We start from the raw sequence: 110,128 nt of genomic DNA, 5'->3' as shown, positions 1-110,128 counted from the left end.
GAGCTGCCAAAGCTCAAGCGCCTTGAGCGGCTGTTCGCTGCCCATCAGCAATTCGAGGCGGCTCAGCCCAGTGGCCCGCTGCACCAGCTCGCGGGCGTCGGTTTCGGGTGAGGGCACGCCTGCTTGCCGCAGCCGCTGGACGGTGCTGCGCAGCGCCATTCCCAGCGTATTTGCCTGAGACTCAGCGGGGTCTGGCGGCGCGGCGTCTGTGCTCACCTCAGCCACTCAGCTCACGGCCGGGGAGCGCCGGAAGCCGACGGGCAGGGCAAAGGGGAAATGAAGCTCACTCGGTCATTTCGGTGCGCGGCTTGATCACCAGGTGGCGGCCCGCGCCTTCGCCCACCGATTCGGTCGTGACCAGCGAGTGGTCTTTGAGCGCCACGTGGATGACCCGGCGCTCGGCGGGTGACATCGGCTGCAAGGCGTGGACTTCGCCGCTCTTGGCCACCTGCACCGCCAGCCGCTCAGCCAGCTTGCCGAGGTTATCGGCCTGACGGCGCTTGAAACCGCCCGCGTCGACCCGCACCCGCACGTCGCTGCGTCCGGCGTGCTTGGCCAGCACCGCGTAAGCCAGCACTTCGATTGCGCCCAGCGTGCGGCCGTCACGGCCCGCCAGCTTACCGGCCCGCTCACCGCCGATATCCGCTTCTAGCGCTTCGCCGGTGTCACGCACCGTCAGGGTCAAATCTTGGCCGAGGTGTTCGATCACGCCGTGCATAAACTGCTCGAACACGCTGAAGGCGTCCTGGCTTTCCATCGGCGGCGCAGCGCTTCCCAAAGCGGCCTCGACCACGTTGGGGGCTTCGTCGCCCTCACTGATGCCCAAATTGGCAAGGTAATCGTCGAGGTTTGTGTTGTCCATACCCTTAAGTTTACCCTGAGAAGCTGACAAGGCTCTGTCAAAAGGATGCCAAAGCCCATTGACGCCGTGACAAGCCCAAACTGCGGGTCAACCGTTTACCAGCCCATCGTTCCGGCCTCGCCTTTAAACGGCCCCTTGATGTCCGCCGTGATCCAGCCGCCGTAAAACTGGCCCGGCTGCGGCGTTACTACTTCACCCTCCACCCGGCACTGATCCATTTTGCCGGGATAAACGGCCAGATACCCGGCCATCTCGCGGAAGGCCAGCGTCGGCTGCTCGTAGCTCCAGGCAGCTTGCTCGGCGACTTTTTGCTGAGCGCCTTGCCCGCCCCGCAGTGTCCAGTAGGTTGCCTCGCCCTTCCATTCGCAGGCGCTGCGGCCCCGGGCCAAGCTCAGCACGCCCACTTTGAAGGCGTCGGGCGGCAGGTAGTAGCCGGGCGGGTGCGAGGTTTCCAGCACCCGGAACGCCGGATGCGTACTCTGGGCGGTATCGGCGATCAGCTCACCGCCCAGCCAGATTTGCAGGTGCTTGGAGGTGCGTTCCAGTCTCGGCGGGCGCGGGTAAGCCCACACCGATTCTTGGCCGGAGTGAACGGGATCGGGGGCAGGACGTTTCATGAAGGCATTGTGGCCTGCTGAGCGGCTGGGCTTTGGTAACAAAGTTCACTTGGCAAGCGGCTGCCCGCTCTCCCCCGTCCGGCCCCGCGCTAGACTCCTCACATGAAGCTGATTCGGTTTAGAGACAATCAGGGCGTGCGCTGGGGCCGCCTAGACGGTGAAGACATCCGGGTAACGCGCAACATGGGCGGCGAGGAAACGGGCGAGAGTGTCAGCCGCCAGAGTGTGACTCTCCTGGCTCCCGCCGAACCCAGCAAGATCGTCTGCGTGGGGCGCAACTACATTGACCACATCAAAGAACTCGGCAATGACACGGGCGAGCTCCCGCGTGAGCCGGGTCTGTTTCTCAAAGCCGCCAACACGCTGGCCGAAGACGGCGGCAGCGTGGCCTATCCGGAGTGGTCGGAGAACTTTCACTTTGAAGGCGAACTGGCGCTGGTGATTAGCCAGACCGCCAAAAACCTGACGCCCGTCGAAGTGCCTGCCGCCATCTTGGGCTACACCTGCGCCCTTGACCTGACGGCCCGCGACAAACAAAAAACCGATCTCCAGTGGTTCCGGGCCAAGGCCGCCGACCGTTTTTGCCCGCTGGGGCCGAGCTTGGAAACCCAATTCGACCCGACAGACGTGCGGATTTGCACCCGCATCAACGGAGAAACCAAGCAGGACAGCCGCACCAGTTTCATGATCTTTGATGTGGTGCAGATTCTGACCTACGTGACCCGCTACGTGACCTTGGAGCGCGGCGACGTGGTGCTGACCGGCACCCCTTCCGGCGTGGGGCCGCTGGAGCGTGGTGACCGAGTAGAAGTGGAGATCGACGGTCTGGACATGCTGAGTACCCAAATTGTTTGAAGTTGGGATGGGTTGAAGGTCGAAGGGGTTTGAAGTCGAGATGCCAGAGGAAAAGATGAGGAACGAAGAGCAGCCCACCCAACCCAACGCCGCAGGCAACGGGACAGTGCCGAGCCCCAAGCGCTCCCGCCTGCGCCTGCGCCTGACGCCCGCCGCCGAGGGCCACATCCGGCGCGGGCATCCGTGGGTGTACGAAAGCAGCGTGCGCGAGCAAAACCGCGAGGGCGAGAGCGGCGAATTGGCGGTGATTTACGATCGGCAAGACCGCTTTCTGGCGGTGGGGCTGTACGACCCGCACTCTCCGCTGCGGCTGCGGCTGCTGCATGCCGGGTCGCCGCTGAGCCTCGACACCGCTTGGTGGAAGCGCCACCTGGAGCTGTCGGTGCAGCGCCGCGCCGCCCTGTTCGGCCCCGATACCGACGGTTACCGTCTGATCAACGGCGAGAGCGACGGCTGGCCGGGCTTGGTGCTCGACCGCTACGCCAGCACGCTGGTGCTCAAGCTCTACACCTCATCTTGGCTGCCGCACCTCGGCCTGCTGCTGGAACTGCTCTCGGGGCGCTTCGGCAGCGGCTTTTCCAACTCGACTCCCGATTCGGCACCCAATGCAGACGTGCCGCCGCAGGCCGGAGCCGAGCCCTCGACCTTGCGTGTGGTGCTGCGCCTGAGCCGCAATACCCAGAAGCTGGCCGCCGAGCAGGGCTTCTCGGACGGCCAAGTGCTGCTGGGCGAAGACCTCAGCGGGCCAGTCATCTTTCAGGAATACGGCCTGAACTTTGAAGCCGACGTGCTGCGCGGCCAGAAGACCGGCTTTTTTCTGGATCAGCGCGAGAATCGCCGGATCGTGGGCAGCATGGTGGAAAAATTGGTGCAGCAGGGCGACGGGCGGCGGGTGCTCAACGCCTTTTCGTTTTCCGGTGGCTTTTCGCTGGCCTCGGCGCGGGCAGGCGCTGCCGAAGCGGTCTGCGTGGACATCAGCAAGCACGCCTTGGAGAGCAGTCGGCGCAACTTTGCTCTCAATTACAGCATGCCGGGAGTGTCCCGCTGCTTTCACCGCACGGTGCAGGCCGACGTCTTCGCTTGGCTGGGCAAAACTCTGCCGGCCGACGCCGAGACCAGCGAGCCGTTTACCCGTGAACCGTTCGATTTGATCGTGCTCGACCCGCCCTCGCTGGCCCGCCGCGAAACCGAGCGCGAGGGAGCCGTTCACGCCTACGGCCGCCTGAGCCGCCAAGCCCTTGAGCGGCTGCGGCCCGGCGGCGTGCTGATGGCCGCGTCGTGTTCGTCGCACGTCAGCGCCGAGGAATTTTTTGAAGCGGTTCGCACCTCGGCGCGGCGCAGTGGCCGCAACTGGAAAGAACTCCGCACCACCCGCCACGCGCCCGACCACCACGCGACCTTTACTGAAGCCGAGTACCTCAAGGCTATTTATTTGCGGGTAGAGTAATTTTCCGGTTGGCGTAGAGGTTAGCGTAAAGGCTGCATGCGGTTATTTCATAACGGCCTGAGCGCCGCCTTTGTCAATGCCCCTCCATTCACACTTCGGCGGCGCGGGGCCGCGCTAGGCTAGGCCGTGTCTAAATTGAAGAACACCTTCTTGACGCTGGGCCTCGCCCTGCTTTCCAGCGCTCAGGCCAGCCCCGCCAGCGATTTGTTCGGGCGGGTCAGCGAGCTGTTTCAAAAAGAGTATTACGGCTGGTCAGAGACTGACCGCAGCGCCCTGACCGACAAATACGCCGCCGAGCTGCAAACGCGCTGCGCTCCTGAAGGTGAAGCGTGCAGCTTCGACACGGGCCGGGCCGTGCTCAAAGACATGTTCGATACGTTTCACGACGACCACACCAGCGTCCGCGACGCCGAAAGCGCTCAGCGCCTGCTCGAAGTCCAAAACGATATGAGCGTGCCGCGCACCGGCCTCCGGGTCATCAAGCAGCCGGAAGGCTTGCTCGTGGTGGGCGTGCAGCCGGGCAGTCCGGCAGAAGAAGCCGGCGTCAACCTCTACGACCTGATTCAGTCGGTCAACGGCGTGGCGGCGGGCAAAGACAAGCCGGTGGACTCGCTGGCTTTCGTGCGCTTGGAGCGGGCCAGCACCCCCATGACGCTAAGCGTGCAGCGCCCCAAGTCGGCCCTCAAGCTGCTCAGCGTGACGCCGAAAATGATGAAGGCCCGCGACGAGCCGAGCCTGAGCTTTCCGAAAGCGGGCGTGGCGCTCATCAATTTTCCCACTTTTTTGTCGGGTGACAGCGCTCCGCTCTTTTTGGCCAAAATCAAGGAAGCGCAGCAGGCCGGGGCCAGAGAACTGATTATTGACCTGCGCTACAACGGTGGGGGGCGGCTCGATCAGTGCGTGGCGGCAGCCAGTATTTTTAAGCCGGTGGTGTACCAAGCCCGTTTCCGTGGCGGCGGCTGGAGTTACGGCGGCTTGGACGGTGAGCAGGCTCCGGCCCTGAGTGCACGGATCGATCACCAGAGCCACGTTTGGAACGGGCCAGCCGCCATTTTGATCGGCGAGAACACCGCCTCGTGCGCTGAGGTCTTTACCTTTTTTGCTCAGAAGAGCGGCGTCAAGGCCGTCGGCAGCTCCACCAAGGGGGTGGGCAACAGCGGCGTGAATTTCTATCCGCTGCCGGATCAAGGCATTTTCAGCTTGACCATGCTGCGGGCCTATGACGAAGACGGCCAACCGCTGCCGGATCACATCACGCCGGACATCAGCGCCCCCACCGACTTAAGAGCGCTGACCGAAAGTGGCGACGACACCACCTTAGACGCCGCCCTGAGGGTGCTGAGCGACGAAACGGCGGCCGCAGTCGCAGCGGGCACCAAATGAGCCGCGCCTCTGTGGCTAGGAGCCGCGCTTGATTCTGGCCGTTGTTGCCATCGGCCTCTTGGCAGGCGTGCTGGGCGCGATTCTGGGACTGGGCGGCGGGGTGGTGGTGGTTCCGGCGCTGCAATTTGTGCTGCCGCTGTTCGGACACGCCATCAGCATCACGCAGGCGGTGGCGATCAGCCAAATCGGGGTGCTGGCGGTGGGCGTGGCGGGCACGGCAGGCTACCTCCAAAAGGGCATGATTCGCGCCCGCACCGGCTATCTCCTTTCGCCCTACACCATCATCGGCGGCACGTTGGGCAGTTACTTGGGCCTGATTCTTCCGGCCAAAGCGGTGGCCACCGTCTTCGCCTTCTTGCTGCTCTACAGCGCTTACAACCTCTTGCGCGGCCTCAAGCGGATCGAACAGGAGCGCGAGCCGAGCAAGTTGGTGCCGCCCGCGATGGGCTTTGCAGGCATCATGAGCGGCCTGCTCGGCATCGGCGGCGGCACGGTGCAGGTTCCGGTGATGAACTTGCTGGCGGGCATTCCCATCCGCGAGGCGATTGCCACCAGCACCTTCATCATGGGCCTGACCGCTGTGGCCAACGCCCTGATTTACAGCGCGGGCGGCCTGCTTGACTTTCACTTGGCAGCGGCAGTAGCGGCAGGCATCTTGATAGGAGCGCGGGCCGGAACCAATCTGGCGACCCGCATCAGCGCCCAAAACCTCAAGGTGTTGTTCAGCGCACTGCTGATTTTCACCGCCATGCAAATGCTATGGAAGTATTGGGTATGAGCGACAAGACAATCAGCGAAAAATCGAAGGCCGACCCTCAAAAACCCGAAACGGCGGGCTTGCCGATCTGGCTGTTTCCGCTGGGCTTCGGCGTGGGCCTAGCGCTGCTGATCGTGGGCGTGATTTGGCCCGCCTTCGCTCGCTGGGCGGTGTACTGGCTGATGCTGGTGCCGGTGATCGCGGCGCTGTTCGTGGCGGTCAGCAACTGGCGAACAGACCGCCGCCTGAGTATCGCGGCGCTGCTGGCCCTGTTGGGCGTGGGCTTGGTGCTGGTGGCACGCAAGTGGATTTGATGGTGGCTGTCCATCCCGAATTGATGCTTAGCTGACAAAGAAGCGTTCAGATGAGCGCATATGAAAACCCTGCTGACCACTTTAGCCCTCGGCTTCTCCTCCGCTTTTGCCGCTCCGTTTAGCTTCGTGGCGCTCGGCGATATGCCTTACGGCGGTAAGCCTGAAAACTACGCCGCTTTTGACCGCTTGATTGCCACGGTCAACCGCACGGCTCCCAGTTTTACCGTACATGTCGGCGATATCAAAAGCGGCAGCACGTCTTGTGCCGATGCCGAACTGCTCAAAGTCCGCACACAATTCAACACCTTTGAGCAGCCGCTGATTTACACTCCCGGCGACAATGAATGGACGGATTGTCACCGCGAGAAAGCCGGCAAATTTAATCCATTAGAGCGGCTCTCATTTCTCCGAAGCAACTTTTTTGATGGCAAACAAAGTCTGGGCAAAACGCCCATGCCGCTCACGACGCAGCCGAATTACCCTGAAAATTCACGTTGGACTCAGGGCGGCGTGGTGTTCACTACGCTTCACGTCATTGGCAGCAACAACGGCTTAGAGCGCACGCCGGAAATGGCCGCCGAATATTTTCCGCGCAACGCCGCCAATCTGGCCTGGCTGCTTCAAGCGTTTGCACAGGCCAAGAGCATCGACGCCAAGGCCGTCGTGGTGTTTGCCCAAGCGGATTTGTGGGACCCGGCCCCGCTCGCGCCGACCAGCGGCCTCATCGACACCGTCAATGCCCTGCGTGAGCAGGCCAAAGCGTTTGGCAAGCCGGTATTGTTCGTACACGGCGACTCGCACGTGACCCGCTTGGATCAGCCGTTCAACACCTACGACGACAGCAGCGCTCCCAATTTCTGGCGACTCGAAGTGCCGGGCGATCAGCGGGTAGCGGCCATCAAAGTCACGGTTGATCCTGAAGACCCCGCCGTTTTTGCCTACCGCTTGTTGCTGCCTTAGAGCATTTGTCGTAAAAGTTGCAAGACTTTTATGACCGAGCGGAGCGAGTGAAATACGTGCTGGAGCAGATGGGAGTGGAATTGGTGGGGTGCTTTTCCACAACAATGGAACGGACAAATGCTCTAAGCCGCAGGTTTGGTTGGGCCAGAGCCGCTGCGTAAACTCCATGCGGACAAATCCCTAGACTGATTGCATGTCCTCGGCTGCCCTCGCCTCCGCTCCTCCCAAAAGTCTCGCCCTGCTCGGTCTCAGCGCCTTTTTGCTGCTGGGCCTGATTTACCCGGTGCTCGGCCCAGCGCTGCCGCGACTCAGCGAGCAGTTCGAGTTGCGGGCAACCGGCGCGGCCCTGCTGCTCAGCTTCAACTCGGCGGGCGCATTTTTAGGGGTGGTGCTCACGGGAGTGATTTCAGGGCGGCTCTCGCCTCAGCGCCGCTCGCTGATCGCCGTGCTGGTTCTGGCGCTCAGCAGCGTGGCACTGGCTTTCGCGCCGAGCTTCGTGCTGGCGCTGGCGGCGGTTTTAGCGCTGGGGTTCGGCTTCGGAATGCTGGATTTGACCATGAACGTCTGGATTTCCACCAGTTACGGGGGACGCAGCGCGGCCGTGCTGAACTTGCTGAGCGCCAGCTTCGGCGTGGGCGCGGTGCTGGCTCCGCTGGCAGTGGGCCTAGCGGGGGGCAATTTCCGCGTGCCGCTGCTGTGCTGCGCCGCGTTTGCCGCCGCCTTGCTGGTGCCGCTGCTGCTGACGCCTTCCCGCACCCCGATAACGCCCGCCGCACTCACGGCTGCGCCCGCGACTCGACAATCCCGCTGGCTATTGGGCGGCTTCGTGGTGCTGTTCTTGCTGTATGTGGCGGTGGAAAGCGGAGTGGGGGCTTGGGAAGTCACCCACCTGAAAGCCACCTTGCCGCTCAGCACCGCGCAGGCCGCACAGCTTTCGGCTCTCTTCTGGGTCAGCTTCACGCTGGGGCGGCTGATTTCCGCGCCGCTGGCCCTGCGGCTGGCCCCCGCACCGCTGATGATCGCCGCGCTGAGTCTGGCCGCGCTCAGCTTGGCGCTGGCCAGCGTTCCGGCATTCGCGGCGCTGGCTTACACCCTCACCGGTCTGTTTCTGGCTCCAGTTTTCACGACGGGTTTGGTGTGGCTCACCCGCGTGATGCCGGGCGGAGCCGCGCCGACCTTCGTGTTCGCCGGATCGTTCCTCGGCCCGGTGCTGTTCTCACCGCTAATCGGCACGCTGCGCGACGCTTTTGGCCCCGTTGCCATTCCGCTGACCTTGCTGGGCATTACTTTGGCGGCGCTGGCCTTGGTGGTGGGCCTCAGCCGCCGCTTGAGCGCTTAGCGCTTGCCCGCCACAAACCCCATTCTTGGCGACAACAGCACTTCCTCTTCTAACCGCTTGGTTTGGTTGGGCGTCGGCTCTGGAAACTGCGGATTGGCTTTGCGGGCGGGCTCAGGCACGAAGGTGCGAGAATCAATGCCCTCCACTGGCCCCACTTCCCGAATTTTGAGGCGGGTGGTTTTGGCGGGCAAGCCCATCGCGATGCCGTGCGGCTCAATGTCGCCACGCAGCAGGGCGTGGGTCGCCAGTATGGCGTCGTCGCTGACCACGCTTCCGGCCAAAATGGTGGAGTGATAGGTCAGCCGTGCGCCGCGCCCGATCACGGTTTTGCGCAGGGTCACGTCGGGGCCGTCGAGCACCGAGTGGGTGTGGCTGTAGATGTTGACGTAATCGCTGACCGACGCGCCGTCGTGCAGCTCGATGCCGCCGATGTCGTCGAGCAGCACGTTGCGGTGAATGACCACATCATCACCGACTTCCATGTTGTAGCCCACCGAGAATTCCACATTCTGCCAGCACTTGAAGTCACGCCCGACGGATTTGAAAATGTAGCCTGCCAGAATGCGCCGCAGCGGAATGCCGAACAAGGGATTGTGACCCAGCGGCGTCAGGTCAACGCTTTTCCACAGCCACAGCAGCGGCTTGACCCGCTGAAACTGGGCATCGTCGGTGGCCATGTAGTATTCGGATTCAAAAGTGACGTTGCGCGAATCGAGATTGAGAGCGGCCATCGGCGCGTCGGCTTCTAGGGCGGCGTAGGAGCGGCCATACATCAGCTCGGCCAGCAGTTCGCGCACCAATTCCGGGCGCGAGGTGGCCGGGTCACTGAGTTTGGCTTCCAAGTCAGCGAAGAAAGCCGTGTAAGCGCTCTCAGCGCCTGCGGGGGTGAGGAGCGGTTTGAGCCAGGTCATACCGGCGAGTCTAGCAGCGCCGCACCGACGAGGAATCTGGTTTGTTTACAATTTTGGTCAACTGGTTGGGGAGAGGATGGTGTGAAGGCGAAACATCATTTATGGACGCGCATAGCTACTCACAGCCTTGACAGTGTGACGATCAGCAACGTGGAACATCTCCAGCGTTTTGAGCAACTGGGCCACACCTTGTCCAACGTTTCAGATGATGAAACCGAACACACTCCACAACCTGCCTTTCAGGTCGAGCTCTAAGCCTATTGGCCCATGCCCGCACCTCGCCTCATGGCTATGCTGAGCGTAAGACCAAGCTTTAGGAGACTCACCATGAAAAGCCACGTAACGCCCGCCCCGAACCAGATCGCCACTTTCCTCGGAGGACGTTACACTTCATGCCTATCTCTCAAGTCTCGTTGTTGCACGGGTGGAAGTTCACCCATGTTGTAACCGTATTTCCTGGTCTATTCACCGCTCCCTCCTCTCGCTGGGCGTGCCGGTGATTCCGCCCGTCACGCTGCCGCTACTGGCCCGGCTGAAAACCTTTGCCTCGTATTACCGCCCTTACCGCCGCATCCTGATTCTGGATTTGCTATGCGCCTTCGTGGTGGCGGGCATCACCCTGATTTTTCCGCTGTGTGCTGGGTATGTGACCCGCACCGTACTGGGAGAGGCTGGGCTGGGTGAAACTGGCCCGCAGGCGCTGGCCGACCTGACCCGCGTGGGCGTCTTTATGCTGGGGCTGGTGGCGCTCCATCTGATCTGTAATACTTTCGTGGATTATCAGGGACACATCATGGGCACGCGTATGGAAGGCGACATGCGGCGTGATTTGTTCCGGCATCTGCAATCGCTGCCCTTCGGCTTTTACGACTCCCAGCGCACCGGGCAACTGATGAGCCGCCTCACCAACGACTTGTACAACATCGGCGAACTGGCACACCACTTCCCAGAAGACCTGCTGATTGCGCTGCTGAAATTTGTGGGCGTATTCGTCATTCTGGCAAGCATCAATCTCAACCTGACGCTGCTGCTGTTCGCCTTCTTGCCGCTCATGGCGGCCTATGCGGTCTTCTTCAACATTCGCATGAACGCCGCCATGATGCGGAGCCGGGCGCGGATTGCCGACGTGAATGCGCAGGCCGAAGACACCTTGGCGGGCATCCGCGTGGTGCAGTCCTTTACCGGAGAGGCCACCGAACAGCGCCGTTTTGACGCCGAGAACGCCCGCTTCGTGGACAGCCGCCGAGCCGAATACCGCGCTGAAGCGTATTTCTATCAGGGCATGACTGCCTTCTCGCAACTGATGCTGATTGCCGTGCTGTCTTTTGGCGGCCTTGCCAGCGTGCGCGGGGCGCTGCGGCTGGATGAACTGGTGACGTACCTGCTGTGCGTGGGCCTGCTGCTGGAGCCCGTTTCGCGGCTGGTCAACATCGCCCGGCTGCTTCAGGAGGGGGTCACGGGCTTTGAGCGTTTTCTGGAATTGATGGCGGTTAGCCCCAGCATTCAGGACGCGCCGCAAGCACTAGAAATCAGGGACGTGCGCGGCGAGATCACCTTCCAGCACGTCACCTTTCGCTACGGCCCTGATCAGCCACCAGCGCTACAGGGCATCAACCTGAGTATCCATGCGGGTGAGTTCGTGGCGCTGGTGGGCGCGTCGGGGGTGGGCAAGAGCACCCTCTGCGCCCTGATTCCGCGCTTTTACGAGGTCAGCGAAGGGCAGATTTTGCTGGACGGCACACCGATCACTGATCTGAAACTGGATTCCCTGCGGCGGCAGATCGGTGTGGTGCAGCAGGACGTGTACCTGTTCGCCGGAACTGTACTGGACAACATCCGCTATGGACGCCCCACTGCCTGCGAGGCCGAGATCAAGGAAGCTGCGCGGCAAGCCGGGGCGCACGATTTCATTGCGGCGCTGCCAAATGGCTACCACACCGACATCGGTCAGCGCGGCGTGAAGCTGTCCGGTGGGCAAAAGCAGCGCCTGAGCATCGCGCGGGTGTTCCTCAAAGACCCGCCCGTGTTGATCTTTGACGAGGCCACCAGCGCCCTAGACAACGAATCCGAAGCGCTGGTGCAGGAATCGTTGGAGCGTCTGGCCCAGCGGCGCACCACACTGGTCATCGCGCACCGCCTGTCGACTGTACGGAATGCCGGACGAATCCTCGTGCTGACCAAGGACGGCCTGACCGAGCAGGGTACCCACGCCGAATTGATGGCTCAAGGCGGCGTCTACGCCCGCTTGCAAGCAACAGGACTGCGGCTCTAGACCTTCCAGAAGACCCGCTATTATGCCCGCATGACCGACAGCGCCCTGATTTTGCGGCCCGCCACCCGTGAGGATGTGGGGTTTTTGCAGTCCCTCTTGCCGCGTTTCATCTCGTTCGGCCTGCCATTAGGCCAAGACGAAGGCGCGGTGCTGGCGGGCGCGACTCAGAATCTGCTGGCCGCCCTCGCCGCGCCGCAAACCGACAGCGCCCTGCTGATCGCTTGGGTGGAAGAGGAGGAAAAGCCCCCTCGCCGCGCTGGATTCCTGCGCCTGGACACCGAGCGCCCGCTGTTCGGCAAACCGTTTGCCTACTTGGCTGACTTGGCACTCGCAGAGTGGGCCGAGGGCCTAGGCCTGGGCCAGATTTTGCTGAACGAGGCCGAGAACTGGGCCAGAGCGCAGGGTTTGAAGCACATCCAACTGCATGTCTTTGCCACCAACGTCCGCGCCCGCAAGTTGTATGAACGGGCGGGGTATAGCGAGGCCACGCTGGGACTGGTGAAGGTGTTGAAGGGGAAGAAGTAGGCGGTGAATTGAGAGTGTAGAGAAGGGAAGTTACTTTTTATATTTAAAATTTACGAGCGAGTCGATTTGACGTTTACAATATCCCGCAGTTATTTTAGAAGAAGGGCTATTGAGTTTCATTCCTACTTCGGAGAAGATATCGATAGGAGTATTACCAGATCCACTCTCATTCGAAAGTTTAGCTGCCTTGATGATCTGTTGAGCTATACTATCCTGATTTTCTTGACAAATAGAGGCGACACTTCCTAAAAAAATGCTTGACTTCGCGTCATCCCTCTCCAATCCACTCTCCACCGCAATGCGTTGAGCGGGTGAGAGCGGAGTCAGCCATTTGTGGATAAGTGCCGCACTGATAAGCAGTACGTAGAAAACCAGAGGAAACAAAAGGCGTGGATTTGCGGTAGATATAGTAAATCACTCCTCAACACAATCCACTTCTCCTGCCTATCGTACCAAAGTCCCCACGCTGCCCAGATCAGCGCCGATTCTCAACCTCTACCGACTTGTCTTGCCCGCCGCACTATTGTCCCGCCCACCGTGTGCCATCCTCGGAGGCATGAGGGCTACGCCATGAACCATGACATTCCCGTCAGCCAGATCGGGCCGCAGGGCGAAATCATGGCCCACGCCATCGAGGCCTGCGTCCACTGCGGCTTTTGCCTGCCCGCTTGTCCCACCTACGCGCTGCTGGGCGACGAGATGGACAGTCCACGCGGGCGCATCTTCCTGATGAAGGAAGTGCTGGAAGGTGAGCTGCCGCTGTTTGACGCCGCGCCGCACCTGGACCGCTGCCTGGGCTGCATGGGCTGCGTCACCGCCTGCCCCAGTGGAGTGGCCTACGGCGAACTGATCACCAGTTTTCGCGGCTGGAGCGAGCCTCAGCGCAACAGAAGTGCTTTCGACAAGGCCAAGCGCGTCGCCATTCTGAAGGCGCTTCCAGCTCCCAAGTTGTTCAGCGTGGCCGCCAGAATCGGCCAGTACGCCAAGCCGCTCGCGCCGCTGCTGCCCGACGCTCTCAAATCGCCGCTCGATCTGTTGCCCGAACATGTTCCGGCCATGCTGGATTTGCCGAAGTTCACGCCAGCGCAGGGAACAAAACGGGCCAGAGTCGCCTTCCTCGTCGGCTGCGCTCAGCAAGCCCTCGCGCCCAATTTCAACGCGGCCACCTTGCGGGTGCTGGCCCGCAACGGCGTGGAAGTCGTCATTCCGGAGGATCAGGGCTGCTGCGGGGCGGCGGCGCTGCACACCGGAGCGCGGGATGAAGCCCTGAAACTGGCCCGCAACAACATCGCGGCCTTCAATCCAGACGAGTACGACGCCATTCTCAGCAATGCGGCGGGCTGCGGGGCGGGTCTGCGCGAGTATCCCGAAGTCTTGCACGGCCTCCCCGACGAAGACGCAGCCAAAAAGCTGGCGGCCAAAGTCATGGACATCAGTACCTTCCTGGCACAGCTGAGCGAGGACGGCGGCCTGGAACCGTTTATGCCCGCTTCCAGGCCGATTAAAATCGCTTACCACGACGCTTGCCACCTGGCCCACGCGCAAGGCATCCGCGCCGAGCCGAGGGCGCTCCTCAAACTGATTCCCAACGTGAGCCTGTTGGAAGTCCCGGAGGGCGATCTGTGCTGCGGCTCGGCAGGCACTTACAACTTGGAGCAGCCTGAACTCGCCACCCAGCTCGGTGAGCGCAAGGCCAAGAATGTGCTGTCAACGCAGCCGGATATGGTCGCCAGCGGCAACATCGGCTGCCACACCCAGATTCAAAGCCACCTCAGACGGCAAGGCAGCGGCGTGCCGATTCACCACACCATCGAGATTTTGGACATGGCCTATCAGGGGCTGCTGTGAGTCTGTTTAACAGACGGAAACCGGAAAAATTAGCTCTGACGGCCAACTCGCCCGTCAGCAAACCGCGTTCCACCGAAGCGCCGAGCAGTCCGCTGGCGGCTGAACTCACCCGCTTGCTGGGGCCGCAAAAAGTGCTGAGCGCTTATGGTGAGCGCCTGAACTACCGCTACGACGCCATCCTGGTGGGCAAAACGCCGCTGTGTGTGGTGCTGCCGGAAACCACCGCCGACGTGGTGGCGGCGGTGCGTGCGGCCAGAGCGGCGGACGTGCCGATTGTCGGGCGCGGCGCAGCCAGCGGCCTCTCAGGTGGGGCCGCGCCGCTCGAAGAGTCGCTGGTAATCTCGTTTACCCGCATGACCAAACTCACGATCTACCCCGAACAACGCGAAGCCAGGGCGCAGGCAGGCGTGATCACGCTGGCGGTCAGCGAACAGGCCAGGCCTCACGGTCTGGTTTATCCGCCCGACCCGGCCAGCTTCCGTACCAGCACCATCGGCGGCAACCTCGGTGAAAACGCGGGCGGCCCAATGTGCTTCAAGTACGGCGTCAGCGGCGATTATGTCAAAGCTCTGGAATTTGTGGACGTGGACGGCGGCATTCACGAACTCAGGCGCGACGCTTTTGATCTGGCGGGCCTGCTGATCGGCTCAGAAGGCACGCTGGGCCTCATCACCGAGGCCACCTTGCGCCTGACCCCGCCGCCCAGATTCACCCGCACCCTGATGAGCCACTTTGCCGAGGTCGGACAGGCTGCCGAAGCCGTGTCGCAGGCGATTGCAGCGGGCGCGGTTCCGGCCAAGCTGGAATTTATGGACAAGGCTTGCACCAACGCTGTGGAAGACTATTTGCAAATCGGCCTGCCCCGTGAAGCCGAGGCGGTGCTGCTGGTCGATACTGATGGCGACGATCTGGCAACGGTGGAAGAAGAACTGGCCCTAGTGGAAGCCGCCTGCCAAGATCACGGCGGAACTGTGCGCCGCGCCGCCGACGATGCCGAAAGTGCTGCGCTGTGGCGGGCCAGACGTAGCATCAGCCCAGCGTTGGGCCGCATCCGTCCGCAGCGCATGAACGAGGACATCGTGGTGCCGCGAAGCGTGCTGGCCGAGGTGGTGCGCGAAATCCGCTCTCTCGGCGAGGCGTCGGGCTTTCATCTGGTGCAGTTCGGGCACATCGGCGACGGCAATTTGCACCCCAATATCCTGTTCGACCCGCGCACCGAGAGTAGCGAGAAGGTGCATGAACTGGCCTATCAGGTGGCGCAGGTCGCCATCCGGCACGGCGGCGTGCTGAGCGGTGAACACGGCATCGGGGCCATGAAACGCGATTTTATGCGCGACGCGGTGGACGCGGTGACGCTGGAAGCCTTATGGGACGTGAAGCGGGCGCTCGACCCGGAGGGAATGCTGAATCCGGGGAAGATACTGCCCTGAGTGTGAAGCAAGTCTCCTGACACTCGACACCCCCTCTGTTTCCCATAGCCACCCACACGGAGGCCCACCCTATGCCCATCCTTAAACTCAGCGCTGCCGATCAGACCCTAGTCGCCAGCGGAGACACCGACCTGCTGGAGATTTATGAATCACTTCCGGCTGGCCTGTATCCGCCCTTTCCGCCAGTCGAGTTGCCCGGCGGCTTAAACGGCCTGCTCATTCGCGGCGGCTTTGCCCAGAACTTTTTCTTCACGGGTGAAATTTTGGGCGTCACCTTTGAAGCTCCCAGCGGACGAACCATCAAAGCAGGCGGACAAGTCGTCAAGAACGTGCAAGGCTACGACCTGACGCGGCTGTTTGTCGGCTCGTTCGGGCTGCTGGGCGTTGCTCAAGAAGTCACCTTGCGGCTTCGGCCCGGTTTGGCCGCACGCCATGTCAGCCGCTCGGGAGCGCTGGCCGACCTCTCCCCTGGCCGCGCCCGCTTTATCTGGGAAGTGGAAGGCCGCATCCACCTGATGCACTTCGGCCACGCCCGGGAGGTGGCCGCCGTACTGGCCGAGTTCGGCGGCGAAGAGGTCAGCGCCCCGCTCGATCTGCGCTCCCTGTTTGCTGCTGGGATGAGTCCGGGCGAGGGCGGGCCAGTGCGCGATTTGCGTTTCGGCTGGCTGAGCGGCCTAGCGCAGCCGGACGTGCCGCCGCTGTTTCAGAAAGTGGCGGCAGCGCTGTAGAAACGGCGTGTGGAAAGGCAACCGAAAAGGTCGCTCTCTCCACACGCCGCTTTACTGGTACAAATCCGCCCGGCTTCTCGGCAGTTCCACTCGCCGCCCGGCGTCCGGCTTGGCCAGCAGGGTTTGAAAGATGGAAAGGTGGCCGGCGCTGAAGTAATACACGCAGGCGTTCAGGTAAATGCGCCACAGGCGGTAGCGCTCCTCGCCCAAATGGGCCAGCGCTTCGGCTTCGTGGGCTTCCAGATTTTTGGCCCAATGCTGGGTGGTCTGAGCGTAGTGCTCGCGCAGGTTTTCCACGTCGCGCACTTCAAACAGCGCTTCCTCGGCAAACTTCTGGGTTTCCCAGATCGGCAGCAGTTCACCGTCTGGGAACACGTAGCGGCGGGCGAAATTGCCGGATTGCAGCAAGTTCGACACCTTGGCCTGCCCCAGCCCCGACGAGATGGCGTGGTTGAGCATCAGTCCGCCGGGACGCAACACGCGCATGGTGGTGGCAAAATACTCGGCCATGTTCTTGCGGCCCACGTGCTCGGCCATCCCGATGCTGCTGATCTTGTCGAACGGTCCCTCAACGTCGCGGTAATCGCGCAGCTCTAGGCTGACCAAGTGATCCAGTCCAGCAGCCGTGACCCGCGCCTGGCCTTCCTGCAACTGCGCTTCCGACAGCGTGACGCCCAACACCGAGACGCCGTAGTGTTGCGCGGCGTAGATGGCTAATCCGCCCCAGCCGCAGCCGATGTCCAGCAGCTTTTCGCCAGGTTTGAGCCTCAGCTTGCGGCAGATCAGTTCCAGTTTGGCAGCCTGGCCCTCGTCCAGCGTTTCGTCACCATTGGGAAAATAGCCGCACGAATAGACCATCCTTGAATCTAACCACAGCTTGTAAAAGTCGTTGGACACGTCGTAATGGTGGGCAATGGCGGCCTTGTCGCGCTCACGGCTGTGGGTTTCGCCTTCCAAACTGGCTTTGGGCGCGGGCGGCGGCGCTCCGGCTCCCCGGCGCAGGGTTTCGTAGTCGCGCAGCATGGCGGGCATGGCGGCCCAGCCCGGCGCGGCGTCGAAGGTATCGGCCAGTTCCACCACCGCTGAGAAATCGCCCTCGATGTCAAAGTCGCCCCGAATGTAGGCTTCGCCCAGCGCCACATCGAGGGGCAGCCGCAGCATTCGGCCCAGCGTCTTGGGGCTGTTGAGGATGAGTTTGGCGTCTTCTCCTGCGGTGGCGGGCAAAGTGGTGCCGTCCCACAGCGTGATGGAAAAGCGGCGGCGCGTGGGCAGACCGGCCCCAAGCAAATTCAGCGCGGCGTCGCGGACTTGCCCAGCAGTGGCGGCGGGGCGGCTGCGGGCGGCAACTACGGCAGCAGCGGTGAGCGCTGCGGCGGCGAGAGTAGCGGTACGGCGTTTAGACATGCGGGCATGATAACGGCTCTCAGGAAAGCGGGTTGTGGTGAGTAGTTAAGGTCAAAATGTTGGTGTCCGTATTTAGGAAATGGTGGGGCGAACAAACTGGGGTGTCATTGACTCCAACCCGCGTCTTGCCAACCCGCATTTTGGAGCAGCGCTTGGCACCGCGCCCGCACCCGCTCGGAAGGGTGCAGCAGCCCCACCCTCAGGAGTTGCTGCGGCCTGCCCGCATCCTGTAAGGCTTGGACGGCGGCGGCAACAGTTCCGGGATGCGCCGAGCCGAGATCGTCCAGCACGGCGCGGGTCAGGGGATGCAGCGGGGCCGGAGGCAAAAAAACAGGAATGAGCAACATGCCTGAGCTTACGCGCCGCGCCGACGTGCAGCGAGAGCCAAGCGGCTTAACATCCACTAAGCCGAATAGACGGGCACCAATGGGCAGGCTTGTGATTGGCGCGAACTCTGCTATACTCCTTTCTGCGCGTGGTGACGAGGCGTAGCGCAGGCTGGTAGCGCACTTGGTTTGGGACCAAGGGGTCGCAGGTTCGAATCCTGTCGCCTCGACCAATGTCACGCGCATGAGCGCTTACAGGGTCAATTCTGCTGGGTTAGGGACTTGGCCCTGAGTGCTTAAATAGACGGTGCTTATATGATCAGTATTTAAGCGAGATTGGTGTAGTGGTAGCACAGCAGCCTTCCAAGCTTCTGGCCTCGGTTCGAATCCGTGATCTCGCTCCACGAACAAAGCTTCATAGCAAAAAAACGACCCCCGCTTTGGGGGCTTTTTGCTGACCAAGTGCTGGCGCTGTACTGACTCGGAGGCGGTGTTAACTCGCCGCCGCTTCGCTGGGCCGCGTAGCCTGCGCCGAGGCGTAACTGATCTGCATCAGCTTGATCTTGACTTCGTGGGGGCGGGTGGCGGCTTGCAGGGCATCCTCGCGGCTGAGCTGGCCCAAGCGCACCAGTTCCACCAGATGCTGATCGAAGGTCTGCATGCCGTGCAGCGAGCCTTCCTCGACGGCCTGCTTAATTTCTTCAAACTTGTCTTCTTGCTTGAGGCACTCACGGATGGTAGATGTGCCGAGCATCACTTCTAATCCCAGCACCCGCCCGCCACCAACTTTGGGCAGCAGCCGCTGGCTGACCACGCCCACCAAGCTCTCGGACAGGCCCTGCCGAATCTGGTGGCGCTCGTGCGGCGCAAAAAAATCGATGATGCGCGTCACCGTCCGCATGGCGTCCATGGTGTGCAGGGTGCTGAAGACGAGGTGGCCAGTTTGCGCCGCCGAGAGAGCCGCTTCCACCGTCTCTTTGTCGCGCATTTCACCGATCAAGATCACGTCGGGATCTTGGCGCATCGAGGCCCGTAGGCCCGCCGCGAACGAGAGGGTGTCGCTGCCGAGTTCGCGCTGAGAAACGCTGGCCCGCTTATCCGGGTGCAAAATCTCAATCGGGTCTTCGAGCGTCAAGATGTTGACCGGCTCGTGGGCGTTGATGTGATCGATCATCGAGGCCAGCGTGGTGGTTTTGCCGCTTCCAGTAGGGCCAGTCACCAAAATCAGGCCGCGCTCGTGGGCCACCAACGACTCGAAGGTGGTTTGCGGTAGGCCGAGCTGCTCAAAGGTGGGAATCGGTTTGTCTTCGATAACCCGCATAATCATGCCGATGGAGCCGCGCTGATAATAAGCATTGACCCTAAAGCGGGCCAAGCCCGGCACGCTGTAAGCAAAGTCGGCGTCGCGCCGCACGGTAAATTCGCTCCATTGATCGGCGCGGGGCAGCATCAAGCGGGTAAACTGCTCCATTTGTTCGGCACTCAGGCGCTCGGCCCCGAAGCGGCGCAGCTCTCCGCAGATGCGGCCGCTGGCTGGGCTGCCCGCTCGAAAGTGAACATCGCTGGCTCCGGCTTTGACAATGAGGGTGAGGAGTTCGTGCAGCACGTCTTGAGAAAGCGCTTCCATCCCGAGAGCCTAAAGAAACGCGCCTCACGCAACTCTGACGGCGGGCGAGCTTGAGGAGCGGGCGAGGGCGCAAAGCACCCAGACTTCAAAACGTGGCGCGGAGGTGCTACAGTTCTTCGGTCGGGAACGTGGGAAACTTCGAGTTTTCAGCACCCCCAATGTGCACCCTTAGCTCAGATGGATAGAGCAACCGCCTTCTAAATGATGGCTCACCTCGTTTTTGAGGGCGTCTGAGACAGCTTTTAACTACCTTAGCACCATAACTTTTTGCCGTCCCAGACGGCATTTTCTATTGTTATAGCACTAGAACATTTTGATACAGAGTGTTGGGCTTCGTGGGGATCACTTGGGCGTCAAAACACAACTTTTTCCGAGCCAATGGGCGACAAATGGGCAACGGATTGAGCGGCGAATTTGCCATCTGGCACAGCCTCAAGTGGTTTAGCCCTAGAGTTCTCTGCAAATTGAGCCAGTGGAGTGTTAGAGACCGACAATCTAGCCCCTAAGCCGATTTCGTTCAAAGAACTCAATGGGCCTGTACGATCCTACGGGCATGAAACCAATCTTGACCGTGATCGCTAACCGGCCCCTCAACACCTTTCTTCCCACTGGCAGCCACGACACCCTTGACGTGCTCATACGAGTCCAAGTGCCGCAAGCCGAATCCAGCCAGCGTCAGCCGCTTGACTTGGCCCTCGCCATTGATGTCAGCGGCAGCATGAAAGGCTTGCCGCTGGAACTGGCTAAAGCCGCCACCAAACTCATTTTGAGCCAGCTTCAGCCCAGCGACCGAATCGCGCTGGTGACGTTCCACAGCCACGCCGAGGTGGTTTTTCCCCTGCAACCCGTCACTGATCTCGCCGCCTTAGAGCGTTTAGTTGACGGTCTAAGGGTGGGCGGCAGCACGGCCCTGTATGCCGGATGGCAGACCGCCTCCAGCTTATTGATGCCGGGGGCGCTGGAGGGACGGCTCTCCCGCACTCTGCTGCTGACTGATGGCCGCGCCAATGTGGGCTTGCGTGACCCAAGTGGGCTGGCTGCCCAGTTCTCTGTCGCCCAGATTCAAGGCGTCAGCAGCAGCAGCGTAGGCGTCGGCCTGCGATACGACGAGCAGCTGTTGGAACAGCTCGCCGGAGCGGGGGACGGCAACTACCACTTCGCCGAGCGGCCAGACGAGCTATCAGGCATTTTTGAAGCTGAACTCCACAGTTTACGGGGCACACTGGGGAGGCGAGTCAGTCTAGGCATCAAGGGCGCAGTGGTCAAAGACGCCCTCAACGATCTGCCGAGACTGTCAACAGGCCGCAGCGCCCTGCCACCTCTGCGCTCTGGTCAGACGCTCGACCTCGTTTACCGGCTGGAAGTACAAGCCAAAACAACTTTGGAACTTCGCTTGGCTTGGGATGACCACCAGGGCGAACGCCAGACCGAACGTCTCAGCATCCATCTGCCTGCCGCACCGCTCAACGGGAGCGCACCAGAACACGCCGAGGTGGTGCAAGCCCGCGAACGTCTGCTGGTAGCGCGGGCACAACGAGAAATCGCTCGACTGGCCGATGTGGGCGACCTCAGCGGAGCGTCGGTACTCATCAGCGGGCTGCGGAACCGCTTAATGGTAGAAGGAATGCGCTCAGGCGTTTCCTTACAAACCGAGTTGCAGCAGCTTGCTGACCTGGAAGCCCGCCTGCGCCGCCACGACCGCGCCTCAGTCAGCAAAGTGGCCCGCAAGCAGTCGTATGACAAGATGACGGGGCGAGAACAGAACTGACCCCACAACATCACAGAAGCGCCCTGACATATTCGGCCAGGGCGCTTCATTTTGGGTGTGAGCTTAGGACTTACGCGAAACTCAGAGATGGGTTTTCAGTTGCTTGCGCATGTAGTCTTCAAGAAGACCGAAATTCAGCGCGTAGATCGTTTTCTTTGCTGCCCTTGCCAGTAACGATGTTAAGCATCCAGATAAAATTCAGCAACGAATGTCATCGTCAAAGTATTGCAGCGAAAGCTTGTGGTAGGAACCGTCCTTCAAAACGGTCGCCAACGCTGTATTGAGTGCTGTTTTCAAAGTGGCATTGCCCTTACTCACGGCCATGCCGCTGGCGACACGCCAGAGCACCTCACCAAGCACCAGATTGGCCTTGGGATAAAGCTTGACGGCGCTGGCGGCACCGAAACGATCGGTGAGGGCAGCGTCAACTTGGCCGAGGGCCACTGCTCGGTAAGTGGCTTCGGTCGAAGGGTAGACCTTGATCTGTTTTTTGAATGGTAATTTTTGTAAAAAAGTGAGGTTGACGCTGCCCGACTCGGCACCGAGCGTCTTGTTTTCCAAAGCTTTGGTGGTGAGCGGCCCACCTTTGAGGGCCAGCAGCAAGTTGCCGCCGCAGTAATGCGGTTGCGTAAAATCTACGATCTTGGCCCGGGTAGATGTCATCGCGTGAGACGCGATCACCACATCATAATTACTTTTGTCGAAGTCATTCAGTAGCGAGTCGAAATCCACCTTGACCCATACTGGCTTGAGATTCATCTGTTTGGCCAGCAGGTTCCCCAACTCGACTTCAAAGCCAGTGAACTGATTGTTTTTGAGGTAGTTGAACGGCTCGTAATCAGCGCTCGTGGCCAGCCGCAATACACCACTGGAACGAACCTGATCGTAGGTTCGTGCCTGCGCACCGAAACTCAGCTGCGAGAGGAGTAAAGAAGCCAGCAAAAAACGTATAGACACAATCATAGGATTCTCCGGACTTGAGAGGTTGCATAGTGGCCCTGCTTTTTTAGAGAAGGAGATGAAGTTGAAGAGTACGGTCAAACCCTTGCTGCGCATCCGTTTGAAAGGCACCTCAAGAGGAAGTACAGGAGCGCCAAGAGTTTCCACTCCACCGAACAGGATGCCCAAGTCACTCTGACAACGTTGTTACCGGGCTTCAGTCAATTCTGCGCAGGTGGAGTTAAGCCCCGATCATAGGAGTCATAACCATGACACTCCGAAAACGTTGTCGTCGATGTGGTCAGCAAAATAGGTCTGTGTCCGATTGATCTGTGTTGCAGCCAAAACTCGCAGTACCGTTTTCGATTGACTCTTCGAGGTCTTCCCACCAGCTCAGAATCTCAAATTTGCCCAGTTTCGCGTAAGTCCTAAGCTTAAAAGCGGGCGGCCCGTCGCCAAACTCGGCTTAGCTTACGGCCCGTCAAAGCGTCAATCTGGCGCAGAATCAACTTGTTGGGCACAGCCATAGGTCGCACTGCCAGAACGCTGTGAACTATCTGCTGATCGTTCAGCTCCGGCGATTGACAGACCAAAGCGAAGGTGGCGATAGCCGTGCTGCGGCTCACTCCCGCGTAACAGTGAACGTGTAAGCATTCAGGCTGGTGCTGCGCCAGGAACGCTTGCACTCGTTCTAAGTGCCAGCTCTCAGGCAACGTGTCCAGCGGGTCGCCGTCGGTGTCGTGGAAAACGAGGTCAAGAATCGGCACGCTCAGGCCGTTCAGAACAGCAGGGCGTCCCTCAACGGGGTCAGCAATACTGATGACGGCCTGTACGCCAGTAAGTTCAGGAAAGTCGTGGACGCCACTGATGCTTAGCTTCATAGTCTCCCCCTACTCTGCTCAGTCCTCAGCAGGCTCTTCGTTAATCGGCGGCGACTGAAGCACCAACACATGCCAGCCCTCCCGCCCGTCACGCGAAACAGCGACGTGGGTGGCGGTCAGCTCCTCAATATCCAAGTTGAACTCAGCACAGGCGGAACACCGCATGGCCTGTTGCGCCCGACTCAGCACGTCAAAATCAGACTGGATCGGAACGATAAGCGCCAGATAGCCGCCCGCTTTTACGGCAGCCCAGCAACTGTTCATGATTTCGGTCAGCCATGCCTCGTACCGTTCCGGCGTATACCCCAGCGATTGAGGCCGAGGGGGATGAATGGCCACCAGATCAGCCGATGTAAGGTAACGCTCGCCCAATACTTCTCCCAATGGCTTCTTCAAGAGATCAAGCTCGGCGATAAACGGCTTGGTCGGCGCAATATCGCTAGCCCAGACGTGGTGGCCCATCTCGGTGGCCATCTGTGCGATCACGCCGCTACCCGACATCGGATCGGCCACAATACCCGGCTCCGGCACATAACGGGCGATCAAGCTGCGAACGACAAAGGGGTGTAAGCCTTCGTAAAACTCAACCTCATCGGGTGGGTAGACCCAGACCACCTGACGGTCATCGAAGACCCGCACTTTGCGCCCTTGACTCGCTGCGGGAGCCAGCCAGCCGTGCCCTTCTAGCGTCGGCAACTGCGCCTGCAAATGTTCGGTGAGTTGACGGCGTTGCTGGGTAGTATTTCCGCTGAGCTGTAAGCCCACCAGTTTGCCTTCGGCGTCTTCCTGATGGAGTGCTTCGAGCAGTTGAAAGTTGCCCCCCTCCGAAAGCAGGCGGCGACGATCAGTCCCCCAACGCGAAATATAGCGGTGGTGGTATTTGAAGTTCTTGATACCGAGCGGGAGAGACAGCAATAAATCCTGGGCCTTCTGACTGGACAGATCAGCACTGAAGCGCCGTAAGAGTTCTTCTTCAGCAGGCTGCGGGGTCAGGTCAACACTAAGTGACGCGCCGTAATGCTGGGCCACCGCTCCAATGAGCCGCTGATACAGCGTCCAAGTCCGTCCGGCTCTGGTCATATCTTATTCTCTCACATTTTTTCGTTCAACGAAATAGGGCATTGTGCTGATTGACAATGCGCTTATGGACGGAAACGGTTTAATTGCTGTTGCTGGTCGGCGTGAGGCGGCTCCACCAGATGTTCAACTCCCCTTGGTAGACAAGGGCTTGTTCCCAGCCCTCAATCACGAGGGCCACCAAGCGGTCTAGGAACAGTTGCCGCCGAAAGTAGCGCAGAAGGTAGAATTGTAGCTGCTCGTCCACGATGTTGGCCCGCGTTTTCCAGAGCATCTGGTTGCTACGCCGGAGCGCCCAGGCCGACACATCTTCTTGATTGGGGGCATTGCCCACCCGAACATCCAAGCGGCCAAACTCCTCAAACAGTGAAACCTGCATGGATGTGCCGTCAGTGAACAGAAGCAGCATCTCGCCCCGCTCTGAGTGCTGTGGGAATGTCCACGTCCGAAGAATTGGCCTAAGTTCGTTGAGTAGACCGTAAAGCACTTGGTTGTCTTTACCCGACGCTGCCGCTGGAAAACTCTCTTCAGTCATCAAACTCCCCCCTCAATATCCTGAGCAAGCCCTGGTTGCGGCACCAACTTTGCCAAGCCATCAGTAGCAGGCCCGGCAGTAGCTCGTCGGTCACGATGGTGGTTTCCAATATCGCCAAAACAGTCTGACTCTCCGGCGCGTGATCGGCGACGCTGTACACCCAGAAGCTATCTGCGTTGTGGGCCAGCAAAGTGGCCAGCGCCCCGCGCCGTTTGGGGACGCAGCCCACCGGAAACTCTGCCCGCGTGCCGTCCTCCGTTTGCGACACCCGCACCACCACGGGCGCGTGACCCAGTGAAACGATGAGTCGTCCCTCTGCGCCCGCTTCCACACTGTTGACCAATGGCCCCAAGAATGCTATTTCCTGCCGCCACTGCGCCTGAATGTCTTGTGGTGCTTCCCTGCCTTGCCGTGCCTCGTTAGAGCTTTCCAAGCTGTCCACCGACCCTAACTCTTCTTCCATCCGCTTCTCCTCGCCTGAGCAGAGGTAATCAACCGTCTTGATTACTTCCTTGACGATCAGTCTTTCAAGGAGACGGATTGTTCGTTGAACGAAAAAGATAGATGGCTCAGCCCACTTTAGAAGGACAAACCCATAGAGCGCTCACAGTTACCCGTATCCCTGCTCAAGACATGCGAAACTAGAAACGTGAAACCCGAAGAGCAGGCCCGCCTGCTAATTGACGCCCAGCTCCGCGCCGCAGGCTGGGCCGTTCAGGACTACAAAGCCGCCAATCTGTTTGCCGCTGGGGGCGTGGCACTGCGAGAAGTGCCCACCGCTGCTGGGCCATGTGACTACATGCTGTTCTGGAAGGGCAAAGCCATCGGCATTGTGGAAGCCAAGCCGAAGGGCACCTCGCTGACGGGGGTGAGCGAGCAGACCGACAAGTATTCCACTGGCCTGCCCGAACACATCAAGAAGTACGCCGAGCCGCTGCCATTCGCTTATGAGGCCAACGGGCACGAAGTCAGATTCAGGGATCGGCGCGATCCAGAGAGCCGTTCACGCGGCGTCTTCGCCTTTCATCAGCCTGACACCCTGGGCGGCTGGTTCAAGCAGGCAAATACCCTCAGAGAACGGCTGCGCCACTTCCTCCCACTGAGCCACAAGGGGCTGCGGGACGCCCAGTTTGAGGCCATCACCCACCTCGAAGAGTCGTTCGGCGCAGACCGTCCCCGCGCCCTCATTCAGATGACGATGGGCAGCGGCAAGAGTGTGACCGCCGTGGCCAGCAGTTACCGGCTGCTGAAAGATGCAGGGGCCAAGCGGGTGCTGTTTCTGGTTGACCGTGACAACCTGGGCAAACAGGCGTTGGGCGAGTTCACCAACTTCACCACGCCGGATGACGGGCGCAAGTTCACCGAGCTGTACAAGGTGCAGCACCTCAAAAGCAACCTGATTGACGACAACAGCCAGGTGGTGATTACCACCATTCAGCGTCTCTACAGCATGTTGCGAGGCGAGGCCGAATACGAGGAGGGCAACGAGGAGCGCAGCGCCTACGAGTTAGAAAGCGACCAGAACACCGAGCGGCTGGTGAGCTACAACTCTGCCATTCCGATTGAGACGTTTGACTTCATGATCGCCGACGAGTGCCACCGCTCCATCTACGGCACCTGGCGGCAGGTACTGGAATACTTCGACGCCTTTCTGGTGGGCCTGACCGCTACACCGGACGCCCGCACCATCGGCTTCTTTAACAAAAATCTGGTGATGGAGTACGGCCACGAACGGGCGGTGGCCGACGGCGTGAACGTTCCCTTTGACGTATACCGCCTGCGAACCCGTATTGGCGAGCAGGGCGCGACGGTGGCGGCGGGCGAGTTTCTGGACTACAAAGACCGCTACACCGGCAAGAAGGAGCTGCGGCAACTCGGCGACAACTTCGACTACGCGCCCGCTCAGCTTGACCGCAGCGTGGTGGCGGTGGATCAAATTCGCACGGTGATTCGGGAGTACAAAAACACGGTGCTGCCGCTGGTCTTCCCGAAGCGGGAGTTCGTGCCCAAGACGCTGATCTTTGCCAAAACGGACGCCCACGCCGACGACATCGTGGAAATGGTGCGGCTAGAGTTTGGCAAGGGCAACGACTTTTGTAAGAAGATCACCTACGGCGTGACCGGCGTTTCCACTGACACGCTCATCAAGCAGTTTCGCAACGATTTCAATCCCCGTGTGGTGGTCACGGTGGACATGATCGCCACCGGCACCGACATCAAGGCGCTGGAAGTGCTGCTGTTCATGCGGGACGTAAAATCGCGCAGCTACTTCGACCAGATGAAAGGGCGCGGCACCCGCGTGATTGACAAAGGCGAGCTGCAAAAAGTCAGCAGTGACGCACCGCACAAGGACTTCTTTTTGCTGATTGACGCGGTAGGCGTTACCGAAAGCGACAAGAGCGAAGCCCGGCCCCTGGAACAGCAGCGCAGTGTAAGCCTGGAAAAGCTGCTGCAAGCGGTAGGGTTTGGCGGCGCAGATGCAGCGACCCTGAGCAGCTTGGCCGGACGCCTAGCCCGCATCAACAGCAGCCTGACCCCAACCCAGCGCAGTGAGATTGAGGCGCAGGCAGGCCAGCCTATCAGCCAACTGATTGGGCAACTGCTGAACGCCGCCAGTCCCGACGCGGTACAGGCCAGAGCTGCCCAGAACGTGACAGCGGGCCAGTCGGTTACGGAGGCAGACCTTCAAGACGCCGCCGATGAGCTGCGCTACGAGGCGTCCAAGCCGTTTGGCAAACCGGAGCTGCGCGACTTGATCGTGGCCACTGCCCGCAAAAACGAGGTGGTCATTGACATCGTGACGATGGACGAGGTGCTGCCCGGCCAACACGTTCTGCGGGAAGATGACGCCACCCGCCAGCACCGATTGGCCGAGGGCCGCATTGGCACCTTCAAAGCCTTCATCGAGGCCCACAAAGACGACATAGATGCCCTGAGCATCATCTATTCCCAGCCTTACCGCCAGCGCCACCTGACCTTCCGGCAGATCAAGGAACTCAGCAAGGCACTGGAGAAGCAGGACGCTCACCTGACCCCTGAAACCCTCTACGCCGATTACGCGCTGCTGGACGCGGGCAAGGTCAGCGGGCAGGCGGCGCGGCGGGCGCTGGCCGATCTGGTGGCGCTGGTACGCTATGCGGCGGGGCAAGCTGACATGCTGGAACCCTTCGGCCAGACTGTCACCGCCCGATTCGAGCGCTGGCTCTCAGTACAGGCCGCAGCGGGGCGGGCCTTTAGTGACGAGCAGTTGCGCTGGCTACACCTGATTCGTGACCAGATCGCTGTTGATCTGACCATAGAGGAAACGGCGCTCTACGAGATGCCCTTTGACAGCTTGGGCGGCCTGAAGCAAGCCCGCGCCGTATTTGGCGAAGACGCCTTACGGAAGCTGCTGGACGAGCTGAATCTGGAACTGGCAGCCTGATCGGGTTTCGCTTAACGAAAGAAATCTAATCAAGATACCTTGTTAGCAGAACGAACGGCGGTCACAAGCCTGTTTTCGCTGCGGCTCTTCTGAGGAGCCAAATAACGAGGTCTCACGATGGACGATGTAAGGAAAGACGACATCCAGCTCAACAAAGCGGGCACAGACTCAACAGAAAAGCGCTACAAGCTCGCTTACGCAGATGATGTCAGGTGGACAAGTCAGTGCGTGGATGCCAGCCAGACCGTTACGACCATACCTGGCTTCCCTTTTGAATTTCCGGTTGACCACTTTTACCCTGGCCCAAGCGCGAATGATATTGTCCTGGCTGCGGTTTACGAGTGGGCGGAACTTGAGGAAGAGTACAGGGCCGAGATCGAAGCCAACTACGGCGAATTGACTTACCCAGACGGCATTGCATAAGCACATGGGAAGCCAATGCGCTGGCCGGAGAAGTGCCCACAATCGAAACCTGGCCGCCTCAGCACTGCGCTGCACAGGCGGCCTTAACTGTCAGAATGAGCCGATGACCGTTGTGGACGAACCGAGCAAAAATGACACCGAGCAGCTTCCAGTCGGGTGGGTGAGAACGACGCTAGGCAATGTTGGGGTGGTGAGTTCAGGTGGCACACCGCCTGCTGCCGATGAATCTAATTTTGGTGGCGCTATTCCTTGGATTACTCCAGCCGACTTGACTGGCTACAAAGAAAAATTCATTACAGGTGGGCGGCGCAACCTCTCAGAGCAAGGTTACAAGGCAAGTTCAGCCACGATTGTTGATACTGGGAGCGTTCTCTTCTCATCAAGAGCGCCTATAGGTTATGTCGCCCTCGCCCGAAACCCAATCAGCACGAATCAAGGTTTCAAAAACTTGACTCCCTACTCTGGAATTAGCTCAGATTACTTATATCACTACTTGAAATCTGCCAAACAACTTGCCCAAAGCTACGCCAGTGGCACGACGTTCTTAGAGTTGTCGGGGGCAAAGTTTGCTTCCCTCCCGCTCCCCCTCCCTCCCCTCCCCGAACAGCGCCGCATTGTCACCAAGATCGAGGAGCTGTTCAGCAAGCTGGACGCGGGCGTGGCCGAGCTGAAGCGCACGCAAGTGCTCCTCAAGCGCTACCGCCAGAGCCTACTGCACGCCGCCGTGACGGGCCAACTGAGCCGCACCTGGCGAGAAACACAAACAGGTGAGCTGGAAGACGCGGGGGAGCTGTTGGCCCGCATTCTGGACGAGCGGCGGGCCAAGTGGAAAGCCAGTGGGAAGAAGGGCAAATACGTCGAGCCGAAGGGGCCGGATGTATCGGGGCTGCCGGAGTTGCCGCAGGGGTGGGTGTGGACAAACCTAGGCCAAACCTTTGAAGTGGGCGTAGGGGCGACACCAAGCCGGGCACAGTCACATTTCTGGGGCGGAAACATTCCTTGGGTGAGTAGCGGCGAGGTCGCTTTCTGTAATATCAAGAAGACGCGGGAAACTATTACAGAAGCAGGCTACGCGGCCAGTTCAACTAAACTGCATCCAATCGGTACAGTGCTAATCGGGATGATTGGGGAAGGGAAAACCAGAGGACAAGTTGCGATCCTAAATATCGAAGCCTGCAATAACCAGAACTCAGCAGCCATTCGTGTTTCTGAGACCCCGATTTTACCGGAATACATCTATTACTTCTTGACTTCACAGTATGAAGAGAGCAGAAGAGCCGCTTCTGGGGGCAATCAACTTGCATTGAACAAAAGTCGAGTCGAGGTAATGAAATACCCCTTGCCTCCTCTCTCTGAGCAAGCACAAATCGTCACCGAAGTTGAGCGCCGTCTCTCCATTCTGGACAACATGCAGGCCACCGTCAGCGCCGAACTCAGGCGAGCCGAAAGCACGCGCCAGAGCATTTTGCACCGCGCCTTCTCCGGCCAACTGGTGCCGCAAGACAGTAGCGACGAACCCGCCAGCATACTGCTGGAGCGCATCAAAGCCGAGAAGGTAGCGGCGGGCACGGCGGCGATTCGCGGGCAAGGCAAGCGTGGGCGCAAACCGAAGGGCGCGGCTAATCAAGAAACCTTATTAGCGTCTGGGGCCGAAAACTGAAATAGCGGATCGGCTTGTTAGCGTCTGGTTGAATAAGGATCGGCGTTATTCCAGCTTTCAGCCTGTTGCTAGAATAACGCCGTGAATGCAGAGGCTTTTGGCGCGGCGAGTCCAGGCCGTCTGGTGCGGGTGGATTCGGCGGGCGAGGCGTTCGTGCCCAACGTGCTGCCGCCCGATCTAGTCTGGGATGGCAGATTGGCCAGGCTGCTCAGCGAGGCGGGGCACGCGTTGGGCGAACTCAAGACGCTGGCCCGCTTCCTGCCCAATCCGTACCTGTTTACCCGCCCCTTCGTGGTGCGTGAGGCGGTGCTGAGCAGCCAGATTGAAGGCACGCAGGCCAGCATCAGCGACGTGTACGCCCTGGAAGCGCAGGCCGCCCTCTTCCCGCAAGGCGAGCAACGCGCCGACGCCGAGGAGGTCAGCAACTATGTGCGGGCGCTGGAACACGGCTTGCGCTCCGAGTTGCCGATCAGCGCCCGGCTGCTGCGGGAGATGCACGCTTTGTTGATGAGCGGGGTGCGCGGCCAGCACCGGCAACCCGGCGAGTTCCGCCGCTCCCAGAACTGGATCGGCCCGCCAGGAGCCGAGCGCCGTGACGCGACGTATGTGCCGCCCCCGCCCGGCGACGAGTTGAGAGAGGCAATCAGCGCCCTGGAGCGCTTCATTCACGCCGACAACGACTTGCCGCCGCTGATTGAAATTGCCCTGATCCATTATCAGTTTGAGGCGATTCATCCCTTTGTGGACGGCAACGGGCGGATTGGTCGGCTGTTGATTACGCTGCTGTTGCTCCAGCGCGGGCTACTGTCTCAGCCGCTGCTCTACCTCTCGGCCTACTTCGAGCGGCATCGGGGCAGCTATTACGACTTGCTGCTGGGCGTTACCCTGCGCGGCGAGTGGCGGCAGTGGCTGGACTTCTTCCTGCGGGGCGTCGCACTTGAGGCCAGAGACGCCACCGTGCGGGCGCAGCACCTTCTCGACCTGCGGGAAAACTGGCGCAAGACCTACCAGCAAGGGCGGGTCAGCGGCACGCTGCTCAGCGCCCTGGACGTTCTGTTCAGCGCCCCAGTCCTGACCGTACGGCAGTTGGAGGCGCACCTGGAGGTGTCCTACACCAGTGCTCAGAAGATCATCGAGCGGTTGGAGTCGGGCGGCATTCTTGAAGAAGTCAGCGGTAAGCAGCGCAACCGGATTTACCGCGCTCCCGCTATCTTCGCCATTTTGGACGCCCAAGAACTCCGCGCCGAGGTGCCAGACCGGGGCAGCGCGGTGGAGACAATCACAGGCGGGGAGTGAGGATCAGGTATTTCTCAGTCGGCGGCGGCTAGAACGTCGCTGAAGACTTCAACCACTTGGCCCTGCTCGTCCAGTCGGGCTAGTAGAACAAGTGGTGTTGCCGTATCTGGCAAAGCGACTCGTGAGGCGTGGCTCAGTACCTCTCCCAGTTCGTTGATCTGCTCTAGGCTGGGATGAACATGCTGCTTTAATGCCTGCTCGTTGAGGCTCTGACGCCGATCACGCTGCTGCTTAAAGCGTGTCTCAACTTGGTAGCCCACTCCAGAAATGACCTGTTGCGGGCCTCGTAATAACCAGGGAACCGGGCGCTGTCGGTCTACCTCCAGCTTTGCGGGTGGGCTGAGTGGCAGAGCCTGAATCTGGCTGAGACTGTTCTGAATGCGTTCCATAGTGCGCTCGGCGCTGCTGCGATAACCGTTTGCCAGACCCTCTGACCATCCCGCTGCCGTACCAACAGCGAACGCCTGCGCCAGCGTGTTCAGCGCCAGTGCAAGCACCTGGGTTTGCTGGCCGAACTGTTCCAGGGTCTTAGCCTGCGCTGCCTGATCCCATGCTGGAGCCTGCTGAAGCATCCGTTCAATAGTCAACAGACGATGTTCTATCTGCGCTTCACCGATCTGGAAGGCTTGCCGGGCATCTTCCTCAATCACCCGTAAATCGTGTTCCTGAAGGTGGCCCGCGCTGAGGAGTTGACGGCCACGTTTCAGCGCTTGCAGGGCGCTCAGAAGCTGCGCCCGCTCTTTATCTTCAAGGAAGTCGGCGATATTGCTCAACTGGCCCGTAATTTTTTCCAGCTTGCCATCAATTTCGTCTAGGTAATGCTGAGCCGTTATCATGGCGGCGGCCTGCCAAGCAATCGTCGCCACATTTGCCAGTTTTGCCGCGTCCGCAGGTTTGAATCTAGCCCGGCCAGCCATTTCACGGGTCTGCTTATTGACAATGTTGCCAGACAGTCCCTTTCCACTCTTGACGAGTTCAACCGCCCCCTCGTTGAGTGCCTTCTGCATCTCTGGGGAAACGACCATTCGGTAGAGTTCGCCCCCCTTCCAGGCGTGTTGGGTAGCCACCGCTCCCTGCATACCGAGTTGAAGCAGTTGACCAAGTACAGCACGGTGTTCTGCCCCTGTTTTCAAGGGTTGCCGCAACGCAATACTGTCAGGCTCTACCGCTTCAATTTCCACTAGGGTAAGGTCAGAATCATCACCGGAAACGGGTTCGGGCTGGGCCATGAGGCAATATATGAGATTTTTGAGGGCATCGTCCATTTCGTTCAGCGTCTCCCCCGCTCCGCACTATCATGGCCCGCATGACTGCCCCCAGCCCAGCCCAGCTTGTTGCCCGCGTCTGGAACCTCGCCCATGTCCTCCGAAACGACGGGGTGGGCTACGGCGATTACTTGGAGCAAATTACCTTTCTCTTATTCCTCAAGATGGCCGATGAGATGGACGGCCAGCCCGACGCCCCACAAGTACCGGAAGAGTACCGCTGGGACAAGCTCTCAGAACTGACCGGCGCAGCGCTGGAAAGCCAGTACCGCCACACCCTTGAGGAGCTGGCCAAAGAAGACGGCTTGCTCGGCGTCATTTTCCGCAAAGCTCAGAACAAGATCAACGACCCAGCCAACCTCAAGCAAGTGGTCGGGCTGATTGGCCGCCAGCAATGGATGGGGCTGGGCTTCGACGTGAAGGGCGAGATTTACGAAGGGTTGCTGCAACGCAATGCCGAGGACGTGAAGGGCGGGGCCGGGCAATACTTCACGCCCCGGCCCTTGATTGATGCGGTGGTGGAAGTCGTCAATCCCAAACCCGGCGAGACAATTGCTGATCCAGCTTGCGGAACAGGGGGCTTTCTACTTAGCGCCCGTGATTACCTCGCCACCCAGTACAACCTTGACCCCGAACAGCGCCGAACCTTGCGCGAATCCACCTTCCACGGCACTGACATCGTGGACAGCGTGGTGCGCCTGGCCGCCATGAATATGTTTCTCCACGGCATCGGCGGCAAATCCACGCCAGTGGAGCGGGCCGATAGCTTAGCGAAGCAGCCCTCAATGGGCGTGGACATCGTGCTGGCCAACCCGCCGTTCGGGGTCAAAGGCACGATGGTTGAACTGGACGCCGAGGGCAACGCCGTCAAACAGCAACAGAGTTACGCCCGCACCGATTTCACCGCTACGACGAGCAATAAACAACTGAACTTCTTGCAGCACATCCTTACGCTGCTCAACGTCGGGGGCCGGGCTGCCGTGGTGGTGCCGGACAACGTGCTGTTTGAAGCAGGCGCGGGCGAGACGATCCGCCGCAGGCTCCTTCACGACTGCAATCTGCACACCATCCTGCGGCTGCCCACTGGCATCTTCTACGCTCAGGGCGTGAAGGCCAATGTCCTGTTCTTCGACCGCCACGCCAGCGGCGAGACGCATCAGACGAGCCAGGTCTGGGTTTACGATCTGCGAACCAACCTGCACTTCACCCTTAAAACTCGGCAAATGAAAGCGGCTGATCTACGCGACTTCGTGGAGGTTTACCACGCCGATGACCGCAGCCAGCGGCAGGAAAGTGAACGTTTCAAGCGCTACACGCTCGATGAGGTGCTGGCCCGCGACAAGGTGAACTTGGACATTTTCTGGCTCAAAGACGACAGCTTGGAGGAAGGCAGTGATTTGCCCGCCCCACAACTGCTGGCCGCCGAGATCGTGGAGAGTCTGGAAGCCGCGCTTGAGGAGTTTCGTCAGGTGGCCGACGAGCTGGGTGAGGAAGTCGGCGAGTCGTCGTTGGCCGTCAGTGGCTGAGAGTTGGCCACTTGCTGAGCAATGATGTGTTTCCTGTACCGCCTGGACTTCTCTGTTGCCTCTTCTCTCTGTCCTTCCCGACGCCCAGTGCTGCCGTCTGAACGTTGACGCCGTTCTAACAAGTCACGCCAATTGTCAACCAAGTCCATGAAAGCTCCTCTACCACTCCCACGCTCATGGACGATCTGGTCTGAAACTAGTGTAGAAAGCGGCTCGTTGAGGTCTTGCCAGCGAGTTGCCATGCTAGAGGCTAAGTCTTCCCTTGTCTGCGGCAAGCCGCACCAGATCAACAAATCTACGATCTGCTCACGGGTCTTTCCCAGAGCGCCACCACCGTTTCGCAGAGCCGGTGACAAACCGAAGCACTCCCTATCTTGGCCCCCCCTTAAAAGAATACTTCGTTTTGTCACCAGCAGAACGAATGAGCCGGATTTGCCTTCAAACGAACATTTGGCTCGGCTCAGTAATCCGGCAGCTTCTAACCGGCCCAGACTGTTCCCCAACGTATTCGAGGAGGCCACGTTCGCTTCGTCGTTAAGCTGTGACCAGGCCACGCTGAGTTCCACTCCTTCAGGGTGCAGAATCCCGTATTCCCAAGCCAGATACAAAAGCGCCTTATACAAGCTGCGGTCGGTCTTGCCTGCCTTGCCCGGCCACGGCTGGCTCATCAAGTCGTACACGCCTACATCCAGCAGTTCCCTGACCTCGGCGAGTTCAGCGGCGCGGGGCAGTTCCACGTCGGCTTCCTCGTAAAAGTGAGCGGCGTTGAGCATTTCTCCAGCCTCTTGCCGTTTGAGGCCCGCTTCAATGGCTTGCTCACGGTCTGCGGCTTGCTCATCGTTGCAACTCTCCACCAAGTCCATCACGTCGTCCCGAATGGTGTCGGGGTCAATGCCCAAATCCACCCCGTAAGCCGTCACTGCAACCGTCAGATAATGCCGCCGTCCTTCTTGCCAGAGGGAGTTGAGCCGTTTTAGCTCAAAATTCCAGCGTAGTGAGGGGTCGTCCAGCACGCTGGGCAACCGGGAAGTGAGCTTGGGCCGCTCTTTTGGACGAACCCTAGCCAGGAATTTCTCGACACTTTTTAAGTTGCCGAGCTTGACGAAGGCTTTGGCGCTCTGTAAGGGCGCTGCCGCAAGTTCCCACAAATCAAGCTGCGCCCCCGTCAATGGGCTGTACAGCGGATTGGCTCCGAGACCGTCTTGGGCCGCGCCCCGGTAAGGCAGCATGATCCCTACACCTTTGCCCGAAGCAGCAACAGGACGGAGGTGAATATCGATGTGGCCCTGCTTCTTCGCTGCCCGCTTGAGGAACGCCAACGTTTTATAGGCTTGTTTCAACGTCACCGCCTCATCGAGAAAGAACCAGACGTGTGCCCCACGTCCAGTGGTGCCGTGGGAAACCGTGAACACCAAACCGTGCTGAGTCAGTACCGAGAAAAAATCGGCTAGATCAGTGGGAGTCGCTTCGTCAAAATCCATCACGGCCCAAGGGGTACGCCAGATGGTGCCGGACAGAATGCCGGGCATCAAGCCGAGACTGCCCACCACATCCCACGAGCTTGGATCAAGGTGTTGCGCGTAATCATTGCTGCCAGCACGTCTCTTAATTTCAAGCACATTTTTGCGTTGTCCAGCTTCAGGCTCATAGGCCCGCAAATGCCTCTGAGAGGTGGCTGGAAAGAGTTTCATCATCAATTGCGTCAGTTCGCCGTGCTGTTTTTCGCTCATACAAAGAGTTTCCACTTCTACCATCATTTTCGTTTAACGAAACATTTAGGCGCTTACGACACTATCTCTACAGCTCATTCACTCGGGGAGCTGTGGGAGAACCAACGATGACCAGAACAGTTCAAAAAGAGGAACACAGCAGCCGTCGCAGCAATGGCGATGGATCGGTCACACAAGATCGCAAACTGGCGAACGGCGAAAACGTTTACCAGTGGCGGATTCGGGTCAAACTACCGACCGGACAGACGAAGCGGCTCACCGGGACTTTCCAGGGCCGCAGCAAGCAGGAAGCCAGGGAAGCCATGTACGCCGCCAAGACTGCTGCCGAGAACGGCTCAGCGCCGCAAGCCACCCGCAGCATGACCATCGGGGACTTGTTGAGCGAGTGGATGGAACAAGGCCGCGTTTATGACGGAGTGAGGCCCAGAACCCTGCAACTCCAGTCTGATCTCATTCGCCTGCACATCCTCCCGCGAATTGGCGACTGGACAGTGGCCGCTCTCAATCCCACGCTGCTGGAGGAATACCACCGGACACTGATTAAAGAAACCAAGTTAACTCGGAGCCGCGCTCAAATTCACAGCCTGCTGAACCAAGCCTTGAGCTACGCCGTTCGCCGAGGCTATCTGATTGCCAATCCGCTGCGTGAAGTCAAGCTCCCCAAACGACCGCAGATCATGGGTGCTGCGGCCCAGACAACCATCAAAGCTTGGACACCCGAACAAGCAGGTCAACTGGCAGAAGCCGCCCTCAAGGACGGCAGCGTGTTTGCTTACGCCATCGTCTTTGCGCTGCGAACGGGTCTGAGGCTTGGTGAAGTGTTCGGCCTGCGCTGGGAATGCGTTGACCTGACCGAGGGCTGGCTCAAGGTGGAAGAGGTGCTGTCCACTCACGGCCCGCTCAGCCGCAGCATCACATCGCCTAAAACAACACAGTCATGCCGCAAGATCAAGCTTGGCCGCTCGGCTCTGGAATGCCTTGATCACCTGAAAGCCGCTCAAACGGAGCAAGGCCATCCCGACGCCGACTACGTGTTTGCGACCCGTGAAGGCACGATGCAGCACCCCAACAATGTCAACCGTACCCTCAAGCGGCTGCTGACCAAAGCTGGACTGCCCCGCTACTCTTTTCATAGCCTGCGGCACACCTTCGTGAGTATCGCCGCTCATCAAAACTGGTCTATCAAGGCGGTATCAGTGTACGTCGGGCACGCCAACACGGTTATCACGCAGACGACCTACATGCACCTATGGCCCGAACACCAGGAAGCCATTGAGCTTGATCTGTAGGGAATGGGCAACGAATGGGCAACGCCCTTCAAATTCTCCCGCTGGGGTGCTACAGTGCTTCGGCGGGAATATCGGCTCAGACGGCCCGTACAACCCCAAGCACCCTTAGCTCAGTTGGATAGAGCAACCGCCTTCTAAGCGGTCGGTCGCTGGTTCGAATCCAGCAGGGTGCACCACCAGCACGGCAACGCAAAGGCCCACCGTAAAAAGTGGGCTTTTGCGTTTTTGGCTGACGCTTGGAGCAGCCAAGTTTCTCAACTGGGGCCGGAGTGCTGACCGAGCTGTACTTGCCGTACTTGATTGTGTGACTCATCCCCACGTAGCCTAGCCAGCATGGAATTTCTTGCCCTGCTGCTGTTGGTCGCCGTGATCTGGTTTATTGCCTGGTTCCGGCGCAAAGCGGCCCGCAAGCCTCAGCCGCGCAAACGTCTCCGGCCAGCACCCTCTGGCAAAGTTGCCGCAGTAAGAATCACAGCCGGAGGAACCACAGCCGAGGGGAGTCAAATCCCCGCCAGCTTCCCCGTTCAGGCCAAGCAGTATTTTTTCAGCCGCAGCGAAGGCCAGTTTTACGAAACCTTGCTGGAAGCCTTGCAAGGCGGCCCCTACATCGCTTTTCCCAATGTGCGCCTCAACGACCTGATGCTGATCAAAGCCAGCGGCAGCGAGCGCCAAGCCGTGCTGGGCCGCCTGCGAGACAAGCACGTTGACTTTTTGATCGTGGCCCGCGCCCAGTACAGGCCGGTGCTGGGCATCGAACTCGACGGCGCGTCGCACGAAAACGACCAGCAGCAGTACCGCGACGCCGTCAAAGACACCTTGTTCGCCAGTGCGCGGTTGCCGCTTTTGCGGCTCGACGCCCGCCGACTCTACCGCCCCGCCGAGTTGAGCAAGCTGCTCAACTCGGCGCTTGAATGAGTGCTGTTCCCTCTTCAGTCAATTTCACTCGCCGACCAGATGCAGCAAGTCGAGGCGGGCCCACTCCCCTTACTTCTGCACGTACGTCCTGCCCTTCCAAGTCACCCGCTTGCCGAGAGCGCGGCGGTAAGCCGGAAAGGCCAGCAGCGGCGTGATCGGCGCGAGAAACCCCTCCGCCAAATCGAGCGGGCGGGTGCGGCCCGTGACCAGATTGACCAGACTGCGCTCCAACAGCCCGGCCAGCCGCAGCCACCAAGGCATGGGCAGCAGCCAGGGCAAGGTATAGACCGCCAGGTGCCACAGCCCCGAGAGAATCAGCAGCGGGCGCGAGTGCAGGTGAATCGCCAGCGAGTTCTTGCCGAAGCCCGTCACCGAGGCGGGGTAACTCCCGTACATGGTGACGCCCACCGCCGACGCGCCGAGGGCCAGGGTCAGCCGCCCGCCCTGCTTCTTGAGCCGCCGGGCCAGCTGGGTGTCCTCCAGAATCTGCGCCCGCACGCCGCTGTAGCCCCCAGCCAGCTCGAAGGCGGGGCGGCGAAAGGCCATCAGCTGGCCGTTGCCGGTGCTGAGGCTGGGCTGCGGCCAGCTGATCATCGGGTACGGCAAGTAACACAGCACCACGGCGTCCACCAGCGGTGTCAGAAAGCGTGCGCCCAGCGTCAGGCGTTCGGGCCGGGGCAGCACACTCAGCAGATCGGCCTGCTTGTCGCCCAATTCATGCAAAATCGCGCCGAGTGCACCCGGCTTCCAGGCCACGTCGGCGTCGGTAAAGATCAGGACGTCGCCGCTGGCCGCCTGGCCGAGTTGCTGACAGGCCCAGGGCTTGCCGTACCAGCCGTCCGGCAGTGGCTGGCCGCTGATGACGCTTGCGCCCAGTCGGCGGGCCACCTCGGCGGTGCCGTCGCTGCTCTGGTCGTCCAGCACGATCACCTCATCCGCGCCCTGGGCCAGCAGCCCCGGCAGGGTGCGTGGCAGGTTGTGGGCCTCGTCACGTGCCGGAATCAACAGCGAGACGCGCCGTCGCAGGGCCGGAGCAGGTGTGTCGCGCGGACGAAGGCGCGGAAAGGTGAGGGCATTGGTCAGCAGTACCGCGCTTTTGAGAATGAAGAACCCAGCGGCAGCGCCGAGATAGAGGGAAAACAGGCGGGAAGGCGGGCGGGGCATGCAAGCGGCAGTCTAGAGCCTGGGCCGCATCCGGAGCCGGGAGAAAAGGTACGGAAGGAAAGGAACCCAGCACTCAAAGCGTTACGATCAGGCCGCCCACCGTGAGGCCCGCGCCGGTGCCGACCAGCAGCAGGCGGTCGCCGGGATTGGCCCGCCCGCTGCTGAGCGTCTGGTGCAGGGTCAGCGGCAGGCTGGCGGCGATCACGTTGCCCAGCGTCGGCAGGGTCACTTCTATCCGCTCCTCGGGCCAACCGTAGCGCCGCATCAGGGCGAGGCCCGACGCGCTGGCCTGGTGCGGAATCACGCGGTCAATGCCCGGCAGCCCGGCGCTCAGGCCAGGGCGCAACCGCTCCAGAAAACCCGGCACCACCCTGCTGGCGAGTTTCAGGATGCTCAGCCCCTGCATCTCGAACAGGTAATCCTCGCGCTGGATGCCGCCAGGGCTTCGGTCATTGAGCAGGCTGCCGCCGCCCCGAATCTGGGTGTGGGCCGCGCCCTCCGGGTAGGTTTCGAAACGGGCGGCGTGCAGGCCCTGGGCCGCGCTCTCGGCAGGCCCCAGCAGCACCGCCGCCGCTCCGTCACCAATCAGCAGGCTGCTCTCGGCCTCGGCGAAATTCAGTCCCAGGCTGCCCGACTCGCTGCTAACGATCAGGACATGCTGTGCCCGCTGCGTACCGATCAGCAGGGCGGCGTGCTGGAGCGCCAGCAAAAAGCTCAGGCAGGTGCCGTGCAGGCTGTAGGCGGCCAGTCCACTTGCCCCCAGTTCGCGGGCGTATAGCGCCGCGCCGTCGGGAATCGGTTGCAGCTGGCTGCCGGAGGCGTTGAGCAGCACGTCCACGTCGCCGATTTCAAGTTGAGCTGCCGAGAGCGCTTCACGCGCTGCCTGTGCGCCCAGTGCCAGCGCGGTTTCGCCTTCCGAGAGCCAGCGCCGCTCACGCACCCCGCTGCGCGCCTCGGCCACACCAGCGGGCACGCTACATAGTGCGGCCACTTCCGCTGTCGTGACCACCCGCTGCGGCAACGCCTGGGCGGTGGAGAGGATTCGGAAGGGCAGCGGGGTGGTCATACGGTCAGTCTGCACCAAATCGCGGCGGCACGCACCGCTCAGTGCCAGCTCCGCACCACCCGCCGCCGCTTGGCTCCCGGCAAATCGGCCAGCAGCGGGCCGAAGGTTAGTTCTATGTCACCCACGCCCAGGCGCGTGAATGCCGCTCCTATTTCGTGTCCCGCTGCTTCCCGCAGGGCGGGCGCGTCCGGGTCGAGCTGAAGATGCAACGTCGCCGCCCCCACCTGCTCGGCCCGGTACTCACACAGGGAGGCCACCCGGTTGAGCGCTCCCCGCACGAAGTCCGGCCAGATAGTGAGGCGGGTGCCGGAGGCCGAGGGCAGATTCAGGGCGTCGTCCTGCCGCCCGGCGATTTGCACCACCCGCCGGGCGGCCTGTCCGCAGGTGCAGCCGTCCGCCAGCACCAGCAGGTCGTTGAGGCGGTGGCGGATCATTGGCTGGGCGCGGCGGCGCAAATCGGTCAGGACAGGTTGGACATACCCATTGCCCAGTGCCTCGAAGTCGAAGTGAACGTGCGCCTCGTTGAGATGCAAGTGGCCGTGCGGGCAGGGCAGGGCCAGCAGCCCCTCGGTGGCCTGATACACCTCCACCACCGGGCCGAACCCGGCTTGCAGCGCGGTGCGGTCAGCGTCTTCGAGTACCTCGGCCACGCTGACGACGCGCTCGGGGTAGGCGGTGGCTCCAGCATTGAGCAGGGCGCGCAGCACACTCGGTGGGCCGATCAGCAAGGTGGGCCGGGCAGCGGTGAGGCGCTCGGCCAATTCGTCTACGGGCCGTAGCAGATCCAGAAACTCGAAGTGCAGGCGTGAGCTACCCACACTCCGGTAGAGCTGGCCCTCGGCCCGCAGCACGAAGGCCACCCGCTGCCGCCGGAGCAGGCCCGCGGGCCAGTCTGGCAGCAGGTGGCGCAGCACCGCCCCGGCCCACTGGAGGCGCTCGGCGCGGCTGACCAGAAAGGCACCCTGGCTGCCACTGGTGCCGCTCGAGAGACCTACCGTCAGGTTTCCGGGCAGGCCGGGCGAGAAGTCGCGGCTGGCCTCGGCGCGGCGGGCCACGTCCAGCACCTCGGCCAGCGTCACTCCGGCGGTGTTGAGGGTATCGAAATTCGCCATCATTTCGGCCTTGCTGATCGGCGGAAGCTGTCGCCACTGGCCCACGCTCAGGCCCGCTTGCCGGAAGCGTTGGGCGGTGTAGGAGCTGTGAACGGCGACCCAGCGCAGCTGCTCGGCGGCCAGCCGGGATTGATGGCGTTCTAGCGTGGCGCGGTCACGAAACATCAGGCGGCTTTCGTTCAGCGCGTGAGTCAGCACTCTCAGGCGGTCAAACACTGGATTCCGGCTCCGGTGCATCGTGGCTGACGATCACGCGGGTTCGGGGGTGAGCGGCAAGCCAGTCACGGAGCTGCTCACGGCTGCGCTGGCCCTGCTTCACGTCCCAGGACAGCAGATTGGCAAGCGGGTGGCCCGCCTCGCCGCTTCGGGCCGCTTTCGCACTCCAAGCGGCGTCGCTGGCCAGCAGGGTCAGGCCGCCGCCGTTGCCGTCCAGCGCAGCATCTTCACGCGTTCGCACCACCAGGGCAATCATGCCCGGCGCGTGGCCCGGCACGGGTAGGGCGTACACGCTGCCGTCGCCGAACACGTCGGCCACCTGCTCAAAGGGGGCGAAAGCCGGTGGAGCGGGTTTAAACGTCAGCGCCCGACTTCTGGCCTCGAAATCTGGCGGCAGGAGTTCTGGCAAAAAGGCCCGCCGCACCGCCCGCAGGCCCCGCAAGCCCCGGAGCGGTGGATAGGCTCCAGCGTCGAGATATATGTCCGCCGCTGGAAAGTCGCGCAGCGCTCCCACATGATCGGCGTGCAGGTGTGAGACGATCACGTGCCGCACGTCCTGAGCCGTGATGCCGAGGCGGGCGAGCTGCGCCAGCGGCGTTTGCCAGGGCTGGAGGCGAACCGGCGTGATGAGTCCATACAGCAGACCCGGCCAGCGCCGCATCAGCTCCGGCACCCGGAAACTGTAGCCGGTATCGAACAGCACCGCACCCCGCACCGGGTGCAGCAGCAGGGCAAAGCCTGCCGGATACACCTTCACCCGCCAGGCTGCGCCGCGTTCGGTCAGTGCGGCAATATTCAGACACTCGCCCGCTGCCAGAGGCACCACCCTTACAACGGTCATAAGTAGGCAAACACGGTCTTCAGGCCGTCCTCTGGGTGAATGAGCGGCGCGTAACCCAGCACTGCACGGGCACGGCTGAGGTCCAGCGTCATGGGACGGGTCAGCAGGCGCAAACCACTGGCGGTGATCGGCGGCTCGGGTTGGCCAGGGCGCAGGCGATAGACCGCTTCCAGCAGCGCGGCGGCCCCCTCGGCTAGCCTGGCCGGAACGAAGCGCGTCGGACGCGGTACTTTCAACACATCGGCCAGTCGGTCGAGGGTGGCCCAGATCGGCACGCTCACGCCGTCGGTGATGTTGAACAGCCCGGCGGCGTGTCCCTCCAGGGCCAGTTGAGCAGCGTGAACCACGTTGTCCACGTGCGTCAGCTCGGTATGGACTTCATGGTGGGTCAGCCTTGGCAGCCGTCCGGCCCGCAGCACCCGCGCCAGCCGGGGCATGATGCTGGTGTCGCCAGGACCGTAAATGCCACGCGGGCGCAAAATGGCGGCCCCTGGCATCACCGCCTGCACGTCCTGCTCCGCCAGAAATTTGCTGCGGGCATACAAGCTCTCAAAGCGCCGCCCAGTGGATGCGGACTCGGGTACCTGCCGGGTCAGGCCGGTGGCGTTGTAGACACTGGGCGTGCTGATATGCACCAGCCTGACCCCCCGCCGGGCGCAGTCGCGGGCAAGCCGGGCGCTCACCTCCACATTGTCGGTGTAGAAGTCGGCCCAGTGGCCCCACAGTGACGAACGGGCCGCGCAGTGCAGCACAGCGTCTACACCTTCGAGCAACTCGCCGGGACCGTCCCGGAGGTCAAAGGCCCGGAAACGCACTCCCGAGCGCTGGAGCGCCGCGCCCCGCGCCGCGTCTCGCCCGGTCCCCATCACGCTGTGGCCCGCCTGCTCAAGCGTCCGCGCCGCCGCGCCGCCCAGAAAGCCAGTCGCGCCCGTCACCAGTATTCGCATGGCCCCAGAATAGGGCGTCGGGGCAAGCGGGCCTGTCTTACACATCATACACATCACACTCACAGCACTTATGCTGATGAAACCGTGACCGAAGCCGATGCCCCGCCGACAAGCCCGTTGCCCGTCCTGCTGCCGCCTCCCCCTCTGCCCGCACCTCCCCGCGACGCCTTGCCGCTGCTGCTCACCGTGGGCCTGAGCCTGCTGGCCGTCGCCCTGACCCGGAACAGCGACTTTGGCCTGAATGGTTTGCTGCTCTACGCCGCCCTGGTCGGCTCGGTGCTGGCCGTTCTCAGATGGCGGGGTGTTCAGCTCCAGAAGTCAGCTCTGGGCGTGCTGGGTCTGGGACTCGCCTGCGGCCTCGGTGTGGCGGTGAGAAGCGGCCCACTGATGACCGGCCTCAATCTGCTGGCTTTGGCGGTGGCGCTGGCCCTCGGTACGGCCTACGCGGCGCTGCCGGGACTGAGCTCGGTGGGGGTCGGCGGCGTCTTGCTGACGGGCCTGCTGAGCATGGGGCGAATGGTGTACGGCTTTCCGACTTTGCTGGGCCGCTTTCCCTGGACGCGGCTGCGCGGCAGGCCACAGCAGCGCCACTACGGTGGGCGGATGCTGGTCGGTGTGCTGCTGACCATTCCGGTGCTGCTGGTATTCGGGGCGCTCCTCAGCTCGGCAGACGAGCGCTTCGGACAACTGCTTTCACGGCTGTTCGAGTGGAATCTGGGCGATCTCCCTAGCATCTTGCTTCAGCTCGGCGTCTGGCTTTTCTTTCTGGGCGGCCTGGTGTACGCCGCTCTGCTGGCACGCCGCGCCGCACCTGACCTGAGTCATCTGGAGAGCGCCACCCCCCGACTTGGTTTGATTGAACTGGGTCTGCCGCTCATCAGCCTGAGCTTGCTGTTCTGCGTTTACCTAGGTCTCCAGGCCAGCTCTTTTTTCGGCAGCGCCCTGGTTGTGGGTCTGACCTACAGTGAAGCGGCCCGGCAAGGCTTCGGTCAGCTCACCGCCGTCGCCGCGCTGACACTTGCCCTCTTGCTGCTCACGCACACCCTGCTGCGGCGCGAGCTTCGGCTGGGCTGGCCTTACCGACTCATCAGCGCCGCCGTGTTGCTGCCGCTGTCGCTGGTGATTCTCAGCGCTTACCTCAAACTCAGTGGGTACATCAGCGCTTACGGCCTCAGCGAAATTCGGGTGCTGGGAGCGCTGTTCCTGAGCTGGGTGAGCGTCTCGCTGCTGGCCTTCGCTCTGCTCGGCTGGCGAGGGCGTCTGGAGCGCTTCGCTTACTTCAGCCTCATCAGCGGCCTGAGCTTCATCGCGGGCCTGAACGTGGTCAATCCGGGCCGCCTGATCGCCAGCGTCAACATTCAGCGCGACATTGAGGACGTAAGGACAAGTCAGCGCAGCAGCCACCAAGAAGCCAATTTCTTCCAATTGCTTGATTTGGGCGCGGACGCCGTGCCGCTGATCACGGCCAACCTGAACCGCCTGACCTCTGCCGGCAATAGCGTGTCTACCGCCTCTGAGGACTACCCCAGCAAACCCTCGCGCGGCCAAGCCGAACAAGCGCTGCGCGAGCGCTTTCCAAGCTCAGCAGATTGGCGAAGCTGGAACTGGGCGCGGTGGCGGGCCGGAAAGCAGGTGGAGAGTCTGGGGTATTGAGCGGTTTGTTTGACGATCAAAGGGGCCAGATACGTTTAGCGATCTGGCCCCCTCTTTTTGAAAAACCTCAGCTGTGCAAGCCCGCTCTGACAGCGTCTTTGAGTGTAGTGGTGGGCCGCCCGATCAACTTGCTCAAATCACCGCTGTCGGTGAAGAGTTCGCCCCGCACCGCTTTGGTATCAGCGTCAGCCAGCTTGTCGGCGGGGTGGCGCGGTCAGCCACCACAAACGCTGAGAAGACGCAGCGCCGAGTGCATGCCTAAGCACCGTGCCGAACGCAGCGTCCCGCCTTCCTCACCACCGGGCAACGCGTTGGGAGGGTGGAGACGGCAAACAGCAACGCGTTGATATGCCCGCCGAAGCCCACTCCCCAACCGCCCACCGCCTTATTTGCGGTAAATCTTATAGACCCCGTTCTGATAGCGAATGCTGCCACCCTCAAAGTCGCCCGCCCAGCCGCCATTCATCAAAAACTGGTCGCGGGTGGGAAAGCCAAGGAAGCTGCCTGAACCGCCCAGCCCCTGATACTTTTTGAGCAAGTCGCCGACCAACCAGTAGGTGCCGTACTTCTCGGAGGAGTAGAGCGCCCCGGTTTGGAAAAACCCGTAAAGGCCGGTGGTGCCGTAGAGGTTGCGCGGAATGATCTTTTCGTCGCCCGCCGCCCAGCCGAGGCGAGTCGGGGGCTTGGTGCCGCCGTTTTCAGCTTGGCTGAGGGCCAGATAGCGCTCCAAAATCCGTCCGTGAACGGCGAATGCGCGGTTGCTGCCGTCCGCGTGCAAGATCACCGCTTTGCCGTAAGCCGCCGCACCCGTGAATTTTTGCCAAACGCCGGTGCCCCAGCGCGTCACGTAGGTTTCGGCGCTGCCGAGGGCCTGCGCTCCGGTGGTGCGGTCGAACGCCTCACGGATGGACGAGTCGAAGCTGTGGTCGGGCCGCTCGCCGGGTTGGATGGCGGCAACGGGTGTCACGGGGGCTGGACTCACCGGAGCAGGCTGAACCGGAAGCGGCTGAACGGGTGCGGGCTGCACCGGCGCAGGCTGAGCAGGCGGCACGATCACCACAATCGGGCCGGTGGCCTGCGGATTGCCCTGTCCACGCAGCCCTACGCCGTACCAAGTCACCGCTGTCACCCAGTCTTGGGCATCCAGGTTGCTGACCGCGCCCGAGAGCACTTCACCGAGTTTGGCTTCACCCTGCACCGTTACCGCCGCGAAGCCCTGCGATCCGGCGAAGTCGGCGATGTCGCTCAGGTCGAGCGGTACGCGGCTGGCCAGTGCCAGCACCCGGTCTTGACCGCGTGGGCCGCCCACCGTCAAGGTGTACTGCGCTCCGCTGCCGGGAAAAACCATCCGCTGTCCGGCCCGCACGAAGTTGCCCTGAGTGCCGTCGTAGCCGTTGGGCACGAATAAGCTGATCTCGCCGACACTGTTGACATCAAACAGGTACACGTAAGCGTCTTGGGTGACTTGCACGCCGACCCTGATCTGCTCGCCGATGCGGTAGTTGGCAACGCCCTGCCCCTGCGGGTCTTTGTTGACCCACACCCGCACATCGAGCGCAGGCTGGGCCGGGTTGACGATGATGCTCTGCGGGCTGAGCGTAGCGCCGCTGGCCAGGGCGGGCGAAGCGAGCAGGGCGGCAGTCAGGGCCAGTAGAACGGCTTTTTTAGTAAACATGGGAACCTCCAGAGCAGCTTCAGATTCAAACCAACTCAGATGCTGCTTACTGTTGGCCCGCCGCCTGACTTAAAACTGAAGCGGGCAGGGAAACCAGAAAAAGGTTAAGAGCGCGTCAGCTTGAACCTGAGCGCCGCACTTCCCAGCGCCCATGCTGGCGCACATAGCCCAGCTTTTCGTTGACGCGCAGCATGGCAAGGTTGGCAGCGTGGTTGTGGGTGCGGACATCACTGACGCCCGCCGCTTTCAGTCGACGCAGCAGTTCGGCTTTCATCAAGTAGGCCAGACCCAACCCTTTAGCGGTGTCGGCCACGCCAGTCATCTGGTTGTAGACCATGCCCGGCATGTCGAGCGCCGCCGTGAAGCCCATAAGCCGCCCACCCCGCCGGGCGCAGACCAGCCACTCGGGGCGCATCTGGGGACTGAGCTGCACAGCTTTGCGGGCCGTTTCCACGCTCCATTTCGGCAAGCCCTGCGCGTCCGGCGTTTGGGCAAAAGTTTCAATCAAGAGGGCGGCCAGTTCATCCCACTCGGCAGCGCTGGCACCCGCCATGTCGCCCAGCGTAACGCCTTCCGGCAGCGGCTGGGCGTGCTGAGCGGGGTCAAACTCCTGGGGGTCGAGCTTACTCTCAAAGCGGTGGGCGTGAAACACAAAGCCGCGCTTCTCGGCCCAGGCCAGACTCGGCGGATCATCGTCGGCAATATTGGCGCTCAAAAGTTTGCCGGTTTGCTCAGCGAGCTTGAGGAGCGCTGTGCCGAAGCCGCGCCCGTGTGCTCCGGGTTCAACCCACACATTCAGCCGCAGCGAATCCGGCGGGCCATAGTCGTTGGCTTCCCAGTCACAGAGGGCCAGCGTCGCCCCGTCCTCCTCCACCAACCACTGCGCGGAGATCTCAGGGCAGGCCTCAAGGCGTTGGAAACGGAGTTCTAAACGCTCCAAGGTGAGCGGGCGGCTCAGCAACGCGGCGTAAAGCGGCATCAAAGCGGGCAAATCTTGAAGAGTGACGCGGCGCGGATCAGGCTTCATCTTCCGTAACTTACTGCAAACTGTTCGGTTTCTGATTAAAGGTTCAGCATTCCTCATGCTTGACACATCGTCAGAAGTGGGCCAGCCGTTACTCTGAAAGTCATGAAGCGTCTTTATCAAGGAGCGGCAACCGTGTTCTTCGGTTTACTGGCCACCAGTTTGGCCCAAGCCGCCACCGCCAAGCTCCCCAATTTGCCGCTCAGCGTGGAAACCAGCGATACCCTGCTGACGCTGACTCCCGCCGCCATTCAAAAAATTTACCCGGCCCAGAGCCGCCCCGAAGCCGTCTTTTTGACCAACGACAAAAAAGTGACGATGGGCTTCGAGTGGCGGCAAACCAGCCTCAATCCCAACGAAGTCAGCGGCTTGGTCAGTCAATTTCCCGCCGTGATCAAAGCGCAGGTGGCGGGCCTCAAAACCCTCTCGCCCAAGTTGCTGACCATTCAGGGCATTCCCTGGGCGCAGTTCGTGTATACCTTGGCCGGCAAAAATGGTGATCTGCGCCGCGAAATGCTGGTGACGAGTGCCAATGGCCGGATGCTGATTTTGAATGTGGACTCTTCGATGAAAGATTACAGCGCCAATGACATCGCGGTGCGAACTTTCGTCAACGGCATCAAAGTTTCACAGGGGATCGCCACACCGTAAAGGTTTAGTGTTTGAAGGAGTGTGCAATAAAGGGGCCGCTAACAAGGCGGCCCCTTTATTCTTTGGAGCTGTATGTCGAACTGAATCTAAACTTCCGTTCATTCCGACATAGACAGCAAGTGAATGAAAGAAAATGGCTCATTCACTTGCTGTTTCTTACTTCAGTAAATTCCGCGCGATGATGACCCGCTGAATCTCGTTGGTTCCTTCGTAAATCGTGTTGAGTTTCACGTCACGCAGCAGTTTTTCGACTGGGTATTCACCGACGTAGCCGTAACCGCCGTGAACTTGAATCGCTTCGTTGGCGGCGTCGAAGGCCATTTCTGAGCAGTAGGCTTTGGCAATGGCGGCTTCCGTGGCGTGCGGTTTGCCTTGATCCACCAGCCAAGCGGCTTTCCAAGTCATCAAGCGGCCCGTTTCGATGCCCATCGCCATTTCTGCCAGCTTGAACTGAATGGCCTGATAAGTGGTGATCGGCTTGCCAAAAGCCTCGCGCTCCTTGGCGTACTTAATACTTTCGTCGAGCGCCCGCCGCGCCACACCTACCGAGCCCGCCGCGACTGGCACGCGGGTTTTGTCGAGCGTTTTCATAGCAATTTTGAAGCCGTCACCGAGACCGCCGAGCTGGTTTTCTTTGGGCACGCGCACGTTTTCAAACACCAGTTCGGCGGTCAGGCTGGCCCGCTGACCCATTTTGTGCTTGATTTTGTTGGACGAAAAGCCGGCCGCGCCTTTAGGCACCACCAGCGCGACAGTGGCGCGGTGGCCACCCGCTTTGTCTGTGGTGGCAAACACCACCGTAATTTCGGCGATGCCGCCGTTGGAAATCCACATCTTGGTGCCGTTGATGACCCACTCGTCGCCGTCCAGCACGGCAGTGGTGCTCATGGCGGCCGCGTCCGAGCCGTTGTTGGGTTCCGACAGAGCGAAGGCGGCCAGACTGGGTTTCTGGGTCAGCGGCGTCAGAAAGCGCTTTTGCTGCTCCTCGGTGCCGCCCACCACAATCGGCGTAATGCCCAGATCGGAGGCCATCAGCACGGTGTAAATGCCCATGCAGCCGTAAGCGATCTCCTCGCCGATAATGGATTCGTCGAGCATGCCCAGCTCCAGGCCGCCCGCGTGTTCGGGAATGCTGAGGTTTAAGAGGCCCACTTCAAAGGCCTTTTCCACGACTTGCCAGGGCAGTTCTTCTTTTTGGTCGTACTCGGAGGCAATCGGCATAATTTCGCGGCGGGTAAAATCGCGGGCGAGTTGCTGAAGCTGCTTTTGTTCGTCGGTCAGCGAAAAGTCAATCATGGGTGGGTGCTCCTTAAAATCAGTGGGGAAAGTTTATGAAAACTGAGTTTGGACTGAGTTCAAGCCTATCAAACTTGCAGCCTCAACGGGCTCGGCGGCCACGCAAATGCAGCGCGAAGGAGGCCGTCCACTGCAAGGCCACCACAATCGGCAAAAGCTAGAGCGGTCAAGTTCTGCCCCTGAACCAACAGTGCCCCGCAGCTCACCCCATAAAACAACACCTCAAACCCCAACCTCGCCGGATCGGGCAACCGGAGCGCCGAGCGAGGCGCGGCTCAGATGGCCCAAGCCCCCGCCGCCAGCAAGGCTGCCAAGCCAGCAGCCAAGACGCGTAGCCACAGCGCCGCGTCCAGTCGCCAGCCCCACTGTACGAGAAACCATTGGGCCAAGAACCACAGCGCCGCCAACTCGCAAGCAAAACGGAGCGCCTGCACCGCGAAACGCATCAGGCCGTTTTCGGCCCCCTACGCCCGGCCTCCTCCACTGCTTTTTGCATGGCGGCCACTGGGTTTTCCAGCACTGCGCCGTGCCCCACCGCCAGCCGCGACGGAGCCAGGTCAGTCAGGCGGGCGGCGGATTCGGCGGCAAGCTGGTCGTCCCAGGTAGCCAGCGCCGGAAAGGGAAACAGCCAGCGCAGCTGTCCGGCCACCGCCAAGCCGCCCACCACCTGAAAAGCGTCTCCGGCGATGAGCGTGCCGTCGCGCCCGTCCAGAAAAGCCAGTTGACCGGGCGTGTGGCCCGCTGCCGAAACGACCCTGAGCGACCCCACCTTGTCGCCGCCCCGCAGCAAACGGTCTGGGCGAGTCTTGGCACCCCGTAAGTCGCCTTTAAGCTTGCTCGGCCCCTCGCCCGCGTCCACCCTGAGGTCTCCGGCCAGCAAACGGGCGTCGCGGACACTGATGCTGACTTCAGCGCTGGGTAAAGCGGCGCGGAGGGCGTCCAAACTGCCGATGTGATCGCCGTGTGCGTGGGTCAGCGTGATGCGGAGAATCGGCAGGCCAATTTGCCGAGCCGCCTTGAGAATGGTAGGAGCGCTGCCCGGCAAATTGGCATCAATTAAAGTCAGGCCGTCCTCTTCGCGCACCAGATAGCTGTTGACCAGACCGAATCGGGCCAACCGAAAGAGATTTGCGCCGTGCTGAGTTAAGGACATCATCATTCTCCCCAGACGAAAAAGAACGCCGTTCGCCTTTGTGGTGAACAGCGTACGCTTTCGGCTGATTCCTGTCAAGACTTACACTGTTCGCTATACTGCCCAGTATGCCCTACCCACCAAAACTCACTCCCGAACTTATTCTGCGCGAGGCCCAGACGTTGCTGGACGCGGGCGGGCAAGACGCGCTGAACATGCGCCCGCTGGCCGCCGCGCTGGGCGTGCAGGCCAGCAGCTTGTACCGCCACTTTCCAGACCGCGCCGCCCTTTTGCAAGCGCTGGAGGACTGCGCTTCCCGTGACCTCACCCGCGCCATTGAGCAGGCCAGCACCGGGACAACGCCGCGTGGGGCGCTGCTCTTGACCTGTGAAGCTTACGTGCAGTATGCCGAGACGTACCCGCACCGCTACCGCTTGCTGCTCTCGCCGCGCCCGCCGAGCGTGGGGCAACCCGGCCCCGGCAAAGATTTGTGGAATACCGTGCTGAACTTGGTGAGTGCGCTGAGCGGCCACACAGACGACACCGCCCGCACCGTAGCGCTGTGGGCCTTCTTGCACGGCTTCGTGGTGATGTCGCGCAGCGGCTTGTTTGGTCTCAGCGGGCCCAAAGGCGGCTTTGAAGTGGGGCTGAGTGCTTTGCTCGACGAAATGGAACGCGCCGCCACACAGGGCGATGTTCCAAGGGAAACGCTATGACCTCTCCCCTCTCCGAAACTGACCGCGCTCTACTGATGGACGAGGGCGATCTGCTCTCCCGGCGGCTGGCGCAGCAGCTTTACGCGCCGCTGGAACGCCAAGACCGGATCACGCTGTATGGCCGCTCGCTGGCGCTCAACTTGGTGCAAGCCCTATTGCCCACCATCGAGCAGATCACCTGGCGGATGGACAAGCCGCTCAGCGCCCACCTCACCAGCGATTTGCGGGGCCGGGCGGTGGTGCAGACCGTGACGTTTGACGGCGAGCTTCACCGCAACTTGCCAGTGGACGATTTGATTGAAACGGCGCTGTTTGTGCGCGGGCGGCTGCATCCCAAAATAAGTGAGAAACTCCTGGGCGCACTGCACGGCTCCGAACACGCCGCCACGCGGGCGCTGGTGGCTTGCCTGAAAAGTAAGCCGGTGCTGGACGCCACGCAGCGGTATTTGCGGGGACTGTTGGGGCAGGGCAGGTTGGGTCAGTGATCTGTGGTCAAAATGCCTTCAATGACGGCCTGCGCGAGGGTACGCTCCACTAAAGCCAACAATGCCGGAAATTCACTCAGGGCGGCGCGTTTGAGGTTCAGCACACGCTCAAGCGTCAGCTCAGGGTGTGCCGCCGAGCCTTGAGCGCCCGCTCCCCACGTCAGCAAAACAGGTTGCAAGGCGTCCAGCGCTCTGGCGAAACGGGCGGCGGGCGTGACTCGCGCTTCAAATTCTTGCCAGAGTTGATAGAAGGGCTGCCGCTGATCTTCGGGCAGCAGGCCAAACAACTGGTGGGCCGCTGCCTGTTCTCTGCATCTTTGTTGCTCGTGCTCGGCTTCAGACTGATCGAAGTGGGTGTCTCCAGCAAAGACTTCCACCAAATCATGCACGATCAAGAGTTTCACGGCGTGCCCTATATCGGCTTTCGGCGGCGCGTATTCGACCAGCGTCAATGCCATCAGCGCCAGATGCCAAGAATGCTCGGCGCTGTTCTCGGCGCGGCTGGCACAGTGCAGCAGTGTCGTGCGGGCCACCGACTTGAGCTGGTCACAAGCCAACAAAAACTCCACTTGATGACCGATGCGCTCAAGCGCCTGAGCTTGAATCACGGTTCTCTCGTTGCTGTGAGCCTCATTGCTCGTGGTGCAGCGCCCGCCACGCCCTGAACGTCACTGGAAAGAGCGGCTCGGCCAGTTGACCTATCGCCCGCGCAAACAAGTGCGTTTCAAACTGTGCGCCCTCGTGGTCGCGCAACTCCAAAAAGTGCAGCAGGGAGCGCACGTTAAAGGTGTAATACGACTCGGTATACAGCGAAAGCGGCAGCACGCCCCGCGCCTGCTCGCGTGTGACGCCGAGTTCTAGGAGTTGGTGATACGCCTTGAAAGCCGTCTGAGAAGCATTAGCCCAAGCTTCATGGGCGGCGGCCTGATCTAAAGTGCCGTCGTCTTCCACGCTGGCTTGGCGGTTGCTGGGCGCTTGCCTACGAAACTGCGTAGGCGTGTAGGCACGCTCCTGTACTTCTACATATCTGGCACTTACCTCATTTTTTGAGACTCCAACACGGTGACGCACAAGCTGACGGTCAACAAAAATTGGGCAAATGATCTTAAAAGTAATCAAGTTGTGTTCAAACGGGCTGCCATGCTTATGCTTGAGCAGATAAGAGATCAGTTTCTCGTCGCGGCCTGTCAACGGCGCGGCATTGTCTCCACCGAAGGAAACACGGGCCGCATTCACGATCATTTTGTCGTCGCCTGAGTGCTGAATCAGCGCCACCGAGCCGATCCCGTCGGACAGCGGGTAGAGCACGGGCGGGGATTGGTCGGTACTCGGAGCGGGGGCTGAGGCAACAGCAGTGGGGGCGGTGTCATTCACGCCCCCTAGCTTAGCTGGATTTTCTAAGATACAGCCTAACCTGATTTCAGCGGCGTCGCACCGGTACAGGCACTGCAACGGGGCGAACTTGGCGGGGCATTTCTGAGCGGCGGGCCAAGCTGATTCCCAAAACGGCAGCCGCGACGGTCAAGGCAATAAACATGGTTTAGTGTGTGCTGAGGGGGCTTACAGAAGCGTTACAAGCTCGCGTTGGTGCATTCTCCGACTTCATCCGACTTGAGTGGCCTCTGCACTCTGCTTAGTGATACTTCCTTCCAAAATCTCCAACTTCAGCCCACCGGCTTCCACGATCACCCGAAATTCGTCGTCGGAAACGGGCATCACCGATAAGCGGTTGCCTTTTTGCAACAGGCGCATCTCACTGAGTTCTGGGATGCCTCGCAAATCGTCCAAACTCAAAAAGCGGGGCAGTTCGGCAAAGGCCGCCACGTCCACCATGCTCCAGCGCGGATTGTCCGGCGTGCTCTTGGGATCACAGTACGCGCTGCCGAGTTCAAATTGCAGGTTGTCAGGGTAGGCGGCCCGCACCACTTTGGCCAGCCCTGCTATGCCGGTGGGCTTGGCCTGCGAGTGGTAAAACAAGCACAAATCGCCCACCTGCATCTGGCGCAAGTAGTTGCGGGCCAAGTAGTTGCGCACACCGTTCCACGGCTCGGCGCTGACCCGCATCAGGTCGGGGTAGCCAAACACGTCCGGTTCACTTTTGAGCAGCCAATACTTCACGCCCAGCAGTGTAACCCGCCTTTAGTTTTCCTTGAGGCTACGCTCAACCGTGCAACTCTTCTCAGCCCCACTTCGTAAAGTGAGATCAGGAGGCCCCACCCATGTCTATTCTTGACCGACTGTCCCGTTTGCTCCGCGCCAATGTCAACGACCTGATTTCCAAGGCCGAAGACCCCAGCAAAATCATCGAGCAAACCCTGCGCGATATGCGCGACGCCTACAACCAGGCCCGTACCGAGGTCGCCGGCTCAATGGCCCAGCAAGCCAAGCTGGAGCGCGAGGCCAACACCAACCGTAAGCTTTCCGAGGAATACGGCATGAAAGCCGAGGAAGCCATGCGCGGCGGCAGCGAAGACCTGGCCCGCGAAGCGCTGCGCCGCAAGCAAAATCACGCCGATCTGGCCGCAGGGTTTGACGACCAGCTCAAAATCAGCACCAACAACGTCGATCAGCTCAAAACCCAGTTGCGGGCGCTGGAAGCCAAAATCGACGAGATGGAAAGCAAGCAGCAGCTTTTGCTGGCCCGTCACCAGACCGCCAAAGCTTCAGAAACGCTGGAAAAAGCTTCGGGTTTTGACAAGTCCGGCGGAGCCATGAGCGCTTTTGAGGATATGGAGCGCAAAGTCGCTGCACAGGAAGACAAAGCCAACGCCATGCACCAACTGCGCGAAGAAGGCGACATCGACGCCCAGCTCGCCAATATGGGGCGCGGCAAAGCCTTAGACGACGAGTTCGAAGCCCTCAAACTCAAGGTGAAGGGCGGGCAGTAAACAAAGTCCCGAGCTGAACAGCTCAACGAAGGCCAGTGCTGAGAGACGCGCTGGCTTTTTCGTTTTATGAAAGCGTCTTCACCCATTCGCCAAAAAGAATTGTTGTTGGCTGAATTCAGGTTGAGTCGACATTCATCAAACCTTCTACAAGCTGTGCACTCCTGTTGAGGTTGGCCGCTCTGTCAGCCCCCACACCACCAGCCGGCCAACAGCGCGGCAGACTACCCGACATGACGCCTTTTCGGGCTTATACGCCCGCCGCTTACGACTTTCCTTTGCCGGAAGGCCACCGCTTTCCCTATTACAAGTACCGGGGCGTGGCAGAGCGGCTCAGCGGCCTCCTGCCCGTGCTGGACACGCCCAATTTGTCATGGGCCACCGCCGGATTGGTGCATGATCCGCTGTGGCTCAGGCGCTGGCGGCGCGGTGAAGTCAGCGCCAAAGAAACCCGCGAGTTCGGGTTGCCGTGGAGCGTGGGCGTGGTGGAGCGGGCACGCAGAGCGGCGGGCGGCTCAGTGGCGGCCCTGCACGACGCCCTGCAAGTCGGCTGGGGCGCAAACCTCGCGGGCGGCACCCACCACGCCTTCGAGAGCAGCGCGGGCGGCTTTTGCCTCATCAACGACGCCGCCATCCTGACCCGTCTGGCGCTGCAGCAAGGCTGGGCGCGGCGGGTGATGACCATTGACCTGGACGTGCATCAGGGCAACGGCACAGCGGCGCTGCTGGGCGGCGTAGCCGGCGCATTTACCCTCAGCGTCCACGGCGAGCGCAATTATCCATTCCGCAAAGAAGTCAGCGACCTCGATATCGGGCTGGGCGACGGCGTTACCGACAGCGAGTATATGGGCGTGCTCAGAGCGCAAGTCCTTCCGGCTCTGGAAGCCTACCGGCCCGATCTGCTGCTGTACCTGGCGGGCGTAGACGTGCTGGCCCACGACCGCTTCGGGCGCTTTGCCCTGAGTCTCAGCGGCGTGCGGGAGCGCAACCGCTTGATTTTAGAGTGGGCCAAACGGGCGGGCGTACCTGTAGTGACCATGCTGGCAGGCGGCTACAACGCCGACCATGCGCTGACCATCGAAGCCCACGCCAGCGTCGTGCTGGACGGTTTAGAAGTGTTCTAATACTGGTCACGGAAGAGCAAGCCCACTTTTAGCGTTTGCGCCCATAATCACTTCACATCCAAAGTCAGGTCGCCAGCATAAAACCCTTTACACTCACCAGTCTCCATCTCTTCTTCAGAGTGTGAGCTTCTCACTTTTGAACCTTATACAAACCTTGTACAGTCAATCTCAGTTCAGTTCACTTGCTTTCGCGGCTCGTCTGCCTGGACAGCCCTCGGCGCTTCCCCCTCTCCCCGCCGCATCTCGCTTATCCACGCAGACAGGAGCTCTATGAACACCCATACTTCCCAGCCAGTTCTTCCGATTACTCCCGCACAAGGCCGCCCACTTCACCGGGGCGATACCCTTTATTACGCCGGAGACGCCGCACCCAGCCTTTACCGCTTGGAAAACGGTCTGCTCCGGGCCGTGCGCCTGACTTCGCAGGGCCGCAACCTGACGGTGCGCCATATACGCCCCGGCGACATTTTCGGCGAGGAAGCGCTGCACGGTCTGCCCCGCAGTCATCAGATCATCGCCCTGACGGACGCGGTGCTCACGCCACTTCACCTTGAGCACCTCTCGGCCCCGGAGTTGTGGGAAGTCACCCGCAGCCTCAGTGATCAGCTCCAACGCGTGATGACCGACGGCGTACATATCCAAGACGGTGAGTTGCGCGAGCGAATTGCCCGCTACTTGCTCAACTTGGCCAGCAGCAGCTTGGGCGGCGCTCACGCCGATGGCAAGCGCTATGTGCGGGCCACCCACGAGCTGATTGCCGAGGGCACCGGAGCCACCCGCGAATCGGTCAGCAAATTGATCGGCGAAATGCGCGACGACGGCCTACTCACGCCAGCCTACCGCTGCCTGACCCTGAGCAACGAAGCGGGCCTCAGAGCAGAATCGGGTCTTTTTTAATCGACTTCCTCTGAGCCCAAATAAGTCGCCGATCTCACCTCAAAATTGAGTGTTCAGATAAAACACAAGCTCCAAAAAAAGGCCAGTTTAGAATTTGGCCTTTTTTTGGAGTATTTAATTTGCAGTTCAAGGATTGAGAATGGTCTTCAGTTGATGACGCCGCCGCAAGGAGGCCTAGGCGTACAAACGGGAGGCGGCGGGCAAACAGGGGGCTGGGGAGGGCAAACCGGCGGCTGTGGCGTGCAGGTGGGCGGCTTGGGGGCGCAGTGGGTGGGACGGGGGTTCAACCAGGAGAAGAAAAAGCCCAAACCGAATGTACCGCCCTCCACCTCAGCCATCTGTTCGTCGGAAAGTTCACGTAATCCAATATTTTTGTTCATAATTTTACCTCCAAGGTAAAGGTTAGTGTAAAATTTTGCACAAAGCAAATGTCCTGATGGGAGGTTGTGGGGTAATCTCCCCGCCCCACAAAAGGTGTGAAAAGGAGTAAAGAGTTTCGTCAGATGGGCGGCGTTAAGGTCAGCACCGTGTTCACCTGTCGTCGCTCTGCTTGCCTAACTGCTCTCTACGTTCTGCCTGACGCAGGGGCGTGACCCGGTGTTAGCCACTGTCCGCAGCGCCGCCCTGATTGGTGTGGACGCTGTGCTGGTCACAGTGGAGGTGGACGTATCGCCCGGATTGCCCGCTTTTACCATCGTGGGCCTACCGGATCAAGCGGTCAGCGAAGCGCGTGAGCGGGTTCGGGCAGCGATTCGCAACAGCCAGTTGCCTTTTCCAGCCGCCCGCATCACCGTCAACCTCGCGCCCGCCGATTTGCGCAAAGAAGGCCCGATGTACGATCTGCCGATTGCGCTGGGCTTGCTGGCCGCCCAAGAATTGCTGCCTGCCGCAGCGCTCAGCGGCGTGCTGCTGGCCGGAGAACTGGCACTTGACGGCAGCGTGCGCAGCATCGGCGGGGCCGTCAACTTGGCGCTGTTGGCCGCTCAATTAGGCGACAGCGTGCTGATTGGCGAGCACAATGCCGGCGAAGCGGCCCTGATTGAAGAGGTGCAGGTCTTTCCAGCCCGCACCCTGCGGGAAGCTTTGCAACACCTGTCGGGCCAAGCGCCGCTGACGGCAGCCACCGCCCAAGCACCTGACGAGAGCGGCCCGCCCCCTTTGGATTTGGCCGATCTCAAAGGTCAGGGCCAAGCCCGCAGAGCGCTTGAGATCGCGCTGGCCGGCGGCCATAACCTTTTACTGGTTGGCTCACCCGGCAGCGGCAAAACTATGCTGGCCCGCCGCGCTCCGGGGCTGCTTCCGGCGCTGACCCGCAGCGAAGCGCTGGAAGTGACCCGGATTCACTCTGCAGCGGGCCTGACCACCCAACGCAGCGGCCTGATGCAGGTTCCGCCCTACCGCAGCCCTCACCACACGGTTTCGGACGCGGGGCTGATTGGCGGCGGCAGCATTCCTAAGCCCGGCGAGGTCAGCTTGGCGCACAGGGGTGTGCTGTTTTTGGATGAATTTCCGGAGTTTTCACGCAGAGCGCTCGAAACTTTGCGCCAGCCACTCGAAGACGGCGAAGTGACGATCAGTCGGGCGCGAGCCAGCTTGCGCTATCCGGCCAAGTTCCAACTCATTGCCGCTATGAATCCTTGCCCCTGCGGGCATTTTGGCGACCCTGAAAAAGCCTGCACCTGCACGCCGCTGACCCGCAACCGCTACGCTGCCCGGCTCTCCGGCCCGCTGCTTGACCGCATGGATTTGCGCGTCAGTGTGCCGAGGCTGACGGTCGACGAACTGACCCGGGCTGGTACGCCGGAAAGCAGCGCTCCCGTTCGCAGCCGCATCCAGGCCGCCCGCGACGTGATGCTCTCCCGGCAGGGCGAGCGCAACAGCTTGCTGATCGGCCAAGCGCTGCGGCAACACGCTCCGCTCGCTGCCGGGCCAGCCGCTTTTATGGCTTCAGCGGCGCGGCAACTCGGCTTGACCGGGCGCGGCCATGACCGTGTGCTGCGCCTCGCCCGCACGGTGGCAGACTTGGCAGGCAGCTTGGACATCCGCGAAGTCCACCTGGCCGAAGCGGTGGCCTTCAGGCCCAGAGAACTTTAGAACTTATTCGTTTTTGCCCCAAAGGTGCTGCCAGCCGGTGACAGGACGGTACTTCGCCTCCGCTGCCTACTGCGGCGTGGTGAAACGGATGAGCGTGGGCAACTCGCGGAACGCCGTTCACCTTCAAGCTATCAAAAAGCGGCCCCAGTAGTGAGCCGCTTTAAGTTGCTGGGCTGGTTACGATTCTTCGCGCCGCTCTTCCGCGTCGGGCAACACCGCGTCGGCGGCCACGACGGCAGGCGAGGACGTCCCCGCGATGGGAATCAGCACTGGCACGCTTTCGTCGCTGCCCATTTCGGCGTTTCTGCGGCGCTCGCTGTTGGTCAGCGCGTCGGCTCCTTCTTCACGTAACTCCTCGTCACTCTTGCCCAGCGGCGCGTCACCGTATTTGCCATGTTGTGTCATGGCTCAGTCTGGCGGCAAGATGCTGCGGACGGGTGAAGCTTGGCTTCAGTCGCCTTTATGCGGCCGCCGGGAGGTCAGGCCAGCCGCAAAACAACCCAACGTCTCAGCACGTCGGGTATGCTGACGCTAAGGACGATTTGAAGGAGTTTTGCCATGAATGACCGAATTTTGGGAGCGCTTAAAATGGTGGGCATTACGGATGCGCCGCTGGCCAGCCTCGACCATGAACAACAGTTTTTTGCCCTTACCCCGCAGTTGCTGCTCTTTCACGGCGCTGAAGCCAGCAGCCCGCTGCAACAAGTCACCCTGCGCGACATCAGCCGGATTCACTCGGATCATCAAGGCACTTTGCGGGTCGAAACCAGTGCCGGAACCAGCATCACCGCCTCGCTGCTGGGCTTTGATCCCAACCGGGTGCAGCGCTTTTTTCAAACGGTGCGCGACACCACCGCCCGCGCCAAGCAGCAGCCCTCTTCGCCGCTGCCCAGCGCCGGCAGCAAGATGTTTGCCCCTGCCTCGCCCACACCTGCGCCGAGCGCCAGCCCTGTACCCAACACTGCGCCGCGACCAGAGCCGATTGTGTTGGGCGAGCGCCAAGATAACGGAAGCCAAGCCGCATCAACCACGCCCAACAGCGGTGCCAAGGTCGTCAAGATTGGCGGCTCAGCCACGCCCAGCGCTGCGCCTTCCCCAGTCCCTGCACCTCCTCCAGTGTCCCCACCGTCCAGCACCATTCGGATCGAAGCCCGCCCGCCCATCAGCGTCAACGCCGCCTCTACCCTGAACAAACTCAACCCAGAGCAGCAACCCAGCTCCGCCAAACCGCTCTCACCGGCCCCGCTGCCTCATACACCTCCGCCCAGCACTTCTGCACCCACCGCTCCTTCATCCAGCGCCGCGCCAAAAGCCGCCGCGCCCAAAGCGGCCAGCGCGGTTCCCGTGTCTGCCGCTCTTCCAGCGGCTGATCTGCAAACGTCCGCCCCCATGAGCGACAACGCGGCAGAGCAGGTCAACCGCCTCGCCCGCACTGCCCGCTCACTGGGCGCTCAGCGCTGGACGCTGCGGATTTTGGCTCTGGTGTTGGTGGTCGGTGCGCTGGGCATGGGCTACGTGCTGTGGCAACAAGGCAAGAGCAGCCAGCTTCCGGCGCTGTGGACGGTGACCATCGGCATCGTGACGGCAGTGGGACTGCTGGTCATGGCCGAACTGCTCAAAATGCTGTCGCTGCTGGGTCAGGTGGTTTCGGAGCGGCAAGGCGGGCCAACCCGTGACTGAACCCTTGAGCGGGCCAACATCTGCCGCCCGAGAACTGATGATCGGAGCTGTGTCGCGGGCCTCCGTGTCGGGGAATGAAAGCGAGGTGGCCGATTTCTTGGTCGGCTGGATGCAGGCCAACGGCTTTGAAGCCCAAGTGGACGCGGCAGGCAACGCGGTAGGCACGCGCGGCAACGGGCCAATTCAGGTGGTGCTCCTCGGCCACATCGACACCGTGCCGGGCCACATTCCAGTGCGGGTCGACGACAGCGGCGTGCTGCACGGGCGCGGCAGCGTGGACGCCAAGGGCAGTTTTTGCACTTTTGTGGCGGCTGTGGCGGCCTTGCCCGCAGAGGCGCTGAGCACCGCCACGTTTACTTGCGTCGGGGCCACCGAAGAAGAAGTGCCCAGCAGCAAAGGAGCGCGGTTTGCCCTGACCCAGTACGTTCCCGACCTCGTCTTGATCGGTGAGCCGAGCGGCTGGGAAGGGCTCACGCTGGGCTACAAGGGCCGCTTGATCGTCAAGGTGCAGGTCGTCAAAGACAACTTTCACACGGCAGGCGAAGGCACCAGCGCGGGCGACGACTTGGCGGCCAGTTGGGAGCGGGTGCGGCGGTGGGCCGAGAACGCTTCGGAGGAGGGCGTCTTCGGGCGGGTGCAGGCCACCATTCAGACCATCAGCTCTGAGAGTGACGGCATGGAGCAAGTCGCCCGCGCCAGTTACGGCTTGCGGCTGCCGCTGCACCTTTCGCCCACCCAAGCGCGGGAGCAGATTACGGCGCTGCTGGCCGGTATGGCAGGGCTAGGCCTCAGCTTTACCGGCGACGAAAGTGCCGTGCGCTACGGACGCGACACGCCGCTGGCCCGCGCCCTGCGCATCGCCATTCGGCAGCACGGTGGCACGCCGGTCTTTAAGCTCAAAACCGGCACCAGCGACATGAACGTGGTCGCCCATCGGTGGACAGTCCCCACCCTCGCCTACGGCCCCGGCGACAGCGGCCTCGACCACACCCCGCAGGAGCGGCTCGATTTGGCCGAGTACGACTTGGCAGTGTCGGTGCTGCGCTCGGCGTTGGCGAATGTGGTCAGCAAACCCCCCGCCTAAATGAACCCTGCCCCCGTCCATGATTGAAAGCTGAAACCCTCTCTTAAAGGCTTTTTGGTATGGTAAAGGCATGATCCGACTGGAAACCGAATTGGAGTCCGCCATCCGCGAACACCAGAACACCACCGCGTTGTTGGTGGCGCTGGGCGTGCTGATCGGGGTGGGCCTCGCCGCCTGGGTGCTGTCGCTGCCGCCCCGCGATACCGTCAGAAGCGAAGACCCAGAAGCCCCACTCTTTATTTGAGAGCCTTTTGAAGTGAGAGCACACAACAAAAAGGGAAGCGGCCACTTGAGCCAGCTTCCCTTTTTGTTGTGAAAACTCTATCGACTGCGCTGCGGCAAAGCGGGCGCAGAATTTCTTTATGCCAGTGGCCGGTTGACCAGCGCAATGGCCTGAACCGGCGCGTACATGTCGTTGCTGCTCAGCAGGTCGCCCACCGTGCTGTACATCCTGAGCACTTGCCCGCCTTGTTTGATGGCGTAGAGGTAGCCCTCTGAACTGACTTGCATCAGCCAAGGCGCGTCGGTCGATTCACCCACCAACGATTCGAGCGAGAAGGTGTTGCCGGGCGTGCCGTCGGCTTCGATTTTGCGGACTTTGCTGGCCACCCCGTCCACGATGTAAACCGTGCCGCGTGCGTCTACCCCGAGGCCGTGCAGCGGGCGCAGTTCGTCGCTGGTGCGGTCCATCCTGAAAGCGTAGCGCGAAACATAATCGCCCTGCGGCGTGAAGCGCTGGACTTCGCGGTTGCCGCTGTCGAGCACAAAAACGTGGCCCTGCGGCGTCGCGGCGATGCTGCGCGGCTTCTCGAAGCGCCCCAGCCCCTGCCCGCGCCCACCAAAGCGGCGTTGATAGCGGCCCTCTTTGTCAAAAACCACCACGTGGTGCGACTCGCCGTCGAGCACGAACAGCAAATCGCCGCACAGCGTCATGCTGATCGGCTGAAGCAGTTCGCTCTCGCCGAGGCCGTAAGCGCCGAAGGCCAGAAGTTCTTGGCCCCCTGGCGAAAGCTTGCGGATCAGTGCGCCGCTCTTGCCCTGGCGGTATTCCGGCAAGCTCAGATAAATGTTGCCGTCCTCGTCGGCGGCGAGCGCGTTGGGGGCTGAGGGCAGGGCGTCGTCTACGCCCGCGCCCGTATCGCGCAGGCTCAGGCGCAACTTGCCCTTGAGGTCGAGCAGGCGCAGGGTACCGCGCTTTTCTTGCACGCTCATGGCCAGCGCGTAGGGGTCGTCGAAGGTTTCGTCGCTCAGCACGCCCGCGTCCAAGCGGCTGATCACTTCGTCGAGCGAGGGCCGCAGGGCCGGGTCTTTTTCGATCATGCCCAGCACCAGGTCGTTGAGCTTGCCCGGCACTTCGAGGCGCACCTGTTTGGGCGGTTTGGGCGACTCGAAAATCTGCTGGTGAACTACTGCTTCGTAGCTGCCCCGGAAAGCGGTCTGACCTGTGACCATTTCGTAAGCCAGCAGACCCAGCGAGTACACGTCGCTGCGGGCGTCGACCCGGTTGCCCTTGGCCTGTTCGGGGGCCATATAAATGGGCGTGCCGACCCGCGCCCCGGTCATGGTCAGGCGGGTCAAGACTTTGCCCACCGCAATGCCGAAATCCATCAGCTTGACGCCGCCCTCGCGCAGTTTGCCATCTTGCAGTGCGCCGCGCAGCACCATCACGTTGGCGGGCTTGATGTCGCGGTGAACCACGTTCTGGGCGTGAATGTGACGCAGCGCGTCGGCCAGCGAGCGAATGACCTGCACCGTTTCGCCAAAGGCCAGCTGCCTGTTTTCCAGGAGCGCTTCCAAGCTGTCACCGTCGAGAAACTCCATGGCGATGTAATACTCGTCACCCTGTGAGCGGTAATCGTAGACCCGCACGATATTGGGGTGGTTAAACCGCTTGAGAACTTCGGCTTCACGGTAAAAGCGCTTGACGAACTTGGCGTCGGCCAAATACTTTTCCTGCGGCACTTTGAGCGCCACCGTGCGCCCGTCTTGCTTGCGGCGGGCCCGGAAGACGCTGCCCATTCCGCCGATACCGATGCGGTCAAGCACGTCGTAGTCGGCGAATTTGAGATCAACGACGGTGGGCGACTTGGTCAGGGTGCGCTGGGTAGGGTTGGTGGGGTTGCGCGGCTTGGCGGTGCGGTTGACGCTGACCGGCTTGGATAAAGCCCGCTCGCCGCCGAGGCTCAGCAGTGCTCCGCCACTGAGCGCCAGTGCAGCCACCAACAGGCCCTGTGCCCGCTCAAGGCTGCCGCTGAGCAGCACCAGCACGGCGGCCACCAGCGACACGGCGGCCAAGATCAGCGCCGTGACCCGCTCACCCGGGCGAATCAGCAGCAAGAACGCCACCACGAAAAGAGCAACCAAGAGCAGGGGCGTGATGAGGGCGCTCATCGGCTGTACCCAAGTGCGTAAGCGGCGCTGATGGGGAGGCGGAGAACAAAAGAGGCAGCCATATCTTCACAGTTATAACGGAAGGAGTCTCACGCGGGACTGACATGCCGCTAGCCGCTGGCCATTTTGTGAACGGCTCTCCGCCGAAAGCAGCGCCCGACGCGCCGCGCCCGCAGCTTGTGGGCATGCAGCGCTGAGCAGCAATCTGCAATCTATACTTGCAGCGTGACGCACGACCCAGAATTGGTGGAACTCTTCGAATACAAAGTCGCCGACTTGCAGCGGGGCCGCGAGCCTCGGGGCGGCAAACGGGCGCTGGCCGAGCTGCGCGATTATTTGCTGGGGTGCTCGCTCGACGTGGCCCTGAACAAGCGGGTACGGGCCGCAGACCGCCTGCTCAAGGCCGCTCAAAGCGGGAAGGCAGGCAATGCAGGAAGGCACCTCGACGGCAAACCTCTGGGCAGCGGAGCGCATGAGGGTGAAGCGCTGCACGGCGAGCAAGCTGGGGCACTCGTCGAACTCTCCTTGGGTGAACTCGGCGTGGGCGGCTCACCACTCGGTGCACTGGGTGAAATGTCCGGCCCCCTTAAAGACCAGCTGAGCAGCTTGAACGCGGCGCAGAGCGGGCCAGACAACGCAGCCAATACCCGCAACGAATGGGACGTGCTGAGTGGCCTGCGGGCCGGACTGTTTCACGCCGAGCTGCGCAGCCGGGCGCAGCAACAAGCCCGCGTGTGGCTCAAAGAGCCTCGGCTGGCCACCTTGCGGCTGGCTTACGCGCTGACCGAAAACCTAGAGCGCGGCGCGTCCGGCACCGCCGTGCCGCCGCTGCGCGATCCTTTTTCCTCGCTGCACAATCCCGAAATTGCCGCTGAGGTGCTGAGCCGCTTGGCCGAACATCTCAGCGTGCAGGTCGGTGAGTTGTCCAAACGCTACTTGCAAGTCCGCTTGGCCCTGACGCAACTGGCCGACACGCCTTTTCCGCGCACGGCTGCTGGCGACCTCGTCGACGCCAACGTGCAGGCCGCCGAACAAGAACTGCTCAGCGAGGAAGTCAAAAAGGCCCTGATCGCGGCTCTCAAACGTGGCCCCGACGCGCCGCGCAGCGCCACGGAGCGCCCACCGATCCGCAGCGCGGCCAGCAGACTGCTGACGTTTTTGGAGACGGTGATTCCGCGCAGCAGCGGCGGGCTGGGGCTGGAGTGGCCGCTCCTGGACGGCCTGCTGTACTCGCAAAGCGCCACCTTGCGCTTGACCGAACCCGACCCGTTGGCGCTGTCGCTGGCCATTCACCTGCCCGGCGGTCAGCAAACGACCTGGCGCGGGCAGAGCATCTCTTGGACGCCCTTTTCGCTGGGCACCTCTGTAGCAGGCCATTCGGAGCGGCAATCCGGCTGGGAAATCCGACTGAGCGACGAAACCGACGCCCACAGCGGGCCAGCGCAAGCCCACGCCACCACTCAGGGCGCGGCGAATATCGTGCGCTTGTCGGCGCAGCGGCCCGAGGTCGACAGTCACTTCAGCGGCCAGCCGGTGCGCTTGGTGCTGATCGGCAAAGATTTGGCTTTGGAGCTGCGCCCGGTGACCCACAGCGATTTGTATTTGCTATCGGTGGAAGCCCGCTTGACCGCCGCGCTGCTCGAACCCGGCACGGCGTACGCTCACCTCCGGCTGGCACGCGCCTCAGCCCAGCGCCTGCGTGGCAATCCCATCAGCGGCGAGAAAGTCTCTGCCGAGAGTGCTTCACGCTACGCCGCCGCGCCGCCCGAAACGCTGCTGGCGTTTGCCCGGCAGGGCGCACAGACCCTGCTGGCCTACGCCGCGCAGGGCGACGACGAAGCGCTCAGCCGCGCTTTTGCTGAAGCTCGCACCTTTTTGCAGCTCAGCCGCGCCCACAGCGAAGCCCTGCTGGACTTGGTGCGCCTCAGCTTGCAGCTCCACTCGCTTCCCATCATCGGCCAAGCTGATATGTCGAGTGTGCCCGAGGTCAATGGAGACGAATACGCCCTGCTGGTGTTCCGGGGCGAGCCGCTGACCGTCAAGGTCAAGGGGCGCAGCGTGACGCTGAGAAACGATTACAAGGGTGATCTCAGCGCCGTGATGCCCGGTCTGAGCGCCTCAGCCGTGCGCGACTTGCTGGTGTTGCCGGTGCCGCAGGGAGCCATCACCCTGATTCGGGCCGGTGAGCGGGTGGCGGTGGGCTTTCAGCCGATTTTGGTCGAAGCCCTCTAACACAGCACCCCTTTGGCACAGCAGCCCTCTAACACAGCCGACTAAGCCGCACACAAACGGCGTCCTGGCGGCCAAAACGGTAAGCCTGAGAACAGCCGCCGCAGGTCAGGCGGTGGTATTCTGAGCAGGTTTGAGTAGGGCGCAGCACTGAGCTGAACTTCAGCTTGGCCAGCCGCCGCAGCCGCATTTGGGGCAACCAGCCGGCCAACTCGGAGCGCGGCGCAAGATTGGCTGATAAGGTGATGAGCTGATAGGCGTGCGGCCCGCCACCAAGCTCCGTGTGGGGCCAGCTCAAGGAGGCAAGACGTTATGTATAAAGGCAGAGAGGGCCAATGGGCCTTTTATCTTCACCGCTTATCGGGTTTGGCGATTCTGGCGTATTTTTTGATCCACGTCATCAGCATCAGCTTGTTTGTCTTCGGTGAGAAGATTTATATGGCTGTTCACGGTGGGTACGACTTTATCTTGTTTCGTCTGGCCCTGATTCTGGTGGCGGCGGGCGTCATGTACCACGCCATGAACGGTCTGAGAATCATCGTGATGGACTTTACCGGCAAAGGCGTGGCTTATCAGCGCCAACTCTGGTACGGCGTGCTGCTCATCAGCGTCGTCTGGACCATCTACGTGGCCTTTAAGGTCTTGCCGCGTGTGGCGGCGGGCGTCTAAATGATTAAGGAACTGAAATGACCATTCGCGCACGCACCATGCAAGACGCCAAACAACAATCTCACACCAACGCTGAGCTCAATTGGTGGATTTTCATGCGGATCAGCGGCCTGATCTTGATTTTCTTGGTGTTGGGCCACATTTACATGACTTTTGTGCAGGTCAGCGAATCCGACGCCACCTTTGACGCAGTCATCAACAAACTCTCCAACCCAGCTTGGAAGTTCTACGACTGGCTGCTGCTGGCCCTCACCATGCTGCACGGCGTCAACGGCGCACGCTACAGCATCGACGACTACGTCCGCAGCCGCCCCAACCGCGCCTGGGTCAGAAACAGCTTCTTCACGGTGGTGGCAATGATTTTTGCGCTGGGCACGGTGGGCTTGTTTTCGTTCAACCCAAACTGAGGCCTGAACCGAGAGACGTAAGCTCAAAGCAGTGAGCCTAGGGAAGTAAGCCCAGAGCCGTGGGAAGGCAGACAAACGTCAGGAAAATAAAGAGCAAAATAGGTAAAAGCCCGACCCTCTTTTCGTTTTCCCCGTACTCCGCGCTCCCCCTGCAACATAAGGACTAAAGATGCATCATCGTTATGACGTTTTGGTGGTTGGCGCTGGCGGCGCCGGCTTAATGGCGGCGCTCTACGCCGCGAAAGGCAATGTCTCGGTGGCCTGTATTTCCAAGCTCTACCCGACCCGCTCGCACACCGGCGCGGCGCAGGGCGGCGTGGGCGCGGCGCTGGGCAACATCCAGGAAGACCACTGGGAATGGCACATGTACGACACCATCAAGGGCGGCGATTACCTCACCGACCAAGATGCTGCCGAGATTTTTGCCAAAGACGTGATCGAAGCGGTTTACGAACTCGAACACATGGGCCTGCCGTTTTCACGCACCGAGGAAGGCAAAATCGCCCAGCGCAAGTTCGGCGGTCACACCCGCGACTTCGGCAAAGCGGCCGTCGAGCGCAGTTGCTACGCCAAAGACCGCACCGGCCACATGATCTTGCAAACCCTTTACCAGCAGAACGTCAAAGAAGGCACCACCTTTTTTAACGAGTTTCACGTGCTCGATTTGATTATCGAAAACGGCCGCTGCTCGGGCGTGGTGGCTTATGAGCTCTCCACCGGTGAAATCCACACCTTTCATGCCAAAGCGGTGATTATGGCGGCGGGCGGCTACGGGCGCATCTTTAAGATCACCTCCAACGCCCTGACGCTGACCGGCGATTTGATGAGCATTTATTACCGCAAGGGCCTGCCCCTAGAAGACATGGAGTTTTATCAGTTTCACCCGACCGGCCTGACCAAGCTCGGCATTCTGGTGACTGAGGGCATTCGCGGCGAGGGCGGCATCCTGCGCAACAAAGACGGCGAGCGCTTCATGGAACGCTACGCCCCGACCCTCAAAGACCTCGCGCCGCGCGATATCGTGTCGCGCAGCATCTACACCGAAATCCGCGAAGGGCGCGGTGTCGGCCCCGACAAAGACGCCGTGAACATCGATTTGACCCACTTGCCCAGAGACGTGATCGAAAACAAGCTCAGCGAGATCACCGATTTGTCGCGCACCTATCTGGGCCTCGACCCGGTCAAGGATCTGGTGCCGATTCAACCCACCGCCCATTACGCCATGGGCGGCATCCCCACCACCATCGACGGCGAGTGCATTGCCGACGACGACGGCAACTTGATCGAAGGCCTTTATGCGGCGGGCGAGCAGGCCTGCGTGTCACTGCACGGCGCGAACCGCCTCGGCACCAACTCACTGGGCGACTTGATCGTCTTTGGACGGCGCTCGGGCGTCAACGCCGCCAAGTACGCACGCCACGCCGAGCTGGCCGAGATGCCGGAAGCGCCGGAAACCGAGTCGCTGGCCCTCATCGAGCGCCTGAAGAGTGCCGACGGCTCGGAGAACGCCGCCCGCATTCGCAAAGAGTTGCAAGAAACCATGATGAACAATGTCGGGATTTTCCGTAACGGCCCCGACATGGAAAAACAAGTGGAAATCTTGCATGATTTGCGGGCACGCTATCAGCACGTCGGGGTGCAAGACCCCTCGCAGCGCTTTAACTCCGAGCTGATCGAGGCCATCGAACTCGGCTTCATGCTCGACTGCGCCGAGGCCATGACCCACAGCGCCCTTAACCGCACCGAGTCGCGCGGCGCACATGACCGGGAGGACTTTCACACCCGCGACGACGTGAACTGGCTCAAGCACTCGATGGCCTACAAGGATTTCAGCCGCCCCGGTTCTGTCAGAATCGGCTACAAGCCGGTGGTCTTTAAGGGCGAGCGCGGATACGAAACGGTGAACACCTACACGCCGACCGCGCCGGGCGATCTCAAGTTCCCGCCCAAGCCGCGCACCTTCTGAGCATTCACGGAGTCAATCAATGAACATCAATGTCAAAATCCTGCGTTTTGATCCGGAAAAAGATAAAAAGCAGCATTGGGAAACCTATCAGGTCGAAGCCAGCCCCGGCGACCGCGTACTCGACGTGATCAACCACGTCAAATGGTACATCGACCCCACCGTGACCTTCCGGCGTTCCTGCGCCCACGGCATCTGCGGCAGCGACGCCATGCTGATCAACGGACGCAACCGCCTTGCCTGCAAAACCTTGCTGCAAGACATCGTCAAAGACGGCGGCACCATCACGGCGGAGCCGATTCGCGGCCTCAAAGTCGAAAAAGACCTCTTGGTGGATATGGAGCCGTTCTTCGACGCTTACCGCTCGATCATGCCGTACTTCATCAACGACGACGCGCCGCCCGCCGCCGAGAGGTTGCAATCTCCCGAAGATGCCGAGCGGATGGATCAAAGCTCCAACTGCATCCTGTGTGCCTGCTGCACCACCTCTTGCCCGATCTTCTGGGTCAACGGCAGCTACCTCGGCCCAGCGTCGATCGTGCAGGCCCACCGCTTCATCTTCGACACCCGCGACGCCGCCACCCAACAGCGCCTGAATATCATGAACCAAAACACCGGCGTGTGGCGCTGCCGCACCGCTTACAACTGCACCGAAGCCTGCCCCCGCGACATCCCGATCACCCAACTGATCGAGGAAGTCAAGCGGGCTGTGATGTACCAGCAGGCGTAACAACACCTCAGCGAATTCAAAAGGGCCGACATCGTAAAGAGTCGGCCCTTTTTCATAGCTAATCTTCAATTTCTTAAACGGTTCGTTGAGAGCAGCATTTCGCCCCATTACCTGAGCGAAGCCCAGCACCACCCACTCAGCATCCTCAAGCGCTGCCCACTTAGGCCTTGGAGCGCCGTGCTTGGGCAGCAAAACCAAATTGCCAACCAGCCGTCCCAGAGCACCTTAGTGTGATTTTTTTCTCATAAGCATTCACAGTTTGTCGAAAAATCCGCAGGAATTGTCAGGATTTTGTTATCGCGCCCAGACCATAGTGGGGGTACAAGGTTCATTGATCCGAGCTGATCAGTGAACAAACTCGCGGAGAACAGATGACACTTTGGGGCCAACTTGAGCAGTATGCATTTATAGATCTAGTCAACTTCGTCAACAATCAAACAGGCACTCTTTCACTCGTTAAAGCGTATCAGGGCCGGACGCTGGAAATGTATTTGGTCAAAGGAAAACTCAGAACCCTTCACGCCGATGGATTCCGTATTCAGGAACAAATGCGGGTGCGGGAAATCATTTACACGCTCATCAGTCAGTACAACGGCAAGTTCGAATTCGACAACCGCAAGCTCAGGAGCGAGTGTGACTTCTGGCTCGATATGGATCTGGCTCAACTCTTAACCCAGGCCGCGCAAGACACCATGATTCCTGAGTGCGAGCTGCCCCGTCCACACGACAAGTTTGTGGACGCTTGCTTGGATAAGCCTCCGACTGCTCTGATTCAAAGTGACACCCTCCAAGACAAATGGCAACAAATTCAGCCGTACTTGGGCTGTGGAATCAGCGCGGCAGAGTTGACGGGGCAGCTTTTTTACAGCGAGCGGGAGCTGCGCGTCACGCTGCACCGCTTGCTGTTGGCGGGGGCCATCTTGCCGCAGCCCAAGCTTTCTGAGCGTTTACCCGTCCAAGACCAAATCCAAGTTGCTCAGGGGCCGGTGGCATTGCCGGTCAAGCGGCTCAACGACGTAAAACCCAGCTTTAGTTGGTCTAAGTCTTGGCGGCGCTTTACCCGTTCTTTGCACTGATTTTTTGCACCGAAGCTGCACAGCCGAAAACAAGGAAAAGCCAGCCGGAATTGTACTCGGCTGGCTGCTTGTTTTACTCGCTTCAACGTCGTACTTAAGCGGGAATCAAATCCCCGGAGCGGTTCCAAAAGCGGTGCTGGGCCACCCCTTTGACAAAGTCATCCGCCGACTGCTTGGACAGATCGAAAACGCCCTTCGCCGCGTCCACTGGAACGCCACAGCGCTGGAGGAAGGATAAGGCCTCGTGGCTGGCCCCCACCGCTTTGCCGTGCTTGTACGCCTGCGCCACGAAGCGCACGGCGTCGCCCATGCTGCTGAGCGCCCCGAGGCTGGCCGCGCCGCCGGGGATATACACCGCGTCGTAAACCACCGAGGGCGTGGTCAGGATGGTTTTGTCCACCTTGACTTCTCCCTTGTCGGCTTTGAGGCCGCCCAAGTGGGTGCCGACCACTTCGGCCTTGCCCCCTTCAGCGGCCAAAGCGTCTTTGATGGCCTGCACGTCGCCCGCGTTCACGCCGTCAGCGGCCAAAATCGCCACTTTGCGGCCCCTCACCGAAGGCGGCGCGGTGTTGTGATCCACCATGCTCAGCGCCGCGTCACGCTTGAGGCCGCCCGAAGCAGTGGTGTCCGATACCGCTTTTTCGAGCAGCTTCATCAGCTCGGCGTCGCTGGGCATTGGCTCCGCCGTTTCCAGTTCACCCAAAGCCGCCGCCACCTGATCGCCCAGCACCGCGTTGATGCGGCGCAGATGCTCGATCATTTTGAGGCGAATATCGCGGACTTCGACTTTGCCGAGTTCGAATTGCTGCGCCCGCACGATGTGCATTTTTTCGACGGGCGACATCGAATTCCAAAACAGTTGGGCCTGACCGTAGTGATCGGAAAAGCTCTCGGCCCGCTGGCGAACCTTGACACCGGTCATGGGTTCGGGGTAGCTGACGAAACCGCCCTTCTCGGCAGGCACTTCGGCAGGCTGACCGCCGCCCAGCGAATTGGGTTCATACGACACGCGGCCCGGGTTGATGGTGCGGCGCATCTGACCGTCGCGCTGGTGATTGGAGACCGGCGCGAGCGGGCGGTTGATCGGCAACTCCACCCAGTTGGGCGTGCCGAGGCGGCTGATCTGGGTGTCGAGATACGAAAACAAGCGGCCTTGCAGCAAAGGATCGTTGCTGAAATCAATGCCCGGCACCAGGTTGGTGGGCATAAAGGCGACCTGCTCAGTTTCGGCAAAGTAATTGTCGGGGTTGCGGTTGAGCGTCATTTTGCCCACCCGCTTGACTGGCACGAGGTCTTCCGGCACCAGCTTAGTGGCGTCCAGCACGTCAAAGTCGAATGCGGCAGCCTGATCTTCGGTGAAAATTTGCAGGCCCAGTTCCCATTCGGGGAAGTTGCCCGCTTCAATGTCGTCCCACAAGCTGCGGCGGTGGAAATCGGCGTCGCGTCCGGCCAACTCCTGCGCTTCGTCCCACACCAGCGAGTGAACGCCCGAAAGTGGCTTCCAGTGAAACTTGACGAAACTGGACTGACCCTGAGCGCTAATGAACCTGAAGGTATGCACCCCGAAGCCTTCCATGTTGGCCAGCGAGCGCGGGATAGAGCGGTCACTCATCACCCACATCAGCGTGTGCATGGTTTCGGGCGTCAGCGAGATGAAATCGTAGAAGGTGTCGTGGGCGCTGGCCGCCTGCGGAATCTCGCGGTGCGGCTCCGGCTTGACCGAGTGAATAAGGTCAGGAAACTTGATGGCGTCCTGAATGAAAAACGGTGGAATATTGTTGCCCACGAGGTCCCAGTTGCCTTCCTCAGTGTAAAACTTAACCGCAAAGCCGCGCACGTCGCGGGCGGTGTCGGCGGAGCCGCGTGAACCGGCCACCGTGGAGAAGCGCACGAAGACTGGCGTGACGCGGCTGGCATCGGTCAGCACTTTGGCAGCAGTAAATTCGGAGAGCGAATCGTCATACACCTGAAAAATGCCGTGTGCTCCCGCGCCACGTGCGTGAACCACCCGTTCGGGAATGCGCTCATGGTCGAAGTGGCTGATTTTTTCGCGCAGCAAAAAGTCTTCCAGCAAGCTGGGGCCGCGCACGCCCGCTCTGAGCGAGTTCTGATCGTCGCTGATGGCGTGGCCGAGGTTGTCGGTCAGGCGCTGGGTCGGTTGCTGAATGGCTTCTTGAATGGTCGGTAAAGTGCTGCCCTGCGGCTTGTTTTGATCGTTTTTCATGAACGCCCCCTTAATCAAAAAACAGTGGCCGCCATCAAAGCGGCGCACATTGCTTCAGGTCACGTTATAGGTGGGCGGTGTTAGGCCAATGTTAGACCAACTGCAAGATAAGCGAAGTTTTAAGCAAGTAAGAGGGAACCAAAAAGCTTATTTAGAGTTTGGTTAAAGGCAAATTGAATTGACTCTCAAGAAAATTAATATTCAAATAGAGTTCTAAAACTGTAAGGCGTAGGTTGAGCCGTCACTGCCCTTGCAATTACCGACGCCGTGGCCGCTGGCATCCGCTTGAAAGTCACAGGTGATGGTTTTGACGGCGGCGGTGTTGAGCCGCTGGGTCTTGAGGATCAAGTTGCCGGGGCCGGTGGGATTGCGGGCCTCAGCGGAGGTTCGCAGGCCACCGTAACCGCTGCGGCGATCCCCGGAGTCGCCACCGAACGAAGAGCCGACCCCGAAGCCGAAACTCACTCCCAGCGCGTTCTGGTTCCCGATAACACTGTATTTGCCGCTGTAGAGGTCTTGGCCGAGTTGCACCGTCACGTTGTCAGGCGTTCCGACCACCACGGGGCGCGGCTGGAAACCGCCGAGAAACAGCACCCGGCCTTCTTGCCCGCTGACCGCGTTGACCAAGCGGCCCGCCGTGTCGGTGATCGTCGGCGCACACGACGCCAGAGCGCCCAACAGGGCAAGTGGCAGGGCAGCAGCAGCAAAACGGTTCATGCTGCATGCTAAGCCTTAAGAGCTGACGGGGTGCTGAGAAATGGCTTTTTCTGCTCCACTTCCCCTTCATCCCTCAAATGCCTGCGCTCCGGTACGCTAGCCTAACTCAGCATGAAGGTCAAAGTTTCCAGCCACCGTTCCCGTTCCGCTCAAGTCGCGCTTCCCGCGACCGTCCTTCCTCCTCCAACTCCGGAGCCGCGCCAAGAGCGCTACCCCGTCCGCCCGTCCCACCTTAAGGTGCTGGACATCGAAAAGGTGGTGGCGGGCGGCCTCGGTCTGGCCCGCGACGAGGACGGCGTGGTGCTGGTGCGCGGCGCACTCGGCGGCGAGCAGGTAGAAGCCCAAGTCCAAGCGGCGCGGGGCGTGCGGCAGGGCCGGGTGGTGCGGGTGCTGCGGCCCAGTCCTGACCGGGTGGACGCTCCCGATCTGCCCACCGCCGACCTCGCCCACGCCCATTACTCGGCGCAGCTCCGCATCAAGCGCGAGTTGGTGGAAGAAGCGCTGAGCCGCATCGCCAAATTGGATCATCCGGTGGCCGACACCGTGCCGAGTCCGAGGGAGTGGCACTACCGCAACGGAGCGCAGTATCTGGTGACGCCGAGCGGTTTGGCCTACCGTGAGCGCAGGGGCCAGGGCATGTGGCGGCTTGGGGGCGGCCAAGATCCCTTGGTGATGGACGCGGTGCAGGCCGTACTGGATCAACTCGACCCTGAGCGGCTTGATCCGGCACACGAAATTGCTTTTCGCAGCAGCCGCCAGACCGGGGAAGTGGTCGCCAGCTTGATCGGGGTCGGGCAGCCGGGCCGGTTTTTGCGGGCCGCCCATCACCTGCTGGATGTGGGCGTGGTGGGCGTGTCGCTGGCCGGAGCGGCGCAGCGCAGATTTACAGCGGGCGTGCAGCTCATTGCCGGAGAAGGCAGCGTGCAGGAAAAACTCGGTGAGGTGCAGGTTAGCTTATCGGCGGTGGGCTTCGCGCAGGTCAATCCCGAAGCGGCGGGGCAGGCTTACCGGATGGCGGCTCAGTTGGCTGGAAGCAGCGCTGTATCAGACGAGAACGCCGGGCTAGATGGGAGCAGCATGGCCGACAAAAACAAAACGGCGCTCGACCTCTACGGCGGCAGCGGCGCGATCGGCCGTCATCTGGCCCGGACGTTTGGCAAAGTGATTGTGCTCGACACCTCCAGCGAAGCGCTGCGGCGTGGTCAAAGCGACGTGCGGCAAAGCGGAGAAAAAAATGTGGTCTTTCGCCGGGATGACGCCGCCGCCCTGCCCAATGCCGACGCCATCGTGGTCGATCCGCCGCGTGCGGGCCTGAGCAGCGAGGCCAGAGACGCCATTGACGACAACACCGCCAACACCTTGGTGTATGTCTCGTGCGACCCGGCAACCTGGGCCAGAGACGTGGGCGACTTGGTGCGGCGCGGCTGGATACTGGGCGAAGTGGTGCCGCACGATTTTTATCCGCAGACCAGCCACGTGGAAGTGGTCAGCAAGTTGACTCGGCGCTGAGCGGCAACCGGGGGCAAGTCAGCCCACGACTTCCGTGCAAGGGGTGAGCAGTTAGGAACCTAGCTTTCCCGCCGCCAGCAGCCGCTCCAGCAGTGCCGCCACGCCGTCCTCATCGTTGTTGAGGGTCACTTGGTCGGCCACTGCCAGCACTTCTGGCACGGCGTTGGCCACCGCCACCCCGCAACCTGCCCAGGACAGCAGCGGCAGGTCGTTGGGCGCGTCGCCGAAGGCCAGCACTTCGCCCGCACGAATGCCCAGCCCGGCGCACAGGCGGGCCAGCGCGGCGCTTTTGTGCACGCCCCGCGCCGCGATTTCGGCAAAGGGTGCGCCGCTGAGCGAGGCGTGGAGTTCGTCGCCGCACCGCGCATTGATCAACTCAGTGAGTTGCGCGGGCGACAAGGTGGCTGAGCGGGCCATCACTTTCAGCACGGGGTGGCCTGCGTCAAGGAAATTTAGAACGTCACTCACGCTGTCGGGCGCGGCGCGGTAAGCGGTTTCGGCCTGCATCCCGCTGCCCCACTCCAGCGCCAGGCCCAAGTCGGGGCAGGCCAAACGCAGAGCGGGCACGGCGCAGCGCAGCACTTCGGGCGACAGGGTTCGCAAGTCCTCGGGTTCACCGCCGGGGAGGCGGTGAATGGCCGCGCCGTTGCTGCAAATCACGTGTCCGCTGAGGCCCAGCGCACTCGCCAGCGGCAGCACCATCCGCGAGGGCCGCCCGGTAATCAGCACCACCACGCCGCCCGCCGCCTGCACGCCCGCCAGCGCGGCGCGGCTGCGCACAGACACCTCGCCTGCCGAGCTCAGCAAAGTGCCGTCCAGGTCGCTGGCCACGAGTTTGAACGTCATGGCTCTCTTTTGACCGTAAACGGGAAGCGGCTCCCACACTCCCCTATCACCGCTGCTCCAGCAGCACCACTGCCGCCGCGTGCTGGCGGGTGTGGGTCAGGGTCAGGTGGGCGACGTAGCCGCGCTCACGCATCTCGGCCGCGATGGCCGGCGCAAAGCCCAGCAGCGGCGGCGCATACGGAAAGGGGCCGTCTGGGGTGCGGGGGCGCTCCACCCACACGTCGCGCCAGGCGTGCGGGCGCGGCCAGACTTTTTGAAAAGCTTCCTTGGCTGCAAACCGCGCCGCGAAACTCGGCACCGGATCGGCGAGGGCCTGGCAGTAGGCCAGTTCGCCTTCCGTGAAGAGCTTGCCGAGGCGGTGGCTTTCGCGCTCGATCAGGCCGCGAATGCGCTCTACCTCTACCAGATCGTGGCCGATGGCGATAATCACGTGTAACAGTTTAGGGCTTGTGACCTGCGACTTTGTAGAAAAACCAAAAAAAGTGGGAAGCGGACCCAGCTGCTCACCCCACTTCCCACTCACCCCGCTTTGCCTTCAGGCAAACGATTCCAACTCGCTGGCGCTGATCGGGCGCGACTGTGCGCCGAGGCTGGTGGCGCTCAGGACGCCCGCCGCGTTGCCGAGCTTGGCGGCTTCGGCCATCGATTTGCCGTTCAGGACAGCGTGGGCAAAAGCGGCCACGAAGGTGTCGCCCGCGCCAGTGGTGTCGACCACCCTGTCACCGACAAGCACCGCGTCCACCAATTCGGTTTCGTCGGCTGTCCAGACGATGCTGCCCATCGCGCCCACTTTCACGACGACCCGTTTGGTGCCGCGTGCGCCGAGCGTCGAAAGGGCCGCGCTGATGCTATGGGTGCCGGTCAGGGCCAGCAACTCGTGTTGGTTGAGCAGCAGATAATCCGCGCCCACCGCGCTGTCGAGCAGGCCCATGCCCACCGCGTTGACCGCTCCCGTACCCAAATCTAGAAATACCGGCACGCCAGCCTTTTGGGCCATCGCCACTGCCTTAAGAGCGTAATCGCGCTGCGGGCCGCCGATCAGGCTGTAGGCCGAGAGAATCAGGGCGTCGGCGCTGTCGATGTCTTTTTTCTTGAGCTTGGCCGGATCGAGTTCGCGGTTGGCCGCGCCGTAACTGATCATGGCCCGCTTGCCGTCGGGCGTCTGCATCACCGTGATGGTGCTGGTCAGCGCTTCAGTGTCGCGCTGCACCGCCGCTTCCGACACGCCGCTGCTGCGCACGCTGGAGAGCGCGAAGTCGGCAAAAGGGTCTTGGCCTACTCTCGCCGCCAGCGTCACGCTGTGGCCGAGGCGGGCCAGGGTGACGCTAATGGTGCCGCCCGCGCCGCCGGGCTGCATGGTGGCGCGGTTGGGGGCCACTTCTTCCCCCGGCGCGGGCAGGTGGTCAAGGTGATACAAGTGATCCACCGTCACATCGCCAATTACATAGAACTTCACTGTTTTCCTCCGCACCCGCCAAGCAGACCTCGCCTTGACGGGAGAATTTTCGTCTTGAATACGCTTATCTTGCCCATGATACACGGCGCGGCCTGAGCCTTGCGGCGGAGAGAGGCCGGTTGTTGCTGAGTTACTGACCGACTGGGCATGTGGCCCCAGCGAAGACTATTTTTGGATTGGCCTTCAGTCTACGTTGTCCACTGGGCGCAGCGCCGTAAAAATTTGCTCCATTTGGACAAGCGGCACGTCTTCGGCGCGGACATTGGCCGTCAGCCGCGGGCCGGCCTGACCAGCTTTCTGGATAGCGGCGTCAATGAACTCGCCCTCATAGCCGGCCATCCGGAGGTTGTTGCGCAGCGTCTTGCGGCGGTGCTGCAAAGCCACTTCCAAAAAGCGCACGAACGCCGGGTCGGGCTTGGAGCCGCTGAATTCCAGCCGAACGATGCTGCTGGTCACGTCGGGCGCAGGAAAAAAAGCTCCCTTGGACACGTCACGGATGATTTTGGCGCTGCCGTGAAGGGCCACCAGCGCCGAGAGGTAGCCGTAGCCGTCTTGTCCGGGCTGTGCGCCCAGCCGCTCGGCCACCTCACGCTGCACCAGCACGGTGGCCGATACGATACCGGGAGCCTGCATAAACTGGGTCAACAGCGCCGTGGAGATGTAGTACGGCAAGTTGGCGATCACCCGCGTGCCGGGAGGCAACTGAGAGTAATCGAAGGTGAGCGCGTCGCCCCAGATGATGTCTACGCCGCTGCCCGCCAGCGTTTCGGCCAGCACCGGACGCAGCCGCTCGTCTTTTTCTAAGGTGGTGACGGCCGCGCCGCGCCGCGCGAGTTCGCGGGTCAGCACGCCCAGTCCCGGCCCGACTTCCAGTACGTTGACGCCCTGCGCCGCGCCGCCGACTTCAGCGATCAAGCGCAGGGTGTTGCCGTCGATCAAGAAATTCTGACCGAGGCTTTTGGTGGGGCGCAAATTGAAGCGCTCCAGCAGTTCGCGCACCGTGCGCGGCGAATACAGCGGCGCGGCAAGCTCGGTGATGGGCTCAGAAGCAAGCCCAGCCGCAAGGTCAGCGGAGGGTTCGGGCACAGCGTCAAAATCGGGGTCAGGAGTAGGCATAAGCAAAAGCAGAGCGGCCAGAGCAAGCCCAAAACACAGCGGGCCTTACGCTGACGCGGCGCAAGTAATGAGTATACTTCGGCCATGACCGAGAGCAAGGCCCCCGTATCCCTTCAAAAGGGCGTTGGCACTGGGGGAGCACCCATCACGTCCGCGCCGCTCCCGGCTATGCCGCCGCACCTGGCAGGGCTGAATCTGGACTGGGGCGGCTACCTGACGGCCGGCGAGTACCGCCGCGCCATGGCCGCCGCCCGCCTCGCTCCCACACCGCTGCCGAGCAGTTTACTGAGCGCTCTGGAGTCGCTGCACGACATTCAAGATCACGTCCGCGCCCACAAATACCCGCAGGCCCGCCGCGCCCTGAACCGGCTGACCCAAGACCTCAGTGAACCCGACGCCGCGCTGAGTGAGGTGCGCCGCCACGTCAGTGTCCACACGCTGGACGCCGCCCTCACGAGTTTGGAAGCGGCGGAGACGGCGCGTCATGTAGAACCCGAAGCGTTGACTGCCGCCCTGCAACCCGCCCTCGACTTGCCGCTGACCCGCGCCGAGGCGCTCAACTCGGTAGGTGTGCTGCACGCCATCCATGAGGAAACCGGCCAAGCCCGCCAGCTGTTTGAGCAGGCCGCCGAAGCCGACGCGGGCCACTACCGCGCCGTCAGCAATATTGGGAATTTGGAGTTGCAAGCCGGAAACTTCAAAGAAGCCGAGGCCGCCCAGCGCCGCGCCATCGCGCTGAATCCCGACTTTGCCGGAGCGCACCACAATCTGGGCGTGGCGCTGCGTAGACAGGGGCGGGTCAACGACTCGGTCAAGGCCATCCGGCGCGGCCAGCGCTTGTCGGTGCGCCGAATGCGCGAAGACGCGCCGCGCCTGAGCGTCGGCAGCGCGGCCAACAAAGGGCTGAATGCCAAGTGGCTGACTCCGGCCAATTTGCGGATTATCGGCTTGGTGGTCGCGGCGCTGGTGTTTTACTTTTTCCTCAAAGGGCGCTGAGCAGAGCAGCTTCTCGTTTGCGGCCTGTGGCAACAAAATGCGGGAACAAAAAGACGCCGAAACGCTCTCCTCACACGCGCACCAAAACTTGGGCGCGAAACTGAGGCATGGCTGAAGCGGTTTTCCTTCCCGAAGGTGTCAAGGCGCTTGACGCCCGTTTAGAAGCCGCTGAGCTGCTGGATCTGGCAATGGAAACGGCGGGGCGAGCGGTGGCCGACCACCTTCAACACCACTTTCCGGCGGGCCACGTCTTGCTGCTGGCAGGCAGCGGGGCCAACGGCGGAGACGCTTTGGTGGCGGCGCGGCATTTGCTGGCACTGGAGCGCGAAGTGACGGTGCTGGCCCAACCGTCCAAGCACCCGCTGAGTCAGCTCAACAAGCGGCGGCTCTCAGCGGTTGGCGTTGAGGCGCAGACCCTCTCAGCAGCCAACCTGCGCCGCGTCCTGACGGGCGCTCAGATGGTCGGCGGGGTGGTGGTGGACGGCCTGCTCGGCACCGGATTCGTGCCGCCGCTGCGCCCAGAACTCAGCGAACTCGTGGAGATCATCAACCAAAGCGGTCTCAAGGTGCTGAGCATTGACCTACCCTCCGGCTTGGACGCCAGCAACGCTCAGCGTCCAGAGGCGGCAGTGAGGGCGGCGCAGACCGTGACGTTTGGCGGCCTCAAGCCCGCGCTGATCTACGGCCCCGCCGCGCACGCCGCCGGAGAGGTGAGTGTGGCCGACTTGCGGGTACCGCCGGAGTGGGTTTTGCGGGAAGCGGTGGCCCTGCGCCTGACTGACGCTGAAATCGCCGCCAAGCTGCCAGTGCGCTTTGCCGACGCCCACAAAGGCACGGCGGGCCGCATCTGGATGGTGGGCGGACACCCCGGCACCGTGGGCGCACCCGCGCTGGCCGGGCTCGGCGCTCTGCGGGTGGGCGCGGGGCTGGTCAGCATCTACAGCGGGGCCGATGTGCCGCTGATCACGCCGGAGCTGATGGTTCACCGGGTCGAAATGGATGACCAGCTGAGTGCACTAGAGAACGAAGTAAAGCCGGACGCGCTGGCAGTAGGGATGGGCCTCGGCCCAAATGCGGCGCAGGTGGCCCGCACGGTGCTGAGTTGGACAATTCCCACCGTAGTGGACGCCGACGCCCTGCAACCCGAACTCGCCGGACACGGCCACGACCAAGTCATCTGGACGCCGCACCCCGGCGAAGCGGCGCGGCTGCTGGGAGTCACCACACCAGAGATCACCGCTGGTCCGCTCAGTGCGGCCAGGCAGCTTCAAAGCAAGTTCGGGGGCGTGGTGGTGCTCAAAGGCGGGCCGTCTACCCTGGCCACTGGGAACGGCCTTTTCGTCTCGCGGGGCGGGCATCCCGGCATGGCCTCGGCTGGCATGGGCGATACGCTGAGCGGCATTTTGGCGGGTCTACTGGGACAAGGGCTGAGCGCCGAGGACGCCGCGCTGTGCGGCGTAAGGCTGCACAGCAAAGCGGGCGAACTCGCCGGAGCCAAGCACGGCTACGGCCTGACGGCCACCGACGTTTCGGGGGAAGTGGGAGCGGCTTGGCTGGCGCTGGTGCGGGGCGCTTAGCCAACCGCTTACATCCGCTTTTTGGTCGCCCGGGTGGCCTGCGCCGTCCACGGATCATCCGGCCAGGGGTGCTTGGGATATTGGCCGCGCAAGTCTTTGCGAACTTCAAAGTACCCGCTTTGCCAAAACGAGCGCAAATCCTGCGTGATCTGCACCGGGCGGCGGGCGGGCGAGAGCAAGTGCAGCAGCACCGGCGCTCTCCCCGCGTTGACGGTGGGCGTATCGGCCAGCCCGAAGAGTTCTTGCAACTTGACAGCCAGAATAGGAGCGTCGCCGTCTGGGCGGTACTCCAGCTTGATGCTGTGACCGCTGGGCACGCTGAGCTGAGTGGGAGCGAGTTCGTCGAGTTGGCGCGGCAAAGGCCAAGGCAATAGGGGATGCAGCGCCGAGAGAAGCTGGATCTTGCCCAAATCCTCGCGCCTGCGAACCGTGCCGAGGTGGGGGGTGAGCCAGTCGTCCAAGCGCTCCAGCAAAGCGGCGTCCGAAACATCCGGCCACTCCTCTCCTGCTCGCCACGCCCGCAGACTCAGCACACGGGCTTGCCACTGCCGCGCTTCATTCGTCCAGCTCAGTGAACCCAGCCCCTCGCGCAGCACCGCCGAGCGCACGGCGGATACCCGCAGAGCTTCCGGCACTTGCTGGAGCGGCTGGGTGCCGAGCAGCAAGCGGCCAAAGCGGCGCTCGCGGGCGGCGGTCAGCGTTCCTGTGCGGCTGTCCCACTCGACCACGTCGGAAGTCACCGCCTGAGCGCTCAGCACCGCTTCACTCAGCGGCGCAGCAAGGTAGATGCGGCCCTCGCCGCTGCCCGCATCCAGGTGAGCGGCCACCACATAGGGCTGCCCGGCGAGGTCATCCCCTTCGGGGAGCCGTGCGCCCTGCCCTCCCGCCAGCAAGTAGCGGTCTAGAGTGCCGGGGCGAAGTTGCGCGGCCCGTTCTGGATAAGCAAGATGCAGGAGTTGGCCCACCTGCTCTGGGTCGGGCGAAGTGTCGTCAGGCCGGACACGCAGCAAGCTGCGCCACTGCCGACTGAGACGCTCGATTCGCTCCAAGATGGCCCTGTCCCCTTCTCCCCTGCCCCCACTGCGGTGCTGGCGCAGCGCCCAGACCCGCCGCGCCACGTCGCTGCCCGCACTGCGCGGCAAGGGGTCGCGTTCCTCCAGCACGGCGGCAAGGTCGGCAGCCAGCGGGCCGAGGCCCAGCGACGCGCCCTGACTGAGCAGGTGGGCCAGTCGCGGGTGGGTCGGCAGGTCCAAGAGTTCGCGGCCCTGCGGGGTGATGCGGCCACCTTGAAGAGCACTCAACTCGGTCAGCAGGCTCTGAGCGGTGGCCACTCTGGGCGGCGGCGGAGCGTCGAGCCAGGGCAAAGCTGTCACATCCGCGCCCCAGCCCGCCACTTCCAGCAGGAGCGGCGCGAGGTCGGCGCTCAGGATTTCCGGCAAGCGTGCGGCGGCAAGCAGCGGCTGGGTGCGCTCGCTCCACAGGCGGTAAGCCACCCCCGGCGCAGTGCGGCCCGCCCGTCCAGCGCGTTGATCGGCGCTGTCGCGGGTCACGCGGCTCGTCACCATTTTGCTCAGGCCGCTGCCCGGATCAAATTGCTGGGTGCGGGTCAGGCCGCTGTCGATCACCACCCGCACGCCGTCAAGGGTCAGACTGGTTTCCGCGATGCTGGTGGCCAGCACCACCTTGCGCCGAGCAGGGTCGGGCACAATGGCGCGGTTTTGCTCGGCAATCGGGAGGTCGCCGTAAAGCGGCAAGACAGAGACTTCGGGGTGACGTTCGCGCAGCGCGGCCATGTTGCGGCGAATCTCAGCCACGCCCGGCAAGAACGCCAGAATGTCGCCTTCATCGCTTGCCAGAGCCCGCGTCACCGCGCCCGCCACTGCCGAGGCCGGATCAGCCGGATCGGCGGCGAGGTAGCGCACGTCCACCGGATAGCTGCGGCCCAGGCTTTCCAGTATGGGAATGTGTGTACCCAAACGGGCAGGCAAGCTGGGATCGAGGGTGGCTGACATGATCAGCACCCGCAGATCGTCCCTCAGTGCGCCCTGCACCTCGCGCACCAAGCTGAGGGCCAAATCCGCGTTGAGGCTGCGTTCGTGGAACTCGTCGAAGAGAATCAGGCCCACGCCCTTCAGCTCCGGGTCGTGCTGAAGGCGGCGGGTCAAAATGCCCTCGGTGACGACCTCGAGGCGGGTGCGGGCCGAGACGAGCGTTTCAAAGCGCACCCGCAGGCCCACCGTCTCGCCGACTTTTTCGCCCAGAGTGGCCGCCAACCGCGCCGCCACCGCTCTGGCCGCCACCCGGCGGGGTTGCAGCAGCAACAGACGCTGGCCCGAGAGCCAAGGCTCAGAAAGCAGTTCCAGTGGCAAGCCGGTGCTTTTGCCCGCGCCGGGGGGGGCTTGCAAGATCACCAGCGGGTGCAGATTGAGCGCCGCCCGCAAGGCCGGTAAAAGTTCCAACACCGGCAAGCTCAAGGCGTTACACCAATGAGCCGTCCGCTCAGCGGCGCGTGATCGGAAAAGCGTTCGCGGCGCTCCACCCATACTTCTGTCAGGGGCAGACCCGCCGCCAGGAGGTAATCGATGCGCCAGCCGACATCGTTGTTAAAGGCGTTGGCGCGGTTGCTCCACCAAGTGTATTCGCGCCGATCAATCAAGTGGTCGCGGTGGCTATCGCGCAGGCCCAGCGCCAGATACTGGCTCATCCACTCGCGCTCATGCGGCAAAAAGCCGGGCTTGTTGCGGTTGCTCTGCCAGTTTTTGATGTCCAGCTCCGTATGGGCCACGTTGAAATCGCCGCCGATGATCAGGGGCGGTCTGGGGGCGGCTGTCTTCGTTTCGTTGTCGTCTTGGCTGCTCTCTGCGTCCGGTACAGATAAATGCCCGCGTGTCCACTCGGCAAAGTCCACCAGGACCCGCTCCTTAAAGAGTTGGCGCTCAGGCCGACTCGCGCCGCTGGGCAAATACACGCTGGCAAAGCGGACGCCCTCCACCACCGCCGACAAGACCCGCCCCTCGGCATCGACTTCGGGGTCGTTCATGCCCATCTGCACGTCACTCAGGCCGCGCCGACTCAGCAGCGCCACTCCGCTGTACCCGGCTTTTTGGGCAGGGTGCCAGCACGAATCGTAGCCGAGCGCGGCAAACACCTCCGGCAGCGGCTCAGCGCGGACTTCTTGCAGCAGCAGCACGTCGGGGGCGTGGCGCTCCAGCCAGCCGAGCAGCCCTTTGCTGAGGGCGCTCCGGAGGCCGTTGACATTCAGGGTGGTGACGTTCAGGGAGGTAAGGGAGGACACCCCGGCAGCATAAAGCAAGGCCCCACGCTTCAAGCCCAAATCAAGACAAGATTTATACCACTGAGACCCGCCTTCATGAGAACAGCGCTAGTCTGTCGGCATGGCAGATATCCAGTTTCGCAACGAGTCCGACGGTCAGAGCTTTCAAATGACCCACCCCAAAGCCGCACGCGTGCTGGACGACATCGAGAAGTGGGCGGGCAGCAACGGGTTTGAACACATCACCTTTTGGCGTGACGAGAGCGACAGCACCAAATACTGGGTGCAACTCGGTGAAGACAAGCTCAACTATTGGGTGCATGAATCGACGTTCAGCGAAGGCAAACACGAAGAAGTCGAAATGCAGCTCGACTACGCACGCGGCGCTCAGCGGCGCTCGGCAGCGGGGTACGCCAAGTTCGACAAGTGAAGCGGGCTGAACCAAGTTCATTCGTCCTGCCGGAAACTTGCCGCCTTCTGCTAGCCTGAGCCGCATGCGATTGGTGGTTGGCGTTTCGGGAGGCAGCGGGATGCCGTATGCCCTGAGCATTTTGAGGGCGCTGAGCAGCCTGGATGTGGAAACGCATCTGGTGGTTTCCAGCGGCGCCAAGCGGGTGATGAGCATGGAAGGCGGGCCGCAACTGAGCGACCTGACCGAACTGGTGCACACCGTTCACGACGACCGCGATCTGGGGGCCAGCATTGCCAGCGGCTCCTACCGCACGGCGGGCATGCTGGTGGTGCCGTGCAGCGCCGGAACGCTGGCCAAAATCGCCCACGGCTTTGCCGACAATCTGCTCTCCCGCGCCGCCCACGTGACCCTCAAAGAGCGCCGCCCGCTGGTGCTGGTGACCCGCGAAGACCCGCTGCCGCGCCCGATGTTGCAAAACATGCTGCTGGCCCATGACGCCGGAGCCAGCTTGATGAGCGCCAGCCCGGGCTTTTATCACGCGCCCAAAACGGTGGACGAACTGCTGCATTTCGTTACGGCGCGGGTGCTCGATCAGTTTGGGCTGGAAGCGGGCGATTTTAAGCGCTGGGGCGAGGCTTGACGCTTCCCCAGCGCACCGCGGCCCTGATTCCCGCTGCCGGACTGGGCACCCGCTTGGGGCAGGGGCCAAAAGCATTTGTCACTGTCGGCGGCCTGAGCCTGCTAGCCCGCAGCGTGGCGGCCCTCGCACCACTTGTTGACGAGGTGGTGGTGGCCCTACCGGACGGTTACGCCCTGCATGATTTGAACTTGCCGGGTGACGTCCGCGCCATCACCGGAGGCGCGACCCGCCAAGCCTCGGTGTTGGCGCTGCTGCAAGCCAGTGAAGCCGACGTGGTGCTGATCCACGACGCGGCGCGGCCCTTTTTGCCGCCGAGCGTGGGTGAGGCTGTCAAAGCTGCCGCTGCCCAAACCGGAGCCGCCACCGCCGCGCTGCCGGTCGCCGACACGCTGGTGCGTCAGGCTGGGCCGAACTTGTGGGGCCAACTGACTTCCCGGGAGGGCCTGTGGGCGGTGCAGACGCCGCAGGGCTTTCGGCGTGAGCTGCTGCTGGAAGCCCACCGAGCCGCCGAGAAAAGCGGCATTCAGGCCACCGACGACGCCGGGCTGGTGGCGCGGCTGGGCTTGCCGGTGGCGCTGATTTTGGGGGACGCCCGACTTTTTAAAGTCACCACGCCCGGCGACCTGATCTTGGCCAAAGCGCTGGCACGACTCTGGGACGCCGAGCATGCCTGAAACACTCAAAGTCTTTGCCCCCGCCAAAATCAATCTGGGCCTCTCGGTGCTGGGCCTGCGCTCTGACGGTTACCACGACATCTCCAGCGTGATGCTGCCGCTGTCGGTGGGCGACGAGTTGGAGGTCAGGCCCGCGCCTGAATTGACACTGAAAGTCTTGGGCGCAGACTTGCCGACTGACAGTAGGAATCTGGTGTACCGGGCGGCTGAGCTGTACTTCAGGGCGGCGGGTGTGAAAGGCGGCGCTCAGCTCACGCTGCATAAAGTATTGCCGCTGGCCAGTGGCCTCGGCGGCGGCAGCAGCGACGCGGCGAGTACCTTGCTGGCGCTGGCGCAGCTGTATCCGGCGGGCGTTAATCTACACACCCTCGCCCAGCAACTCGGCGCAGACGTGCCGTTCTTTTTGCTGGGCGGCGCGGCGTTGGCCGAGGGGATCGGGGAGCGCCTGACCCCCCTCGACGCCCCGCCGAGCTGGCTGGTGCTGCTCAATCCCGGTGTGGCGGTCAGCGCCCGCGACGCTTATGTGTGGCTGGACGAAACGGGGGCTTACACCCCGCCGCTGGACGCTCCCGCACTGCTCGGCGCATTGGCAGCGGGCCAGATGGTGCCGTATTTCAACGCTCTGCAAGACGCGGTGGTGGTTCGTCACTCGCCGATTGCCGCCGCGCTCAGCGCCCTCACCCAAATCGGCCTCCACAGCCTGCTGATGAGCGGTTCGGGCAGCACGGTGTTTGGACTGGCCCGAAGTGAGGCGCAGGCGAGAGCCGCCGCCACAAACTTACAGGCCCAGTTTCCGAACTGGTGGGCGCGGGCAGCACAGATTAGGAGTGGACTGGCGGTCTAGACCCCTCCCGCCGTTTCTTCCAGCGTCCCGCTCCCCCGCGTGGCGTCTTGCAGAGCCGCCCCGAACGCCTCCACGTCTTCAGGATAAAGCTGCACCGGCAAGCTCACGCCCGCGCCGCTGTAGCTCTCCTCACCGCGTCCCGTATCGAACTGAACCAACAGGTGATACAGGGCGCTGAGAAACTCGTAGGGCACCGAAACTTGGCGCGTCAGGCGGGGGCGAACTTCAAAACGCTCGGCAGTTCGCAGGCACTCGGCGCAGCCCCCGCCGTAGGCCCGCGCCAGCCCGCCGGTGCCGAGTTTGACGCCGCCGTAATAGCGCACCACCACCACCATCAGGTGATCGAGGCCCTGCCCCTGGATGGCCCTCAGCATCGGCATTCCCGCCGTGCCGCTGGGTTCGCCATCATCGGAGAAGCGGTAAAGCGGGCCAATCTGGTAAGCCCAGCAGTGGTGGGTGGCGTCGGGGTAACGCTCTTTGAGGGCGGCAAGCTGAGCCAGCGCTTGTTCGGGCGTGTCGGCCCGCTCAGCAAAGGCCAGAAACTCGCTGCCGTCTATCACGGCGTCTGTGCGGTGCGGCTGCGCCAGCGTCGCAAACGGCGTCAGGTCGGCGGGTGGCCCAGCCATCACAGCAGCCCGCGCCGCTCCAGTTCGCGTCGGGCGTGAAACAACACCAAACTGCTGGGGCCGTCAAAAATCTGACCCGCTTCCAATTGTTCGTAAATTTCAGGCAGCGGCAAGACCAAGCGCTCGATCAGTTCACTGTCTTCATTTTGGGTGCTCCCCAACTCAGCACCAAACGCCAAAAACGGATAAAACACCGCCCCGCTGATGCTCGGCTGCGGATAAAACCCCGGCAGAGCGACCCACTCGCTCGCCACGCCGCCCGCTTCTTCTTTGAGTTCGCGGGCAGCGGCGCTTCCCAATTCTTCGCCCTCCTCCACTCCGCCCGCCACCACCGCACAGATGCTGGCCCCCAGTGGATAGCGGTACTCGCGGATCAGCACGCCATGACCCGAGGCCGTAACCGGAAACACGAATACGGCGCGGGGGCCGCGTGGCCGGTAGACATATTCGGCTTCCCCGCCGCCGTGCAGGCGCACCACGTCGCGCACCAAGCGGCGCGGCGGGCCGCTGAGTTCGGTGCGGCTCAGCGTTTGCCAGGGCTGCTGCTCGTCGGCAATCAGGTGGGGCCAGTTGGGATGCTCGGTCATGGCCTGAGGATAGGGCCTGGGCCGGTGTGCCGCCACCTGATTACGCCGAGTTAACCCTTGGATGAGACTTGCCTGAGCGCTTCTCACTCCCAGAGTCTTAAAGTAAGGCTCAGACATGCGGGACGCCTTCAAGATCCTTTCATCTGCAAGCTTGTTGCTGGGAGCGCTCCTCACTCAGCAGGTTGCCGCCCAGACTGCTGCGCCCAGCGACCCGTTTGTGCGCGGCGCACCTGCCCAGAGCTTGCCGGGACTGATGCCGCTCACGGCTCCCGCACTGCAAACCAGCACTTCCCCAACCAGCACTTCAGCGCTCAGCAACTCAGTCAGCCCCACCCCGTCCAGTAATCCCCCCTCCACCAGCCGTCTCAGTCCACTTGCGCCGGCAGCGGCCCCCAACGCCAGCGAGTTTCCCGCGCTCGGCTCGCCCCGCGTCTACAGCGAGGGCAGCCAAACCAAAGTGGTCTACGATCTGCCCACCGGCGTCGTCTACAGCCTGACCCAAGAATTCAGCGGCCTACGCCTCGAGTTCCGGCAAGTGCGCTCAGCGCCCAGTGTCACCGCCCAACTCGGTGCCGCTGTCGGTGAATACCGGGTGGCCTCCTCGCCCAGCGGCGTGCAGATCAGGCTCGCCACACCGTTTTCGCTCAGCGCCAAAAGCGGGTGGCGGGCCAGTGAAGCCATCATCGCCTCCGGCGGGCGGGTACTGATTTTGGAACTTGGCCCGGCCATCGGCGGCGGCGCGGCGGCCAGTCTGCGCGGCACGGTGAAAACCGATCCCCCCCCGCCCAGCGAGCAAGCGGTGAGTCCGGGCGGCGTGGGGCTGACCCCGCTTGCGCCCAAAAATAGCCTGAGCACTGCACCGCCAATCAGCTTAAGCCGTGGCGCGGCGACCAGTTCACCCGCTTCCACCGCTTCCGCGTTCAGTTCAGCCGTGGGCCTCGCCGACCCCGCGCAGGGCCTCCTTTCGCCCAGTGACGCGGCCGCGCCCGCCGGAAGTTCGGGAACCAGCGCGGCCAGCCAACTGCCGCCCGGCGACTCGCTGGGCAACGCGGCTGGCGCTTTGCCCGCGCCCGCTGTGGGCCTACCCGGCATCATTGACGGCGATCCCAACATCACGCGCGGCAAAGCCAACGGCAGCCCGCAGGCCGGAGCCATTTTGGCCGCCCCGCGCATCGGCAAAAACCCCGGCGTCACGCGGGTGGTGCTCGACTTGCCGCCCGGCACCAGTTTTCAAATCTCACCGGGAGCGCTGGGTCTGAGCATCGACCTGGTCGGCGTCGGCGCAGATCCGCTCAGTGCCGGCATCGTCAGCAGCGAGCTGCGCGGCTGGCGCTACAGTCCGGCGGTGGCGGGTTCCAGCACGGCCAGCCGCAGCAACGTCTTTTTGCTTTCATCCTCGCCGCTGACTTTGCACAGCGGCTGGCGCGGCGTGTTGCTGCCGCCCGCCAGCGGCTCAGACCGCTCACGGCTGGCGATCGACTTTTCGCCCGCCTTTGCCAACACCACCCCACTTTTGCCTGCCGAGAAAGTGCTGGCCGCCGCGCCGCCCGTGCGCTCATCCGCGCTGACCTTCAACGGAACGGCCTTGGCGCTGCCCAGCGTCGTCATTGACGCCGGGCACGGTGGGCGCGACCCCGGCGCGGTGGGCCTGGTGACCGAGAAAATGGTGGTGCTGGACGTGGCCCTGCGGGTGCGGCGCTACCTTCAGTCGGCGGGCATCAATGTCATCATGAGCCGCGAAAACGACAGCGCCATTTCCAACGACAAAAACACCGACCTCAATGCCCGCGCCGCGCTGGGCTACAACGGCGCTCAGCTCTATGTCAGCATTCACGCCAACAGCATGGAGCCGGTCAATGTGCTCAGGGGCTACGGCATCGAAACCTGGTGGAACAACAACAACGCCGCCAGTTCCGCTTTTGCCGGATTGCTGCAAGCCAACATCATTCAAACCACTGGAGCTTATAACCAGGGGCTGAAAAGCTCGCGCTCGCTGGCGGTGCTGCGCGGCTCGCGGGTGCCCGCCGCTTTGGTCGAAATCGGCTTCGTGGGCCATCCGGTCGACGGCAGCAACTTGGAAGACGACAACTACCTCGAGCGGGTGGCGCTGGGCATCGCACGCGGCATCCGCGAGGCGCTGGTGACGGGCGTGGCCACGCAGGCTAGCAAGTAGAAACGTCCTTAAATTAGCTTTTGCTGCTGTCCCCCAGCGGCACGGTAATTTGTTTGCGGGCGGCCTGTGCGGTGGGGGTCAGCCACACCACGCCGCTGCCGGTCAGGCTATAGATCATGCCCTCGCCGCTGCGGTACGTGCTGAACCAGCCCCGGTCGAACTTTTCGATATTGAACTGCAAACTGCTGGAAAACAGCAAGATCAGGTCGCCGTCTATGCGCATTTCGTCGTTGTTGAGGGTGTGGATTTCGATTTCCTCGAACGGCACCGGGCTCTCAAGAACGAAGTAGCCGGTTCCCTTGAGTTCCGGCGACACCAAGCCGCTGCCGCCAAAAGCGCGGGCATCCAGCATGAGGCGCGGCGACATGTCCATGCTGGTTTCGCACGAGTAAAAAGCTCCGTCGTCGATGATGTAGTTGTCGTTCGGCGAATCTTTTTCACCGATAATCAGGTGCTTGTAAGTGGGTTCTGTCCAGACCACGCCGCTGCCCTGAAAGATGTTGCGCGACGACGACTCGCCCATCGCCCGCCCCGCCGCCATCCGCGCCACCCCGCCGAGCAGGCCGCCCAGCCCGCCACCACCTTGATTGCCGCCGCCCATCCCCGGCGAACTCTGCATTCCGCTCAGCGACTTCATGCGGATATTGCCCCGGCTGAACTGAAAAGCTCCGGGTTGCAGCAGCGCTCCGCCGCCGTCGAGCTTAATCTCGAGGACGTTGGGACGCATTCCCAGGCGGTCAGCGGCGTAGAAGTGCTGCGCTTCGTAGAGGTCGTGCGGCTGCACCGGACTTTGGTACGTGGTGAAGGTCACGCCCTTGCCAGCGGCGGTGTCGAGCTGCTTGAGATTTTCACGGCGCTTTTCCATGCTGAGCCTCCTGCCTTGGAGTTAAAGTAGAGATGAAATCACAGTTTACCTCACAGCACTTTTGCAGGCAGCGCAATGACCTCCTGGCTCTCGGTGACGCGCCTGCCCGCCGCAAAAGTGAGGTCGCCCAGCGGTACACCAAAATGTGAATCCACTTCCAGCAGGCCCAAATCCAGGCCGCTGAGCGCCGCGCTGATCGGCAAGCCGCCGCTGGCACGGGCGTTGACTTCCAGGAGTTTGGGCTGGCCGTGTTTGTCTTCACGGAACTGGGCATTAAAGAGGCCGTCCATCTGAAGTTCGCGGCAGAGGAGGGCCGTCCACTCGCGCATCTGCGGATGCTCCACGGCGGTTTGCAGGTTGCCCAGCCCCACGAGCTTGCGCCGAATTACGCAGGTCAGCAGCTCGCCGCCGCGAGCGAGGACGTCAATGCTGTATTCAAAGCCGGGTAGGGTTTCCATCACCAGCATCACCGGCAGTTCCTGATCCTTAAACAGCAGCTCGGCAGCGGGGTAGCTCAGGCGCAGCGGGTTGCCGCTCAGAAAGTATTTGAGGTCGTCACCCTCGGTCAAAATCCTAAAGCCGATTCCGAAGATGCCGCATGCGGGTTTGATGCAGGCCGAGCCGTACTTGGCTTCGAGTTCGCGGGCCGCCGCCAGCATCTGTGGCCAATTTTGCACGGGCCGCGTTTCGGGCATGGGGATGTGCTCAGCGAAGGTCTGGTAAAAGTGGGCTTTGTCTTCGCACCGCTCAAAACTGGCCGGGTCGGTGCTGGGCACGATGAGGTGGCAACCGGCGGCCCCGATTTCAGCGCGGTGCTGGGCCAAATGTGCGGCGTAACGCCCCGCCACCAGCGCGGCTATGTTGTGTTTCTGCACCGTTTGCAACACGTAGTCCAAATACGCCGCCGCGCTGGGCATCGGCGGCTCGACAAAGCCGTGATCCGCCGCGCCGAGATAGCCCGCGTCCGGTGAAGTGTGGCTGGCCAGCACCCGGTAGCGCCCTGAGCGCTTGACTTGGCGAATGCGCTGCAAGGTGGGGCTAATATTTTTGCTGAACCAAACGGGAGGAAGTGCATCAGGTGAGGCAGTGGACATGAAGACGCATTATGCCGTCCGCTGAGAGCCGGCAGCGCAGGCCTGTGTCTTTAGTACCTGCAATTTTGATCCCTGTGACTTTAATAAATGTCCGGCTTCCCCGCTCCGCTTATAATCGACTCCGCGTTTTTGAAGGCACCTCAGGTTCAGTTCTTTCTCCGCCTTCTTCCCTCAATCTTTTTTAAGGAGCCATTCTCCCATGCGAATCACTGCCGTTTTTGAAAATCTGGCCCAAGCCGAAGCCGCCCTGCAAGACCTCCGACAAGCGGGCGCGGGCGACGCCAAGCTGACGCTGCTTGACCAAGAGGCCGCTGGGAGCCACTCCAGCGAAGCGTTCGGCGACATTTACGCCAGCGCCGAGAGCGGCCTCAGCGCCGAAGAAGGTCGGAAGCGCCCTTTTGGCGACACTTACGACGAAAGCAGCACGCCCGCTGTTCAGCCCACCCAGCTCTCGGCAGAACTGCTGGATAAGGGCGGGGTATTGGTGGCGGTGGAAACCGACCAAACCAGCCTCAGCGAAAACGAAGTGCGGACAATCTTGAATCACTACGCGGTGAGGTAAAGCGGCAAGACAACAGGATCAAAAACCCATGAAGGGGGTCAGTCTGGCCCTCTTTTTTTGGTTCTTGAAACGGGCTTCACTCGCTCGCCAGGGAGTTCGGCACCGAGAGCTTTGAATGCAGCGTGGCAAAGTTGATCTCTACCAACGGGCAAGAAGCAATGCTCATCTACGGGCCTCTAAGGTTGCTGAATTCTTTATGGTGTCTCCTAAATTTCACCACTCCAGCAGGCTGGCCACTATCATCTAAACGTTAAACGCCTTCTGACGGCTGAAGTTTTGGAGGGGGACATTCGGCGGCCTATTGAGCAAGGCGAGCATTTACTTGCGCCAAAAGGAGTCCCGACTTTGTCTTTACCACTTGCTTCAGTGAGTCCGTTTCCCCAGCAGGCCCTCGCCACCTCGCGCCAGATCGTGAACTTGTTGTTCGGCCCGCCAAGTCGGCGCAGCTTCCACGTGCGCTACTGGGACGGCAGCCAGGAAGGCCCATCCGGAAGCACGCCCGCGACAGTGACGCTGACTTCACCGGCTTCGCTGAGGCGAATGCTGTGGCCGCCTTCGGATTTGGCGCTGGGCGAAGCGTTTATTTTCGGTGACTTCGATGTGGAAGGCAGCTTGGAGCACGTGCTGGCACAGGCCGTACAAATCGGCGACCAACTGCTGCGGCCCGCCGTCGCGGCGCGGGTGGCGGCGGCGCTGCTGAGTTTGCCCGACACCAAGCGCCCCACTCCGAACCTGAACTTTGACGACACCAGCAAAACCCACTCCAAAGAACGCGACGCCCACGCCATCCGTTATCACTACGACATCGGCAACGCCTTTTACAAGCTGTGGCTCGACGAGCGCATGGTGTATTCCTGCGCTTACTTCAAAACCGAACACGACACGTTAGAGGAGGCCCAGACCACCAAACTTGACCGCATCTGCAAAAAGCTGCGTCTTCAACCCGGCGAGCGCCTACTCGACATCGGTTGCGGCTGGGGCGGGCTGGCTATTTACGCCGCGCAGCACTACGGCGTCACGGTCACGGGGATTACGCTGAGTCCATCGCAGGCCGAGGTGGCGCGGGAGCGGGCGGAGGCAGCGGGCGTGGGCGATAAAGTCAAGATCGAGATTCGCGACTACCGCGATTTATCCGCCTCCACGCGCTACGACAAAGTCGCCAGCATCGGCATGTTCGAGCATGTCGGGCGGGCCAAGATGCCGAAGTATTTCGCCCAGATCTACAAGCTGCTCCGGCCCGGCGGCTTGCTACTCAATCACGGCATCGTCAAAGAAATTGCCCCCAACTTTATTCACTGGGGCTTTGGAACGGTCGAGCGCTATCTCAACGCCCACTCCTTTTTGCAAAACTACGTGTTCCCCGACGGCGAACTGCGGCGGCTGAGCGAAGTCAATTTGCGGGCCGAGCAAGCCGGTTTTGAAATCCGCGACGCCGAAAACATGCGCGAACACTACGCCCTGACCCTGCGCCAGTGGGTGACGCGGCTCGAAGACCACCACGCCGAGATTTTGGCGCGTGGCCTCGCCGACGAAGTGACGTACCGCATCTGGCGCTTGTATATGGCCGGCAGCGCTCAGTCGTTCACGGCGGGCCGCATCGGCGTGGTGCAAACTTTGCTGGTCAGGCCCCTATCCAGCGGCGAAGCGGGCTTGCCACTGGGCAGAGCAGACATCGAGGCCTGAGCAGTCAAGGAGAGCTGATCCAAACCGCTCAGCTCCCCTCCACCATTTTGACCCAGCTCTCTTTGTCTTCGCCCACCGACAGCACCTTGCCACCGCGTACCAGAGGCAAGTTGAGTGCGGCGGGAAATTCGGCCAGTTTGGAGAGAAAGCTTTCTTCAGAGAGGCGCAGATAAGGCAGGCCGGAATCCTCATAGGCTTTACTTTCTTTGTCCAGGACTCCATCGGAGCCGAATTTTTGCTGAAAGCGGGCCAACTCGCCTTTGCTGATCGGCTTGGTGGCCAGATCCACGAAGTGCACCTTGATACGCCGCTCCTTGAAGAAGCGCTCGGCGGCGCGGGTGGCCGCCGACTTCTTGAGGCCGAACATTTGAACCGTCACTTCAGGCATGGTTTTAGTTTAAGGCGTGCTTGCCCTGCACGGTGTCGCGCATTGGCGGCCTGACTTCGACTTCCCAGCAACAGCCTGAGACTTTGCGGCGCAGTTGGGTTAGGGCAGATCAACCAGAGCGGCTGAGGCGGAGTTTGGAGCAGCCGAGCCGCCCACTCACCCGTTGTGAAAACTGATGCCAGTCGCCGTCAAAGAGAAGCCAAAACCTCAGCTCTCCATCTGTTTTTTAGGCTCCGTACTTCTGCAACTTCAGTGCGTTGGCCATCAAGAGGGGCATGATGTCGGTGCCTTTGCGCAGGGCCAAGCTGCCCCTGAGCGATTCGTCTTCGGTGTAGCGCTGGGCCAAGTCTTTGCGCCCGTATTTGCTGCGGATCAGCAACGGCACCGGATGCCACGAGTGGGTCGCCAACTTGCTGGGCGTGCTGTGATCGCCCACGATGCAAATTACATCCGGCTCCAGCGCCAGCAGATCGGGCAAGAGCGCGTCGAACAACTCGATCTTTTTGACTTTGGCTTTGAAGTCGCCGTCTTCACCAGTCGAGTCGGTCTTTTTGATGTGAAAGTAAAAGAAATCGTACTCGCCCCAGGCGGCCTTAAGCGCTTCGACTTTACCGCTTAGCGCGTCTTCTTCGCCCTTGACTTCCAGCACGTCCATACCGACCAGCGAGGCCAGCCCCTTGTACATTGGGTAAGAAGCGATGCAGGCGGCCCTCAGCTTGTAAATGTCGTCGAAGCTGGGAAAGTGCGGCACGTCCGAATAGCCCCGGAACAGCACCCCATTGACCTGCGTCTCGTCCTTGAGGGCGGCTTCGGCCTGCGTCACAAAGCTGTTGACCAGCGCCGCCGTCGTCTGGCTGGCGTCGTCGTGGGCCACGGCGCTCATCGGCTGCACACCGGTATCCTGCGGATCGACGTCGCTGAGGTTCGCGCCCAGCGGCGTGCCCTGAGCGCGGAAGACCACCACGAAACGGTGCTCACTCTCGGTATAGATCTCCACCGGAATGCCGTCAATGTTCTGAATGACACCCCTGAGTTTGGTGACAATTTCGGCGTTCTTCTCGTCGCTGGGGCGTCCGGCGCGGCGGTCTTTGATGATCCGGTCGCCCTCCAAGGTGGCGAAGTTGCCGCGCACCGCCACGTCACCGGCACTCAGCTTGACGCCGATGCCCACCGCGCTGAGCGCTCCGCGCCCCACCACGAACTTGAGGGGATCGTAGCCGAATAGGCTCAGGTGGCCTGGGCCGGAGCCGGGGGTGATGCCCGCAGCAACGAGTTCGACTTGGCCGAGCTGCGACTCACGCGCCAGCGCGTCCATGTTGGGGGTTTTGGCGGCGGCCAACTCGGTGTCGCCGTCCAAGTCCATCGGCAAGCCGCCAATGCCGTCCAGCACCACCATCAAAATCTTTTCGTCGGTCTTCTTGGCCAGTTCACGAATGGTCTCGATCATGCCTGCCAGTTTACGCCGCGCTTGTCAGGAGAGCGTGGTGAGTTGTCTGGAAGGCGTTAATGCAGCAGCGTCATCCTCAGCACGCCGTAGATGGCCAGCACCGCGCCCAGCACCTGAATCCAGCGCTCGCCCTTGGCGTACCAAATGGCCAGGCCGCCCAGCGCTACGAACATCAGGCCGATCAAAATGCTGGCGACAGGATCGCCGTAGCGGCCCGCCGCCGCGTAAAGCCCGAAGCCGACCGCCAGCCCCAACATGCCCATCACGGGGCGCAACAAGTTCATGGCGCTGAGTCTAGCGGATCGGCTTTGGGCTCAGGAGCCAGCGCCAGCGGTAGGGCGTCGGCCAAGCGCCACACACCCAAATCAAATTGTGGCAGGCCAAGCTGGGGCCAGAGCCGGAGCGCCAGCGCTTCACCGCCCACCACGCCTTCCAAGAGGCGGCCCACTTCACGCCAGACGCCTGCCCGGAAGGGAGCGAGGTGGGCTTCGGTGAGGGCATCTTGCAACCAAGTCAGGGCCGTTCGGGCTCCGGCTGGGCCTTCCAGCAAGCCTGCGCGGGCTTCCAAGGTCAGCAGCTGAGCGTGCAGGCCCGGATCTGTGTCCGCCGTGCCGGAGGGCGCGACGCGGCGCAGCAGCGCGTGGGCGCGGTTGATTTCGCCCAGCGCCGCACCGATCTGCTCACCGCGCAGCAGCGCTTCGGCCAGCGTGGCCCGCGCCTGAGCCTCGGCGTAAGGGTGGTCGGTCAGCTCGAGGGCCAGTTTGGCGAAGTTCAGCGCCGCCGCCGCGTCGGGCTCGCACAGCACCCGCGAAAGGCGCATGTCAAAAGCCAACACCTGCTCGCGGTCTGAGAGGCCGTGGGCGGCACTCAGGAGCGCGTCTAAGATCTGGCGGGCGCGGCGCAGGTCGGCGTTGTCCCCTTCCGCGCCGGGGCCACGAAACGGATGCAGATACGGCAGCCCCAGCCCGCGTGACAAGTAAATCAGCGCCGCTCGGTACTCGGTGCGGCGGGTGCGGTAAGCGGCCTCGGCCTGCCGGGCATTGGGTTCAGCCAGCAGCGCCAGCGCCCGCGCCGCCGCTCTCAGTGCTTCCGGCCACTGCCCCAGCGCCAAATGCAGCGGAATACTCTCGCTGACGAGGCGGGCCTGCAAGACGGGGTCGGCTTCGTCAGCGGGCGGCTGTACTGCTGTAGACGGCTGTGCCGTGGCTACCTGCGCTGTGAGTGCCTGCGCCGCTCGGCTGCGCTCCAGCGCCGCGAGAGCGTGACCGCTACGCCGCAGGGCGGTGGCGGCGCGGGCCTCGGTGCGGGCGCGTTCTTGGGGAGACGCGCCGCCCAGTTGCAGGCGGGCGCTGGCGTCGTTCAGGGCGCTCAGAGCGGCGGCCACTTGACCCAGCCGCAGGCGCAGGTCGCCTTCCTGAGCGCGGGCGCGGGCAAACAGCAGCGGCGAAGTCGGCGGCACGCTCATCAAAAGGCTCAGGGCGTCGGCCCAGCGTCCGGCGTCCTTGGCAATCAGCCCGCGCCACAGCGTCGCCCGCGCTCCGCTGGAGTCGGTGCGGGGATCCTCCACAAAAGCGGTGGCGGCGCTGAGGTCGCCTTGCCAGCGCTTGAGGGCGGCTTCCACCAGCAGCGCGTCGGCCTGCGCTTCGGCGTGCCACGCGTCCACTGGGCCGGGCCGGTCTAGCGCGGCCCGCACCTCGGGGTGAGCAAGCTGGGCAGCGGCGGCTTCAAACTGGCCCGCGTCCAGACTGCTCTCGGCCAGCTTGATTCTGGCCCACAGGCGCGGCCCGCTTTCCTCTGCTTCCAGCAAAGTAAACAGGGCGTCGCGGGCCTGCGGGTGGTCGTAGCGGCCCAGCGTGGCGTGATGGGTCACTACCCAGCGGGCCACCGCTTGCCGGACTGGTGGCGGAGCCGACTGCCGAACGCGGCTCCACAGCGGCGCGGCCAGGGCCGCCGAGTCGGGATGACTTTCAAACCAAGCCCTCAGCGCGGGCCAGTCGCGCAGCTCGGTCAGCGCCCGCAGCTCCCACTCGGCCCACTCGGGGCGCAGACGGGCAGCGGAGGCGAGGCGTTGCCAGGTTTGGCGCAACACGGTGGGGTCTTGCTGGGCGCTAATCTCAGTGAGCAAGCTGGGCGAGATGGGGCGCGGCTCGGCGGGGTTGACTTCATCGAGGAGCGCCCGCAGATAGGGAGGCAGGCTCTCCAGCGCCTGACCCAGCGCCGCTTCCAGAATGGGGCGCGGGGCGCTGACGCCCACCGGGCCTTGCGCCACTTGCAAAGCGGCCAGCAAGCGGGCGGCCTGCGGATCGGCCAGCAATTTGGCCGCCACTGGCTGCCCACGCTTGGCACTCACCAGCAGCGTCAAGCGGTCGAGGTGCCGTCCAGTTTGGCGCACCAGCTCGTCTGCCCGCGCCGCGTCTACGCTGAGGGTGCTCATCAGGTAGCGGCGGGCTTCGACGGAGCTGGGCTGAGCCAAATGAATCACCTCGGCCCGCAGATCGGGCGGCAGGTCGCTGGCCTCCTCAAGCGCCAGCAAGACCGCCAGCCCCTCAGGAGCGCGGCGCAGCAGGTGTTCAGCGGCCCACGCCGCGCTGCTGACCGGCTCGGCGTCGCGGCCTCTCAGCGGCATGCCCCCAAACTGGCAGCCCCCCAACGAACCGCCCCCGCTGACCCGAATCAGTAAAGCGCCGCGCCCACCCACCACGCACCCCTGCAAGAACTGCTGAGCGGCCCGCGCTTGCTGCTCGGCTTGCAGGGCAAACGGCAAGTTCGGATGGCTCCCGTCCCCACTCCCGAGCGCGGCGCTGATGTCCTCGCCCAGCAGCAAACGGGTCAGGCGCAGCGCCGGAACTTGCCGCGACAACTCGCGCTCCAGATGCTCGATCAGCAAGGTTTTGCCGACGCCCGCTTTGCCTGCCACCATCAGCCTCGGCGTGCGGCCCGCCAAAATGCCGCTCAGGAAAGTGCGGTAAGCCCGCTTTTTGCTGCGGCCCAAAAGTTCGAGGTCGGTGGGCACGCTGGCGGGAAGTTGCAGCGGCGGAGCGCTCAGGCCCGCCTCGGCGTACAGCCTGCTGAGAATGGCGTAAAGCGCCTGCATGTCGGCAGGCAGGCCCACATCCTTGTAAATGATGTTGCGAACCGCCGCTGGATTCGCTCCGCTTGCCCGCATGGCTTCTTCCAGCCAGCGCAGCGAACCGCGCACCCCGCCCGCTCCGCGCTGAGCAGGCAGGTGAGGACGCAGCATGGAGAGCATCTCACGCCAGTTCACGGTAAAAGAGTTGTATCAAAGCTGAGTCCGGCCGCGCTGAGAAGCAGTGTTCCTGCGCGGGGGGCAGCACGCTTTGGGCACTCCTTTTCAAGGCTCGCTCGTCAAGGGCAGGTTCGTCAGGCAAGCGTCAAGCGGTTTGGTTATACTCGGTTCAGTTTCTTAACTTCAACTTATTGATGGCCCCTCGGAGGACTTCTTATGCCCAAACCCGTGCTCAACAAACGCCTGCTGACCACCCTCGCCGCCTTGCTGCTGGGCCAGACCCTCGCCGCCGGCTTACCCGACGCCCAAGCGCTGCTCGACCAAGGCAAGTGGCAAGACGCCGCCAACACGGCGAGTGGCCTCAAGACTGCTGAGGGCTACGCACTGGCCGCTCAGGCGTACACCCTCGGCGCGGCGCTGCTGCCCGACAACCAGAAAAAGGCCCAGTTTGAAAAAGCCCAAAACCTCGCCAAGCAGGCTATTGGCCTCGATGCCAAAAGCGCCAACGCCCACTTTGAGCTGGCCCGCGCCGATGGCCGCTTGGCACAGTACAGCGGCATTTTGCAGAGCCTAGGTCTGGCCGGTGAAGTCAAGCGCGAACTGGACACGGCCATTGACCTGAATAAAAATCTGGCCGCAGCTTACGTGGCGCTGGGCTTGTGGAACGCCGAGCTGACCGCCAAGGGCTTTATTGCCACCCGCGCCACTGGCGCTGACCGCAGCGAGATCGCTCCCAACTTTGAAAAAGCCATCGCGCTGGAACCCAACAACCCCAGCCACAAGATGGAATACGCCAATGCGCTGATTTTGCAAAACAACAAAACCGCCGCCGCCGCCCAACTCCAAAAGATGGTCGCCCTGCCCGCCGACACCTTCTGGGCAAAGCGCGATTTGGAAGCCAGCAAAGCCAAACTCGCCAGCTTGAGGTAAGCTCAACGCATAAAAAGCGGGGCGCGTCCGAATAGGAATGCGCCCCGCTTTTTGGTTGTAAATGCAATTGTGTAAGCCGTTGAGTTCATTCAGAGAGAAACGTTAGTCGCCCCTTACTGCGCCGTGTATTGAGGCGCGTCGCTGCCGGTCGGCTGAGCCTCACTTTGGGTCTGGACGAGCGGCCAGCCCAGCGCTTGCCAGTGCACGCTCCTCGCCGCCGCGTAGCCCGCGCTACCCAGCGCCAGCGCGGCCAAAGCGGTGCGAATCAGCGGAGGCCAGCGGTGAACCTTGGCAAAGGCCCGCGCCGTGTGCTGAGGCGGCCCGAAGTCGCGCAGCGCCGCCGCCCAAGCTTGGGCAGTGCCGTTTGCCTCACCGCTCAGGCTCAGCGAGTGATCCAGCATCCGCTGAAACAAGTTGGCGTACAACTCGGCGGCCACCGCTGCCCGCGCCCGCCCCGGCAAATGCCGGGTGGCAGCGGCCAAGTAGGCTTGCACAGCGGCGGGCGCGGAGTCACTCAGAACAGCTTTCACCACAACGCCCGCAGCGCTTGGTCAAAAATCTGGTAGGCGTCGCGGCGGCGCTTGAGCTCGGCTGCTCCAGTGGAGGTCAGGGTGTAGTAGCGCACCTGCGGGCCACCTCTGGGCGGGGCTTTTTCCTCGGCCAGCACCCAACCTTGTTTTTCCAGGCGGTGCAGGGCAGGGTACAGACTTCCGGCATTGAGTGTGAAATACCCGTCCGTCCGGGCGTCCACTTCTTTGCCGATTTCTAAGCCGTAGCGCTCACCACCCTCCAGCACACTCAGCACGATCAAGTCTAGATTGCCCTTGAACAAATTGGCTTCCATAGAAGCAATCTATCAGATACTGATAATTGAGATGTGGACAGCAGGTTGACGCAGTTTAGCCAAAGAAAAAGGCCCACAACTGGGCCAAGAGGTTTTTTGCGCTGCTTACTGCTGAGCCAGCGGGAACTGAAGCTGCACTTGTTTGTCTTTTTCGTATTGGCAACCAAACGGCACGGTTTGCGAAGCGAATCCTTCGCGGCTCACCTTGACCTGACTGACCATCGACCAACCCGGAATGCGCGGCGGCAGGGCGGTGGAGTTGGCAGGAGGTCGCTGTGAGATGCCTTCGTTAACGCTGCTTACAATATCGCGGGCGTTATAGGACGCGCCAAGTGGAGCGCCGCCCGGCTGCTTGGCAAACTCACTCAACTGATCGGCCAACTTGTCTTTGCACTGCTCAATGAACTTGTATTTGCTCAGGCCGTTGGCCTCGGCGTTGCTGTAAAGGGGGTTGCTGCGAACGGCCCAGACGGTCATGAAGCCGAGCAGCGCCACGCTCAGGAGGAGAGCGACCCACAGCAGCACTTTCCCCGTGGTGCCGCGTCCGCCCTTGTTGTTTTGGTTGGAACTTGGATAAGAATTCATCTTGCCTTCCAGCATAGCGCGGCGGCTGGAGGCAAATCGTCTGCCTGACCAAAATTCTTAAGGCCGTACCGAGGCCTTGCATTGGACGGCGCTCTGCAACTTCTCAACTCTCCTGCCGCCATCCGCTTGGTGGATACGCCCGAAGCGCTAGCCGATGCCAAAGCCGCATGTGTTCCTGCCGTTCTGGTTTACCGTGTCGGCAAGGTAGACGATCTGCACAAGATTCCACTCACGCCAGTCAAGATCAGCAGCCTGAACGTGGTGAGAAGGTAAGTTCAGACCTCCGGCAAATACCCCGCCACCTGGTTCATTAAGTCGCGGGCCGTCAAGTCCATCCGAATCGGCGTGACGCTGATATAGCCGTCTTCCACCGCGCCGAAGTCGGTGTCGCCCGCGTACTCGGCGCGGGGCTTGCCCGACACCCAGTGGTAATCACGGCCTTCGGGATCTTGGCGCGTCACCAGCGTGTCTTCGTAGCGGTGATCGGAGAGGCGGGTCACGCGGACGCCTTTGATGACCGGCGGAATGTTGACGTTAAGGAAGGTGCGCGGCGGCAGGCCCTCCCTGAGCACCCGCTCCACCAACTTGGCGGCGTAGTCGGCCCCCGCCGCGAAGTCGTACTCTCCCCCGTTGCTGATCTGGCTCAGGGCAATAGACGGCACGCCCAGCGACACGCCTTCAATCGCCGCCGCCACCGTGCCGGAATGGGTCAAATCGTCGCCCATGTTGGCCCCCAAGTTGATGCCGCTGACCACCATATCGGGGCGGCCCAGCAAGTTTGCGCCCAGCACCACGCAGTCGGCGGGCGTGCCGTCAACGCGGTAGGCCGGAATTTCACCGAACCCCGCCGCTTTGGTGTGCTTGAAGCGCAGCGGGCGGCGAAAGGTGATGCCGTGCCCGACACCGCTCTGCTCCACGTCGGGAGCGACCACCATCACGTCGGCGATGCGGGCAATGGCGAGCGCCAGCGCCTTGATGCCAGGTGAGAAAATACCGTCGTCATTGGCCACCAAAACGCGCTTGCGGGCAGGGTGTGAGGTACTGGAAGAAGTCATGGCGGTTAGGTTAGCGCGGCTGGGTCAGGGCAATGAGAAGAGTGGCCCATCTTGACTCGGCGCTGTGGCTGAGCCACAAGAGGGGGAGTGGACAGCCGCTCTCCCCACTCCCCCTCTCGCCCAACAAACTCCGCTTACTTCTGCGGCTCGATGGTGACTTTACCGGTCGTTTTGCGGTCGAGGATATCCTGAAAAGCCTGAGCCGACTGCTCAAGCGGGTAACGCGGGCCGACTTGCGGGCGCAGCTTGCCTGCCGCCACCAGCGGAGCAAAGAAAGCCAGCGCGTCCCTGACCATGCTCGGGTCGCCCAGCATCGGGCTGAGCCACACGCCAGTCACGCTCAGGTTTTTCTTCATGAGGGCAGCGGGGTTGATGGTCGCCTGCTCCCCGCTGGCCGCGCCCACGATCATCAGGCGGCCCATATTGGCGAGCATCTTGAGGCTTTTTTGCACCATTTCGCCGCCGGTGATTTCCACCAGAATGTTGACGCCGCCGCTGCCCGCCGCTTCCTTAACAGCGTCTACAATATCCTCGCGCTCGGAGTTGAGGGTCGTCTGCGCTCCCAAGTCGGCGGCCATTTTCATCTTGGCGTCGGTGCTGGCCAGCGCAATGATGTTGAGTTCGAGCGCTTTGGCGACCTGAATCAGCGCCGTGCCAAGTGCGCCCGCCGCACCCTGAATCAGTACCGTTTCGCCTTTTTGGGCGCGGCCCAAAGTAATCAGGGTGATAAACGCGGTGTAATAACTCACCGGAAAAGCGGCAGCCTCGGCGGCGTCCAGACCGTCTGGCACCGGAATGATGCCGCGCAGGGGAACGATGGCGTATTCCTGCAAAGCCCCTTGCCCAGTCAGCGCGGCGACTTGCTGACCCACTTCAAAGCCGGTGACGCCCTCGCCCAGCGCGTCGATGGTTCCAGCAAACTCGCCGCCGGGAATCAGCGGCAGCTTGGTGGGCGTCAGGTACTGACCCTTGACGGCCAGCACATCGGCAAAGTTGATGCCCGCCGCCTCCACTTTGAGGCGCACCTGACCCGCACGGGGTTCGGGCTTGGCAACTTCGCGGAGCTGCATCACGTCGGGGTTGCCGGTTTGTTCGACCCAGATTTGGCGCATGGTCTCAGAATTGGTCATGGCTCTACTTTAAGCGCCTGCTGCCCGCCTAGATGAAGGAGAAGGCACGTTGCACAGTTGGGGAGCGCGTGAAGCGCGGTGTTCGCCTCGGAGTCGCAACAAACGGTGAGGCGCAGTGGTTGACCCGCCCGCCGCCGCGTGAAACCATGAGCGGGCCAACTCAACCTGTCAGACACGTTCCGTCCTCTTCACTCATTTTGGAGGTAATTCCATGAGCATCGTAGACCAGCTTCGCCAGGGCAGCACGCTCGTTTTGACCATCAACAATCCGCCAGTCAACGCCTTCTCGCCGGGCGTGCCGGAAGGTCTGCACGCGGGCCTGGATGCCGCCGAGCAGGATCAGACCATCAAATCGGTGGTCATCATCGGCGGCGGGCGCACCTTCATCGCCGGGGCCGACATCAAGACCTTCGACATGCCCCGCGAGCAGGCCCCCGACCTGCGCGGCTTCATCGTGCGCCTTGACGCCTTCGCCAAGCCCACGGTGGCGGCCATTCACGGCACGGCCCTCGGCGGCGGCCTGGAAGTGGCGCTGGCCTGTACTTACCGGGTGGCGGTGAAAGACGCCATGCTGGGCCTGCCGGAAGTCAAACTCGGCGTGCTGCCGGGCGCGGGCGGCACCCAGCGCTTGCCGCGTGTGGTCGGCGCTCAGAAGGCGCTGGAAATGATGCTGTCGGGCAACCCGATCAAGGCCAGCGAAGCCGCCGGGCTGGGCCTAGTCGACGAAATTGTAGACGGCGATCTGCTGACCGGCGCGGTGAAGTTTGCCGAGGCGCACGCCGATACCCGTCCGCTGCCGCGTATCAGCGAGAAGACCGCCGAGGGCAGCTCCGAGGTGTTCGCCGCCGCCCGCGAAGGCATCAAGAAGACCCACCGGGGTCAGCTTGCGCCCAGTTTCATTATTGATCTGGCCGAGAAAGCCACCACCATACCGTTTCAGGAAGGCTGGGACGCCGAGGCCAGCTTATTCATGCAGGCCAAAGACTCGCCGCAGTCGCGCGGGCTGCGCCACATCTTCTTTGCCGAGCGCGAGGCAGGCAAAATCGCCGGCATCGGCAAGAACACGCCGCAGAGCGAGATCAAGTCGGTGGGCATTATCGGGGCGGGGACGATGGGCGGCGGTATCGCCATGAACTTTCTCAACGCGGGCTTGCCAGTGATGATCGTGGAAACCGCTCAGGATGCGCTGGATCGGGGGCTGGCGACCATTCGCAAGAACTACGAGAACACCGCCAAGAAAGGCCGCATGACCCAGGACGACGTTGAAAAACGGATGGGCCTGCTGACCCCCACGCTTGACATGGCCGACCTCAAGGACGCCGACATCATCATCGAAGCGGTCTTTGAGAACATGGACGTGAAGAAGGACATCTTCACCAAGCTGGACGCCATCGCCAAGCCGGGCGCGATTCTGGCCTCCAATACCTCCACCCTGGACGTGAACGAGATTGCCAGCGTCACCAAGCGCCCCGAAAGCGTGATCGGATTGCACTTTTTCAGCCCCGCCAACGTGATGAAACTGCTGGAGATCGTGCGGGCCGACAAGACCTCGGCCTCGGTGCTGGCGACCAGCATGGCGCTGGCCAAGAAGATCAAGAAAGTCGGCGTGGTGGTGGGCGTGTGTGACGGCTTCGTCGGCAACCGGATGATTCACCGCTACAGCGACGAGGCCCGGCAACTGGTGGAAGCTGGAGCCGCACCGCAGGACGTGGACGCCGCCATGAACGGGCTGGGATTGCCGATGGGGCCGTTCCAGATGGGCGATATGGCCGGGCTGGACATCGGCTACGCCATTCGCCAGCACCAGGCCAAGGTCGCTGGCCAGCCCAAGCCCGACGGCTGGCTTGACCGCATCGTGGAGAAGGGCCGCAAAGGACAGAAAACGGCGGCGGGCATCTACGACTACGGCGAAGACCGCAAGCCCAAGCCCAACGCTGAAGTCACGCAGCTGCTGGCCGACTACCGCGCCGAGCAGGGCATCACGCCCCGTGAAGTCGGGCAGGAAGAAGCCAGCAAGCGCCTGACCTACAGCCTGGTCAACGAGGGCGCGAAGATTCTGGAAGAGGGGATTGCCCAGCGGGCGGGCGATATCGATGTGATCTACATTTACGGCTACGGCTTCCCGGCCTACCGGGGCGGCCCAATGCAGTACGCCGACGAGCAGGGCCTGAAGAATGTGGTGGCCGATCTGGAGCAGTACGGCCAGACGCCCGCGCCTTTGCTCAAGCAGTTGGCCGAGCAGGGCGGAACCTTCGCCGGGTGGGACAAGGGAGAAGGCCGAAGCTGAAGCGCCGTCCACGCCCTTCCTCACTCCCCCATTCACCGGAGCCTGCCTGATGACCAAGGTCGCCTTTCTCACCGACGCGCCGCGTGTGGCGGGCAGCGAAGTGTGGCTGCTCAGCGTGCTGCCGCATCTGCCAGCGCTGGGCATTGCTCCGGCAGTGTTCGTGCCGGTGGGAACGGCGCTGAACAGCTTCGCTGAGCGGCTGACGGCAGCTGGCCTGCCTGTGACCCGCTTCGAGCGTTTGGGCGAGTTGCCCGCCCTGACCCGCGACTTCGACGTGCGGGTGATGCACGCTTGGGGCCTGCTCACCTACGCCCGGCTGCTGCCGAAGCTGGCCGAGCCGCGCTGGGTGGTCATCCACGACCAGCTGGAATTCTTTTATCCGCTGGGCCTGCGGGCTTTCTACGGGCTGGGCTTTCGGCTCACCAAGGGCTGGGGGATGCGCTCGGCCAGCGGCGTGCTGACTGTCTCCGAGTGGGCCGACGACTGGCTGCGCCGTTATGGGTTGCCTGCGTCCGGTTTCGTCAAAAACGGAGTGGACGTGGAGCGCTTTCGGCCTGCCACACAGCAGGAACGCACCGACCTCCGCACCGACTTAGGCTTCACCCGCTTCACCGTACTGGTGCCGGGCCGCTTCGTGCTGGAAAAAAACCAGTGGGCGGCGCTGCGCTCGGCCCGGCACGCCCGCGACCTCGATTTCGTGTTCGTGGGCGATATGGACTCGCTGTTGGGCAAGGTGGCAGTGCAGTTCAAACGGCTGGCCCGCCTCAGCAACGTCCGCTTTCTGGGCCGCCGCCACGATATGCCCGACCTTTACCGCGCCGCCGACGCGCTGCTCCAGCCCACGCTGGCCGAGAATCAGTCGTTGGTGACTCTGGAGGCAATGGCCTCGGGCCTGCCGATTATCACCACGCCGATTCCTGCGCAGGCCGAACTCGTCGAGGACGGCGTGTCGGGCCTGCTGGTGCCGCCTGCCCCGCACCTGCTGGCGCTGGCCCTGCGTCGCCTGTCGGTCAGTCCGGAACGTGCCCGGCAGATGGGCGCGGCGGCGCGGGCGCGGGTACTGGCGGCGCACACACCCCAGTACACGGCAGCGGGGCTGGCCCGACTTTTGCTCTCTGCCGCTTCTCCCATCCCAACGCAAGCCAACGCATCCAAGCCCTCTCAACCAAAGGAGTTCCACCATGCCTGAAGCTGTCATCGTTTCCACCGCCCGCACCCCCATCGGCAAGGCCTACCGGGGCTACCTCAACGACACCCACGGCTCCGACATGGGCGCACACGCCGTCAGCCACGCTGTAAAACGGGCGGGCGTTGATCCGTCCGAGATCGAAGACGTGATCATGGGCGCGGGCAACCCCGAGGGCGCAACCGGCTCCAACATCGCCCGCCAGATCGCGCTGCGGGCTGGGTTCCCGGTCAGCGTGTCGGGTGTGACTGTCAATAGGTTTTGCTCCAGCGGCCTGAACGCCATCGCCATGGCAGCCAACAGCGTCATGGCTGGGCAGGGCGACATCATCGTGGCGGGCGGGCTGGAGAGCATCAGCCTGACCCAGAATGAGCATTCCAACAAGTTCCGGCTGCGCGGCGAGTGGCTTATGGAGCACAAGCCCGCCATCTACATGTCGATGCTGGAAACGGCGGAAAATGTCTCGAAGCGTTACGGCGTTTCGCGCGACGCGCAGGACGAGTACGCCCTGGGAAGCCAGCAGCGCACCGCCGCCGCCCAGCAGGCGGGCAAGTTCGACGACGAGATCGTACCGTACACCGCCAGCATGAAGGTGCAGGACAAGGCCACCGGAGAAATTTCCGACAAGGAAGTGACGCTCAAGCTCGACGAGGGCAACCGCCCCGACACCACGCTGGAAGGGTTGCAAAAGCTCAAGCCCGTCTTCGAGGGCGGCGTCATCACGGCGGGCAATGCCTCGCAGCTCAGCGACGGCGCGTCGGCCTGCGTGGTCATGAGCGCCGACCTCGCCCGTGAGCGCGGCCTCGCACCGCTGGGCCTGTTCAAGGGCTTTGCCGTTCACGGCTGCGAACCCGACGAGATGGGCATCGGGCCAGTCTTTGCGGTGCCGCGTCTGCTCAAGCGGCATGGCCTGACGGTGGACGACATCGACCTGTGGGAACTCAACGAGGCCTTCGCGGTGCAGGCGCTCTACTGCCGCGACAAACTCGGCATCGACCCCGAGAAGTACAACGTCAACGGCGGCAGCATTTCCATTGGCCACCCTTACGGCATGAGTGGCGCACGGCTCACCGGACACGCCCTCTTGGAAGGCAAACGCCGGGGCGCGAAACATGTGGTCGTGACCATGTGCGTCGGCGGCGGCATGGGCGCAGCGGGGTTGTTCGAGGTGTTGTAAGCGTGGATCAGCAAACGGCTCAGGAACTGATGACGCATATCGTTGCGCCTGCTTTTGAGCTGTTTGTTGAACGCCGCAACGCCTCTCTTTTGGAGCTTGACTTTGCCTTGCTCGCCCTCAGCAATGCCGTCAGCCACTTCCCCAACATCTCCGATTGGCCGGACGATGCTGAGTCAAGTTTGGATTATGCGGTGCTGAGTGCTGAGATCAGCAGGCATTGGCCCGAGCTTGGCCTGTATGACCTGAACACTGGAGAAGGATTGACGGATCACTCTTCAGAAATAGGTGACGCGATTGACGACTTGGCAGACATAGCTCTTGATCTGGGGCGTTCACTTGAGATCGCGCATGTCAATGTTTCGGGTGCGGTCTCTCAACTTCGCTTCTGGTACGACGCCCACTGGGATGACCACGCGGCAGATTTACGAAAGCACCTC

At 62.1% G+C, this 110,128-nt stretch carries 104 protein-coding genes and 3 tRNA genes (2 of these 107 running past the window's edge); 56 read left to right on the top strand and 51 right to left on the bottom strand.

Features of this window, described 5'->3' with window-relative positions; all coding sequences use genetic code 11:
* The 3 genes from prmC to EHF33_RS12445 form a co-directional block, all read right to left on the bottom strand.
* Positions 1 to 216, bottom strand: partial view of a peptide chain release factor N(5)-glutamine methyltransferase gene (prmC, locus tag EHF33_RS12455; RefSeq protein ID WP_420889945.1) — the start only. The gene continues 666 nt to the left of window position 1, outside the view; the window shows 216 of its 882 coding nt (coding positions 1-216); the start codon lies at positions 214 to 216; its stop codon lies off the left edge, out of view.
* 67 nt (positions 217 to 283) lie between these two features.
* Positions 284 to 862: a Jag family protein gene (locus EHF33_RS12450; RefSeq protein ID WP_124872046.1), complete on the bottom strand. Its 579-nt coding sequence runs from the start codon at positions 860 to 862 to the stop codon at positions 284 to 286.
* Positions 863 to 957: 95 nt separating this feature from the next.
* Entirely contained in the window at positions 958 to 1,479 is a 522-nt protein-coding gene (locus EHF33_RS12445) for a DUF427 domain-containing protein (RefSeq protein ID WP_124872043.1), read from the bottom strand.
* A gap of 102 nt (positions 1,480 to 1,581) precedes the next feature.
* On the opposite strand from EHF33_RS12445, the gene EHF33_RS12440 reads away from it, so the two are divergent.
* The 7 genes from EHF33_RS12440 (at position 1,582) to EHF33_RS12410 (ending at position 8,534) form a co-directional block, all read left to right on the top strand.
* Complete coding sequence (locus tag EHF33_RS12440; RefSeq protein WP_124872040.1) at positions 1,582 to 2,334, top strand: fumarylacetoacetate hydrolase family protein; 753 nt, start codon at positions 1,582 to 1,584, stop codon at positions 2,332 to 2,334.
* A 55-nt stretch (positions 2,335 to 2,389) separates the two neighbouring features.
* Positions 2,390 to 3,781 carry a class I SAM-dependent methyltransferase gene (locus EHF33_RS12435; protein ID WP_124872037.1) on the top strand — a complete coding sequence of 464 codons (1,392 nt, stop codon included), beginning with the start codon at positions 2,390 to 2,392 and terminating at the stop codon, positions 3,779 to 3,781.
* Positions 3,782 to 3,907: 126 nt separating this feature from the next.
* Positions 3,908 to 5,164, top strand: a complete 1,257-nt coding sequence (locus tag EHF33_RS12430; RefSeq protein WP_241191167.1) for a S41 family peptidase — start codon at positions 3,908 to 3,910, stop codon at positions 5,162 to 5,164.
* Positions 5,165 to 5,192: 28 nt separating this feature from the next.
* Complete coding sequence (locus EHF33_RS12425; RefSeq protein ID WP_124872035.1) at positions 5,193 to 5,942, top strand: sulfite exporter TauE/SafE family protein; 750 nt, start codon at positions 5,193 to 5,195, stop codon at positions 5,940 to 5,942.
* On the top strand, positions 5,939 to 6,235 hold the full coding sequence (locus EHF33_RS12420) for a hypothetical protein (RefSeq protein ID WP_124872032.1): 297 nt from the start codon (positions 5,939 to 5,941) through the stop codon (positions 6,233 to 6,235). Before EHF33_RS12425 ends, EHF33_RS12420 begins: the two co-directional genes overlap by 4 nt.
* A 60-nt stretch (positions 6,236 to 6,295) precedes the next feature.
* Entirely contained in the window at positions 6,296 to 7,195 is a 900-nt protein-coding gene (locus EHF33_RS12415) for a hypothetical protein (protein ID WP_124872029.1), read from the top strand.
* Between the two features lie 193 nt (positions 7,196 to 7,388).
* Entirely contained in the window at positions 7,389 to 8,534 is a 1,146-nt protein-coding gene (locus EHF33_RS12410; RefSeq protein ID WP_124872026.1) for an MFS transporter, read from the top strand.
* Here EHF33_RS12410 and EHF33_RS12405 read toward each other — a convergent pair.
* Entirely contained in the window at positions 8,531 to 9,445 is a 915-nt protein-coding gene (locus tag EHF33_RS12405) for an acyltransferase (RefSeq protein ID WP_164473477.1), read from the bottom strand. The two genes, EHF33_RS12410 and EHF33_RS12405, sit on opposite strands and share 4 nt — an antisense overlap.
* 496 nt (positions 9,446 to 9,941) lie before the next feature.
* Here EHF33_RS12405 and EHF33_RS12400 point away from each other — a divergent pair, with 496 nt between their 5' ends.
* The 5 genes from EHF33_RS12400 (at position 9,942) to EHF33_RS12380 (ending at position 16,248) form a co-directional block, all read left to right on the top strand.
* Entirely contained in the window at positions 9,942 to 11,717 is a 1,776-nt protein-coding gene (locus tag EHF33_RS12400) for an ABC transporter ATP-binding protein (RefSeq protein WP_241191166.1), read from the top strand.
* Between the two features lie 30 nt (positions 11,718 to 11,747).
* Positions 11,748 to 12,242 (top strand): GNAT family N-acetyltransferase, encoded by a 495-nt coding sequence (locus EHF33_RS12395; protein WP_124872023.1) that lies wholly within the window; start codon positions 11,748 to 11,750, stop codon positions 12,240 to 12,242.
* A 570-nt stretch (positions 12,243 to 12,812) separates the two neighbouring features.
* Complete coding sequence (gene glcF, locus EHF33_RS12390) at positions 12,813 to 14,090, top strand: glycolate oxidase subunit GlcF (RefSeq protein ID WP_124872020.1); 1,278 nt, start codon at positions 12,813 to 12,815, stop codon at positions 14,088 to 14,090.
* Complete coding sequence (locus EHF33_RS12385; RefSeq protein WP_241191165.1) at positions 14,087 to 15,520, top strand: FAD-binding oxidoreductase; 1,434 nt, start codon at positions 14,087 to 14,089, stop codon at positions 15,518 to 15,520. Before glcF ends, EHF33_RS12385 begins: the two co-directional genes overlap by 4 nt.
* A gap of 71 nt (positions 15,521 to 15,591) precedes the next feature.
* Positions 15,592 to 16,248 (top strand): DUF5639 domain-containing protein, encoded by a 657-nt coding sequence (locus tag EHF33_RS12380; RefSeq protein ID WP_124872017.1) that lies wholly within the window; start codon positions 15,592 to 15,594, stop codon positions 16,246 to 16,248.
* A 51-nt stretch (positions 16,249 to 16,299) separates the two neighbouring features.
* On the opposite strand, the gene EHF33_RS12375 is transcribed toward EHF33_RS12380, so the two are convergent.
* Positions 16,300 to 17,652, bottom strand: coding sequence for an SAM-dependent methyltransferase (locus tag EHF33_RS12375; RefSeq protein WP_124872014.1), 1,353 nt, complete (start codon positions 17,650 to 17,652; stop codon positions 16,300 to 16,302).
* 104 nt (positions 17,653 to 17,756) lie between these two features.
* The gene (locus EHF33_RS12370) at positions 17,757 to 17,999 is read right to left on the bottom strand and encodes a hypothetical protein (RefSeq protein WP_124872011.1); all 243 of its coding nucleotides are present in this window, start codon (positions 17,997 to 17,999) and stop codon (positions 17,757 to 17,759) included.
* Between the two features lie 135 nt (positions 18,000 to 18,134).
* Here EHF33_RS12370 and EHF33_RS12365 point away from each other — a divergent pair.
* Positions 18,135 to 18,211: transfer RNA gene (locus EHF33_RS12365), tRNA-Pro, on the top strand.
* Positions 18,212 to 18,308: 97 nt separating this feature from the next.
* Positions 18,309 to 18,382 (top strand) — tRNA-Gly (locus EHF33_RS12360).
* Between the two features lie 89 nt (positions 18,383 to 18,471).
* On the opposite strand, the gene EHF33_RS12355 is transcribed toward EHF33_RS12360, so the two are convergent.
* Entirely contained in the window at positions 18,472 to 19,605 is a 1,134-nt protein-coding gene (locus EHF33_RS12355) for a type IV pilus twitching motility protein PilT (protein WP_124872008.1), read from the bottom strand.
* Between the two features lie 553 nt (positions 19,606 to 20,158).
* Between EHF33_RS12355 and EHF33_RS12350 the strand changes: the two genes are divergently transcribed.
* Positions 20,159 to 21,373: a vWA domain-containing protein gene (locus tag EHF33_RS12350; protein ID WP_164473476.1), complete on the top strand. Its 1,215-nt coding sequence runs from the start codon at positions 20,159 to 20,161 to the stop codon at positions 21,371 to 21,373.
* Between the two features lie 198 nt (positions 21,374 to 21,571).
* Here the strand turns inward: EHF33_RS12350 and EHF33_RS12345 are convergent, their stop codons facing one another.
* From EHF33_RS12345 to EHF33_RS12325, 5 genes are all read right to left on the bottom strand, one after another.
* Complete coding sequence (locus EHF33_RS12345; RefSeq protein ID WP_241191164.1) at positions 21,572 to 22,501, bottom strand: ABC transporter substrate-binding protein; 930 nt, start codon at positions 22,499 to 22,501, stop codon at positions 21,572 to 21,574.
* Between the two features lie 245 nt (positions 22,502 to 22,746).
* Complete coding sequence (locus EHF33_RS12340) at positions 22,747 to 23,193, bottom strand: hypothetical protein (RefSeq protein WP_124872001.1); 447 nt, start codon at positions 23,191 to 23,193, stop codon at positions 22,747 to 22,749.
* An 18-nt stretch (positions 23,194 to 23,211) separates the two neighbouring features.
* The gene (locus EHF33_RS12335) at positions 23,212 to 24,273 is read right to left on the bottom strand and encodes a TRM11 family methyltransferase (protein ID WP_124871998.1); all 1,062 of its coding nucleotides are present in this window, start codon (positions 24,271 to 24,273) and stop codon (positions 23,212 to 23,214) included.
* Positions 24,274 to 24,352: 79 nt separating this feature from the next.
* A complete protein-coding gene (locus EHF33_RS12330) occupies positions 24,353 to 24,805 on the bottom strand; it encodes a hypothetical protein (protein ID WP_124871995.1) in 453 nt (150 codons plus the stop codon).
* On the bottom strand, positions 24,798 to 25,268 hold the full coding sequence (locus EHF33_RS12325; RefSeq protein WP_124871992.1) for a hypothetical protein: 471 nt from the start codon (positions 25,266 to 25,268) through the stop codon (positions 24,798 to 24,800). The genes EHF33_RS12330 and EHF33_RS12325 overlap by 8 nt, the downstream gene beginning before the upstream one ends.
* Before the next feature lie 186 nt (positions 25,269 to 25,454).
* Between EHF33_RS12325 and EHF33_RS12320 the strand changes: the two genes are divergently transcribed.
* The 4 genes from EHF33_RS12320 to EHF33_RS12305 all read left to right on the top strand — a co-directional run bounded on the left by EHF33_RS12320 (position 25,455) and on the right by EHF33_RS12305 (position 31,608).
* Entirely contained in the window at positions 25,455 to 28,229 is a 2,775-nt protein-coding gene (locus EHF33_RS12320) for a type I restriction endonuclease subunit R (RefSeq protein WP_124871989.1), read from the top strand.
* A gap of 117 nt (positions 28,230 to 28,346) precedes the next feature.
* On the top strand, positions 28,347 to 28,652 hold the full coding sequence (locus EHF33_RS12315; protein WP_124871986.1) for a hypothetical protein: 306 nt from the start codon (positions 28,347 to 28,349) through the stop codon (positions 28,650 to 28,652).
* 103 nt (positions 28,653 to 28,755) lie between these two features.
* Positions 28,756 to 30,312, top strand: coding sequence for a restriction endonuclease subunit S (locus EHF33_RS12310; RefSeq protein ID WP_164473475.1), 1,557 nt, complete (start codon positions 28,756 to 28,758; stop codon positions 30,310 to 30,312).
* An 81-nt stretch (positions 30,313 to 30,393) separates the two neighbouring features.
* The gene (locus tag EHF33_RS12305; RefSeq protein ID WP_124871981.1) at positions 30,394 to 31,608 is read left to right on the top strand and encodes a Fic family protein; all 1,215 of its coding nucleotides are present in this window, start codon (positions 30,394 to 30,396) and stop codon (positions 31,606 to 31,608) included.
* Between the two features lie 14 nt (positions 31,609 to 31,622).
* On the opposite strand, the gene EHF33_RS12300 is transcribed toward EHF33_RS12305, so the two are convergent.
* The gene (locus tag EHF33_RS12300; protein WP_124871979.1) at positions 31,623 to 32,873 is read right to left on the bottom strand and encodes a hypothetical protein; all 1,251 of its coding nucleotides are present in this window, start codon (positions 32,871 to 32,873) and stop codon (positions 31,623 to 31,625) included.
* Between the two features lie 41 nt (positions 32,874 to 32,914).
* Here EHF33_RS12300 and EHF33_RS12295 point away from each other — a divergent pair, with 41 nt between their 5' ends.
* Positions 32,915 to 34,399, top strand: coding sequence for a type I restriction-modification system subunit M (locus EHF33_RS12295; protein WP_124871976.1), 1,485 nt, complete (start codon positions 32,915 to 32,917; stop codon positions 34,397 to 34,399).
* On the opposite strand, the gene EHF33_RS12290 is transcribed toward EHF33_RS12295, so the two are convergent.
* Positions 34,339 to 36,129: a TOTE conflict system archaeo-eukaryotic primase domain-containing protein gene (locus tag EHF33_RS12290; protein WP_124871973.1), complete on the bottom strand. Its 1,791-nt coding sequence runs from the start codon at positions 36,127 to 36,129 to the stop codon at positions 34,339 to 34,341. The genes EHF33_RS12295 and EHF33_RS12290 overlap by 61 nt on opposite strands.
* Positions 36,130 to 36,236: 107 nt before the next feature.
* Between EHF33_RS12290 and EHF33_RS12285 the strand changes: the two genes are divergently transcribed.
* From EHF33_RS12285 to EHF33_RS12275, 3 genes are all read left to right on the top strand, one after another.
* Positions 36,237 to 37,418 carry a tyrosine-type recombinase/integrase gene (locus EHF33_RS12285; RefSeq protein WP_124871970.1) on the top strand — a complete coding sequence of 394 codons (1,182 nt, stop codon included), beginning with the start codon at positions 36,237 to 36,239 and terminating at the stop codon, positions 37,416 to 37,418.
* 99 nt (positions 37,419 to 37,517) lie between these two features.
* Positions 37,518 to 37,594 (top strand) — tRNA-Arg (locus EHF33_RS12280).
* 157 nt (positions 37,595 to 37,751) lie between these two features.
* Positions 37,752 to 38,333: a DUF2726 domain-containing protein gene (locus EHF33_RS12275; protein ID WP_124871967.1), complete on the top strand. Its 582-nt coding sequence runs from the start codon at positions 37,752 to 37,754 to the stop codon at positions 38,331 to 38,333.
* A 69-nt stretch (positions 38,334 to 38,402) separates the two neighbouring features.
* Here EHF33_RS12275 and EHF33_RS12270 read toward each other — a convergent pair whose 3' ends face one another.
* The 5 genes from EHF33_RS12270 to EHF33_RS12250 form a co-directional block, all read right to left on the bottom strand.
* The gene (locus EHF33_RS12270; protein WP_124871964.1) at positions 38,403 to 39,497 is read right to left on the bottom strand and encodes a glycosyltransferase family 2 protein; all 1,095 of its coding nucleotides are present in this window, start codon (positions 39,495 to 39,497) and stop codon (positions 38,403 to 38,405) included.
* 73 nt (positions 39,498 to 39,570) lie between these two features.
* The gene (locus tag EHF33_RS12265) at positions 39,571 to 40,563 is read right to left on the bottom strand and encodes a 3-oxoacyl-[acyl-carrier-protein] synthase III C-terminal domain-containing protein (RefSeq protein ID WP_124871961.1); all 993 of its coding nucleotides are present in this window, start codon (positions 40,561 to 40,563) and stop codon (positions 39,571 to 39,573) included.
* Positions 40,564 to 40,601: 38 nt separating this feature from the next.
* Positions 40,602 to 41,891, bottom strand: a complete 1,290-nt coding sequence (locus EHF33_RS12260) for a F390 synthetase-related protein (RefSeq protein ID WP_241191163.1) — start codon at positions 41,889 to 41,891, stop codon at positions 40,602 to 40,604.
* Complete coding sequence (locus EHF33_RS12255; protein WP_124871954.1) at positions 41,884 to 42,732, bottom strand: MBL fold metallo-hydrolase; 849 nt, start codon at positions 42,730 to 42,732, stop codon at positions 41,884 to 41,886. The genes EHF33_RS12260 and EHF33_RS12255 overlap by 8 nt, the downstream gene beginning before the upstream one ends.
* Positions 42,729 to 43,679, bottom strand: coding sequence for an NAD-dependent epimerase/dehydratase family protein (locus EHF33_RS12250; protein ID WP_124871952.1), 951 nt, complete (start codon positions 43,677 to 43,679; stop codon positions 42,729 to 42,731). Before EHF33_RS12250 ends, EHF33_RS12255 begins: the two co-directional genes overlap by 4 nt.
* Before the next feature lie 84 nt (positions 43,680 to 43,763).
* Between EHF33_RS12250 and EHF33_RS12245 the strand changes: the two genes are divergently transcribed.
* The gene (locus tag EHF33_RS12245) at positions 43,764 to 45,332 is read left to right on the top strand and encodes a DUF4153 domain-containing protein (RefSeq protein ID WP_124871949.1); all 1,569 of its coding nucleotides are present in this window, start codon (positions 43,764 to 43,766) and stop codon (positions 45,330 to 45,332) included.
* Positions 45,333 to 45,717: 385 nt separating this feature from the next.
* Here EHF33_RS12245 and EHF33_RS12235 read toward each other — a convergent pair whose 3' ends face one another.
* Together EHF33_RS12235 and EHF33_RS12230 are read right to left on the bottom strand one after the other, a co-directional pair.
* The gene (locus EHF33_RS12235; protein WP_124871946.1) at positions 45,718 to 47,007 is read right to left on the bottom strand and encodes a DUF4384 domain-containing protein; all 1,290 of its coding nucleotides are present in this window, start codon (positions 47,005 to 47,007) and stop codon (positions 45,718 to 45,720) included.
* A 115-nt stretch (positions 47,008 to 47,122) separates the two neighbouring features.
* Positions 47,123 to 48,034 carry a GNAT family N-acetyltransferase gene (locus EHF33_RS12230; RefSeq protein ID WP_164473474.1) on the bottom strand — a complete coding sequence of 304 codons (912 nt, stop codon included), beginning with the start codon at positions 48,032 to 48,034 and terminating at the stop codon, positions 47,123 to 47,125.
* 102 nt (positions 48,035 to 48,136) lie between these two features.
* Between EHF33_RS12230 and EHF33_RS12225 the strand changes: the two genes are divergently transcribed.
* Positions 48,137 to 48,682 (top strand): hypothetical protein, encoded by a 546-nt coding sequence (locus tag EHF33_RS12225; RefSeq protein ID WP_225429874.1) that lies wholly within the window; start codon positions 48,137 to 48,139, stop codon positions 48,680 to 48,682.
* A gap of 156 nt (positions 48,683 to 48,838) precedes the next feature.
* On the opposite strand, the gene EHF33_RS12220 is transcribed toward EHF33_RS12225, so the two are convergent.
* From EHF33_RS12220 to EHF33_RS12210, 4 genes are all read right to left on the bottom strand, one after another.
* Positions 48,839 to 49,978: an acyl-CoA dehydrogenase family protein gene (locus EHF33_RS12220; protein WP_124871939.1), complete on the bottom strand. Its 1,140-nt coding sequence runs from the start codon at positions 49,976 to 49,978 to the stop codon at positions 48,839 to 48,841.
* Positions 49,979 to 50,046: 68 nt separating this feature from the next.
* Complete coding sequence (locus tag EHF33_RS21880; protein ID WP_420889961.1) at positions 50,047 to 50,199, bottom strand: hypothetical protein; 153 nt, start codon at positions 50,197 to 50,199, stop codon at positions 50,047 to 50,049.
* A 54-nt stretch (positions 50,200 to 50,253) separates the two neighbouring features.
* The gene (locus EHF33_RS21125) at positions 50,254 to 50,424 is read right to left on the bottom strand and encodes a hypothetical protein (protein WP_164473473.1); all 171 of its coding nucleotides are present in this window, start codon (positions 50,422 to 50,424) and stop codon (positions 50,254 to 50,256) included.
* The gene (locus EHF33_RS12210) at positions 50,424 to 51,137 is read right to left on the bottom strand and encodes an MBL fold metallo-hydrolase (protein ID WP_241191162.1); all 714 of its coding nucleotides are present in this window, start codon (positions 51,135 to 51,137) and stop codon (positions 50,424 to 50,426) included. The genes EHF33_RS21125 and EHF33_RS12210 overlap by 1 nt, the downstream gene beginning before the upstream one ends.
* A gap of 101 nt (positions 51,138 to 51,238) precedes the next feature.
* On the opposite strand from EHF33_RS12210, the gene EHF33_RS12205 reads away from it, so the two are divergent.
* The gene (locus EHF33_RS12205; RefSeq protein ID WP_124871930.1) at positions 51,239 to 51,826 is read left to right on the top strand and encodes a TetR/AcrR family transcriptional regulator; all 588 of its coding nucleotides are present in this window, start codon (positions 51,239 to 51,241) and stop codon (positions 51,824 to 51,826) included.
* Positions 51,823 to 52,311, top strand: coding sequence for a hypothetical protein (locus EHF33_RS12200; protein ID WP_124871928.1), 489 nt, complete (start codon positions 51,823 to 51,825; stop codon positions 52,309 to 52,311). The genes EHF33_RS12205 and EHF33_RS12200 overlap by 4 nt, the downstream gene beginning before the upstream one ends.
* Here EHF33_RS12200 and EHF33_RS12195 read toward each other — a convergent pair.
* The 3 genes from EHF33_RS12195 to EHF33_RS12185 form a co-directional block, all read right to left on the bottom strand.
* Positions 52,305 to 52,919: an HD domain-containing protein gene (locus tag EHF33_RS12195; RefSeq protein WP_241191161.1), complete on the bottom strand. Its 615-nt coding sequence runs from the start codon at positions 52,917 to 52,919 to the stop codon at positions 52,305 to 52,307. The two genes, EHF33_RS12200 and EHF33_RS12195, sit on opposite strands and share 7 nt — an antisense overlap.
* Before the next feature lie 22 nt (positions 52,920 to 52,941).
* Positions 52,942 to 53,685 (bottom strand): FAD-dependent thymidylate synthase, encoded by a 744-nt coding sequence (thyX, locus tag EHF33_RS12190; RefSeq protein WP_124871925.1) that lies wholly within the window; start codon positions 53,683 to 53,685, stop codon positions 52,942 to 52,944.
* A 228-nt stretch (positions 53,686 to 53,913) separates the two neighbouring features.
* The gene (locus EHF33_RS12185) at positions 53,914 to 54,429 is read right to left on the bottom strand and encodes an EVE domain-containing protein (RefSeq protein WP_124871922.1); all 516 of its coding nucleotides are present in this window, start codon (positions 54,427 to 54,429) and stop codon (positions 53,914 to 53,916) included.
* A gap of 101 nt (positions 54,430 to 54,530) precedes the next feature.
* Between EHF33_RS12185 and EHF33_RS12180 the strand changes: the two genes are divergently transcribed.
* The 4 genes from EHF33_RS12180 to EHF33_RS12160 all read left to right on the top strand — a co-directional run bounded on the left by EHF33_RS12180 (position 54,531) and on the right by EHF33_RS12160 (position 59,311).
* A complete protein-coding gene (locus tag EHF33_RS12180) occupies positions 54,531 to 55,199 on the top strand; it encodes a PspA/IM30 family protein (RefSeq protein WP_124871919.1) in 669 nt (222 codons plus the stop codon).
* A 230-nt stretch (positions 55,200 to 55,429) separates the two neighbouring features.
* Positions 55,430 to 56,320: a histone deacetylase family protein gene (locus EHF33_RS12175; protein WP_124871916.1), complete on the top strand. Its 891-nt coding sequence runs from the start codon at positions 55,430 to 55,432 to the stop codon at positions 56,318 to 56,320.
* 270 nt (positions 56,321 to 56,590) lie between these two features.
* Entirely contained in the window at positions 56,591 to 57,217 is a 627-nt protein-coding gene (locus tag EHF33_RS12170; protein WP_124871913.1) for a Crp/Fnr family transcriptional regulator, read from the top strand.
* Positions 57,218 to 57,814: 597 nt separating this feature from the next.
* Complete coding sequence (locus tag EHF33_RS12160; protein ID WP_124871907.1) at positions 57,815 to 59,311, top strand: YifB family Mg chelatase-like AAA ATPase; 1,497 nt, start codon at positions 57,815 to 57,817, stop codon at positions 59,309 to 59,311.
* A gap of 177 nt (positions 59,312 to 59,488) precedes the next feature.
* Here EHF33_RS12160 and EHF33_RS12155 read toward each other — a convergent pair whose 3' ends face one another.
* Entirely contained in the window at positions 59,489 to 59,716 is a 228-nt protein-coding gene (locus EHF33_RS12155) for a hypothetical protein (protein ID WP_124871904.1), read from the bottom strand.
* Between the two features lie 153 nt (positions 59,717 to 59,869).
* Between EHF33_RS12155 and EHF33_RS12150 the strand changes: the two genes are divergently transcribed.
* The 3 genes from EHF33_RS12150 to EHF33_RS21120 all read left to right on the top strand — a co-directional run bounded on the left by EHF33_RS12150 (position 59,870) and on the right by EHF33_RS21120 (position 62,319).
* A complete protein-coding gene (locus EHF33_RS12150; protein ID WP_124871901.1) occupies positions 59,870 to 60,991 on the top strand; it encodes a hypothetical protein in 1,122 nt (373 codons plus the stop codon).
* 37 nt (positions 60,992 to 61,028) lie between these two features.
* The gene (locus EHF33_RS12145) at positions 61,029 to 62,075 is read left to right on the top strand and encodes a [LysW]-lysine hydrolase (protein ID WP_241191325.1); all 1,047 of its coding nucleotides are present in this window, start codon (positions 61,029 to 61,031) and stop codon (positions 62,073 to 62,075) included.
* A gap of 70 nt (positions 62,076 to 62,145) precedes the next feature.
* Positions 62,146 to 62,319 carry a hypothetical protein gene (locus EHF33_RS21120; protein ID WP_164473472.1) on the top strand — a complete coding sequence of 58 codons (174 nt, stop codon included), beginning with the start codon at positions 62,146 to 62,148 and terminating at the stop codon, positions 62,317 to 62,319.
* A 116-nt stretch (positions 62,320 to 62,435) separates the two neighbouring features.
* On the opposite strand, the gene EHF33_RS12140 is transcribed toward EHF33_RS21120, so the two are convergent.
* Positions 62,436 to 64,466 (bottom strand): protein kinase domain-containing protein, encoded by a 2,031-nt coding sequence (locus tag EHF33_RS12140; protein ID WP_124871895.1) that lies wholly within the window; start codon positions 64,464 to 64,466, stop codon positions 62,436 to 62,438.
* A 225-nt stretch (positions 64,467 to 64,691) separates the two neighbouring features.
* Between EHF33_RS12140 and EHF33_RS12135 the strand changes: the two genes are divergently transcribed.
* The 6 genes from EHF33_RS12135 (at position 64,692) to EHF33_RS12110 (ending at position 71,540) form a co-directional block, all read left to right on the top strand.
* Complete coding sequence (locus tag EHF33_RS12135) at positions 64,692 to 66,698, top strand: hypothetical protein (RefSeq protein ID WP_124871892.1); 2,007 nt, start codon at positions 64,692 to 64,694, stop codon at positions 66,696 to 66,698.
* A gap of 309 nt (positions 66,699 to 67,007) precedes the next feature.
* Entirely contained in the window at positions 67,008 to 67,364 is a 357-nt protein-coding gene (sdhC, locus tag EHF33_RS12130) for a succinate dehydrogenase, cytochrome b556 subunit (RefSeq protein ID WP_124871889.1), read from the top strand.
* Positions 67,365 to 67,381: 17 nt separating this feature from the next.
* Positions 67,382 to 67,771, top strand: coding sequence for a succinate dehydrogenase hydrophobic membrane anchor subunit (locus tag EHF33_RS12125; protein ID WP_124871886.1), 390 nt, complete (start codon positions 67,382 to 67,384; stop codon positions 67,769 to 67,771).
* A 169-nt stretch (positions 67,772 to 67,940) separates the two neighbouring features.
* The gene (sdhA, locus tag EHF33_RS12120) at positions 67,941 to 69,737 is read left to right on the top strand and encodes a succinate dehydrogenase flavoprotein subunit (RefSeq protein WP_124871883.1); all 1,797 of its coding nucleotides are present in this window, start codon (positions 67,941 to 67,943) and stop codon (positions 69,735 to 69,737) included.
* Positions 69,738 to 69,756: 19 nt separating this feature from the next.
* On the top strand, positions 69,757 to 70,464 hold the full coding sequence (locus EHF33_RS12115; protein ID WP_124871880.1) for a succinate dehydrogenase iron-sulfur subunit: 708 nt from the start codon (positions 69,757 to 69,759) through the stop codon (positions 70,462 to 70,464).
* A 371-nt stretch (positions 70,465 to 70,835) separates the two neighbouring features.
* The gene (locus EHF33_RS12110; RefSeq protein WP_124871877.1) at positions 70,836 to 71,540 is read left to right on the top strand and encodes a DUF4388 domain-containing protein; all 705 of its coding nucleotides are present in this window, start codon (positions 70,836 to 70,838) and stop codon (positions 71,538 to 71,540) included.
* 94 nt (positions 71,541 to 71,634) lie between these two features.
* On the opposite strand, the gene EHF33_RS12105 is transcribed toward EHF33_RS12110, so the two are convergent.
* Both EHF33_RS12105 and EHF33_RS12100 read right to left on the bottom strand, forming a co-directional pair.
* Positions 71,635 to 73,764 (bottom strand): catalase, encoded by a 2,130-nt coding sequence (locus EHF33_RS12105; protein ID WP_124871874.1) that lies wholly within the window; start codon positions 73,762 to 73,764, stop codon positions 71,635 to 71,637.
* A gap of 213 nt (positions 73,765 to 73,977) precedes the next feature.
* Positions 73,978 to 74,481 carry a hypothetical protein gene (locus EHF33_RS12100; RefSeq protein WP_124871871.1) on the bottom strand — a complete coding sequence of 168 codons (504 nt, stop codon included), beginning with the start codon at positions 74,479 to 74,481 and terminating at the stop codon, positions 73,978 to 73,980.
* 111 nt (positions 74,482 to 74,592) lie between these two features.
* Between EHF33_RS12100 and EHF33_RS12095 the strand changes: the two genes are divergently transcribed.
* Positions 74,593 to 75,990 carry a class I SAM-dependent RNA methyltransferase gene (locus EHF33_RS12095; RefSeq protein WP_124871867.1) on the top strand — a complete coding sequence of 466 codons (1,398 nt, stop codon included), beginning with the start codon at positions 74,593 to 74,595 and terminating at the stop codon, positions 75,988 to 75,990.
* Between the two features lie 51 nt (positions 75,991 to 76,041).
* Here EHF33_RS12095 and EHF33_RS12090 read toward each other — a convergent pair whose 3' ends face one another.
* The 4 genes from EHF33_RS12090 to rsmA form a co-directional block, all read right to left on the bottom strand.
* Positions 76,042 to 76,836: a Cof-type HAD-IIB family hydrolase gene (locus tag EHF33_RS12090; protein WP_124871864.1), complete on the bottom strand. Its 795-nt coding sequence runs from the start codon at positions 76,834 to 76,836 to the stop codon at positions 76,042 to 76,044.
* Positions 76,837 to 76,882: 46 nt separating this feature from the next.
* Positions 76,883 to 77,266, bottom strand: a complete 384-nt coding sequence (locus EHF33_RS12085) for a 4'-phosphopantetheinyl transferase superfamily protein (RefSeq protein WP_124871861.1) — start codon at positions 77,264 to 77,266, stop codon at positions 76,883 to 76,885.
* A gap of 105 nt (positions 77,267 to 77,371) precedes the next feature.
* A complete protein-coding gene (locus tag EHF33_RS12080) occupies positions 77,372 to 78,292 on the bottom strand; it encodes a carbohydrate kinase family protein (RefSeq protein ID WP_124871858.1) in 921 nt (306 codons plus the stop codon).
* 183 nt (positions 78,293 to 78,475) lie between these two features.
* On the bottom strand, positions 78,476 to 79,408 hold the full coding sequence (gene rsmA / locus EHF33_RS12075) for a 16S rRNA (adenine(1518)-N(6)/adenine(1519)-N(6))-dimethyltransferase RsmA (protein ID WP_124871854.1): 933 nt from the start codon (positions 79,406 to 79,408) through the stop codon (positions 78,476 to 78,478).
* Positions 79,409 to 79,492: 84 nt separating this feature from the next.
* On the opposite strand from rsmA, the gene EHF33_RS12070 reads away from it, so the two are divergent.
* A complete protein-coding gene (locus EHF33_RS12070; RefSeq protein WP_164473471.1) occupies positions 79,493 to 80,404 on the top strand; it encodes a tetratricopeptide repeat protein in 912 nt (303 codons plus the stop codon).
* A gap of 107 nt (positions 80,405 to 80,511) precedes the next feature.
* Complete coding sequence (locus EHF33_RS12065; RefSeq protein WP_164473470.1) at positions 80,512 to 81,981, top strand: NAD(P)H-hydrate dehydratase; 1,470 nt, start codon at positions 80,512 to 80,514, stop codon at positions 81,979 to 81,981.
* An 8-nt stretch (positions 81,982 to 81,989) separates the two neighbouring features.
* Here the strand turns inward: EHF33_RS12065 and hrpB are convergent, their stop codons facing one another.
* Both hrpB and EHF33_RS12055 read right to left on the bottom strand, forming a co-directional pair.
* Positions 81,990 to 84,443, bottom strand: a complete 2,454-nt coding sequence (hrpB, locus tag EHF33_RS12060) for an ATP-dependent helicase HrpB (RefSeq protein ID WP_241191160.1) — start codon at positions 84,441 to 84,443, stop codon at positions 81,990 to 81,992.
* 8 nt (positions 84,444 to 84,451) lie between these two features.
* Positions 84,452 to 85,276, bottom strand: a complete 825-nt coding sequence (locus EHF33_RS12055; RefSeq protein ID WP_124871849.1) for an exodeoxyribonuclease III — start codon at positions 85,274 to 85,276, stop codon at positions 84,452 to 84,454.
* Positions 85,277 to 85,376: 100 nt separating this feature from the next.
* Between EHF33_RS12055 and EHF33_RS12050 the strand changes: the two genes are divergently transcribed.
* From EHF33_RS12050 to EHF33_RS12035, 4 genes are all read left to right on the top strand, one after another.
* Positions 85,377 to 85,685, top strand: coding sequence for a hypothetical protein (locus tag EHF33_RS12050; RefSeq protein WP_124871845.1), 309 nt, complete (start codon positions 85,377 to 85,379; stop codon positions 85,683 to 85,685).
* A gap of 64 nt (positions 85,686 to 85,749) precedes the next feature.
* Entirely contained in the window at positions 85,750 to 86,307 is a 558-nt protein-coding gene (locus tag EHF33_RS12045) for a UbiX family flavin prenyltransferase (RefSeq protein ID WP_124871843.1), read from the top strand.
* Entirely contained in the window at positions 86,304 to 86,981 is a 678-nt protein-coding gene (gene ispD, locus EHF33_RS12040; protein ID WP_241191159.1) for a 2-C-methyl-D-erythritol 4-phosphate cytidylyltransferase, read from the top strand. Before EHF33_RS12045 ends, ispD begins: the two co-directional genes overlap by 4 nt.
* Complete coding sequence (locus tag EHF33_RS12035; protein WP_124871837.1) at positions 86,974 to 87,825, top strand: 4-(cytidine 5'-diphospho)-2-C-methyl-D-erythritol kinase; 852 nt, start codon at positions 86,974 to 86,976, stop codon at positions 87,823 to 87,825. Before ispD ends, EHF33_RS12035 begins: the two co-directional genes overlap by 8 nt.
* Here EHF33_RS12035 and EHF33_RS12030 read toward each other — a convergent pair.
* Positions 87,822 to 88,451 (bottom strand): IMPACT family protein, encoded by a 630-nt coding sequence (locus tag EHF33_RS12030; protein WP_124871833.1) that lies wholly within the window; start codon positions 88,449 to 88,451, stop codon positions 87,822 to 87,824. The genes EHF33_RS12035 and EHF33_RS12030 overlap by 4 nt on opposite strands.
* Positions 88,451 to 89,038 carry an NUDIX domain-containing protein gene (locus tag EHF33_RS12025; RefSeq protein WP_124871830.1) on the bottom strand — a complete coding sequence of 196 codons (588 nt, stop codon included), beginning with the start codon at positions 89,036 to 89,038 and terminating at the stop codon, positions 88,451 to 88,453. The genes EHF33_RS12030 and EHF33_RS12025 overlap by 1 nt, the downstream gene beginning before the upstream one ends.
* A 115-nt stretch (positions 89,039 to 89,153) precedes the next feature.
* On the opposite strand from EHF33_RS12025, the gene EHF33_RS12020 reads away from it, so the two are divergent.
* Positions 89,154 to 91,211 (top strand): N-acetylmuramoyl-L-alanine amidase family protein, encoded by a 2,058-nt coding sequence (locus EHF33_RS12020; protein ID WP_124871826.1) that lies wholly within the window; start codon positions 89,154 to 89,156, stop codon positions 91,209 to 91,211.
* A gap of 13 nt (positions 91,212 to 91,224) precedes the next feature.
* Here EHF33_RS12020 and EHF33_RS12015 read toward each other — a convergent pair whose 3' ends face one another.
* Both EHF33_RS12015 and EHF33_RS12010 read right to left on the bottom strand, forming a co-directional pair.
* Positions 91,225 to 92,076: an AIM24 family protein gene (locus EHF33_RS12015; protein WP_124871823.1), complete on the bottom strand. Its 852-nt coding sequence runs from the start codon at positions 92,074 to 92,076 to the stop codon at positions 91,225 to 91,227.
* A gap of 50 nt (positions 92,077 to 92,126) precedes the next feature.
* On the bottom strand, positions 92,127 to 93,170 hold the full coding sequence (locus EHF33_RS12010) for an ATP-grasp domain-containing protein (RefSeq protein ID WP_124871820.1): 1,044 nt from the start codon (positions 93,168 to 93,170) through the stop codon (positions 92,127 to 92,129).
* A gap of 199 nt (positions 93,171 to 93,369) precedes the next feature.
* Between EHF33_RS12010 and EHF33_RS12005 the strand changes: the two genes are divergently transcribed.
* Complete coding sequence (locus tag EHF33_RS12005; RefSeq protein WP_124871817.1) at positions 93,370 to 93,732, top strand: hypothetical protein; 363 nt, start codon at positions 93,370 to 93,372, stop codon at positions 93,730 to 93,732.
* A 345-nt stretch (positions 93,733 to 94,077) separates the two neighbouring features.
* On the top strand, positions 94,078 to 95,415 hold the full coding sequence (locus tag EHF33_RS12000; protein ID WP_241191158.1) for an SAM-dependent methyltransferase: 1,338 nt from the start codon (positions 94,078 to 94,080) through the stop codon (positions 95,413 to 95,415).
* Positions 95,416 to 95,443: 28 nt separating this feature from the next.
* Here the strand turns inward: EHF33_RS12000 and EHF33_RS11995 are convergent, their stop codons facing one another.
* The 4 genes from EHF33_RS11995 to EHF33_RS11980 form a co-directional block, all read right to left on the bottom strand.
* Entirely contained in the window at positions 95,444 to 95,803 is a 360-nt protein-coding gene (locus EHF33_RS11995; RefSeq protein ID WP_124871814.1) for an ArsC/Spx/MgsR family protein, read from the bottom strand.
* Positions 95,804 to 96,029: 226 nt separating this feature from the next.
* Positions 96,030 to 97,250 carry a 2,3-bisphosphoglycerate-independent phosphoglycerate mutase gene (locus tag EHF33_RS11990; protein WP_420889944.1) on the bottom strand — a complete coding sequence of 407 codons (1,221 nt, stop codon included), beginning with the start codon at positions 97,248 to 97,250 and terminating at the stop codon, positions 96,030 to 96,032.
* 56 nt (positions 97,251 to 97,306) lie between these two features.
* Positions 97,307 to 97,534: a hypothetical protein gene (locus tag EHF33_RS11985; RefSeq protein WP_124871808.1), complete on the bottom strand. Its 228-nt coding sequence runs from the start codon at positions 97,532 to 97,534 to the stop codon at positions 97,307 to 97,309.
* Complete coding sequence (locus EHF33_RS11980; protein WP_241191157.1) at positions 97,531 to 100,491, bottom strand: hypothetical protein; 2,961 nt, start codon at positions 100,489 to 100,491, stop codon at positions 97,531 to 97,533. The genes EHF33_RS11985 and EHF33_RS11980 overlap by 4 nt, the downstream gene beginning before the upstream one ends.
* A 222-nt stretch (positions 100,492 to 100,713) precedes the next feature.
* Here EHF33_RS11980 and EHF33_RS11975 point away from each other — a divergent pair, with 222 nt between their 5' ends.
* Positions 100,714 to 101,427: a tetratricopeptide repeat protein gene (locus tag EHF33_RS11975; RefSeq protein WP_124871805.1), complete on the top strand. Its 714-nt coding sequence runs from the start codon at positions 100,714 to 100,716 to the stop codon at positions 101,425 to 101,427.
* Between the two features lie 113 nt (positions 101,428 to 101,540).
* On the opposite strand, the gene EHF33_RS11970 is transcribed toward EHF33_RS11975, so the two are convergent.
* The 3 genes from EHF33_RS11970 to EHF33_RS11960 all read right to left on the bottom strand — a co-directional run bounded on the left by EHF33_RS11970 (position 101,541) and on the right by EHF33_RS11960 (position 102,856).
* Positions 101,541 to 101,960, bottom strand: a complete 420-nt coding sequence (locus tag EHF33_RS11970; protein ID WP_124871801.1) for a hypothetical protein — start codon at positions 101,958 to 101,960, stop codon at positions 101,541 to 101,543.
* Positions 101,954 to 102,271: a PadR family transcriptional regulator gene (locus EHF33_RS11965; protein WP_124871797.1), complete on the bottom strand. Its 318-nt coding sequence runs from the start codon at positions 102,269 to 102,271 to the stop codon at positions 101,954 to 101,956. The genes EHF33_RS11970 and EHF33_RS11965 overlap by 7 nt, the downstream gene beginning before the upstream one ends.
* Positions 102,272 to 102,376: 105 nt before the next feature.
* On the bottom strand, positions 102,377 to 102,856 hold the full coding sequence (locus tag EHF33_RS11960) for a hypothetical protein (RefSeq protein ID WP_124871794.1): 480 nt from the start codon (positions 102,854 to 102,856) through the stop codon (positions 102,377 to 102,379).
* Between the two features lie 81 nt (positions 102,857 to 102,937).
* On the opposite strand from EHF33_RS11960, the gene EHF33_RS11955 reads away from it, so the two are divergent.
* Complete coding sequence (locus EHF33_RS11955) at positions 102,938 to 103,129, top strand: hypothetical protein (RefSeq protein ID WP_124871791.1); 192 nt, start codon at positions 102,938 to 102,940, stop codon at positions 103,127 to 103,129.
* A gap of 2 nt (positions 103,130 to 103,131) precedes the next feature.
* On the opposite strand, the gene surE is transcribed toward EHF33_RS11955, so the two are convergent.
* Both surE and EHF33_RS11945 read right to left on the bottom strand, forming a co-directional pair.
* Positions 103,132 to 103,911 (bottom strand): 5'/3'-nucleotidase SurE, encoded by a 780-nt coding sequence (gene surE, locus EHF33_RS11950; protein ID WP_124871788.1) that lies wholly within the window; start codon positions 103,909 to 103,911, stop codon positions 103,132 to 103,134.
* A gap of 134 nt (positions 103,912 to 104,045) precedes the next feature.
* Positions 104,046 to 105,041 (bottom strand): quinone oxidoreductase family protein, encoded by a 996-nt coding sequence (locus EHF33_RS11945; protein ID WP_124871785.1) that lies wholly within the window; start codon positions 105,039 to 105,041, stop codon positions 104,046 to 104,048.
* Positions 105,042 to 105,252: 211 nt separating this feature from the next.
* On the opposite strand from EHF33_RS11945, the gene EHF33_RS11940 reads away from it, so the two are divergent.
* The 4 genes in view from EHF33_RS11940 to EHF33_RS11925 are tightly spaced (at most 49 nt apart) and all read left to right on the top strand, a layout consistent with a single transcriptional unit that may run on beyond the window.
* Positions 105,253 to 107,328 carry a 3-hydroxyacyl-CoA dehydrogenase NAD-binding domain-containing protein gene (locus tag EHF33_RS11940; protein WP_124871782.1) on the top strand — a complete coding sequence of 692 codons (2,076 nt, stop codon included), beginning with the start codon at positions 105,253 to 105,255 and terminating at the stop codon, positions 107,326 to 107,328.
* Positions 107,329 to 107,377: 49 nt separating this feature from the next.
* Positions 107,378 to 108,517: a glycosyltransferase family 4 protein gene (locus EHF33_RS11935; RefSeq protein WP_124871779.1), complete on the top strand. Its 1,140-nt coding sequence runs from the start codon at positions 107,378 to 107,380 to the stop codon at positions 108,515 to 108,517.
* Positions 108,510 to 109,691, top strand: coding sequence for an acetyl-CoA C-acyltransferase (locus EHF33_RS11930; RefSeq protein ID WP_124871776.1), 1,182 nt, complete (start codon positions 108,510 to 108,512; stop codon positions 109,689 to 109,691). The genes EHF33_RS11935 and EHF33_RS11930 overlap by 8 nt, the downstream gene beginning before the upstream one ends.
* Positions 109,692 to 109,693: 2 nt before the next feature.
* A protein-coding gene (locus EHF33_RS11925) for a hypothetical protein (RefSeq protein ID WP_124871773.1) crosses the window boundary here: on the top strand, positions 109,694 to 110,128 show its 5' portion. The gene runs 21 nt beyond the window's last position; 435 of the gene's 456 nt are visible here — the first part of the coding sequence; the start codon lies at positions 109,694 to 109,696; the stop codon falls past the right edge of the window.

It is taken from the genome of Deinococcus psychrotolerans (assembly GCF_003860465.1).
GTDB classification, from domain to species: domain Bacteria; phylum Deinococcota; class Deinococci; order Deinococcales; family Deinococcaceae; genus Deinococcus; species Deinococcus psychrotolerans.
Note: the sequence above shows the minus strand (reverse complement) of the source record. Positions and strands in the feature narration are given on the sequence as shown.

What these genes read in the sequence shown, in the direction of transcription:
- EHF33_RS12440 (WP_124872040.1), top strand. Translation starts at nt 1,582, where the DNA reads ATGAAGCTGATTCGGTTTAGAGACAATCAGGGCGTGCGCTGGGGCCGC.
- EHF33_RS11995 (WP_124871814.1), bottom strand. Translation starts at nt 95,803, where the DNA reads ATGCCTGAAGTGACGGTTCAAATGTTCGGCCTCAAGAAGTCGGCGGCC.
- EHF33_RS12235 (WP_124871946.1), bottom strand. Translation starts at nt 47,007, where the DNA reads ATGTTTACTAAAAAAGCCGTTCTACTGGCCCTGACTGCCGCCCTGCTC.
- EHF33_RS21125 (WP_164473473.1), bottom strand. Translation starts at nt 50,424, where the DNA reads ATGCGTTTCGCGGTGCAGGCGCTCCGTTTTGCTTGCGAGTTGGCGGCG.
- EHF33_RS12380 (WP_124872017.1), top strand. Translation starts at nt 15,592, where the DNA reads ATGCCCATCCTTAAACTCAGCGCTGCCGATCAGACCCTAGTCGCCAGC.
- EHF33_RS12110 (WP_124871877.1), top strand. Translation starts at nt 70,836, where the DNA reads ATGACACTTTGGGGCCAACTTGAGCAGTATGCATTTATAGATCTAGTC.
- EHF33_RS12335 (WP_124871998.1), bottom strand. Translation starts at nt 24,273, where the DNA reads ATGACCAGAGCCGGACGGACTTGGACGCTGTATCAGCGGCTCATTGGA.
- EHF33_RS12370 (WP_124872011.1), bottom strand. Translation starts at nt 17,999, where the DNA reads ATGTTGCTCATTCCTGTTTTTTTGCCTCCGGCCCCGCTGCATCCCCTG.
- EHF33_RS12315 (WP_124871986.1), top strand. Translation starts at nt 28,347, where the DNA reads ATGGACGATGTAAGGAAAGACGACATCCAGCTCAACAAAGCGGGCACA.
- EHF33_RS12255 (WP_124871954.1), bottom strand. Translation starts at nt 42,732, where the DNA reads ATGACCGTTGTAAGGGTGGTGCCTCTGGCAGCGGGCGAGTGTCTGAAT.
- EHF33_RS12140 (WP_124871895.1), bottom strand. Translation starts at nt 64,466, where the DNA reads ATGAGCGCCCTCATCACGCCCCTGCTCTTGGTTGCTCTTTTCGTGGTG.
- EHF33_RS12205 (WP_124871930.1), top strand. Translation starts at nt 51,239, where the DNA reads ATGCCCTACCCACCAAAACTCACTCCCGAACTTATTCTGCGCGAGGCC.
- EHF33_RS12375 (WP_124872014.1), bottom strand. Translation starts at nt 17,652, where the DNA reads ATGTCTAAACGCCGTACCGCTACTCTCGCCGCCGCAGCGCTCACCGCT.
- EHF33_RS11975 (WP_124871805.1), top strand. Translation starts at nt 100,714, where the DNA reads ATGCCCAAACCCGTGCTCAACAAACGCCTGCTGACCACCCTCGCCGCC.
- EHF33_RS12330 (WP_124871995.1), bottom strand. Translation starts at nt 24,805, where the DNA reads ATGACTGAAGAGAGTTTTCCAGCGGCAGCGTCGGGTAAAGACAACCAA.
- EHF33_RS21120 (WP_164473472.1), top strand. Translation starts at nt 62,146, where the DNA reads ATGATCCGACTGGAAACCGAATTGGAGTCCGCCATCCGCGAACACCAG.
- EHF33_RS12005 (WP_124871817.1), top strand. Translation starts at nt 93,370, where the DNA reads ATGCGAATCACTGCCGTTTTTGAAAATCTGGCCCAAGCCGAAGCCGCC.
- EHF33_RS12250 (WP_124871952.1), bottom strand. Translation starts at nt 43,679, where the DNA reads ATGCGAATACTGGTGACGGGCGCGACTGGCTTTCTGGGCGGCGCGGCG.
- EHF33_RS12450 (WP_124872046.1), bottom strand. Translation starts at nt 862, where the DNA reads ATGGACAACACAAACCTCGACGATTACCTTGCCAATTTGGGCATCAGT.
- EHF33_RS12220 (WP_124871939.1), bottom strand. Translation starts at nt 49,978, where the DNA reads ATGATTGACTTTTCGCTGACCGACGAACAAAAGCAGCTTCAGCAACTC.
- rsmA (WP_124871854.1), bottom strand. Translation starts at nt 79,408, where the DNA reads ATGCCTACTCCTGACCCCGATTTTGACGCTGTGCCCGAACCCTCCGCT.
- EHF33_RS12180 (WP_124871919.1), top strand. Translation starts at nt 54,531, where the DNA reads ATGTCTATTCTTGACCGACTGTCCCGTTTGCTCCGCGCCAATGTCAAC.
- EHF33_RS12095 (WP_124871867.1), top strand. Translation starts at nt 74,593, where the DNA reads ATGAAGGTCAAAGTTTCCAGCCACCGTTCCCGTTCCGCTCAAGTCGCG.
- EHF33_RS12395 (WP_124872023.1), top strand. Translation starts at nt 11,748, where the DNA reads ATGACCGACAGCGCCCTGATTTTGCGGCCCGCCACCCGTGAGGATGTG.
- EHF33_RS12270 (WP_124871964.1), bottom strand. Translation starts at nt 39,497, where the DNA reads ATGCCCCGCCCGCCTTCCCGCCTGTTTTCCCTCTATCTCGGCGCTGCC.
- EHF33_RS11990 (WP_420889944.1), bottom strand. Translation starts at nt 97,250, where the DNA reads ATGATCGAGACCATTCGTGAACTGGCCAAGAAGACCGACGAAAAGATT.
- EHF33_RS12050 (WP_124871845.1), top strand. Translation starts at nt 85,377, where the DNA reads ATGGCAGATATCCAGTTTCGCAACGAGTCCGACGGTCAGAGCTTTCAA.
- EHF33_RS12045 (WP_124871843.1), top strand. Translation starts at nt 85,750, where the DNA reads ATGCGATTGGTGGTTGGCGTTTCGGGAGGCAGCGGGATGCCGTATGCC.
- EHF33_RS12410 (WP_124872026.1), top strand. Translation starts at nt 7,389, where the DNA reads ATGTCCTCGGCTGCCCTCGCCTCCGCTCCTCCCAAAAGTCTCGCCCTG.
- EHF33_RS12090 (WP_124871864.1), bottom strand. Translation starts at nt 76,836, where the DNA reads ATGACGTTCAAACTCGTGGCCAGCGACCTGGACGGCACTTTGCTGAGC.
- EHF33_RS12170 (WP_124871913.1), top strand. Translation starts at nt 56,591, where the DNA reads ATGAACACCCATACTTCCCAGCCAGTTCTTCCGATTACTCCCGCACAA.
- EHF33_RS12435 (WP_124872037.1), top strand. Translation starts at nt 2,390, where the DNA reads ATGAGGAACGAAGAGCAGCCCACCCAACCCAACGCCGCAGGCAACGGG.
- EHF33_RS12020 (WP_124871826.1), top strand. Translation starts at nt 89,154, where the DNA reads ATGCGGGACGCCTTCAAGATCCTTTCATCTGCAAGCTTGTTGCTGGGA.
- EHF33_RS11965 (WP_124871797.1), bottom strand. Translation starts at nt 102,271, where the DNA reads ATGGAAGCCAATTTGTTCAAGGGCAATCTAGACTTGATCGTGCTGAGT.
- EHF33_RS12420 (WP_124872032.1), top strand. Translation starts at nt 5,939, where the DNA reads ATGAGCGACAAGACAATCAGCGAAAAATCGAAGGCCGACCCTCAAAAA.
- sdhA (WP_124871883.1), top strand. Translation starts at nt 67,941, where the DNA reads ATGCATCATCGTTATGACGTTTTGGTGGTTGGCGCTGGCGGCGCCGGC.
- EHF33_RS12100 (WP_124871871.1), bottom strand. Translation starts at nt 74,481, where the DNA reads ATGAACCGTTTTGCTGCTGCTGCCCTGCCACTTGCCCTGTTGGGCGCT.
- EHF33_RS12065 (WP_164473470.1), top strand. Translation starts at nt 80,512, where the DNA reads ATGGCTGAAGCGGTTTTCCTTCCCGAAGGTGTCAAGGCGCTTGACGCC.
- EHF33_RS12030 (WP_124871833.1), bottom strand. Translation starts at nt 88,451, where the DNA reads ATGGCTGGGCCACCCGCCGACCTGACGCCGTTTGCGACGCTGGCGCAG.
- EHF33_RS12355 (WP_124872008.1), bottom strand. Translation starts at nt 19,605, where the DNA reads ATGGAAGCGCTTTCTCAAGACGTGCTGCACGAACTCCTCACCCTCATT.
- EHF33_RS12295 (WP_124871976.1), top strand. Translation starts at nt 32,915, where the DNA reads ATGACTGCCCCCAGCCCAGCCCAGCTTGTTGCCCGCGTCTGGAACCTC.
- EHF33_RS12175 (WP_124871916.1), top strand. Translation starts at nt 55,430, where the DNA reads ATGACGCCTTTTCGGGCTTATACGCCCGCCGCTTACGACTTTCCTTTG.
- EHF33_RS11945 (WP_124871785.1), bottom strand. Translation starts at nt 105,041, where the DNA reads ATGACCAATTCTGAGACCATGCGCCAAATCTGGGTCGAACAAACCGGC.
- EHF33_RS12210 (WP_241191162.1), bottom strand. Translation starts at nt 51,137, where the DNA reads ATGATGATGTCCTTAACTCAGCACGGCGCAAATCTCTTTCGGTTGGCC.
- EHF33_RS12025 (WP_124871830.1), bottom strand. Translation starts at nt 89,038, where the DNA reads ATGACCGAGCATCCCAACTGGCCCCACCTGATTGCCGACGAGCAGCAG.
- EHF33_RS12445 (WP_124872043.1), bottom strand. Translation starts at nt 1,479, where the DNA reads ATGAAACGTCCTGCCCCCGATCCCGTTCACTCCGGCCAAGAATCGGTG.
- EHF33_RS12155 (WP_124871904.1), bottom strand. Translation starts at nt 59,716, where the DNA reads ATGACACAACATGGCAAATACGGTGACGCGCCGCTGGGCAAGAGTGAC.
- EHF33_RS12350 (WP_164473476.1), top strand. Translation starts at nt 20,159, where the DNA reads ATGAAACCAATCTTGACCGTGATCGCTAACCGGCCCCTCAACACCTTT.
- EHF33_RS12325 (WP_124871992.1), bottom strand. Translation starts at nt 25,268, where the DNA reads ATGGAAGAAGAGTTAGGGTCGGTGGACAGCTTGGAAAGCTCTAACGAG.
- EHF33_RS12340 (WP_124872001.1), bottom strand. Translation starts at nt 23,193, where the DNA reads ATGAAGCTAAGCATCAGTGGCGTCCACGACTTTCCTGAACTTACTGGC.
- EHF33_RS12275 (WP_124871967.1), top strand. Translation starts at nt 37,752, where the DNA reads ATGGAATTTCTTGCCCTGCTGCTGTTGGTCGCCGTGATCTGGTTTATT.
- EHF33_RS12115 (WP_124871880.1), top strand. Translation starts at nt 69,757, where the DNA reads ATGAACATCAATGTCAAAATCCTGCGTTTTGATCCGGAAAAAGATAAA.
- EHF33_RS12105 (WP_124871874.1), bottom strand. Translation starts at nt 73,764, where the DNA reads ATGAAAAACGATCAAAACAAGCCGCAGGGCAGCACTTTACCGACCATT.
- EHF33_RS11985 (WP_124871808.1), bottom strand. Translation starts at nt 97,534, where the DNA reads ATGAACTTGTTGCGCCCCGTGATGGGCATGTTGGGGCTGGCGGTCGGC.
- EHF33_RS12150 (WP_124871901.1), top strand. Translation starts at nt 59,870, where the DNA reads ATGAATGACCGAATTTTGGGAGCGCTTAAAATGGTGGGCATTACGGAT.
- EHF33_RS12265 (WP_124871961.1), bottom strand. Translation starts at nt 40,563, where the DNA reads ATGACCACCCCGCTGCCCTTCCGAATCCTCTCCACCGCCCAGGCGTTG.
- EHF33_RS12290 (WP_124871973.1), bottom strand. Translation starts at nt 36,129, where the DNA reads ATGAGCGAAAAACAGCACGGCGAACTGACGCAATTGATGATGAAACTC.
- EHF33_RS12070 (WP_164473471.1), top strand. Translation starts at nt 79,493, where the DNA reads ATGACCGAGAGCAAGGCCCCCGTATCCCTTCAAAAGGGCGTTGGCACT.
- EHF33_RS12230 (WP_164473474.1), bottom strand. Translation starts at nt 48,034, where the DNA reads ATGAAGCCTGATCCGCGCCGCGTCACTCTTCAAGATTTGCCCGCTTTG.
- EHF33_RS12125 (WP_124871886.1), top strand. Translation starts at nt 67,382, where the DNA reads ATGACCATTCGCGCACGCACCATGCAAGACGCCAAACAACAATCTCAC.
- EHF33_RS12405 (WP_164473477.1), bottom strand. Translation starts at nt 9,445, where the DNA reads ATGACCTGGCTCAAACCGCTCCTCACCCCCGCAGGCGCTGAGAGCGCT.
- EHF33_RS11935 (WP_124871779.1), top strand. Translation starts at nt 107,378, where the DNA reads ATGACCAAGGTCGCCTTTCTCACCGACGCGCCGCGTGTGGCGGGCAGC.
- EHF33_RS12415 (WP_124872029.1), top strand. Translation starts at nt 6,296, where the DNA reads ATGAAAACCCTGCTGACCACTTTAGCCCTCGGCTTCTCCTCCGCTTTT.
- EHF33_RS11940 (WP_124871782.1), top strand. Translation starts at nt 105,253, where the DNA reads ATGAGCATCGTAGACCAGCTTCGCCAGGGCAGCACGCTCGTTTTGACC.
- EHF33_RS12010 (WP_124871820.1), bottom strand. Translation starts at nt 93,170, where the DNA reads ATGTCCACTGCCTCACCTGATGCACTTCCTCCCGTTTGGTTCAGCAAA.
- sdhC (WP_124871889.1), top strand. Translation starts at nt 67,008, where the DNA reads ATGTATAAAGGCAGAGAGGGCCAATGGGCCTTTTATCTTCACCGCTTA.
- EHF33_RS12300 (WP_124871979.1), bottom strand. Translation starts at nt 32,873, where the DNA reads ATGGACGATGCCCTCAAAAATCTCATATATTGCCTCATGGCCCAGCCC.
- EHF33_RS11930 (WP_124871776.1), top strand. Translation starts at nt 108,510, where the DNA reads ATGCCTGAAGCTGTCATCGTTTCCACCGCCCGCACCCCCATCGGCAAG.
- EHF33_RS11980 (WP_241191157.1), bottom strand. Translation starts at nt 100,491, where the DNA reads ATGCTGCGTCCTCACCTGCCTGCTCAGCGCGGAGCGGGCGGGGTGCGC.
- EHF33_RS12015 (WP_124871823.1), bottom strand. Translation starts at nt 92,076, where the DNA reads ATGGAAAAGCGCCGTGAAAATCTCAAGCAGCTCGACACCGCCGCTGGC.
- EHF33_RS12285 (WP_124871970.1), top strand. Translation starts at nt 36,237, where the DNA reads ATGACCAGAACAGTTCAAAAAGAGGAACACAGCAGCCGTCGCAGCAAT.
- EHF33_RS12145 (WP_241191325.1), top strand. Translation starts at nt 61,029, where the DNA reads ATGATCGGAGCTGTGTCGCGGGCCTCCGTGTCGGGGAATGAAAGCGAG.
- EHF33_RS12035 (WP_124871837.1), top strand. Translation starts at nt 86,974, where the DNA reads ATGCCTGAAACACTCAAAGTCTTTGCCCCCGCCAAAATCAATCTGGGC.
- surE (WP_124871788.1), bottom strand. Translation starts at nt 103,911, where the DNA reads ATGACTTCTTCCAGTACCTCACACCCTGCCCGCAAGCGCGTTTTGGTG.
- EHF33_RS12310 (WP_164473475.1), top strand. Translation starts at nt 28,756, where the DNA reads ATGACCGTTGTGGACGAACCGAGCAAAAATGACACCGAGCAGCTTCCA.
- glcF (WP_124872020.1), top strand. Translation starts at nt 12,813, where the DNA reads ATGAACCATGACATTCCCGTCAGCCAGATCGGGCCGCAGGGCGAAATC.
- EHF33_RS12200 (WP_124871928.1), top strand. Translation starts at nt 51,823, where the DNA reads ATGACCTCTCCCCTCTCCGAAACTGACCGCGCTCTACTGATGGACGAG.
- EHF33_RS11960 (WP_124871794.1), bottom strand. Translation starts at nt 102,856, where the DNA reads ATGAATTCTTATCCAAGTTCCAACCAAAACAACAAGGGCGGACGCGGC.
- EHF33_RS12225 (WP_225429874.1), top strand. Translation starts at nt 48,137, where the DNA reads ATGAAGCGTCTTTATCAAGGAGCGGCAACCGTGTTCTTCGGTTTACTG.